This is a genomic window from Alistipes sp. cv1 (assembly GCF_900240235.1).
GTDB lineage: Bacteria > Bacteroidota > Bacteroidia > Bacteroidales > Rikenellaceae > Alistipes_A > Alistipes_A hominis.
In genome coordinates this window covers 172687-288029 of the sequence record NZ_OEPW01000004.1, presented here as the reverse complement: position 1 = coordinate 288029, position 115343 = coordinate 172687, and the positions used below count along the sequence as shown (strand labels likewise).

General features: G+C 49.9%; 117 protein-coding genes, 1 tRNA gene and 3 pseudogenes (2 of these 121 only partly in view). 57 read left to right on the top strand and 64 right to left on the bottom strand.

All coding sequences use genetic code 11. From position 1 onward, the window contains the following. Together C1A08_RS08605 and C1A08_RS13580 are read left to right on the top strand one after the other, a co-directional pair. A protein-coding gene (locus C1A08_RS08605; protein WP_180951551.1) for a DUF6377 domain-containing protein crosses the window boundary here: on the top strand, positions 1 to 306 show its final stretch. It extends 1146 nt beyond the left edge of the window; 306 of the gene's 1452 nt are visible here — the last part of the coding sequence; its start codon lies off the left edge, out of view; it ends in the stop codon at positions 304 to 306. Positions 307 to 714: 408 nt separating this feature from the next. Further along, positions 715 to 840 carry a transposase-like zinc-binding domain-containing protein gene (locus C1A08_RS13580; protein WP_420095094.1) on the top strand — a complete coding sequence of 42 codons (126 nt, stop codon included), beginning with the start codon at positions 715 to 717 and terminating at the stop codon, positions 838 to 840. 2 nt (positions 841 to 842) lie between these two features. Here the strand turns inward: C1A08_RS13580 and C1A08_RS08600 are convergent, their stop codons facing one another. Further along, positions 843 to 1106, bottom strand: a complete 264-nt coding sequence (locus tag C1A08_RS08600; protein WP_101572717.1) for a hypothetical protein — start codon at positions 1104 to 1106, stop codon at positions 843 to 845. 155 nt (positions 1107 to 1261) lie between these two features. Here C1A08_RS08600 and C1A08_RS08595 point away from each other — a divergent pair, with 155 nt between their 5' ends. Next, complete coding sequence (locus tag C1A08_RS08595; RefSeq protein ID WP_180951550.1) at positions 1262 to 1492, top strand: helix-turn-helix domain-containing protein; 231 nt, start codon at positions 1262 to 1264, stop codon at positions 1490 to 1492. A gap of 164 nt (positions 1493 to 1656) precedes the next feature. Here C1A08_RS08595 and C1A08_RS08590 read toward each other — a convergent pair whose 3' ends face one another. Next, the gene (locus C1A08_RS08590) at positions 1657 to 2028 is read right to left on the bottom strand and encodes a hypothetical protein (RefSeq protein ID WP_145996546.1); all 372 of its coding nucleotides are present in this window, start codon (positions 2026 to 2028) and stop codon (positions 1657 to 1659) included. Between the two features lie 367 nt (positions 2029 to 2395). Between C1A08_RS08590 and C1A08_RS08585 the strand changes: the two genes are divergently transcribed. From C1A08_RS08585 to C1A08_RS08560, 6 genes are all read left to right on the top strand, one after another. Then, entirely contained in the window at positions 2396 to 3709 is a 1314-nt protein-coding gene (locus tag C1A08_RS08585) for a TolC family protein (RefSeq protein WP_101572713.1), read from the top strand. After that, positions 3706 to 4740, top strand: a complete 1035-nt coding sequence (locus C1A08_RS08580) for an HlyD family secretion protein (protein ID WP_101572711.1) — start codon at positions 3706 to 3708, stop codon at positions 4738 to 4740. The genes C1A08_RS08585 and C1A08_RS08580 overlap by 4 nt, the downstream gene beginning before the upstream one ends. 1 nt (position 4741) lies before the next feature. Further along, a complete protein-coding gene (locus tag C1A08_RS08575; RefSeq protein ID WP_101572709.1) occupies positions 4742 to 6352 on the top strand; it encodes a hypothetical protein in 1611 nt (536 codons plus the stop codon). 168 nt (positions 6353 to 6520) lie between these two features. After that, positions 6521 to 6841: a hypothetical protein gene (locus C1A08_RS08570; RefSeq protein ID WP_101572707.1), complete on the top strand. Its 321-nt coding sequence runs from the start codon at positions 6521 to 6523 to the stop codon at positions 6839 to 6841. A gap of 10 nt (positions 6842 to 6851) precedes the next feature. Beyond that, entirely contained in the window at positions 6852 to 7055 is a 204-nt protein-coding gene (locus C1A08_RS08565; RefSeq protein WP_101572705.1) for a hypothetical protein, read from the top strand. Positions 7056 to 7294: 239 nt separating this feature from the next. Continuing rightward, positions 7295 to 8209: a restriction endonuclease gene (locus C1A08_RS08560; RefSeq protein ID WP_180951549.1), complete on the top strand. Its 915-nt coding sequence runs from the start codon at positions 7295 to 7297 to the stop codon at positions 8207 to 8209. A 212-nt stretch (positions 8210 to 8421) separates the two neighbouring features. On the opposite strand, the gene C1A08_RS08555 is transcribed toward C1A08_RS08560, so the two are convergent. From C1A08_RS08555 to C1A08_RS08545, 3 genes are all read right to left on the bottom strand, one after another. Continuing rightward, positions 8422 to 10002 (bottom strand): L,D-transpeptidase family protein, encoded by a 1581-nt coding sequence (locus C1A08_RS08555; protein ID WP_101572701.1) that lies wholly within the window; start codon positions 10000 to 10002, stop codon positions 8422 to 8424. Positions 10003 to 10073: 71 nt separating this feature from the next. Further along, a complete protein-coding gene (locus tag C1A08_RS08550) occupies positions 10074 to 11342 on the bottom strand; it encodes a dicarboxylate/amino acid:cation symporter (protein ID WP_055204885.1) in 1269 nt (422 codons plus the stop codon). Positions 11343 to 11491: 149 nt separating this feature from the next. Next, positions 11492 to 12796, bottom strand: a complete 1305-nt coding sequence (locus C1A08_RS08545; protein ID WP_055204883.1) for a DEAD/DEAH box helicase — start codon at positions 12794 to 12796, stop codon at positions 11492 to 11494. 349 nt (positions 12797 to 13145) lie between these two features. Here C1A08_RS08545 and C1A08_RS08535 point away from each other — a divergent pair, with 349 nt between their 5' ends. Continuing rightward, entirely contained in the window at positions 13146 to 14381 is a 1236-nt protein-coding gene (locus C1A08_RS08535) for a site-specific integrase (protein ID WP_004348478.1), read from the top strand. A 12-nt stretch (positions 14382 to 14393) separates the two neighbouring features. Then, complete coding sequence (locus tag C1A08_RS08530; protein WP_004348477.1) at positions 14394 to 14756, top strand: hypothetical protein; 363 nt, start codon at positions 14394 to 14396, stop codon at positions 14754 to 14756. 80 nt (positions 14757 to 14836) lie between these two features. Here the strand turns inward: C1A08_RS08530 and C1A08_RS08525 are convergent, their stop codons facing one another. Further along, positions 14837 to 15142: a helix-turn-helix domain-containing protein gene (locus C1A08_RS08525; protein ID WP_004348476.1), complete on the bottom strand. Its 306-nt coding sequence runs from the start codon at positions 15140 to 15142 to the stop codon at positions 14837 to 14839. Positions 15143 to 15173: 31 nt separating this feature from the next. Then, positions 15174 to 15473 carry a helix-turn-helix domain-containing protein gene (locus C1A08_RS08520; protein ID WP_004348475.1) on the bottom strand — a complete coding sequence of 100 codons (300 nt, stop codon included), beginning with the start codon at positions 15471 to 15473 and terminating at the stop codon, positions 15174 to 15176. A gap of 202 nt (positions 15474 to 15675) precedes the next feature. On the opposite strand from C1A08_RS08520, the gene C1A08_RS08510 reads away from it, so the two are divergent. From C1A08_RS08510 to C1A08_RS08450, 13 genes are all read left to right on the top strand, one after another. Beyond that, positions 15676 to 16032 carry a helix-turn-helix domain-containing protein gene (locus C1A08_RS08510; RefSeq protein WP_002561004.1) on the top strand — a complete coding sequence of 119 codons (357 nt, stop codon included), beginning with the start codon at positions 15676 to 15678 and terminating at the stop codon, positions 16030 to 16032. A 3-nt stretch (positions 16033 to 16035) separates the two neighbouring features. Further along, positions 16036 to 16386, top strand: a complete 351-nt coding sequence (locus C1A08_RS08505; RefSeq protein WP_004291454.1) for a helix-turn-helix domain-containing protein — start codon at positions 16036 to 16038, stop codon at positions 16384 to 16386. Between the two features lie 20 nt (positions 16387 to 16406). Further along, positions 16407 to 17975, top strand: coding sequence for a DUF3945 domain-containing protein (locus C1A08_RS08500; RefSeq protein WP_004348473.1), 1569 nt, complete (start codon positions 16407 to 16409; stop codon positions 17973 to 17975). A 61-nt stretch (positions 17976 to 18036) separates the two neighbouring features. Continuing rightward, positions 18037 to 20124, top strand: a complete 2088-nt coding sequence (locus tag C1A08_RS08495; protein ID WP_005790822.1) for a type IA DNA topoisomerase — start codon at positions 18037 to 18039, stop codon at positions 20122 to 20124. A gap of 162 nt (positions 20125 to 20286) precedes the next feature. Further along, a complete protein-coding gene (locus tag C1A08_RS08490; RefSeq protein WP_004304266.1) occupies positions 20287 to 20739 on the top strand; it encodes a DUF1896 domain-containing protein in 453 nt (150 codons plus the stop codon). Next, on the top strand, positions 20729 to 26542 hold the full coding sequence (locus tag C1A08_RS08485; protein WP_005790817.1) for an N-6 DNA methylase: 5814 nt from the start codon (positions 20729 to 20731) through the stop codon (positions 26540 to 26542). Before C1A08_RS08490 ends, C1A08_RS08485 begins: the two co-directional genes overlap by 11 nt. Before the next feature lie 656 nt (positions 26543 to 27198). Continuing rightward, positions 27199 to 29124 (top strand): tetracycline resistance ribosomal protection protein Tet(Q), encoded by a 1926-nt coding sequence (gene tet(Q), locus C1A08_RS08480; protein ID WP_004293868.1) that lies wholly within the window; start codon positions 27199 to 27201, stop codon positions 29122 to 29124. After that, on the top strand, positions 29124 to 31442 hold the full coding sequence (locus tag C1A08_RS08475) for a hybrid sensor histidine kinase/response regulator (protein WP_004348456.1): 2319 nt from the start codon (positions 29124 to 29126) through the stop codon (positions 31440 to 31442). The genes tet(Q) and C1A08_RS08475 overlap by 1 nt, the downstream gene beginning before the upstream one ends. Further along, the gene (locus C1A08_RS08470; RefSeq protein WP_004293870.1) at positions 31435 to 32757 is read left to right on the top strand and encodes a sigma-54-dependent transcriptional regulator; all 1323 of its coding nucleotides are present in this window, start codon (positions 31435 to 31437) and stop codon (positions 32755 to 32757) included. Before C1A08_RS08475 ends, C1A08_RS08470 begins: the two co-directional genes overlap by 8 nt. A gap of 279 nt (positions 32758 to 33036) precedes the next feature. Beyond that, a complete protein-coding gene (locus tag C1A08_RS08465; protein WP_004293871.1) occupies positions 33037 to 33459 on the top strand; it encodes a dihydrofolate reductase family protein in 423 nt (140 codons plus the stop codon). 238 nt (positions 33460 to 33697) lie between these two features. Beyond that, entirely contained in the window at positions 33698 to 34303 is a 606-nt protein-coding gene (locus tag C1A08_RS08460) for an RteC domain-containing protein (RefSeq protein WP_004293872.1), read from the top strand. Between the two features lie 103 nt (positions 34304 to 34406). Further along, positions 34407 to 34886 carry a Panacea domain-containing protein gene (locus tag C1A08_RS08455; RefSeq protein WP_004293873.1) on the top strand — a complete coding sequence of 160 codons (480 nt, stop codon included), beginning with the start codon at positions 34407 to 34409 and terminating at the stop codon, positions 34884 to 34886. Then, positions 34855 to 35610 (top strand): hypothetical protein, encoded by a 756-nt coding sequence (locus C1A08_RS08450; protein WP_004293874.1) that lies wholly within the window; start codon positions 34855 to 34857, stop codon positions 35608 to 35610. Before C1A08_RS08455 ends, C1A08_RS08450 begins: the two co-directional genes overlap by 32 nt. Positions 35611 to 35662: 52 nt before the next feature. On the opposite strand, the gene C1A08_RS08445 is transcribed toward C1A08_RS08450, so the two are convergent. The 6 genes and pseudogenes from C1A08_RS08445 to C1A08_RS13490 form a co-directional block, all read right to left on the bottom strand. Then, complete coding sequence (locus C1A08_RS08445; protein WP_101572699.1) at positions 35663 to 36868, bottom strand: TraM recognition domain-containing protein; 1206 nt, start codon at positions 36866 to 36868, stop codon at positions 35663 to 35665. 4 nt (positions 36869 to 36872) lie between these two features. Then, entirely contained in the window at positions 36873 to 38525 is a 1653-nt protein-coding gene (gene ltrA, locus C1A08_RS08440; RefSeq protein WP_004308488.1) for a group II intron reverse transcriptase/maturase, read from the bottom strand. Between the two features lie 639 nt (positions 38526 to 39164). After that, a pseudogene (locus tag C1A08_RS08435) lies at positions 39165 to 40088 on the bottom strand (YWFCY domain-containing protein); the annotation flags it as partial. Between the two features lie 30 nt (positions 40089 to 40118). Then, positions 40119 to 41366 (bottom strand): conjugal transfer protein MobB, encoded by a 1248-nt coding sequence (gene mobB / locus C1A08_RS08430; protein WP_004348454.1) that lies wholly within the window; start codon positions 41364 to 41366, stop codon positions 40119 to 40121. Beyond that, entirely contained in the window at positions 41345 to 41773 is a 429-nt protein-coding gene (gene mobA / locus C1A08_RS08425; RefSeq protein ID WP_004291488.1) for a conjugal transfer protein MobA, read from the bottom strand. Before mobA ends, mobB begins: the two co-directional genes overlap by 22 nt. Before the next feature lie 269 nt (positions 41774 to 42042). Further along, a complete protein-coding gene (locus C1A08_RS13490; RefSeq protein ID WP_072067647.1) occupies positions 42043 to 42222 on the bottom strand; it encodes a hypothetical protein in 180 nt (59 codons plus the stop codon). A 228-nt stretch (positions 42223 to 42450) separates the two neighbouring features. Between C1A08_RS13490 and C1A08_RS08410 the strand changes: the two genes are divergently transcribed. The 18 genes from C1A08_RS08410 to C1A08_RS08325 all read left to right on the top strand — a co-directional run bounded on the left by C1A08_RS08410 (position 42451) and on the right by C1A08_RS08325 (position 56103). Next, complete coding sequence (locus C1A08_RS08410; protein ID WP_004315325.1) at positions 42451 to 43206, top strand: ParA family protein; 756 nt, start codon at positions 42451 to 42453, stop codon at positions 43204 to 43206. Positions 43207 to 43211: 5 nt separating this feature from the next. Further along, the gene (locus tag C1A08_RS08405; RefSeq protein WP_005840035.1) at positions 43212 to 43661 is read left to right on the top strand and encodes a DUF3408 domain-containing protein; all 450 of its coding nucleotides are present in this window, start codon (positions 43212 to 43214) and stop codon (positions 43659 to 43661) included. Then, positions 43654 to 44046, top strand: a complete 393-nt coding sequence (locus C1A08_RS08400) for a DUF3408 domain-containing protein (RefSeq protein WP_323808623.1) — start codon at positions 43654 to 43656, stop codon at positions 44044 to 44046. The genes C1A08_RS08405 and C1A08_RS08400 overlap by 8 nt, the downstream gene beginning before the upstream one ends. Then, entirely contained in the window at positions 44043 to 44783 is a 741-nt protein-coding gene (locus C1A08_RS08395; protein WP_005643920.1) for a hypothetical protein, read from the top strand. Before C1A08_RS08400 ends, C1A08_RS08395 begins: the two co-directional genes overlap by 4 nt. 201 nt (positions 44784 to 44984) lie before the next feature. Then, positions 44985 to 45296: a DUF4134 domain-containing protein gene (locus C1A08_RS08390; RefSeq protein ID WP_004311205.1), complete on the top strand. Its 312-nt coding sequence runs from the start codon at positions 44985 to 44987 to the stop codon at positions 45294 to 45296. Between the two features lie 10 nt (positions 45297 to 45306). Next, positions 45307 to 45639, top strand: a complete 333-nt coding sequence (locus C1A08_RS08385) for a DUF4133 domain-containing protein (protein ID WP_004311206.1) — start codon at positions 45307 to 45309, stop codon at positions 45637 to 45639. Beyond that, positions 45636 to 48140, top strand: a complete 2505-nt coding sequence (locus C1A08_RS08380; RefSeq protein WP_055229036.1) for a TraG family conjugative transposon ATPase — start codon at positions 45636 to 45638, stop codon at positions 48138 to 48140. Before C1A08_RS08385 ends, C1A08_RS08380 begins: the two co-directional genes overlap by 4 nt. Positions 48141 to 48177: 37 nt before the next feature. Beyond that, the gene (locus C1A08_RS08375) at positions 48178 to 48561 is read left to right on the top strand and encodes a DUF3876 domain-containing protein (protein WP_055229054.1); all 384 of its coding nucleotides are present in this window, start codon (positions 48178 to 48180) and stop codon (positions 48559 to 48561) included. Positions 48562 to 48591: 30 nt separating this feature from the next. Further along, positions 48592 to 49221, top strand: a complete 630-nt coding sequence (locus C1A08_RS08370; RefSeq protein ID WP_004308927.1) for a DUF4141 domain-containing protein — start codon at positions 48592 to 48594, stop codon at positions 49219 to 49221. 3 nt (positions 49222 to 49224) lie between these two features. Beyond that, the gene (gene traJ / locus C1A08_RS08365) at positions 49225 to 50229 is read left to right on the top strand and encodes a conjugative transposon protein TraJ (RefSeq protein WP_005840051.1); all 1005 of its coding nucleotides are present in this window, start codon (positions 49225 to 49227) and stop codon (positions 50227 to 50229) included. 31 nt (positions 50230 to 50260) lie between these two features. After that, the gene (traK, locus tag C1A08_RS08360) at positions 50261 to 50884 is read left to right on the top strand and encodes a conjugative transposon protein TraK (RefSeq protein WP_005840053.1); all 624 of its coding nucleotides are present in this window, start codon (positions 50261 to 50263) and stop codon (positions 50882 to 50884) included. Between the two features lie 5 nt (positions 50885 to 50889). Further along, entirely contained in the window at positions 50890 to 51150 is a 261-nt protein-coding gene (locus tag C1A08_RS08355) for a TraL conjugative transposon family protein (protein WP_044546584.1), read from the top strand. A gap of 28 nt (positions 51151 to 51178) precedes the next feature. After that, positions 51179 to 52528 (top strand): conjugative transposon protein TraM, encoded by a 1350-nt coding sequence (gene traM, locus C1A08_RS08350; protein WP_005840057.1) that lies wholly within the window; start codon positions 51179 to 51181, stop codon positions 52526 to 52528. A gap of 68 nt (positions 52529 to 52596) precedes the next feature. After that, positions 52597 to 53583: a conjugative transposon protein TraN gene (gene traN, locus C1A08_RS08345; protein WP_005840059.1), complete on the top strand. Its 987-nt coding sequence runs from the start codon at positions 52597 to 52599 to the stop codon at positions 53581 to 53583. 2 nt (positions 53584 to 53585) lie between these two features. Continuing rightward, positions 53586 to 54161, top strand: coding sequence for a conjugal transfer protein TraO (locus C1A08_RS08340; RefSeq protein WP_032937888.1), 576 nt, complete (start codon positions 53586 to 53588; stop codon positions 54159 to 54161). 8 nt (positions 54162 to 54169) lie between these two features. Beyond that, positions 54170 to 55042, top strand: coding sequence for a toprim domain-containing protein (locus C1A08_RS08335; RefSeq protein ID WP_005840064.1), 873 nt, complete (start codon positions 54170 to 54172; stop codon positions 55040 to 55042). A 30-nt stretch (positions 55043 to 55072) separates the two neighbouring features. Beyond that, complete coding sequence (locus tag C1A08_RS08330) at positions 55073 to 55579, top strand: DUF3872 domain-containing protein (RefSeq protein ID WP_005840067.1); 507 nt, start codon at positions 55073 to 55075, stop codon at positions 55577 to 55579. Continuing rightward, positions 55576 to 56103, top strand: coding sequence for a glycoside hydrolase family protein (locus tag C1A08_RS08325; protein ID WP_005827312.1), 528 nt, complete (start codon positions 55576 to 55578; stop codon positions 56101 to 56103). Before C1A08_RS08330 ends, C1A08_RS08325 begins: the two co-directional genes overlap by 4 nt. A gap of 62 nt (positions 56104 to 56165) precedes the next feature. Here the strand turns inward: C1A08_RS08325 and C1A08_RS08320 are convergent, their stop codons facing one another. The 14 genes from C1A08_RS08320 to C1A08_RS08250 all read right to left on the bottom strand — a co-directional run bounded on the left by C1A08_RS08320 (position 56166) and on the right by C1A08_RS08250 (position 64719). Beyond that, positions 56166 to 56387, bottom strand: a complete 222-nt coding sequence (locus C1A08_RS08320; RefSeq protein ID WP_004310300.1) for a DUF7688 family protein — start codon at positions 56385 to 56387, stop codon at positions 56166 to 56168. Positions 56388 to 56503: 116 nt separating this feature from the next. Then, a complete protein-coding gene (locus C1A08_RS08315) occupies positions 56504 to 56812 on the bottom strand; it encodes a hypothetical protein (protein WP_004310301.1) in 309 nt (102 codons plus the stop codon). Between the two features lie 53 nt (positions 56813 to 56865). Further along, positions 56866 to 57171, bottom strand: a complete 306-nt coding sequence (locus C1A08_RS08310) for a DUF6956 domain-containing protein (RefSeq protein WP_005643944.1) — start codon at positions 57169 to 57171, stop codon at positions 56866 to 56868. Beyond that, a complete protein-coding gene (locus C1A08_RS08305) occupies positions 57111 to 57341 on the bottom strand; it encodes a DUF3873 domain-containing protein (protein ID WP_005643946.1) in 231 nt (76 codons plus the stop codon). Before C1A08_RS08305 ends, C1A08_RS08310 begins: the two co-directional genes overlap by 61 nt. A 20-nt stretch (positions 57342 to 57361) precedes the next feature. Continuing rightward, positions 57362 to 57619, bottom strand: coding sequence for a hypothetical protein (locus C1A08_RS08300; protein WP_005827305.1), 258 nt, complete (start codon positions 57617 to 57619; stop codon positions 57362 to 57364). Between the two features lie 24 nt (positions 57620 to 57643). Beyond that, entirely contained in the window at positions 57644 to 58909 is a 1266-nt protein-coding gene (locus C1A08_RS08295; RefSeq protein ID WP_005840074.1) for a PcfJ domain-containing protein, read from the bottom strand. Continuing rightward, complete coding sequence (locus tag C1A08_RS08290) at positions 58906 to 59325, bottom strand: PcfK-like family protein (RefSeq protein ID WP_004310304.1); 420 nt, start codon at positions 59323 to 59325, stop codon at positions 58906 to 58908. The genes C1A08_RS08295 and C1A08_RS08290 overlap by 4 nt, the downstream gene beginning before the upstream one ends. A gap of 23 nt (positions 59326 to 59348) precedes the next feature. Next, positions 59349 to 59570: a hypothetical protein gene (locus C1A08_RS08285; RefSeq protein WP_005643956.1), complete on the bottom strand. Its 222-nt coding sequence runs from the start codon at positions 59568 to 59570 to the stop codon at positions 59349 to 59351. Positions 59571 to 59581: 11 nt separating this feature from the next. Then, a complete protein-coding gene (locus C1A08_RS08280; RefSeq protein ID WP_005643957.1) occupies positions 59582 to 59797 on the bottom strand; it encodes a hypothetical protein in 216 nt (71 codons plus the stop codon). Positions 59798 to 59804: 7 nt separating this feature from the next. Then, positions 59805 to 60140 (bottom strand): hypothetical protein, encoded by a 336-nt coding sequence (locus tag C1A08_RS08275; protein WP_004310306.1) that lies wholly within the window; start codon positions 60138 to 60140, stop codon positions 59805 to 59807. Positions 60141 to 60202: 62 nt separating this feature from the next. Continuing rightward, positions 60203 to 60613: a hypothetical protein gene (locus C1A08_RS13245; protein WP_005827299.1), complete on the bottom strand. Its 411-nt coding sequence runs from the start codon at positions 60611 to 60613 to the stop codon at positions 60203 to 60205. A gap of 706 nt (positions 60614 to 61319) precedes the next feature. Beyond that, positions 61320 to 61775, bottom strand: coding sequence for a DUF1893 domain-containing protein (locus tag C1A08_RS08260; RefSeq protein ID WP_180951548.1), 456 nt, complete (start codon positions 61773 to 61775; stop codon positions 61320 to 61322). A gap of 16 nt (positions 61776 to 61791) precedes the next feature. After that, entirely contained in the window at positions 61792 to 63195 is a 1404-nt protein-coding gene (locus tag C1A08_RS08255) for an aldo/keto reductase (RefSeq protein ID WP_055204881.1), read from the bottom strand. 12 nt (positions 63196 to 63207) lie between these two features. Next, positions 63208 to 64719: a 4Fe-4S binding protein gene (locus C1A08_RS08250; protein ID WP_101572697.1), complete on the bottom strand. Its 1512-nt coding sequence runs from the start codon at positions 64717 to 64719 to the stop codon at positions 63208 to 63210. 830 nt (positions 64720 to 65549) lie between these two features. Here C1A08_RS08250 and C1A08_RS08245 point away from each other — a divergent pair. The 3 genes from C1A08_RS08245 (at position 65550) to C1A08_RS08235 (ending at position 67978) form a co-directional block, all read left to right on the top strand. After that, positions 65550 to 65726, top strand: a complete 177-nt coding sequence (locus tag C1A08_RS08245) for a histone H1 (protein ID WP_101572695.1) — start codon at positions 65550 to 65552, stop codon at positions 65724 to 65726. Between the two features lie 311 nt (positions 65727 to 66037). Beyond that, complete coding sequence (locus C1A08_RS08240) at positions 66038 to 66643, top strand: hypothetical protein (RefSeq protein ID WP_101572693.1); 606 nt, start codon at positions 66038 to 66040, stop codon at positions 66641 to 66643. 600 nt (positions 66644 to 67243) lie between these two features. Continuing rightward, positions 67244 to 67978 carry a hypothetical protein gene (locus tag C1A08_RS08235; RefSeq protein WP_145996545.1) on the top strand — a complete coding sequence of 245 codons (735 nt, stop codon included), beginning with the start codon at positions 67244 to 67246 and terminating at the stop codon, positions 67976 to 67978. A 6-nt stretch (positions 67979 to 67984) separates the two neighbouring features. Here the strand turns inward: C1A08_RS08235 and C1A08_RS08230 are convergent, their stop codons facing one another. The 6 genes from C1A08_RS08230 to C1A08_RS08205 all read right to left on the bottom strand — a co-directional run bounded on the left by C1A08_RS08230 (position 67985) and on the right by C1A08_RS08205 (position 77391). Beyond that, the gene (locus tag C1A08_RS08230) at positions 67985 to 69097 is read right to left on the bottom strand and encodes a lanthionine synthetase LanC family protein (protein ID WP_101572689.1); all 1113 of its coding nucleotides are present in this window, start codon (positions 69095 to 69097) and stop codon (positions 67985 to 67987) included. An 11-nt stretch (positions 69098 to 69108) separates the two neighbouring features. Next, the gene (locus C1A08_RS08225) at positions 69109 to 71181 is read right to left on the bottom strand and encodes a DUF5722 domain-containing protein (protein WP_101572687.1); all 2073 of its coding nucleotides are present in this window, start codon (positions 71179 to 71181) and stop codon (positions 69109 to 69111) included. Between the two features lie 4 nt (positions 71182 to 71185). Next, the gene (locus tag C1A08_RS08220; protein ID WP_101572685.1) at positions 71186 to 72181 is read right to left on the bottom strand and encodes a glycosyltransferase family 2 protein; all 996 of its coding nucleotides are present in this window, start codon (positions 72179 to 72181) and stop codon (positions 71186 to 71188) included. 259 nt (positions 72182 to 72440) lie between these two features. After that, the gene (locus C1A08_RS08215) at positions 72441 to 73772 is read right to left on the bottom strand and encodes a TolC family protein (protein WP_101572683.1); all 1332 of its coding nucleotides are present in this window, start codon (positions 73770 to 73772) and stop codon (positions 72441 to 72443) included. A gap of 23 nt (positions 73773 to 73795) precedes the next feature. After that, complete coding sequence (locus C1A08_RS08210; RefSeq protein ID WP_101572681.1) at positions 73796 to 75976, bottom strand: peptidase domain-containing ABC transporter; 2181 nt, start codon at positions 75974 to 75976, stop codon at positions 73796 to 73798. Positions 75977 to 76035: 59 nt separating this feature from the next. Beyond that, the gene (locus C1A08_RS08205) at positions 76036 to 77391 is read right to left on the bottom strand and encodes an HlyD family secretion protein (RefSeq protein ID WP_101572679.1); all 1356 of its coding nucleotides are present in this window, start codon (positions 77389 to 77391) and stop codon (positions 76036 to 76038) included. Between the two features lie 785 nt (positions 77392 to 78176). Here C1A08_RS08205 and C1A08_RS08200 point away from each other — a divergent pair. Beyond that, entirely contained in the window at positions 78177 to 78410 is a 234-nt protein-coding gene (locus C1A08_RS08200; RefSeq protein ID WP_101572677.1) for a hypothetical protein, read from the top strand. Positions 78411 to 78509: 99 nt separating this feature from the next. Here C1A08_RS08200 and C1A08_RS08195 read toward each other — a convergent pair whose 3' ends face one another. The 6 genes and pseudogenes from C1A08_RS08195 to C1A08_RS13240 form a co-directional block, all read right to left on the bottom strand. Then, positions 78510 to 78809, bottom strand: coding sequence for an HU family DNA-binding protein (locus C1A08_RS08195; protein WP_101572675.1), 300 nt, complete (start codon positions 78807 to 78809; stop codon positions 78510 to 78512). Positions 78810 to 78991: 182 nt separating this feature from the next. Next, the gene (locus C1A08_RS08190) at positions 78992 to 80011 is read right to left on the bottom strand and encodes a hypothetical protein (RefSeq protein ID WP_101572673.1); all 1020 of its coding nucleotides are present in this window, start codon (positions 80009 to 80011) and stop codon (positions 78992 to 78994) included. Positions 80012 to 80016: 5 nt separating this feature from the next. Then, positions 80017 to 81602 (bottom strand): annotated as a pseudogene (locus C1A08_RS08185) (phage terminase large subunit). Continuing rightward, positions 81602 to 82036, bottom strand: coding sequence for a DUF5675 family protein (locus C1A08_RS08180; RefSeq protein ID WP_101572748.1), 435 nt, complete (start codon positions 82034 to 82036; stop codon positions 81602 to 81604). The pseudogene C1A08_RS08185 and the gene C1A08_RS08180 overlap by 1 nt, the downstream one beginning before the upstream one ends. A 275-nt stretch (positions 82037 to 82311) precedes the next feature. After that, a complete protein-coding gene (locus C1A08_RS08175; protein ID WP_145996544.1) occupies positions 82312 to 83004 on the bottom strand; it encodes a hypothetical protein in 693 nt (230 codons plus the stop codon). Continuing rightward, positions 82946 to 83296 (bottom strand): hypothetical protein, encoded by a 351-nt coding sequence (locus tag C1A08_RS13240; protein ID WP_180951547.1) that lies wholly within the window; start codon positions 83294 to 83296, stop codon positions 82946 to 82948. The genes C1A08_RS08175 and C1A08_RS13240 overlap by 59 nt, the downstream gene beginning before the upstream one ends. Before the next feature lie 51 nt (positions 83297 to 83347). Between C1A08_RS13240 and C1A08_RS08170 the strand changes: the two genes are divergently transcribed. From C1A08_RS08170 to C1A08_RS08150, 5 genes are all read left to right on the top strand, one after another. Then, positions 83348 to 84691 (top strand): hypothetical protein, encoded by a 1344-nt coding sequence (locus C1A08_RS08170; RefSeq protein ID WP_145996543.1) that lies wholly within the window; start codon positions 83348 to 83350, stop codon positions 84689 to 84691. 15 nt (positions 84692 to 84706) lie between these two features. Then, positions 84707 to 85240: a hypothetical protein gene (locus C1A08_RS08165; protein ID WP_101572667.1), complete on the top strand. Its 534-nt coding sequence runs from the start codon at positions 84707 to 84709 to the stop codon at positions 85238 to 85240. Between the two features lie 242 nt (positions 85241 to 85482). Next, complete coding sequence (locus tag C1A08_RS08160) at positions 85483 to 86928, top strand: O-antigen ligase family protein (protein ID WP_145996542.1); 1446 nt, start codon at positions 85483 to 85485, stop codon at positions 86926 to 86928. 450 nt (positions 86929 to 87378) lie between these two features. Further along, entirely contained in the window at positions 87379 to 88587 is a 1209-nt protein-coding gene (locus tag C1A08_RS08155; protein WP_101572663.1) for a DUF3825 domain-containing protein, read from the top strand. Between the two features lie 153 nt (positions 88588 to 88740). Further along, the gene (locus C1A08_RS08150) at positions 88741 to 89895 is read left to right on the top strand and encodes an ATP-binding protein (protein WP_101572746.1); all 1155 of its coding nucleotides are present in this window, start codon (positions 88741 to 88743) and stop codon (positions 89893 to 89895) included. A gap of 316 nt (positions 89896 to 90211) precedes the next feature. Here the strand turns inward: C1A08_RS08150 and C1A08_RS08140 are convergent, their stop codons facing one another. The 13 genes and pseudogenes from C1A08_RS08140 to C1A08_RS13380 form a co-directional block, all read right to left on the bottom strand. Continuing rightward, the gene (locus tag C1A08_RS08140) at positions 90212 to 90802 is read right to left on the bottom strand and encodes a DUF6549 family protein (protein WP_101572659.1); all 591 of its coding nucleotides are present in this window, start codon (positions 90800 to 90802) and stop codon (positions 90212 to 90214) included. Further along, a complete protein-coding gene (locus C1A08_RS08135; protein WP_101572657.1) occupies positions 90795 to 91016 on the bottom strand; it encodes a hypothetical protein in 222 nt (73 codons plus the stop codon). Before C1A08_RS08135 ends, C1A08_RS08140 begins: the two co-directional genes overlap by 8 nt. After that, positions 90988 to 91524, bottom strand: coding sequence for a glycoside hydrolase family protein (locus tag C1A08_RS08130; protein WP_257937071.1), 537 nt, complete (start codon positions 91522 to 91524; stop codon positions 90988 to 90990). The genes C1A08_RS08135 and C1A08_RS08130 overlap by 29 nt, the downstream gene beginning before the upstream one ends. A gap of 20 nt (positions 91525 to 91544) precedes the next feature. Beyond that, positions 91545 to 91835: a hypothetical protein gene (locus C1A08_RS08125; protein ID WP_101572653.1), complete on the bottom strand. Its 291-nt coding sequence runs from the start codon at positions 91833 to 91835 to the stop codon at positions 91545 to 91547. A gap of 2 nt (positions 91836 to 91837) precedes the next feature. Continuing rightward, positions 91838 to 91996 (bottom strand): hypothetical protein, encoded by a 159-nt coding sequence (locus C1A08_RS13235; protein WP_180951546.1) that lies wholly within the window; start codon positions 91994 to 91996, stop codon positions 91838 to 91840. Then, positions 91977 to 92504 (bottom strand): hypothetical protein, encoded by a 528-nt coding sequence (locus C1A08_RS08120; protein ID WP_101572651.1) that lies wholly within the window; start codon positions 92502 to 92504, stop codon positions 91977 to 91979. Before C1A08_RS08120 ends, C1A08_RS13235 begins: the two co-directional genes overlap by 20 nt. 62 nt (positions 92505 to 92566) lie before the next feature. Further along, on the bottom strand, positions 92567 to 92836 hold the full coding sequence (locus C1A08_RS08115; protein WP_101572649.1) for a hypothetical protein: 270 nt from the start codon (positions 92834 to 92836) through the stop codon (positions 92567 to 92569). 5 nt (positions 92837 to 92841) lie between these two features. Beyond that, positions 92842 to 93612, bottom strand: coding sequence for a 3'-5' exonuclease (locus C1A08_RS08110; protein ID WP_101572647.1), 771 nt, complete (start codon positions 93610 to 93612; stop codon positions 92842 to 92844). Further along, entirely contained in the window at positions 93594 to 94127 is a 534-nt protein-coding gene (locus tag C1A08_RS08105; protein WP_101572645.1) for a guanylate kinase, read from the bottom strand. Before C1A08_RS08105 ends, C1A08_RS08110 begins: the two co-directional genes overlap by 19 nt. Continuing rightward, positions 94124 to 94594, bottom strand: coding sequence for a hypothetical protein (locus C1A08_RS13390; RefSeq protein ID WP_257937070.1), 471 nt, complete (start codon positions 94592 to 94594; stop codon positions 94124 to 94126). Before C1A08_RS13390 ends, C1A08_RS08105 begins: the two co-directional genes overlap by 4 nt. Next, positions 94564 to 96315: a helix-hairpin-helix domain-containing protein gene (locus C1A08_RS08100; RefSeq protein ID WP_257937069.1), complete on the bottom strand. Its 1752-nt coding sequence runs from the start codon at positions 96313 to 96315 to the stop codon at positions 94564 to 94566. The genes C1A08_RS13390 and C1A08_RS08100 overlap by 31 nt, the downstream gene beginning before the upstream one ends. After that, positions 96294 to 97310, bottom strand: coding sequence for a hypothetical protein (locus C1A08_RS13550; protein WP_373419259.1), 1017 nt, complete (start codon positions 97308 to 97310; stop codon positions 96294 to 96296). Before C1A08_RS13550 ends, C1A08_RS08100 begins: the two co-directional genes overlap by 22 nt. 87 nt (positions 97311 to 97397) lie before the next feature. Beyond that, positions 97398 to 97661, bottom strand: a pseudogene (locus C1A08_RS13380) (PHP domain-containing protein); the annotation flags it as partial. Positions 97662 to 97760: 99 nt separating this feature from the next. Here C1A08_RS13380 and C1A08_RS08090 point away from each other — a divergent pair. The 6 genes from C1A08_RS08090 (at position 97761) to C1A08_RS08065 (ending at position 102565) form a co-directional block, all read left to right on the top strand. Next, entirely contained in the window at positions 97761 to 98369 is a 609-nt protein-coding gene (locus C1A08_RS08090) for an HlyD family efflux transporter periplasmic adaptor subunit (RefSeq protein WP_101572641.1), read from the top strand. A 22-nt stretch (positions 98370 to 98391) separates the two neighbouring features. Then, positions 98392 to 99735 carry a biosynthetic peptidoglycan transglycosylase gene (locus C1A08_RS08085; protein WP_101572639.1) on the top strand — a complete coding sequence of 448 codons (1344 nt, stop codon included), beginning with the start codon at positions 98392 to 98394 and terminating at the stop codon, positions 99733 to 99735. A 212-nt stretch (positions 99736 to 99947) separates the two neighbouring features. Then, entirely contained in the window at positions 99948 to 100397 is a 450-nt protein-coding gene (locus tag C1A08_RS08080) for a M15 family metallopeptidase (protein WP_101572637.1), read from the top strand. 43 nt (positions 100398 to 100440) lie between these two features. Beyond that, on the top strand, positions 100441 to 101319 hold the full coding sequence (locus C1A08_RS08075) for a polysaccharide deacetylase family protein (protein ID WP_101572635.1): 879 nt from the start codon (positions 100441 to 100443) through the stop codon (positions 101317 to 101319). Positions 101320 to 101373: 54 nt separating this feature from the next. After that, a complete protein-coding gene (locus C1A08_RS08070) occupies positions 101374 to 102024 on the top strand; it encodes a hypothetical protein (RefSeq protein ID WP_101572633.1) in 651 nt (216 codons plus the stop codon). A 196-nt stretch (positions 102025 to 102220) separates the two neighbouring features. Beyond that, on the top strand, positions 102221 to 102565 hold the full coding sequence (locus tag C1A08_RS08065; protein ID WP_101572631.1) for a helix-turn-helix domain-containing protein: 345 nt from the start codon (positions 102221 to 102223) through the stop codon (positions 102563 to 102565). Positions 102566 to 102654: 89 nt separating this feature from the next. On the opposite strand, the gene C1A08_RS08060 is transcribed toward C1A08_RS08065, so the two are convergent. The 12 genes from C1A08_RS08060 to recQ all read right to left on the bottom strand — a co-directional run. After that, positions 102655 to 103890, bottom strand: a complete 1236-nt coding sequence (locus C1A08_RS08060; protein ID WP_101572629.1) for a site-specific integrase — start codon at positions 103888 to 103890, stop codon at positions 102655 to 102657. A gap of 274 nt (positions 103891 to 104164) precedes the next feature. Then, a tRNA-Ser gene (locus tag C1A08_RS08055) sits at positions 104165 to 104252 on the bottom strand. 163 nt (positions 104253 to 104415) lie between these two features. Continuing rightward, positions 104416 to 105210, bottom strand: coding sequence for a TatD family hydrolase (locus tag C1A08_RS08050; protein WP_101572627.1), 795 nt, complete (start codon positions 105208 to 105210; stop codon positions 104416 to 104418). Further along, positions 105204 to 106316 (bottom strand): DNA-processing protein DprA, encoded by a 1113-nt coding sequence (gene dprA, locus C1A08_RS08045; RefSeq protein WP_101572625.1) that lies wholly within the window; start codon positions 106314 to 106316, stop codon positions 105204 to 105206. The genes C1A08_RS08050 and dprA overlap by 7 nt, the downstream gene beginning before the upstream one ends. 69 nt (positions 106317 to 106385) lie before the next feature. After that, complete coding sequence (rfbB, locus tag C1A08_RS08040; protein WP_101572623.1) at positions 106386 to 107444, bottom strand: dTDP-glucose 4,6-dehydratase; 1059 nt, start codon at positions 107442 to 107444, stop codon at positions 106386 to 106388. A 12-nt stretch (positions 107445 to 107456) separates the two neighbouring features. Next, positions 107457 to 108320: a dTDP-4-dehydrorhamnose reductase gene (gene rfbD, locus C1A08_RS08035; protein WP_101572621.1), complete on the bottom strand. Its 864-nt coding sequence runs from the start codon at positions 108318 to 108320 to the stop codon at positions 107457 to 107459. 3 nt (positions 108321 to 108323) lie between these two features. Next, entirely contained in the window at positions 108324 to 108884 is a 561-nt protein-coding gene (rfbC, locus tag C1A08_RS08030; RefSeq protein ID WP_055204869.1) for a dTDP-4-dehydrorhamnose 3,5-epimerase, read from the bottom strand. A 46-nt stretch (positions 108885 to 108930) separates the two neighbouring features. Next, complete coding sequence (rfbA, locus tag C1A08_RS08025; RefSeq protein ID WP_055204867.1) at positions 108931 to 109800, bottom strand: glucose-1-phosphate thymidylyltransferase RfbA; 870 nt, start codon at positions 109798 to 109800, stop codon at positions 108931 to 108933. A 98-nt stretch (positions 109801 to 109898) separates the two neighbouring features. Next, positions 109899 to 112784 (bottom strand): family 78 glycoside hydrolase catalytic domain, encoded by a 2886-nt coding sequence (locus tag C1A08_RS08020; protein WP_101572620.1) that lies wholly within the window; start codon positions 112782 to 112784, stop codon positions 109899 to 109901. A 9-nt stretch (positions 112785 to 112793) separates the two neighbouring features. Continuing rightward, the gene (gene rsmA, locus C1A08_RS08015) at positions 112794 to 113585 is read right to left on the bottom strand and encodes a 16S rRNA (adenine(1518)-N(6)/adenine(1519)-N(6))-dimethyltransferase RsmA (RefSeq protein ID WP_101572618.1); all 792 of its coding nucleotides are present in this window, start codon (positions 113583 to 113585) and stop codon (positions 112794 to 112796) included. 19 nt (positions 113586 to 113604) lie between these two features. Beyond that, positions 113605 to 114867, bottom strand: coding sequence for a hypothetical protein (locus C1A08_RS08010; RefSeq protein ID WP_101572616.1), 1263 nt, complete (start codon positions 114865 to 114867; stop codon positions 113605 to 113607). A 137-nt stretch (positions 114868 to 115004) separates the two neighbouring features. After that, positions 115005 to 115343 carry the 3' portion of a DNA helicase RecQ gene (gene recQ / locus C1A08_RS08005; RefSeq protein ID WP_055204859.1) on the bottom strand. Its footprint extends 1854 nt past the window's final position, so the window shows 339 of its 2193 coding nt (coding positions 1855-2193); its start codon lies off the right edge, out of view; its stop codon occupies positions 115005 to 115007.

The following is a 115343-nucleotide window of genomic DNA, read 5'->3' as shown; positions in this document are numbered from 1 at the left end:
GAGGATTATAATAGCCTATTGGCCGATTTTGACAAATCGATCACCGACCTTTTTCCCCATTTTGCCGACGAGGTCAATAAACTGCTCAAGCCGAATCAGTTATATACGTACGATCAGAATTCGGCCAATAAATTGAATACCGAGTTACGTATATTGGCGCTGGTAAGACTGGGCGTTGCCGATAACAAACAGATCGCCTCCTTTTTCCGCATTACGCTCCAATCGGTGTATAACTACAGGAGCAAGGCCCGGGGCCGGGCCGTAAACGAAGATACTTTCGATGACGATATAATGAAGATTTTATAGACTGAATCTTGGTAATGGGAGGATTACGGGTAGACGAAACTGCGTAGCTGGCTTAAACCTCGCCTAAATTTGCATTTGAAGGGCATTTGCTGTTAATTCCGGATCATTTTATCAAATATGGGAATTAGATTATATCAAAAACGCGAAGCTGATTTGTCGTTACACAAATTCCGGTTAACTTCGCAGTGTCGGTCAACACAATCCCGACTGTTTTATGGGCGGGTAATGTTTCAAATTAGGGGATTGATAAAATCAAATGATTAAAACATTGATTACCAAGAATTATCTTCATCGTTTCAACAAATTAAAAGCAACTATTTCAGTCGCTTTTATTATTTTTGCACCCTTAAATCCTTCGAAAATGAATTCTCCGAGTGGATTTTTGACCTTCATGTTTCAAACTAGGGAATAGTAAAAATAGAATGTAAATATTGCGGAGGAGTATGTGTAAAAGACGGAACGCAGAGCAACGGCAGGCAACGCTACAAATGCAAATCGTGTCATCGAAAACAACAGGTACTATATAGTTGCTGACGCTAAGAGAGCGGATCGTCCGTCGCCCGCTTCCATACGCTGCTGGTAAACCGCGAGTTCCATGCGCTGGACGATATGCCGGGATCGACCGGAGCGATCCGATGCGGCAGGTGTTTACCCTGTGATATCGCAGCCTGTCGGACAAAAACGCCGAGGTACGGTTCATCGTCCGGGATAATTTCGGACAGCAGACCGAACTGACCGTGAGTTTCGATGTCGGGCGGAAAGAACCGCAGACGGAATAGAATACGAATAAAGAAAAACAATTAAGGGGCAGGAGTGTTTATTTCCGTTCCTAATTGTATATTATGAAGTCTGTTATCGCAGACCTACACCGTTATCAAAAGCAAATATATATAAAATAAATTTCAATGACAAATACACGAAAGCAGGATATGTCATTATTCAGGTTCTTTGTTATATGAGAAAGCAAAGACGCAATGACATATTACTCGGGATGATCGCGAAAAAGCTGAAAGAGTTGCGAAGTGCGAAAAAATTGACGCAAGTAGAAGTTTACCGACAAACCAAGATTCATATAGGACGCATAGAATCGGGAAATTCTAATATTACGATGAGTTCTTTATCCGAGTTGTGTAAATTCTATCAGATTTCTTTTGAGGATTTTTTCAAAGAGATTAGAACGAAATAGGAAACGGCGGACTTTTCAGTCCGCCGTTTCTTTTGTTTACCGATCCTTGTTTGATCGGTAGTTCTGTTTCAGCACTTCACGCATTCCCGCTTCGGGATAGAGAAACACCCGCCCGCAGACCGCCGTATGGGATATCTTATTCGTTAAGAACATACATGTGTATGTTATTTCAATGGATGTACGAGTAAATCAAACTTGTCACTTTTATTGTCAAGTGAAACATCGTATTCTTCAATTTTGTGGCTATAAGCCCATGTGCGTAAATGGTCTTTTATGTCTGCCTCGATATATGGCCCGTAATAAATGGCTTTTAACCTGTTGCCGCAAGATATTTCTAAAAATGGATCGTTTGATTTTGCTTCGCATTTACATATAAACCGCCACTCCTTTTCAATACTATATTCTGCAATGTCTTTAAATAAGAATGCCTTGTACCAATACAATAAATCGGGGAAAGGCATTGTAGATGGCAATCCGTTTGATGTCAAAAATGAATTTACCAACCACCAACTTGCAACTTCTGTCGCATTATACATAGTATCCGAATAAACCACAGGAAATACATCGTCCGACTTTCAATTTGCTGCGTAACCGGCACAGCAGACCTACTCCGCGGGCCATGATGTTTTTTACTTTCACCTTTAGCAATTTTTCCGCCTGTTTTATTCGGCATTTCCAACGTTTTTCGTAAATTTGCCATGCGACTCACAAAGAGTGGCGCCTATATGATCATAAAGAGTAAGAGCATTGTAACAATCTGTATCCCTGTAAGAAATTGGGGCTATCTGGAGAACTGGAAAAGCACAGCTTCGGTTTGTGGCTCGTAAATCACGAGCTGAGTTCAGTCATATATTCGGACTGACAAAACGATCAATTCCCATCACATAAAATAATCAATCCTTTATGAACAATCTTCGATTGCTCGCAGGGCTGCTTCCTGTAGCCTTGTTGAGCGGCGGGGTGTGCTCTTACGGTCAGTCGATAATTACCTTGGAGGAGATTTTCGAGGCTGCCGAAACCAACAGTGCACAACTTCGACCTTCATTTACTGCGCAGACCGAAGCCGAACGTGAAATAAGCGTCGCACGCGCAGGCCGTCTGCCCGACATCAACGCATCGCTGTCGCTGAGCTATATAGGAAACGGCTTCACAACCGAGCGCAGTTTCAGCGATTATCAGAAAGCTCCCATACCGCATTTCGGAAACGGATTGTCGCTGAATGTCACTCAGCCAGTCTATACCGGTGGAGCCCAAACGTATGCCATAGAGCTTGCCGAACTGAAATCAACGGCGGCACGATATGCGACCGATTTTCAGCGCAACAATATTCGTTTCCAATTGACAGGATTTTATCTCGACATCTATAAATATACCAATCTGCGTCGGGTTATAGAAAGCAACATATTCGCAGCACGAAAGGTATTGGAAGAAATGCGGGCACGTTATGAGCAGGGAACGGCTCTTCAAAATGACATCACACGTTATGAACTCTTGATGTCAAACCTTGAGTTGCAACTTGTCAGGATAAACAATACGCTCAATATTCTCAATACCAATCTCGTGACAACGGCGGGATTGTCCGACGGAACCGTCATCGTTCCGGATTCTACCATTCTCGCCCGCTCCTTGCCGATGGGGGAAGAGCACAGATGGCAACAGGAGGCGATGGAGAATTCTCCATCATTAAGCCTTGCACGTTCCGCTGTCGACATAAATCGTAAGGCGGAGGCTATCGTCCGTTCCGAGCGATTGCCCAAAATAGGACTTCAGGCAGGCTGGACTCTCGACGGACCCATTCTTGTGGAAGTTCCGCCAATCAACCGCAATTTAAGCTATTGGTATGTCGGAATCGGAATCAGCTACAATATCTCTTCACTGTATAAAAGCAACAGGTCTTTGACAAAGAAACGCATTGCGACGCAACGGGCCATAGAAGAACTGAACGCCGCACACGAGAACGTATCGCTCACCGTGAGGGCCGACCATATACGCTATCTCGAAGCTTACGAGACGCTGAAGACCCAAGAGAAAAGCGTAGAGCTTGCCCAACGCAATTACCGCACGACTTCCACGCGATATTCGGCGGATATGGCATTGATCACCGACATGCTCGATGCGGCCAACGCAAAACTCGATGCGGAACGGCAGCTCGTAAATGCCCGTATCGACATCATCTACTATTATTACAAACTTTTATTTGCTACAGGAAAAATATGAAACACCATAACAAAAAGATACTTTCTTACATTATTACCACGGCGGTAATCGCTGTCGCAGCATTATGGGTCGGCAACAAGTTCATCCATCTCGGCAATATTGAATTTACCGATAATGCACAGGTACGTCAGCAGATAGTGCCTGTAAACAGCCGAGTGCAAGGCTATATCAAAGAAATTCGTTTCAGGGAGTACGCAAAGGTTAAGAAAGGCGACACACTTGTCATAATCGACGATGCCGACATGCGGCTCAATGTAGCCCGTGCAAACGCCGATTACCAGAATGCCCTTGCCGGACGCAGTGTCGCCGATCGATCGGTTGCTTCGGCCTCGGCAAACGTAGCGGTCAGCGAGGCATCTATCGCCGAAGCAAAAGTGCTGATGGAGAATGCGGCGACTGATCTGACACGATACGAAAAACTACTGGCTCAAGACGCCGTTACCCATCAACAGTATGATGGAGCCAAGACGGATTATGAGGCAAAAAGAGCTCGTTATGAAATGCTTGTCCGACAATGTTCGGCAACGTCGTCGGTAGTCGATGTCAATCGTCAGCGCATGTCTCAGTCAGAAGCGGGGATCAAACTTGCCAAAGCTCTTCTTGAAACTGCTGAGCTCAACCTCAGCTACACCGTCATTATCGCCCCGTGCGACGGCTACACTTCGCATAAGGAGATACAGGTCGGTCAGCTCGTACAACCGGGGCAGACCCTTCTCGATGTCGTCGATTCCGGCGATATCTGGGTTACGGCAAATTACAAGGAAACCCAGCTTCGGCACATTACCCCCGGCAGCAAAGTCGAAGTAACGGTCGATGCCATTCCCGGAGTGGTTTTCAACGGCGAAGTGAGTGCCATCTCAACGGCAACGGGGGCATCTCTTTCCCTTATTCCCCAGGACAATTCTGCCGGCAATTTCGTAAAAGTGCGTCAGCGCATACCCGTAAGAATCGAATTCGCGCCCGATAATAAACCGGAGGATATGGCCCGGCTCCGCGCGGGCATGAATGTGGAATGTCGCGTGAAATACTGATATGGCAGACTGGCATGTTCAACAGGGACCGTTCGACATACCGGACGTTCCCGACTTCATCCCGCGGCGACTCAAGCCGTATCTGTTCATCTTTTTTGTCCTGATAATCCAATTCTCGGGAGGCGTGTATCTCGCAGCCGCTTCCGATATGGTGGGCACAAAAGCAGTGATGCAGGAAGATATTCTCATGGCCGGTTACGCCTCGCTCATCGGCATGGCTATCAACTTCGCCATGATGTTTCGCATCAAGTTCCGTTTCTCCACCCGAAACCAATTGCTCGTCTCTGGCATGGTACTGATCGCAGCAAACGTGATATGCGCCTATACCGCAAGCGTACCTCTGCTCGTCGGAACTTGCTTCGTGGCGGGATGGTTCAGGATGCAGGCGACATTCGCATGTAACTCTACCATACAACTATGGTTGACTCCCGTGCGCGACATGGCGATATTTTTCTGCTATGTCTATATCATAGTCGACAGTGTCATACAACTCAGCGGCATAGCCACGATATACACTGCGTTTTTCTCCCAATGGGAATACATGCACTGGATTATGACGGGGATGCTCGCCTTGATGATGCTCATGGTGATGATCCTTGTAAAGCCTGTGCGCGGACCGATGTTCATTCCTTTGCTCGGCATCGACTGGATCGGTGCGGTTTTGTGGGCGATATTCATGCTTTGCTTCGCATTCGTCTGCGTTTACGGCAACTTCTATGACTGGTGGGACGCTGCCGAGGTATGCGAAGCAACATTGATCGGCATCGTCTGTATCGGCATAAACCTGTGGAGAGCCTCTTTTTTACATCACCCCTATATCTCATTTCGGGCGATGAAAAACCGCAACGTGATACGGGCTACGGGCATTTACCTCGTTTTCTTCACGCTGATTGCTACCGAGCATGTGTTTGAGCATAACTATGCAGCCAACATTCTCGGTTTCGACGATACCAATCTCATAGACCTCAATTGGTATGTCCTTGCCGGGATCGTTGCCGGATGCGCGTTCACATACCTTACATTCGCCCGGCGTAAATGGAGGTATAAGACCATGACGGCCATAGGTTTCGCCCTTGCGGCCGCTTATCTGGCATATTTCTATTTTGTCATAGACTACGGTATTGAGAAAGAAATGCTTTTTATTCCGCTCTTTTTCAGGGGAGCGGCTTCAGTGATAATCTCCATCGTGTTTCTGACTTCGATAGTACAGAGCGGCCTGCCGTTTCAGGTATTTCCGCAAGCTCTGACGATCAACGGCTTCACCGGAGCGGTAATGGGCGCTACGCTTGGTCCGGCGCTGATAGGCGAATTCCTACAACATACGATGGCTAAAAATGCAGCTTTGCTGAGTTCCAATATAATCAATGCCAATACCGATGCCCTGCATATTCCACTAACTCGACTTTACGGCATGGTACAGACACAGGCTCTCGTAATCTCCATGAAAGAAATATATGGCTGGTTGCTGCTTGCAGCATTGGTGTCATTGCTGATCATTCTTATAAGCTATGGCACGGTGCATCCATTTGCCATCTTCCCGAAATGGAGCACCGTTCGCAGGGTAATCAAGCATATTGTCCGTACCACCGATAATGAAATACGGTCAATGTAATTAATTGGTATTAACCGTATCGGACTGTTGTGTCAATTCAAAAGCGCGACCATCTGGAAACCCCTATGACAAACATTACGTCCGAACAGCGCCGATTGCTCGATGGGCTGAGCACAGATCAAGGGAAACGGATGCCGCTACGTTGTCGAGTTCCTGACCGTAGAGCAGATGCGTGAACATAACTACGACGTGACGGAACAAGCGGCCGACGTTATCGACCGTATTGTCGAAAAGGTCGAAGTGGGTACGAACGTCATGCTCCGTATAGGCCAACAATTACGGAATAAAATCACTCGAAAACTATTAGCAAATGACAAGACAAGAGTGCCTGCGGCGCTCTCCGATCAAGGGCGTCGTTTTGAGATCACCACGGAATACGTGCGGATCTACAATGACTGCACAATGTTTCTTAATGCATACAACTACATTATAATCAGACTGAAGACATTCGGCGACAATTTGATGAACTACGAAGTATCGCTTCACTAAAAAACTGACATTGAAAGACACGACCAGATTCATGCTTGCTGTCCGGGAACTCTGCCCGGTCTACCGCACCGTATGCGACGATATCGGACGGCTTTTCTCTGAGCTGACGGAACTCGTCCGCCGGATAGAACGGGACGGGATTCACAGAGACTATTCGGACGACGAACTGCTGGAAGCCGCTATACGGAGGCAAAACAAGATCGGCAAATATTAGTCAGGAACTTTCCGGATAATCCGTTTCGTTCATCAGTCGAGTTTCGCTATATTTGTAACTAAGGCGGATCCGAATTATTTAAATATGATTCATAGTAATAGCAATTATATATACCAGAATCAACATCTCAACGGCAATCCGCCAAAGAAAAATAGATTCAATCACTATCGATAATTAATATGGCAACAATATCAAATAGTATAAAGTTTATTAATCACAAAACACAAAATCATCCCTTAATGTCACATCTGGAAAGAGCGATCTACGATAAATTCCACACCCTGTTTCCTCAAATGGGATACGATGTATGTATTCCTCAACGACAAAGAGGACATACATACACTCCAGATTTCGTCATCAGTTCAATAGACCAAAAATATAAGATCGCCGTAGAAGTGAAAGGCAGTAATCATATCTACGGAAATTTTTTCAGCTATGTGTCCGATATGTTCGCCAGACTACAAAAAACAGATTCTTATGATAAATTTTTATTGGTCTCGGATCATATAAAAAACGTTAATAATCATTTTTCACATCATGGATCATCATCGAACATCGAAATAATAGACATCGATGAAATACATAACTGGATCGAGCGGTTAGAACAATCGTCCTCGGATCAGTCAGAGAATCCATACGATATATTAATCCATTTACGGAAATTCAACAAAAGTATCATCCGTTGTATCGCATGTGCTCCTGAGCAATTATACAATCTTGAATGGAGAGATACGGAACGGGTAATCGCCGAATTATTCGAAGGGATCGGGTTCAACGTTACTCTAACCCGTTGCAGTAAAGACGGAGGGAAAGATATTATTCTCGAATACAAAATAGGCAACAGCACTAAATCATATATTATCGAAATAAAACACTGGAGATCAAAAACAAAGGTCAACAAAAATAGTGTAAAACGATTTACACAAATTGTCGTTAATGAAAATCGGGAAAAAGGATTGATGATATCGACATTCGGCTATACACGCAATTATTATGAAAGCCTGACAGAACACGAATTAAAAAAAGTTTGTTTTGGAACCCGGAATAAAATCGTTGATTTATGCAAAACGTACGAAAAAATTCGGGGAGGAATATGGGTACCTCTTGATCTGGAGGGAGAATTTACAAAAGAGACTTTTACGCCAGTCTTTTGAACGAGATTATGAAGAACAATATCATAACGTAAGAATAATAAAAATAAAATCTTCCACGCGATATGTTTTGTATCCGTCTTGGACTTTAGTCTTATTTACCAGCACATTGACGGGGAAATGCATGCAATCTGTGTTAATAGATATTGAATTCGTTTTCGTGCACAAAGGCAACGATTTTATAACAAAAAAACTATTTCCGTTAACAAAACAGATCACCGGCGCTGTGTTGCGATCAGCATGTAAGGCGACCGGTGCGGATCGAGCCATTGCAGCGTTTCGATCACCTTCGACTCGGTAACGGTTATGCAACCGGCGCTGCCGCGGTTATAACCGCTTTCGAGGTGGAAGAAAATTGCGCTCCCTTTGTATTTTTCGATCGGGCGCGTGTTGTATTCGACTACGGCGGCGTACTTGTAAGCGTCGTCGTCGCGGCGCAGGTATTCGAAATTGTCCGTCGCGGGCGTCTCGGTGGTCATCCGGTTATACATCGGGTCTTCCGAATCGCTGATCCAGTAATGTTGCTTGGTAACCACCAGGAACGGCCATCGCAGGTCGATGTCGTCCCGGTAACCGAACGCGAATCCCATCGGGTAGGCTCCCGTCGGAGTCCGCTGGTCGCCTTCGAGTTTCTCGCCGTAAGGCGCGATTCCGCGGCGGCCTACGTTGGCATGGATCGCCGGAAAGGTTTCCGCCCACCGCCCGTCGTCCTGCTTGTCGAAACGGCGGAACGCGCACAGCACCGAATCCGGCCGGTCGTTATAAACCAGGATCAACTGTCGGCAACTGTCCGGCAATTGCACGTTCGCATCGAGGAAACGACCGATCAGCTCGCCATTGCTGTCCGTTTTGCGGCAATCCCCGATATAATCGTCGATCCGTGCGATCCGGCGATCGACGGCCTCCCTTGCCTGCGCATCGTATTTCCGAGCCTCTTCGTAAAACGACCGGGCGCGTTGCAGCGCCGCGAGATCCTCCATCCCGAAACCCGCATTCGCGTATAAATGTCCCAACGCCTGATTGCACCACGCCTTGCGGGCATAATTTCCGCGCCGGATAAAATCCCGAATCTCCGGCCAGCGGATTTCCGCCCGCTCGCACAGATAGACGTCTCGGATCTTATCCTGCAACGGAGTGTGCAACCCCTCCTGAATCCGGAAACAATCGCGGTATAACAGATCCGCCAGCGGATTCGTCCATGCATAAAATTCGCCTGCCATCTCCAAGCCTGCCATTTCCAGCCCTGCACGCCCTCGCAATGCGTCCGACACGGTATCGGGCAACGTCATAAAACCCGTTACCGTACCGGATGCAAGCGTATCACCGCCTCGTAACGCCACATAACCCAAGCGTACCGTATCGCCTCCGTCGACCGACAGGCTAAGGTCGATATCCTTGCAACCGAAAATTTTCCGAACGCGGCGTTCGACATTTCTCCATCGTCCCGTATGCAATCCGTAGTCTCCCCGGCCGTCGAGCGAAAGGCGTTTTTCGGCAAACGACTTCGCGTCCGTCACACGGCCGCCCTCTTCTGCGAAGGCTCCGCGCAAACTCGCCGCCGTAAAAAAAGAAGCCAGATCCAATCCCTGTTTCAACGCCTGTTCGGTCATTTCGGGCGTTATCCCGCGCCGAGCCGACGCATCGGCCACCTCCGCCGAACGCAGGTAGACCACCGGCCCCGGACACGTTGCGCGCACGAACAACACCGCAACGACTACGCACGCAAAAAAGGCGGCCAGCAAACGGACGAAAACCCTTTGACGGGCAGAACGGATACAAAAATCGGATCGTTTCATTTTCCGGATATTTTCAGTTAAAAACAACTATCGTACGAAACACAGCCGCCGGTCGGCCAAACAGCAACGGGTCACGCCTGCCGCCGATCGGTCTCGCCCGCGCTCACCACGCAAGCCGCCATCGCATCGCCCGAAACATTCACCGCCGTAATCAGCATATCCAGCGGACGATCCATCGCAATGATCAGCGCGATCCCCTCGGCCGGAATCCCTACCGACACGAGCACCAGCATCAGGATGGCCATTCCGCCGCTGGGAATCCCCGGCGTACCGATCGACGAAACCGTCGTCAGCACGACGATCGAAAGCATCTGCGTCAGGGTCAGGTCGATCCCCATGACCTGCGCGACGAAAACGGTCGCGATGGCGTGGTAGCAGCTCGTCCCGTTCATATTGATCGTGATCCCGGTCGGCAGCACGAAGGAAATCACGTTGTGCGGCAAGCCCAGTTTCCGCATCTGTTCCATATTCACAGGCAGGCAGGCTGCGCTGGAACACGACGTAAAAGCCAACAACTGCACCGGCAGCACCGCGCGCATGTAATCACCGAGCTTGGTCCGGGAAAAAAAGCGAACGATCAGCGGATAGCATACCAACAGGATGAAAACCAATCCGATCACTACCGTAAGGGCGTAATACCCGAGCGCCAGCAACAAATCCGAATCGCCGGCAAAGCTGACGACCAGATCGGCCATCAGCGCGAACACCCCCAGCGGGGCGAACTTCATCACGTAACCGATGATCTTCAGAATAATCCCGTTCAGCGATTCGATCAGGTTTTTCACCGGCGCGGATTTCTCCTTTCCGACAGCCACCATCGCCACGCCAAATACGATCGACAGCAGGATCAACTGCAACATGGCTGTGTTGTCGCCGGCCGCCTGCACGACGTTTTCGGGGATCACGTCCACGACGAATTGCAACGGACCGGAACTTTTCACCTCCTGCGCATCGGCGCGTCTCTGTTCGACAGCCTGCTCGTAATGACTCCGGAACTCCTCGGTCTTTTCGCGCGGAAAAACGTTACCGGGCTGAATCGCATTGACGACGATCAGCCCGATAAAAATAGCGAACACAGTGGTAGTCAGGTAAACTCCGAGCGTTTTCAATCCGAGCCGGGACAGGTGTTTTACATCGCTCAAGTTCGTAATGCCGCTGATCAGCGATACGACCACCAGCGGAACCGCCACCAGGCGCAACATCCGGATGAAAATGGTTCCCCACGGCTTGACCCAATCGGTCACCAAATGCCCGCATCCGCCGGAAACAGCAGCGAAACCGAGCACGGTTCCGAGCGCCATTCCGATCAGGATCGTGATATATAGCGGTAATTTCTTCATCGTTTGCAATCGACAGCCTTTCCCTATCCGGGACTTTCACGGAACGGAGGCTTACGCACGACCGGATCTCGTTTCCGGTAAGAGTCAAACAAATATAACGCAAAATCCCGGAATCCGAATATCCGGAATCCGGACGATCGGCCGAACCGTTAATTACCTCCGCCGCTGCCGGCTTCGCGGGGACGTTTGCCGCTTCCCTGCCGGCGTCCGTAACGGCCGCCCGGCTTACCGGAACTTCCGCTCCCTTTACGCGGCCCCCGACCATGGAAATTGCGACGGCTCCCCCGCCGATCGCAAGCCGCCGGATCGTATTTCGGCCCTTTGCCGAGCCGTTCGGGAATCGGCAGCTTTTCGATCTCCCGCTCGATAAACTTCTCGATCCGCTGGAATTTATCCTGTTCCTGTTCGCTGACGAACGTGATCCCGGTACCGGTCGCACTCGCACGGGCCGTACGACCGATCCGGTGGATGTAATCTTCCGGGTCGTGCGGCACGTCGTAATTGATCACCGTACCGATATCCTCGATGTCGATTCCGCGCGCCACGATGTCCGTAGCCACGAGGATATCGATCTTACCGTTGCGGAAATCGAGCATCACCGCTTCTCGCTGCTCCTGTTCCAGATCGGAATGCATTGCGCCGACGTTCAGCTTCATTTGCTTCAGCGTGCGCGCCAGCTCTTTGGTCTTCAGCTTCGACGACGAGAAAATAATCGTTTTCGTCCCCGAAGGCCGGGCGAACAATTCGCGGATAATTCCGATTTTCTGGTTTTCGTAACATACGTAAGCCACTTGGCTGATCGCCTCGTTGGGTTTGGATATGGCGATGTTCACCTCGGACGGATCGCGCAGGATTTGTTTGGCCAACTGCCTGATTTTCGGAGGAAGCGTCGCCGAGAACATCACGGTCTGCCGCTGGGCGGGCAACTCGGCGACGATCTTCATAATATCGTCGAAGAATCCCATATCGAGCATCCGATCGGCCTCGTCGAGCACGAAATAGCGCACGTGCGACAGATCCACCCCGCTGTTCTGAATATGGGCCAGCAGGCGTCCGGGCGTAGCGATCACGATGTCGGAGCCCATGATCATCCCCTGTTTCTGCTGACTCCAGCCGATACCGTCGCCACCGCCGTAAACGACCGTCGTCGAAAGGGGTAAAAAGTAGGAAAAACCCTGAAACTGGATATCGATCTGCTGCGCCAGCTCGCGCGTGGGAACTACGATCAGCGATTTCACCACATTGTCCGGATTGCCCTCGTGCAGCAAACGGTCCAACAACGGAAGCGTATAGGCGGCCGTTTTGCCGGTGCCGGTTTGAGCGCAAGCGATCAGATCTTTTCCTTCGAGAATAATGGGAATAGTTTGTTCCTGAACGGGGGTCATCTCTTTGAAGTTCATCGTTTCGATTCCTTCCATGATGCCCTCGTGCAGGCCGAGTTCGTCGAATTTCATCTTTTTCGTATTAAAATCATACAAAGTTACTACAAAAAAGTGAAATGCGGAAAGTTATAGTGATAGAATTGAGTTACAAGGGTTTTAGTTGAAGTGGCGATAATTCGTGAAGCCATTACAATCCCTGCCGAAGCCAAATCCTGACGCCGCAACGTTACTTGTTCGTAACCATGCCCGAAAATGCGACAAACGGGTACGGATAGCGAAACAATACGTTAAGGAATAGTGAGTTACCGATAACTCACGCAAAAATTTCGGTTACGGAAAAAGATTGCTCCGTTCCTCCCCGTTTTGCGTACCGACACCGGACTCTTCACCAACTAATTTTGAAACCAAAAAATTAAGGACGATGAAGAGTACATTTTCAGTAATCTATTACCTCAAGCGTCAGGTAGTGAAAAAGGACGGGACAGTACCCGTCATGGGACGCATCACGGTGGACGGCAGCCAGACGCAGTTCAGCTGCAAGCTGACAGTCGATCCGAAACTGTGGGACACCAAAGGTGGACGTGTCACAGGCAGAAGCGCGGCGGCACTCGAAACGAACCGTATGCTTGACAAGATGCGGGTGCGCATCAATAGGCACTATCAGGAAATCATGGAACGTGACAACTTCGTCACGGCTGAGAAGGTGAAGAACGCTTTTCTCGGACTGGAACACCGCTACCACACGCTGATGCAGGTGTACCGTCGTCACAATGAGGACTATGAGAAACAGGTGGAAGCAGGCATGAAAGCAAAAGGTACACTGGAAAAGTACCGTATCGTTTACAAGCACCTGCAAGAGTTCCTCGACATCCGCTACCATGTGAAGGACATCGCACTGAAAGAGCTTACCCCCGCTTTCATCTCCGACTTCGAGATGTTCCTGCGCACGGACAAACACTGCTGCACCAATACCGTGTGGCTGTACGTCTGCCCGCTACGGACGATGGTGTTCATCGCCATCAACAACGAGTGGCTGACACGCGACCCGTTCCGCGAGTATGAAATCAAGAAGGAGGAAACAACACGCAGTTTTCTGACCAAAGAGGAAATACGCCTGCTGATGGACGGGAAACTGAAAAACGCCAAACAGGAACTGTACCGTGACCTCTACCTGTTCTGCGCTTTCACCGGGTTGTCGTTCTCGGATATGCGCAACCTCACGGAAGAGAATATCCGCACCTACTTCGACGAACACGAGTGGATAAACATCAACCGCCAGAAAACGGGCGTGGTGTCCAACATCCGCCTGCTTGACATCGCCAACCGCATAATCGGCAAATACCGTGGGCTGTGCGAGAACGGCAAGATATTCCCCGTCCCGCATTATAACACGTGCCTTGCCGGTATCCGTGCCGTCGCCAAGCGTTGCGGCATCACCAAGCATATCACGTGGCATCAGAGCCGCCACACGGCAGCCACGACGGTATTTCTCTCTAATGGCGTACCTATCGAAACCGTCAGCTCCATGCTCGGACACAAGAGCATAAAGACGACGCAGATTTACGCGAAGATAACCAAAGAAAAACTCAATCAGGACATGAAGAACCTTGCCGCAAGGTTGAACAGTGTTGAGGAATTTGCAGGTTGCACCATCTAAAAAAGAGAAGCCATGAAACGTGACATAATCATCATAGAGGACAAGGCGGTCAGCGTAACCGGTAACGACGTGTGGATGACCGCCACCGAAATCGCCGGACTGTTCCATACGACCGTCCCGGCAGTGAACGCCGCCATCAAAGCCATCCGCAAGTCGGACGTGCTTAACGACTACGAGGTGTGCCGCTACATGCAACTTGAAAACGGACTGTACGCAGATGTGTACGCGCTTGAAATCATCATCCCCGTCGCCTTCCGGCTGAACACCTACAACACCCACCTGTTCCGCACATGGCTGGTGGGAAAAGCTCTCGCCAAAGAGAAACGGCAGGCATACGTGATGTTCATACAGAACGGAAAAGCCGGGTACTGCTGATTGCGCATACCACATAAGACAAGGAAACGGGCAGCACCACAAAAAGTGTCGCCCGTTTCCTTTTTTCTTGCCAACCGCGCTCACTCCAGCGGCTTGCGGTAATTTGCTTCCAGCACTTCACGCAGCCCCGTTTCCGGGTAAAGCACCTTCCCTCCCAAAAGTATGAAGGGCAACACGCGGTTGTTGCGGTATTCCTGCAATGTGCGTCGGCTTACGCGGAGCAGTTCCGCCACCTCGCCGTCCGTCAGGTAACGTTCCCCGTCCAGCAGAGGACGGTAACTTTCCAGAAAGGCGGACAGCCATTTCGAGCCTTTGCGCATATCCTGCACCACAGAGGCTATCGGCTCGTCTTCCATCGTAAAAACATCGTTGTTCTCGTTCATCATAACTTCGGATTCAGTGGGTGAATAAATCAAATCATCTGCCGTGCGGATAGAGCGTGCCGATAAGCGGTATCAGCCGCTTCACCTCCTCCGGCTTGTAATAAAACCTGCGGTTTATCTGCGAGTAGCCGATAAGCCGCCTGTCGCGCAGCGTCTGCAACGTGCGCGAACTTATTCTCAACTGCCTACAGACTTCCTCGCCCGTGAGCCATCTTTCCATGCGCCTCGTGTCGCTTTTGCGCCTCAGGGCGGCGACCTTCTCCGAGAGTGCGCCGAATGCCGCCACCATCATCTCGAAAGTCTTTTTCTCGATAGATACTATTTCCATATTCATGCAATTATCGGTTTGCCCGCAAAGGTAACGGTACGGTCCTGAACACGTGCCGTTTTCCGCTGAAAGGCTGCCTGTTGCGCCGTTTGACCGGGTTACGGAGCCATCTTCCGTAAAAATCTTACGTGAGTCACGTAGTGAGTTGTTAAAGCCCCTTTTGTTTATTGCCGATTTTTGCTGCAGAAACAAAAAGAAAGGACTGAATATGAAAGTGATAACGATGGAAAGTTCCGCCTTCCGGTCATTGACGGAACAGATAGCGGAGATTGCGGCACACGTCCGTGCCGCCTCCGGCGACAAGAAAGCGGCATCGCCCGACAGGTTGCTCACCACACGCGAGGCGGCGCACCTGCTTAACGTGAGTACCCGCACCCTCCAGCGTATGCGCAGCGAGCAACGCATCGGTTATGTCGTGCTTCGCGGTAAATGCCGCTACCGGCAGTCGGAAATAGACCGCCTGCTTGAAGCGTGTGCCGTCAACGAGGACGCGGCGACACCGCAGGAATTGAAACGCAACCACACGCTGCGCACTGGCGGCAAACCAAAAGGAAGGAGGACATAGGTCATGGAACTGCTCACACGAAACAACTTCGAGGGCTGGATGCAGAAGCTGATGGAACGGCTCGACCGTCAGGACGAACTGCTGCTGGCGATGAAGGCTGAGGGGAAACAGCCTACTATCACGGAAAGCATCCGCCTTTTCGACAATCAGGATTTGTGCATGCTGCTCCAGATAAGCAAGCGCACACTGCAACGCTACCGCAGTGTCGGCGCATTGCCCTACAAGACACTGGGCAAGAAAACCTATTACAGCGAGGAGGATGTGCTGACATTCCTTTCCAACCATATCAAGGACTTCAAAAAAGAAGATATAGCCTTCTACAAGGCTCGTATCCATAATTTCTTTCATAAATAACCCATTAAAACATTTTTCAAATGGCAAAGAAAAAAGACGAAAAGGACGTGCTGGTAGTCCGTGATGAGAAGACGGGCGAGATCAGCGTGGTAGCCGGGCTGAATGCAGACGGCACACCCAAGCGTACCCCTGCGAAAGCTGAGAACGCGCAGAGTTTCCTGCAATTCGACCGACAAGGCGACGTGCTGGACAACTTCTTCAAGAACTTCTTCCGGCAGTGCAAGGAACCCAGCCGCTTCGGTTTCTACCGCATCGCGGCAGACCAAGTGGATTCCATGCTTGGCGTGATGAAAGACCTGCTTCAGCATCCGTACCAGAACAAACAAATCCTTGCACCGCACAAAATCGACACCTTCCCTTATCAACAGCAGGTGCAGGAAGAGATGGCGGCACAAAAGACAGAGAAACAAGAACCTCAAAAACAGGAAAACATGGAACAACAGAAAGAACAGCAGGAAAGCCCGCAACAGACGCAGGGCAGACAGGGCTACCAACCCATCAACGAGAGCAAAATCAACTGGCAGGAGCTGGAGGACAGATGGGGCGTGAAGCGTGACGACCTTGAAAAGTCCGGAGACCTTACGAAGATGCTCCACTACGGCAAGTCCGACTTGGTAAAGGTCAAGCCCACCTTCGGCGGCGAATCATTCGAGCTGGACGCCCGCCTCTCCTTCAAGAAGGACGGTGAGGGAAATGTCAGCCTCGTGCCGCACTTCATCCGCAAGGAGCAGAAGTTAGATGAGTACAAGGAACACAAATTCTCCGACGATGACCGGAAGAACCTGCGCGAAACGGGCAACCTCGGCAGGGTCGTGGACATTGAGGACAGGGAAACGGGCGAAATCATCCCCTCCTACATCAGCATCGACCGCAAGACGAATGAAATCACGGACATTCCGGCAAACAAGGTGCGCATCCCGGAGCGCATCGGCAAGACGGAAATCACCAAACAGGAGCAGGACATGCTCCGCGCCGGACTGCCCGTGCGCGACAAGCTCATCGAGCGCAACGACGGCAGGAAGTTCGTCACCACCCTTCAAGTGAACGTGGAGCAGCGCGGCGTGGAGTTCGTGCCGGGAACCGGAAGGTCGCCCCGTACCGCACAGACGCAGGAAGCCAAAGGTGACACCTCGAAAAGTCAGGCGCAAGGCGGGGAAAATGCCGCACAGACCAAGAAGGAGCAACGCCGCAACACGTGGATGAACGAGGACGGCAGCATCCGCCCCATCAGCAAATGGAGCGGCGTGAACTTCACCGACAAGCAGAAAGCCGACTACGTGGCGGGTAAAGCCGTGAAACTGGAGAACGTGACCGACAAGCAGGGCTTCCATGCCACGATGTATATCAAGTTCAACCCGGAGAAGGGCCGCCCGTACCGCTACGAAACGAACCCCGACAACGCCCAGCAGGTCGCCCCGTCCAACGAGAGCCGCACACAGGTGGCGGTGAACAACGAGGGCAAAACCAACGAGGCGACAAAGAACCTGAAAGAGCCTTTGCAGAAAGGTCAGACCGCCCCGAAGGACGACCGCCAGCAACAGCAGCAGGAGAAGCCGAAAAAGAAGAACAACAAAGGCATGAAAATGTAATCCCGTGTCCGCCACTGAATCCAAAATAAAATCCAAAGTATCAACAAAAAAGCAAGAAAACATGAAGACAATCATTGCAGAAAAGCCCTCCGTGGCACGTGAAATCGCCCGCATCGTGGGCGCGACAAAGAGAGAGGAAGGATATTTCGAGGGAGGCGGCTATGCCGTGACATGGGCATTCGGACACCTCGTTCAGCTTGCCATGCCCGACGGCTACGGCGTGCGCGGATTTGTCCGTGACAACCTCCCGATTATTCCCGACACATTCACGCTCGTCCCCCGTCAGGTCAGGACGGAGAAAGGTTACAAGCCCGACAGCGGCGTGGTGTCGCAGATAAAAGTCATCAAAAGACTGTTCGACACAAGCGAACATATCATCGTGGCGACCGATGCCGGACGCGAGGGAGAGCTTATCTTCCGCTACCTCTACCACTATACGGGTTGCACCACTCCTTTCGTGCGCCTGTGGATCAGCTCTCTCACCGACAAAGCTATCCGTGAGGGACTGCGGAAACTCGAAGACGGCAGCAAATACGACAACCTCTACCTCGCCGCCAAAGCGCGGAGCGAATCCGACTGGCTCGTGGGCATCAACGGCACACAGGCGTTATCCATCGCCGCCGGACACGGCACGTATTCCGTGGGGCGGGTGCAGACACCAACGTTGGCTATGGTATGTGAACGCTACTGGGAGAACCGCCGCTTTACGTCCGAAGCATTCTGGCTGCTCCATATCGCAACGGACGGTTGCGACGGCGAAGTCGTGAAATTCTCATCCTCCGAGAAATGGAAAGAGAAAGAACCGGCGATGGAACTATATAATAAGGTAAAGGCGGCAGGTTGCGCCACTGTCACGAAAGCCGAGCGCAAGGAGAAGACGGAGGAAACTCCCTTGCTCTACGACCTGACCACGCTCCAGAAAGAAGCCAACGCCAAGCACGGCTTCACGGCGGAACAGACGCTTGAAATCGCGCAGAAACTCTACGAAAAGAAGTTGATAACCTATCCGAGAACGGGAAGCCGCTACATCCCCGAAGACGTGTTTGCCGAAATTCCCAAACTGCTCGCTTTCATCGGCACACAGCCCGAATGGAAAGACAAGGTGCGGGCAAAAGCCGCCCCGACACGCCGCAGCGTGGACGACGGCAAGGTGACAGACCACCATGCCCTGCTCGTCACGGGTGAGAAACCGCTCTTCCTCTCCAAAGAGGACAATACCATCTATCAGATGATTGCCGGGCGCATGGTCGAGGCATTCTCTGAGAAATGCGTCAAGGATGTGACCACTGTCACGGCGGAATGTGCCGGAGTGGAGTTTACCGTAAAAGGCAGCGTCGTGAAGCAAACCGGATGGCGTGCCGTCTATGGCGAGGAAAAAGAGGAAATTACCATCCCCGGCTGGCAGGAAGGCGACACGCTGACACCGAAAGGCTCGTCCATTACCGAAGGAAAGACCAAACCCAAGCCGCTGCATACCGAAGCCACCCTGCTCTCGGCAATGGAAACGGCGGGCAAGGAAATTGAGGACGACGCACTGCGGCAGGCGATGAAGGACTGTGGCATCGGTACTCCCGCCACACGCGCCTCCATCATCGAAACGCTTTTCAAGCGCGGTTACATGGAACGCTGCAAGAAGTCGCTTGTTCCCACCGAAAAAGGACTTGCCCTCAATTCCGTCGTCAAGACGATGCGCATCGCCGATGTTGCCATGACGGGCGAATGGGAAAAGGAGCTGGCGCGTATCGAGCGCGGGGAACTGTCCGCCGACACCTTCCGCAAGGAGATAGAGGCGTACACACGTGAGATAACCTCCGAACTGCTCTCGTGCGACAAGCTCTTCGGCAGCCGTGACTCCGGCTGCGCGTGTCCCAAGTGTGGCACGGGCAGGATGCGGTTCTACGGCAAGGTGGTACGCTGCGACAACACGGAGTGCGGACTGCCCGTGTTCCGGCTGAAAGCGGGACGCACCCTGTCCGACGATGAAATCAAAGACCTGCTCACCGAAGGGCATACCAAGCTGCTCAAAGGGTTCAAGAGCAAACAGGGCAAGAGTTTCGATGCTGTTGTCGCCTTTGACGGGGAATATAACACGACTTTTGTGTTCCCGGAGGCTAAAAAGGGCAAGAAATTTTCAGGACGGAAGAAATAGTATTAACTTTGCCACTTGTTCAGAGTAATGAATTGTTCTTCGATACCGGATTACACTCATACTTTGGATTTAGTGGTGGCACTCGGAGGGATACCGAGTGCCTTTTTCTTCCTTTTTCCAACCGATTATCCCGTTAATTATCAATCCGCTAAATCCAAAGTAATGAACAACAAGAAGAAAAACGAGGGTCAGACCGACTTTTCCTATTACGGTCTGTACCTGCTGGACTATCTCCGCACGAACAAGTTTGAACAGGCTGACGACACCGCTTTCATACGGGAACGGGCCGACCGTGCCGCCGAAACGTATGAGAGGGCACGGCTTGAAGGCTATCCCGCCGATGGTGCGCAGGAACTGGCGATGGACACGCTGCTGCGCGGGCTGCATTATTCCCGTTACGCCATCCTCCGCGAAGTCGTGGAAAACGAGTTTGCCGATGAAGTGCCGGAAGAGAAGCGTGAAGCCTTTGTCCTGAAACTGCTGCCGCTTGTCGGCAACGTGTTCTCCGTCTATGACCTCTCGGATGACAATTTCGCCCTGTCTTCCGATTACGACCTGCTCTACACGGAGCTGACGGGAGCAACCGTCCTTTACTTAGACGAATATGGCGTTTAACCGCAAACAGAAACTGCGGGACAACATCGAGGCGATACGGACGGCATTCATCCTTGACAGGGAAAACAGGACAGCGACAACCGAAGAGCGTGCCATACTTCAAAGGTACTGCGGTTTCGGCGGTCTGAAATGTATCCTCAACCCTGCAAAGGAACTGACGGATGCCGTCCGGTGGGCGAAATCCGACCTCGAACTGTTCGCCCCGACGGTGGAGCTGCACAGGCTTATCCGTGAGAACAGCAAGGACGAAACAGAGTACAAGCGGTTTGTGGATTCGCTGAAAGCGTCCGTGCTGACCGCTTTCTACACCCCCAAAGAGATAACCGACACCATCGCGGACGTGCTGGCAGATTACAGCGTCCGCCCCGCCCGTATGCTCGAACCGTCGGCAGGTGTCGGCGTGTTCGTGGATTCCATGCTACGGCACAGCCCCAATGCGGATGTGATGGCTTTCGAGAAGGATCTGCTCACGGGTACAATCTTGAGGCATCTCTATCCCGACCAGAAAATGCGCACCTGCGGTTTTGAGAAAATCGAAAGACCGTTCAACAATTATTTCGACTTGGCGGTGTCCAACATTCCGTTCGGTGACATTGCCGTGTTCGACGCGGAGTTTCAGCGGAGCGACTCTTTCGGCAGACGCTCCGCCCAGAAAACCATCCACAACTATTTCTTTCTCAAAGGACTGGATGCCGTGCGTGACGGCGGTATCGTGGCGTTCATCACCTCGCAAGGGGTATTGAATAGCACCAAGACCTCCGTGCGTAACGAGCTGTTCAGTCAGGCCAATCTGGTATCCGCGATACGCCTGCCCAACAACCTGTTCACGGACAACGCGGGGACGGAGGTGGGCAGCGACCTGATTGTCCTGCAAAAGAACCTCAGCAAGAAGGAAATGTCGCAGGACGAGCGGCTGATGACCGTGATACAGACGGACACGAAAACCGACCTGACCGACAACGCCTATTTCATCCACCACCCGGAACGCATCGTGCATACGACGTCGAAACTTGACACTGACCCCTACGGGAAGCCCGCTATGGTTTATCTGCACGAGGGCAAGACCGCAGGTATCGCCGGGGACTTGCGCCGGATGCTCAACGAGGATTTCCATTACAGGCTCGCCATGCGTCTGTATTCGGGAACAATCTGGCAGTCGGGAACGGAAGAAAAGGTTACCGTTCAAAAGGAGGCGGAGCGTCCTGCTATAAAATTGGAAACGGTATCTTCGGCGCAGACGGTGGAAACTCCGACGGAAAAACCGCAACCCGTTGAGGAAAAACCGGAGATAGAGCCACGTCCGAAATATTCTGACGGGGTGCAGCTCTCCTTGCTCAACCTCTGGGGGATGACGGAAGAGGTCAGCCAACCGAAAACCTCCAAAAAGAAAAAGACGGTGAAAAAGGCAGTTACGGCAAAGTCCACTCCGCCCAAACCGAAAGTCACGGTTACACCGACAGCTCCAACTGCAAAACCCGCTATGGAGAATAAGGAGGTGAAAGCGGAGAACACCGCCAAGCCTGCCGACCCGGACGACATCTATGCAAAGCTGGACTGGGAAACCAATCCTCCCATCAACGGCTTCTACGAGATGATGATGGAACTCACGCCGGAGCGCAGGAAGGAACTTCGGGAGCTGGCAAGGCAGCATAATGAAAAACATGAAAACAGAACGGTTGCGACGATCACGCCGGAAGTACCACGTGAACAACCCCGGCAGGAGGAAACACAGCCGGAAGCAGTCGCCGCACCTGCTGTTACCGATGCTCCACCGGAAACGGTGGCTACTTCCCTTTTTCCCGACATCGAACCGGAAAAGCCGAAGGAGGAAGTCGCGGACCTTACGCCGCGTGCCTACCATCGCACGCCGGAGATGCACCTGCGCGAAGGCTCGCTGGTGGCTGACCGGGGGCGTCATAACATCGGCTATCTGAAGGACATCACGCCATACGGGGCTACATTCCAGCCGCTCGACCTGAAAGGATACCAGAAGGAAAAGGCGTTGTTGTATGTGTCGCTGCGTGACGCCTACGAGCGTCTGTACCGTTATGAATCGCTCCGGCGCGAGGCAAATGTTCCGTGGCGAGAGCATCTGAATACCTGTTACGATGAGTTTGTCATGCGCTACGGCAACCTCAACGCCAAGCAGAACGTGAAGTTAGTGATGATGGACGCGGGCGGGCGTGACATCCTTTCGCTGGAACGGGTGGAGAACGGAAAGTTCGTCAAGGCGGACATCTTCGAGCATCCCGTTTCCTTCTCCGTGGAGAGCCATGCCAACGTAGGCTCTCCCGAAGAAGCCCTGTCCGCGTCGCTCAACAAATATGGCACGGTCAATCTCGACTATATGCGGGAGATAACCGACAGCACGGCGGAGGAGTTGCTCACAGCCCTGCAAGGACGCATCTATTACAATCCGCTCGTGACCGGTTACGAAATCAAAGACCGCTTCATAGCCGGGAACGTGATAGAGAAGGCGGAACGCATAGAGGCTTGGATGGGCGAAAACCCCGAAAGTGAGCGTATGCCGGAAGTGAAACAGGCGTTGGAGGCTCTGAAAGATGCCGAACCGCCGCGTATCGCCTTCGAGGATCTGGACTTCAATTTCGGGGAACGCTGGATTCCGACGGGTGTCTATGCCGCCTACATGAGCCGGCTGTTCGACACGGAGGTGAAAATCGCCTATTCCGCAAGCATGGACGAGTTTTCGGTTGCGTGCGGCTACCGCACCATGAAAATCACGGACGAGTTTCTGGTAAAGGGGTATTACCGGAACTATGACGGTATGCACCTCTTGAAACACGCCCTGCACAACACCTGCCCCGACATGATGAAGTCCATCGGCAAGGACGAGCATGGCAACGACATCAAGGTGCGCGACAGCGAGGGCATACAGCTCGCCAACGCCAAGATTGATGAAATCCGCAACGGTTTCTCCGAATGGCTCGAAGAACAGTCGCCGCAGTTCAAGGAACGGCTGACGACAATGTATAACCGCAAGTTCAACTGTTTCGTGCGCCCGAAGTATGACGGCTCGCACCAGACCTTCCCCGACCTCAATCTGAAAGGCTTGGCAAGCCGGGGTATCAAGAGCGTCTATCCCTCGCAGATGGATTGCGTCTGGATGCTGAAACAGAACGGCGGCGGAATTTGCGACCACGAGGTGGGAACCGGCAAGACGCTGATAATGTGCATCGCCGCGCATGAGATGAAGCGTCTGAAATTGGCACATAAGCCGATGATTATCGGGCTGAAAGCCAACGTTGCGGAGATTGCCGCCACCTATCAGGCGGCATATCCCAACGCACGTATTCTGTACGCTTCGGAGAAGGACTTTTCGACCGCCAACCGTGTGCGCTTCTTCAATAATATAAAGAACAACGACTACGATTGTGTCATCATGTCGCACGACCAGTTCGGCAAGATACCGCAGTCGCCGGAGTTGCAGCAGCGCATCCTGCAAGCGGAGCTTGACACGGTGGAGGAAAACCTCGAAGTGCTGCGGCAGCAGGGAAAGAACGTGTCGCGGGCTATGCTGAAAGGTCTGGAGAAGCGCAAACACAACCTTGAAGCGAAGCTGGAGAAGGTGGAACATGCCATAAAGTCACGCACGGACGACGTGGTGGATTTCAAGCAGATGGGCATCGACCACATCTTCATAGATGAGAGCCACCAGTTCAAAAATCTGACGTTCAACACGCGCCATGACCGTGTGGCGGGACTGGGCAACAGCGAGGGAAGCCAGAAGGCACTGAACATGCTCTTTGCCATACGCACCATACAGGAGCGCACGGGCAGAGACTTGGGAGCGACCTTCCTTTCGGGTACTACCATCAGCAACTCGCTGACGGAGTTGTATCTGCTGTTCAAGTATTTGCGTCCGAAGGAGCTGGAACGGCAGGACATCCGATGTTTCGACGCTTGGGCGGCGATATTCGCCAAGAAGACGACGGATTTTGAATTTAACGTGACGAACAACGTGGTTCAAAAGGAGCGTTTCCGCTACTTCATCAAGGTGCCGGAACTTGCCGCCTTCTATAATGAAATCACGGACTACCGCACGGCAGAGGACGTGGGCGTAGATCGTCCCAACAAGAATGAGATACTGCACCACATACCGCCCACGCCGGAGCAGGAGGACTTCATACAGAAGCTGATGCAGTTCGCCAAGACTGGCGATGCCACACTTCTGGGCAGGCTGCCGCTTTCGGAAACGGAGGAAAAGGCGAAGATGCTTATCGCCACCGACTACGCCCGCAAGATGGCACTCGACATGCGCATGATAGACCCGCATTATGAAGACCACCCCGATAACAAGGCGAGCCACTGTGCCAAGATGATCGCGGAGTATTACCAAAAATACGACGCGCAGAAAGGCACGCAGTTCGTTTTCTCGGACTTGGGGACATATCAGCCGGGCGACGGGTGGAACGTCTATTCGGAAATCAAGCGCAAGCTGACGGAGGATTACGGCATACCGCCAAGCGAGGTGCGCTTCATTCAGGAGTGCAAGACCGACAAGGCTCGGAAGGCGGTGATAGACGCCATGAATGCCGGAACGGTGCGTGTTCTGTTCGGCTCCACCTCCATGCTCGGAACGGGTGTGAACGCACAGAAAAGGTGTGTGGCAATTCATCATCTCGATACGCCGTGGCGACCGTCCGACCTGCAACAGCGTGACGGACGCGGAGTTAGAGCCGGAAACGAAATTGCCAAGCATTTCGCCGGGAACAACGTGGACGTAATCATCTACGCGGTGGAGAAGTCACTGGACAGCTACAAGTTCAACCTCCTGCACTGCAAGCAGACTTTCATCAGCCAGCTCAAAAGCGGTGCTATGGGGGCGCGTACCATCGACGAGGGGGCAGTGGACGAGAAATCGGGCATGAACTTTTCGGAATATATGGCGTTGCTATCCGGCAACACCGACCTGCTGGACAAGGCGAAACTTGAAAAGCGCATCGCCTCGCTCGAAGGGGAACGCAAGTCGTTTAACAAGGGCAAGCGTGATTCGGAGTTCAAGTTAGAGTCGAAGACGGGCGAGTTGCGTAACAACACGGCTTTCATAGATGCCATGACGGAGGACTGGAACCGCTTCCTTTCGGTGGCGCAGACCGACAGGGAGGGCAACCGCCTTAATATAATAAAGGTGGACGGTGTGGATTCCGCCGATGAGAAGGTTATCGGAAAGCGTTTGCAGGAGATAGCGAAAAACGCCACTACGGGCGGGCTTTACACACAGGTCGGAGAACTGTACGGTTTTCCGATAAAGGTGGTGAGCGAGAGGATACTCAAAGAGGGATTGGAGTTTACCGACAACCGCTTCGTGGTAGAGGGGAACTACAAGTACACCTATAACAACGGACATCTGGCAATGGCTGATCCGATGGCTGCCGCCCGAAACTTCCTGAACGCGATGGAGAGGATACCCTCCATTATCGACCAGTACAAGGCGAAGAACGAGGTGCTGGAGAGGGAGATACCGCAGTTGCAGGAGATAGCGGGCAAGGTGTGGAAGAAGGAGGACGAGCTGAAGCAGCTGAAATCCGAACTTGCCGCCCTTGACCGAAAAATACAGCTGGAACTTGCGCCGCCCACGCCCGAAGTCGCCGAAAAGGAGAAAGAAGGGCAACAGGTCAAGCCGGAAGCGGAAGATGTGAGGAACAGGCAGGCGCAATATCCCGAAAATGCACCGCCGCAGATACGCAGTCCGGCGGATAGTATCGTTGCCAACCATGTCATAATCGGGCGTCCGGGACTGTATGCCAAGGAGGAAACCCGGTTCAAAGGATTGAAAATATAACCTTAGGAATTTTATCTGAAGTATTAATAAGGGCTATCCCAAAAGGTCTAAAAGTAAATTTTATCCTTTCTGCAAGTATCTGTAGGATGGCAACTGCATTTTTTTCTTTTTGGGCAGCCCTTATTAAAATTTATTCTTATTTTAGGTTATATACATTCATGTCCATTTATGTAAAAAATCCTGCTGACCTTGTTTATGTCTTGTCAGTCACCATTTGCAAAACCATATTTGACCCTCAAAGAGGCTGAATTTGATAAGCAACTTGCTACATACTCATAATAAGGAGCTAAATAGAACACGAATGGGAAATACTCAAATGCCAAACTAAAGAAGATATTGGCCAAAATAAACGCTATACCGAGAGAGAAACTTGATTTTTCAACTTCCTAAAACAGTGTTGTTCAAACATTTCTACTTATTTGTACTTACCAGTTGAACCTACGTTTCCCTAATAAAATGTCTATGGTAAAAAGTTAAAAAATCCTCCTACTTTTGTTAGATATATTTTTTTGTGTAATTTTGTAATCGTTATGCGGCAGTAATAATATACATATTAATACGAGTTAGGAATCCTGTAGTTCTCATATGCTACGAGGAGGTATTAAAAGGTGCGTTTCGACAATGCATCTATTGTAGTATATTATTGCTTAATCCAAATGAATATTATAAATTTAGGAATTCTTGCTCACATTGATGCAGGAAAAACTTCCGTAACCGAGAATCTGCTGTTTGCCAGTGGAGCAACGGAAAAGTGCGGCTGTGTGGATAATGGTGACACCATAACGGACTCTATGGATATAGAGAAACGTAGAGGAATTACTGTTCGGGCTTCTACGACATCTATTATCTGGAATGGTGTGAAATGCAATATCATTGACACTCCGGGACACATGGATTTTATTGCGGAAGTGGAGCGGACATTCAAAATGCTTGATGGAGCAGTCCTCATCTTATCCGCAAAGGAAGGCATACAAGCGCAGACAAAGTTGCTGTTCAATACTTTACAGAAGCTGCAAATCCCGACAATTATATTTATCAATAAGATTGACCGAGCCGGTGTGAATTTGGAGCGTTTGTATCTGGATATAAAAGCAAATCTGTCTCAAGATGTCCTGTTTATGCAAAATGTTGTCGATGGATCGGTTTATCCGGTTTGCTCCCAAACATATATAAAGGAAGAATACAAAGAATTTGTATGCAACCATGACGACAATATATTAGAACGATATTTGGCGGATAGCGAAATTTCACCGGCTGATTATTGGAATACGATAATCGCTCTTGTGGCAAAAGCCAAAGTCTATCCGGTGCTACATGGATCAGCAATGTTCAATATCGGTATCAATGAGTTGTTGGACGCCATCACTTCTTTTATACTTCCTCCGGCATCGGTCTCAAACAGACTTTCATCTTATCTTTATAAGATAGAGCATGACCCCAAAGGACATAAAAGAAGTTTTCTAAAAATAATTGACGGAAGTCTGAGACTTCGAGACGTTGTAAGAATCAACGATTCGGAAAAATTCATCAAGATTAAAAATCTAAAAACTATCAATCAGGGCAGAGAGATAAATGTTGATGAAGTGGGCGCCAATGATATCGCGATTGTAGAGGATATGGATGATTTTCGAATCGGAAATTATTTAGGTGCTGAACCTTGTTTGATTCAAGGATTATCGCATCAGCATCCCGCTCTCAAATCCTCCGTCCGGCCAGACAGGCCCGAAGAGAGAAGCAAGGTGATATCCGCTCTGAATACATTGTGGATTGAAGACCCGTCTTTGTCCTTTTCCATAAACTCATATAGTGATGAATTGGAAATCTCGTTATATGGTTTAACCCAAAAGGAAATCATACAGACATTGCTGGAAGAACGATTTTCCGTAAAGGTCCATTTTGATGAGATCAAGACTATATACAAAGAACGACCTGTAAAAAAGGTCAATAAGATTATTCAGATCGAAGTGCCGCCCAACCCTTATTGGGCCACAATAGGGCTGACTCTTGAACCCTTACCGTTAGGGACAGGGTTGCAAATCGAAAGTGACATCTCCTATGGTTATCTGAACCATTCTTTTCAAAATGCCGTTTTTGAAGGGATTCGTATGTCTTGCCAATCCGGGTTACATGGATGGGAAGTGACTGATCTGAAAGTAACTTTTACTCAAGCCGAGTATTATAGCCCGGTAAGTACACCTGCTGATTTCAGACAGCTGACCCCTTATGTCTTCAGGCTGGCCTTGCAACAGTCAGGTGTGGACATTCTCGAACCGATGCTCTATTTTGAGTTGCAGATACCCCAAGCGGCAAGTTCCAAAGCTATTACAGATTTGCAAAAAATGATGTCTGAGATTGAAGACATCAGTTGCAATAATGAGTGGTGTCATATTAAAGGGAAAGTTCCATTAAATACAAGTAAAGACTATGCATCAGAAGTAAGTTCATACACTAAGGGCTTAGGCATTTTTATGGTTAAGCCATGCGGGTATCAAATAACAAAAGGCGGTTATTCTGATAATATCCGCATGAACGAAAAAGATAAACTTTTATTCATGTTCCAAAAATCAATGTCATCAAAATAATGGAGCGGTCAGGAAATTTCTATAAGGCAATACAGTTGGGATATATACTTATCTCCATTCTTATCGGATGTATGGCATATAATAGCCTCTATGAATGGCAGGAGATAGAAGCATTAGAACTTGGCAATAAAAAAATAGACGAGCTCCGAAAAGAAATAAACAATATCAATATTCAAATGATAAAATTTTCTCTATTGGGTGAAACAATACTGGAATGGAACGATAAAGATATCGAGCATTACCATGCACGGCGTATGGCAATGGACAGTATGCTTTGCCGTTTCAAGGCCACCTATCCAGCAGAGCGCATCGATAGTGTGCGCAGTCTTTTAGAGGATAAGGAACGACAGATGTTCCAGATAGTCCGGTTAATGGATGAACAACAATCTATTAACAAGAAGATAGCCAATCAAATTCCGGTTATTGTGCAGAAAAGTGTGCAGGAACAGTCCAAAAAGCCAAAACGAAAAGGTTTCTTGAGCATCTTCGGCAAAAAAGAGGGAACGAAGCCAACGACAACAACGACTACGCTCCGTTCATCCAATAGAAACATGGTCAACGAACAGAATGCGCAGAGCCGTCGATTGTCAGAACAAGCCGATAGTCTTGCTGCCCGTAATGCAGAACTTAACAGACAACTGCAAGGATTGATTTGCCAAATCGAAAAGAAGGTGCAATCTGATTTACAAAATAGAGAAAGCGAGATAACAGCCATGCGTAAAAAATCATTTATGCAGATAGGCGGCTTGATGGGATTTGTTCTTTTGCTGTTGGTCATTTCCTATATCATCATACACCGTGATGCAAAGAACATTAAACGATACAAACGCAAGACAACGGATTTGATCGAGCAATTGGAACAGTCCGTGCAACAAAATGAGATACTCATAACCTCCCGAAAGAAAGCGGTATATACTATTACCCATGAGTTGCGTACACCACTGACGGCAATAACCGGCTATACCGAACTTTTGCGGAAAGAATGCAATAGCGGTAATAATGGGCAATATATCCAAAATATACTGCAATCCTCCGACCGTATGCGGGATATGCTCAACACTTTGCTTGACTTCTTCCGCCTGGACAACGGCAAGGAACAGCCCCGTCTGTCACCCTGCCGGATTTCTGCAATCACGCACACACTTGAAACGGAGTTCATGCCTGTTGCCGTGAACAAAGGGTTGTCCTTGTCCGTGAAGACTGGACACGATGCCATTGTATTGACCGACAAAGAGCGAATAATACAAATCGGGAATAACCTGCTGTCAAACGCTGTCAAGTTCACAGAAGAAGGCGGTGTTTCTTTGATTACTGAATATGATAATGGAGTTCTGACACTGGTCATTGAAGATACAGGTACAGGCATGACAGAAGAGGAACAGAAACAAGCGTTCGGTGCGTTTGAACGTCTATCAAATGCCGCTGCAAAGGAGGGTTTCGGGCTTGGGCTTGCCATAATGCGTAATATTGTGTCGATGCTTGGCGGAACAATCCGTTTGGACAGCAAGAAAGGGAAAGGCAGTCGTTTCACAGTTGAAATTTCTATGCAGGAAGCTGAAGAACAGCTTGGATATACAAGCAATACACCTGTTTATCATAACAATAAATTCCATGATGTTGTCGCCATTGACAATGATGAGGTATTACTTCTAATGCTGAAAGAGATGTATTCCCAAGAAGGAATACACTGCGACACTTGCACCGATGCTGCGGCACTGATGGAAATGATACGCCAGAAAGAATACAGCCTGTTGCTGACAGACTTGAATATGCCTGGTATAAACGGTTTCGAATTGCTGGAACTGTTGCGTTCGTCCAACGTGGGCAATTCACCAACAATCCCGGTGGTTGTGGCAACCGCTTCGGGCAGTTGTAACAAAGGGGAACTATTGGCAAAAGGCTTTGCCGGATGCCTGTTCAAGCCGTTCTCCATATCGGAACTGATGGAGGTTTCCGACAGGTGTGCCATAAAAGCGACACCGGACGGGAAACCGGACTTTTCCGCCTTATTGTCCTATGGCAATGAAGCCGTCATGCTGGAAAAGTTGATAACTGAAACAGAAAAGGAAATGCAGGCGGTACGGGATGCAGCAAAAGAAAAAGACCTGCAAAAGCTGGATTCCCTGATCCACCACCTGCGCAGTTCGTGGGAGGTGCTCCGTGCCGACCAACCGCTGAATGTACTTTACGGATTGCTTCGTGGCGATGCTCTCCCGGATGGTGAAGCGTTAAGCCATGCCGTGACTGCTGTGCTGGATAAGGGAGTGGAAATAATACGGTTGGCAGAAGAGGAAAGGAGAAAATACGAAGATGGATAAGACAAAAATAATTGTGGTGGAAGACAACATCGTGTATTGCGAATATGTCTGCAATATGCTGTCACGGGAGGGCTACCGCAATATGAAGGCTTACCACCTCTCAACCGCGAAGAAACATCTGCAACAGGCAACAGATAATGATATCGTGGTTGCCGACCTGCGTCTGCCTGACGGCAGTGGCATAGACCTTTTGTGCTGGATGCGAAAGGAGGGAAAGATGCAGCCCTTCATCATTATGACCGACTACGCCGAAGTTAATACCGCCGTGGAAAGCATGAAACTCGGCTCGATAGACTATATTCCCAAACAGCTTGTGGAGGATAAACTTGTCCCCCTGATCCGTTCCATACTGAAAGAACGTCAGGCAGGACAACGCCGTATGCCTGTATTCGCCCGTGAAGGTTCCGCTTTTCAGAAAATCATGCACCGGATAAGGCTGGTAGCCGCCACCGACATGAGCGTGATGATATTTGGTGAGAACGGCACGGGTAAGGAGCATATTGCCCATCTGTTGCATGACAAGAGCAAACGTGCAGGCAAGCCATTTGTGGCGGTGGACTGCGGTTCACTCTCCAAAGAGCTTGCACCGTCGGCTTTCTTCGGACACGTCAAGGGAGCGTTTACAGGTGCGGACAATGCCAAGAAAGGATATTTCCATGAGGCGGAAGGCGGCACGCTTTTTCTGGACGAGGTAGGAAACCTCGCGTTGGAAACCCAACAGATGTTGCTCCGCGCCATACAGGAGAGGCGGTATCGCCCGGTCGGAGACAAGGCAGACCGGAATTTCAATGTCCGCATCATCGCTGCTACCAATGAAGATTTGGAAGTAGCGGTGAATGAAAAGCGTTTTCGGCAGGATCTTCTGTACCGCCTGCACGACTTCGGGATAACCGTTCCTCCGTTGCGTGACTGTCAGGAAGACATCATGCCGCTGGCAGAGTTCTTCCGTGATATGGCAAACAGAGAGCTGGAGTGTAGCGTGAGCGGGTTCAGTTCCGAAGCACGTAAAGCGTTGCTGACACACGCATGGCCGGGCAACGTGCGGGAACTTCGGCAGAAAGTTATGGGTGCTGTATTGCAGGCGCAGGAAGGTGTTGTCATGAAAGAGCATCTGGAACTTGCCGTGACGAAACCGACCTCTACTGTCAGCTTCGCCTTGCGCAATGACGCGGAGGATAAGGAGCGGATATTGCGTGCGTTGAAACAGGCAAACGGCAACCGGAGTGTCGCCGCAGAACTGCTCGGCATAGGCAGGACAACACTATACAGCAAACTTGAAGAGTATGGACTTAAATATAAATTCAAGCAATCATAGCCCGTAATTCACTGAATTTGGCTATCTTTGCATAACATTTGAGAAAAACGGCGATTGGCAGGAGCTTTTCGCCGCCAACATATAGGATAAGACCGCAAGGCGTTTCAAGCGAAAATCTGGTAAATTGGAACTACGGAGACGATTGCGTGATGCTTATGCTATGCTTACGCATAGCGTGCATTCACGTACTCTCCGTAAAGGCTTTACCAGAGCCATCGCTTGAAGGTAGTGTGAATTGCACGCTACTTTTTTACCCTTGCCTAACGAAAGGAAACGATTATGGGTAAAGTTCAGATTCTCGCCGTACTGACGATGGACGGATGTCTTTCTTCAGAGTTATATGATAAAGCACATCAGGATTTGTGCCTTGACCGTTGCGGTCTTGATGAAATCAGGAAGAAAGCCCTTTACCGTGTGACACCGGACTATTCCATTTCAATGCTGCACGAATGGAGAAAAGACGGCACAAACATCCGTTACCTCGCGGAAGCCACACTGGATACGGCAGATTATATAAACGGACTACTGCGTATGCACGCTGTGGATGAAATCATACTATACACCGTTCCTTTCATATCCGGAAGCGGACGACATTTTTTTAAGTCGGCTCTGCCAGAGCAACACTGGACGCTTTCCTCCTTGAAAAGCTATTCCAACGGTGTATGTCGCATTATCTATATCCTTGATAAAAAAGCAAGATAGCCAAAATGTGCGGCAAGCATACATTTCTATTTTCAGGAATAGAATAAATGTTCTGATTACAAACAATTTAAGTCGGAGATAATTTGTCCTTGTGAAAAAATATTGAATTTTATACCTCTGAAATCCAGTACTTTGTAAAATTGAGTGTTGGATTTTTTATTTTCTGCCGCGTTTTTTGCCAATTATATTCATGTGCGCACGCAGAAAACAAAGTGTAATTTTCAAAATTGACAGAACCATGAATTATTTCTTGCTGGCGGAAACCGACTTTTTCCGCCTGATAAACGAAGCCGGTGACTGCAATATGGAAACGGCATACACGGCTTTTGCCACCCAAGTGATCGAACTGTGTAACGGTAGCATGGACGCGAACCTTACCGTCATCGCGCTTGCCTACATCGAAATCGAGTTGCAGCACCATCCCGTGCGCAACCTGTCAGAAGAAAAGAGAGAGATTGCCGCCTATGTCAGCAAGGCCCTGTCTTTCGTGAGGAAGATGCAGAAATTCCTTGCCACGCCCCAAGTGCCGCCACTGATATCCGCCAACAACACAACAGAAACCGCCACCAGCCTCCTGCAATGGACGGGCAATGCCATCGACCTCGTGGAACTTATCTACGGCATCGACGAGATGGGCTGCATCAACAACGGCAACATGCCGCTCAAACAGCTTGCCCCGCTCCTTTACAAGATATTCGGGGTTGAGTCGAAGGACTGCTACCGTTTCTACACCGATATCAAACGCCGGAAGAACGAAAGCCGCACCTACTTCCTTGACAGAATGCAGGAGAAATTGAACGAGAGGATGCTGCGCGATGATGAGTTGGATCGTATGAGGAGATAAAAAACAAATTCATTAGAATAAATCACATCAATTCAATTCATTATTTTGTTATATTAGAAAAAGATATTAACTTTGCATTGAAATTGATATAGTCATAATTCAGATGAACTCAATACACGATATAACAGACTACATTATCTTACGAGTAAAATCGGAAGATAGATTTGCGTCTTTAATAAATTTAAAGTTGCAGAAGTTATTGTATTATGTTCAAGCATGGTCTTATGGTATCAATAAAAAACCTATGTTTGACGGCGAGTTTGAAGCATGGATTCATGGTCCGGTAAATCGAGAAATCTACAATCGATTTAATTCTACAAAATATCTCTATTCAGAAATCAATATTGATGATTGCATGAATCACAATGTGAGTTTATCATCAGAAGACGCTGAATTCATTGACTTTATATTGGAGAATTATCTTAAATATAGCGGTGCTGAATTAGAACGATTGTCCCACAATGAGATGCCTTGGATTGAAACACGTGGAGATTTAAATGTAAATGAGCGTTGTGACAAGGTTATTACTCCAGAACTAATGATTGAGTATTATGGGAAAAAATGGGAAACTATTAAATCTTAATTCAGATTCTCCTAAATACGGAAACAAATCATTAGTTACCAAAGAACAAGAAAATGAGTTAAAGAGAAGGAAGATAACTTTTTCCTTCTCTTACTTTAAGCAGATACCTAATTTTCAGATTGGAGAGTGTTCTAAGGGATGGCATATTGGGCTTCTTGAAAGATTAGGTGCTTTGGGTACTATGACACCGCAAGAAGTATTAGAAGAAAATAGAGGTAGTATTGCATTAAGATGTCATCCAATAGATTGGAGTGCTAAAAACATTCCTATTCAACGAAAAGATTTAGATTGGCTACCAAAAGAAATATTGGACAATGAGACAGATTTTCCAATAATGCAATTTTCGATAACAAAAAGTACGGGGCGTATTGTAGGTTATTTTGATCGGGATTCTTCTATATTTCACATAGTATTATTAGATCCTGAACATAATATACAACCGGCAAAGAAAACTAATTATCAAATACAACCAACTACAAAAGGGTTATCTCAATATGATGATTTATTAAATAAGTTGGAACGAATTAAAAGTATCGTATCAGATTGTTCTGATAAAAAGTGCAAATTGCATTCACATATTAGTGTTATAGAAGAATTACATGACAATATTGTTTATATAGGACTTGATAATGACTTCTATAGCACTTATCAAGAAATCTTAAAGAAAATTCCATTGCAAAAAATTTTGGAAAACGGAATCTTAGTAAGTATGGATAATGCTTAAGTTCTAAAAAAATGAAGAAAGGTTTATGGTAAGCCTTTCTTCATTTTTTTATTTACTTCTGCTGCAACAGATATTTCAGGTTATCATCGCCCGCGATGCGCTCCAGTTCCTCCTGCACAATCTGCTTCACCTCTTCCTTGATACGCCGGTAGTTCGCCTGCACCGTTTCTTTCATGCGGTCGTTGCCGTCCTCGTCCGTGAAATCGGTAATGACCGGAATTTTCTTGTAGGCACGTTCCTCCCGCTTCACCTTCTCGGCATCCACCACAATCTCGCAGTGAAAAATTTTCTGTTCGATACGTTCGTTGAAGTTGTCGGACACCGAACCGACAAACATTCCCTGCGTCAGACCGGAAATCTTGCTCGGCGGAATGAGCGCATCCATCTGCGTGTTGATGGAGGTGGAAACATCCTGCCGGTTGATGGAGATAGACTGCCGTTTCTGCAACACCTTACCGAACCGTTCCGATAGTGTCTTTGCCGTTTCACCTACCACCTGCCCGGAGAAAATGTTACCGACCGTATTCATCACCACTTTCGCCTCCTTATCACCGTAGTCGCGCACCAGCTGGCTGAAATCCTGAAATCCCAGACACACGGCAACCTTGTTGCTTCGGGCGGTGGCTATAAGGTTGTCCAACCCCTTGAAGTATATCGTGGGCAGCTCGTCGATGATGACCGATGACTTCAGCATTCCCTTCTTGTTGATGAGTTTCACGATACGGGAGTTATACAATCCGAGAGCCGCCCCGTAGATGTTCTGACGGTCGGGATTGTTGCCCACGCATAGGATTTTCGGCTCTTCGGGATTGTTGATGTCCAGCGTAAACTCGCTGTCCGACATCACCCAATAGAGCTGCGGGGAAATCATCCTCGAAAGCGGGATTTTCGCCGACGCTATCTGCCCCATGAGCTGCTCCGCAGCCCCTCCGAGCCAAGCATCCATGAACGGGGAAAGGTAGTTTTCCAGCTCCGGGTAAGAGGTCAGTATCGGGAAAATATCCTCGTAGCGGCGGTTCAAAAACTCGATGGCATGGGGAAACGTGCAATACTTCCCGTTCTGATAGATTTTGAGATACCAGATAATGCTGGCAAACAAAATGATAGGTGACTCCACGAAGAAGTCGCCCTGCTTTTGCACATCGGGTAAGTCAAGGGCATTGCTGCCCCCTTCTCCCCTAAGAACCGTACATGAGAGTTTCCCCTCATACGGCTCAAGCAACTCAATATTTCTATTTGTTGTTAGAAATCGGCTCATACTTTCAACATTTTCGTTTATTTCGCTTGTAGCAGTTGTTGTGGACAAGTTGCCGTACAATCGAACCACCAACAGATATTTCGTTGACGTTCCATGCTTTTGTACAATCTATTTCCTTGCCACATAACGGACAAATCCGGTTCTGCTTGTTCCATAAATATAAGAGAGACTTACGTCCCTTGAGAGATTCCAGCATTTGTTGCTCCTTTCGCTGAAAGAAATAATCATCGTATTCCGGGTCGAAAGGGTTTGCCTCACCTTTGATTTGCTTGTACGGGGTATAATGTATATCCGACAACCTTTTAAGGGTCAGGTAGTTCACTTTCTTGCTCTTGGTTTCATATTTCCATGCAAACGTCCATTTACGCCCCCGAATTTCATGCCAATATTTGTCTGCAACCCAAGACTTGCGTTTCTTTGGATGGCGACGTAAAGCCCATTTCTTCGTGAGATTGTAAATGTGATTGTCACAACCATGAAAAGCATCGGTTGATGCACCATATCGGTAATAGTTGCCCCAACCTGTGATTACAGGATTAAGCATTCGTATCAGCGATTCCTGCTTACACATTTTATGTCCTTTAACGATGTCACCGATTTTTGCCCTGAAGCGTTTCTGTGCATCTTTGGACGGGGATGTGTATAGCCTTTTGCCAAACTTCCTCACATTGAAACCTAAGAAATCAAAACCGTCGTATATGTTCGTAATGGTAGTTTTCTCTTCGGATAAGGTCAGCCCTCTTTCTTTGAGAAATTCTATCACGATAGGTTTGACTTCGTTTTCCAATAGCTCCTTATCTCGACCTGTGATTATAAAGTCATCCGCATAACGAATAAGGTTTACCTTGTAGTGGAATGTCTTATTGTTGCGCCATAATCTTTTGAATCTTTCAGCCAAGAGTGGTTGAAGTCCGTCAAGTGCTATATTTGCAAGTGTCGGTGATATGATACCTCCTTGTGGTGTACCCTCTTCTGTCGGGAATAGTTTGCCATTGAATACAGCTCCACATTTCAGCCATTTTCTGAGTATCGTCTTATCCATAGGGATATGATTAAGAAGCCAGTCGTGGCTGATATGGTCGAAGCAGCCTTTAATGTCTCCCTCCAAAATCCATTCGGGGGAATGCTGGCGGTTTAGAACCGTATCAATCTGACGGATAGCGTCCATTGTCCTGCGTTTCTTGCGGAAACCATAAGAAAAGCGGTCGCCTGTCGTTTCGGCTATCGGTTCCAATGCCATGAGATATAATGCCTGCATCGCCCTGTCTTTCATTGTCGGTATTCCCAACGGTCGGAGTTTACCGTTCTTTTTCTTGATGTGAACCCTACGAAGCGGCTGCGGATTGTAACCACGACGTTTCAGTTCACCGATTGCTTTGTACTTGCGCTTGGGAGAATCCCAAAGCTGTTTATCTACTCCAGACGTTTTCTTCCCTTTGTTGGAAGTAACCCTCTTTACCGCCAATGCCTTGGCGTAAAAAGAGTGGGTCAGCATCCACTGCAAGGCTTTCACCTTGTTATGTCTGCCTTCCTTTTGAGCCTTTACAATACGCGCTTGTAGCTTTCGGACATAGGCTTCACACTTGGACCAGTCCATGCCGTCCCAAGTTAGATTCCTACTATCAGCAGGCGCACACGATGTTTTAGTTTCGTTCATTTGCTTTCCTCCTTTTGAAAGTTCTAAAAGTTATCTTGTAAAGAGTTACCATATACGGAAGTCTGCCCACTTTCGTGTCGGATGATGTCACCAATAACAACCCGTGATGTTGATTCAATCCGTATCCACCCCATTACAGGGTGGCATTCGCTTTTTCCGTTATCTCATACCTGCACCCCATTCGGCTTGCCTTGCGGTTCGCTTACTCGCATTCTTACGAGAGAGATACAGGCTTGCCCTGTTCCACGTAATTGACAAACGGATAGTTTAGGTTCTGCCAAGTCCGCCGGCAGTGCTGTGTCCGTGTAACCCCAACATGGGCAAGGGTTATCCGACTGCTTACCTTTTGGTGAGAGCTAAAGTATCTTGCGCTCCTTCAAACCTTACGACGGCTAAAGTCAGTTCACTTACGTTAACCATGCTATCCAGCCTCGCCACTCAACGGTATGATACTAACCGTCCTTGACATTCCCTCACGGTTCAGTCTTGTCCTTTCGGAAAGTGTACTTTGTCCTATAAGCTTGGCACAACCCATCACTGGAGATGCACCTTATAGTAGGCTACCGCTGACGGAACAGCGGGTTAAATCATGCAATTAATATCACTGTCTAACAATCAATTACGTGACTTTACAGGTCACACCCAAGTTTTATTGAGGTTAAGCATTATCGTGTAGGCACTCTCGTAAGCGTCCGTAATATCCTCCATGAAATCCGGGTGTATGGGATTGCAACGGTGTGAGCGTCGCGGGTCGTCGAAATTGATCACATAGAATTTCGGCTTCACCTTGTAGCCCTCCGGGTGGTTCAGCAAATGGTTGTAGGCTATGGTGGACAAGTCACTGAATTTGAAGTCATATACATACATCGAGAAGCCCTTTTCAATCTGTTGCTTGATAAAATTGTTTACCACGGCGTATGACTTGCCGCTGCCCGGCGTACCCAACACGATGGACGCACGGAAGGGATTCACCACATTGATCCAGCCATTGTTCCAACGCTTTTTGTAATAGAAGCGTGTGGGCAGATTGACCGAATACTCGCTTTCGATGAGCCTCGTTTCCTGCATGAAACTCTCATTCTCGTTGTTGAAAACATCCTCCATCAGATTGTGTTTCAACAGGCGGCTCATCCACAGCCCGCCCATCAAAAGACAGACATAGCCCGTGCCGATGGTAAGGATATACAAGCCCGTCACCGCTTCAACCGGCAGCGGCAGAGCCAGTATCCACCAGTTGAGGAAAAACAGCACGAATCCGGCGGCGAGTGCCGTCCATATTCTTCCCCAAGTGATTTTCTCGCCCTTGACCCCTTTCGTACCCAGACAGGACAGGGCAAGCAGCAGGACGGCAAACAGTTTCGTGTACAGAATGGAATGGAACAGCCCCGCCGTGCGGTCGAAGTTCAGAAGGATTTTGTCCACCACACCGATGTTCACGCCCCATAGCCGGATGGCTTCGTAGCAGAACCAGTACACGTTCATGACCACTAAAATGATACTCACGGCACGCAGAAAATCCATGATTTTCGCCAATGCCCTCAAATCGTCTTCTTGTTGTGACATACATTGATTTTTTAATTGTTGATACTCCGATTACAAACCCAAGCCCTTGCGCTTTTTCTTCTTTTTGCGCTTCATCGCCCGGATGAAAGCCTCTTCCTCGGCATCTACCGCCGGACCTTCGGGAGTGAGCAAGCCCATTCCGCCCGATACGTCTTCACGGTCGTATGCGGTCTGTCCGTGTGCCTTGTCCGCAGCATCCATAGGGATGGATAACGGTATCGGCGGTTGTCCGGCGTATGGCAGGGTGAAGTGTTCCTGCAAGGCATTCGCCGAAAGCTCCTTGCCCATGCGCGAACCGTTCAGCACACTCCCCGTGCGGTGGTCGATGAAGGTAGCCCCGTAGATGCGCCCTTCCTCCGTGTAGCGCAGTACGGTGTCGATGCCCTTCTCTTTAAGTTGGGAAACAAACCTATCCTTGTCATAAGTGCCTTGCAGCACGGAAAGAACGGTACGTTTCGTCATGTCTGCCAGTTTCCTGTCCTTAATCTCCGATCTGGAACGTACAAACTTCTTCTGCATGGCTTCATAGCCTGCGGACTTCCCGAAGAGCGAGGACTTGAACGGGTTGCCCACCTTGTTGCCCCTGCCGTCCGTGACGGAATAGACCAGCCCGTGATATTCCCGTCCGCGCACGTTACCCCTCGCTTCCTCCACCGTCAGGTTATAGATGGAAAGGAGCGCACGGTATTCGCCCATCGTCTGGAAACGGTACTGCCCGTTCAGAGCTTTCACGGTGTTGCCTACCTGTTTCTTCACATCGCCTGCCGATGCGTCCACCTTGCTTAGCGGCGTGTCAAGACGGCGGTTCCTGCGCTCCGCATCGTGCAGCCCGTATTTCTTCTCCAGCTCACGGGTGATTTGTTTGCTACGATAGTAGTTGTTCTTGTCGCTGATACATTTCCCGTTCTCGTCCACCCGAACCGTCACGATGTGCAGGTGGTGGCGGTCGATGTCCTCGTGCTTGAAAACAAGATAAGGCTGGTTGCCGAAACCGAGTTTTTCCAGATACTCGCGGGCTATATCCTGCAATTCCGCATCGGTCAACGCATCCTCCGGATGCGGGTTGAGCGAAATATGCACCACCGGCTTCTCCACCTTCATCTGTGGCGGCATGAAGGTGAGAAAACCCTCCATCGCCTTGTTGATGTCCACCTTTCCCGAACCGTCATTGTAGATGCGGTTGGTCGTAAGCAACCGCCCCTGCGCCTCGTTAATCTTCTCCCCGTTATAGGCAATCGCGCCGTACAACGAGTTTCCTACACTGATTTTTGCGACCATTTCGCCTCCATTTCCCTTGAAAGTTCCACAATCCGGCGGCTCAGTTTCACGAGTTCGACGGTGTGTTGCTCTAATTTGTAGAGCAACGCCATCGCCTTTTTCTCTGAAAAATGCAGCCTCAGTTCCTTCACGACTTGGTTGTAATTCGTACCCACGGCACGGAACTGTGCATGAAAATCCGACAGTTTGGTGTAATAGTCCACCAGCGTCTTGTCCACCTTAAGCACCTTGAACGGCTGTCCGAAGAAGTGCGCCTTGAGGAAAACCGACCGTGCATAGACACCCGATTTTCCGAACATGGCGAGGAAACGGTTGTGTTCCTCCTCATTGAAACGGACGGTGTAACGGTACACCGCCGGATCAAGTTTGGGATTTCTCCCTGATTTGCTTTTCCTTTTCTCTTTCATATTACTTTGGATTTAGCGGATTGACGGCATAAGCCGCCGCTTCGGATTACAGCACCGCAGTTTTGAAAGGCTTCCCGACTTCGGAGGGAAAGCCCGCCCCCTGCAAGGGCAAGGCGTTTTCCGGGATGCTCAAAATATTTTGAGCGGCTGAAAACATACCTTGCTATGTTCAGGTGAACATAAAAATCCGTCGGGGACGGATTGGGGGGAATGCCTTTCAAACTCCGGGCTGCGCCACCTACGGCGAACCCTGCCGTTCGGGTGCAAAGTTACGCCCTTAACGCAGTATCGGACAGAGGCTTGACCCGGACAATCAGTGTCAACCGGCGCAACGTGCTGCCACTTGCCGGAGAAGTGATACAAGTTCCAAAATATCCTTGTTTATTTGCAGTGTGATTCGGATGTGGGACTGAAAATACACTCCTTCCGCCGGATGTTCGGACAGCAATCCGGACATCAATCCAACCGGCTGAACACGGGTGTACATATTCAGCCGGTTTTCCAAGCACACGTCCATACGGACGGATAAAGGCGTGGGTGATTGGACAGACCGATGAATGCCCGCAGGCACAGCCGTATTAAGGAATGGCGGAATAAATGGAAGCGCGTGCGTATGTATGAATGGCAATACGCTACCGCCACCGGACAGATGTATAACCAAATAAATTATCAGACAAATGAAAGAAGCAACTTATGTGGCAATCTCCACGCAGAAAGGTGGAGCGGGTAAGACAACCCTGACAGTGCTTGTGGCAAGCTACCTGCACTATGTGAAAGGCTATAACGTAGCCGTGGTGGACTGCGATTTTCCGCAGTACAGTATCCATGATATGCGCAAGCGTGACATGAAAGCCGTCATGGAGGACGGGCATTACAAAGTGCTGGCGTATGAGCAACTCAAGCGGCTGAAGAAAAATCCGTACCCAATCAGATGCAGCCGTGCGGAAGACGCGATAAGAACCGCAGAAAATCTGGTAGAAGCGCAGCCCGACCTCGATTTCGTGTTCTTCGACCTGCCGGGAACCATCAACAACGCCGACGTGGTACAGACCATTTCCAAAATGGACTATATCTTCACGCCCATCATCGCCGACCGTGTGGTGATGGAGAGTTCCATCAAGTTCGCCACTGTCATCAACGAACAGATGATAAGCACGGGCAAGTCCGGCATCAAAGGGATTTATCTCGTGTGGAACATGGTGGACGGACGCGAAAAGACAGAACTATACAAGGCATACGACAAAGTCTGTGCCGAGTTCGCCCTGCCCATTCTGGAAACATACCTGCCGGACAGCAAGCGTTTCCGCAAGGAGACAGCGGCAGAACGCAAGGCTGTATTCCGTTCCACGGCATTCCCTGCGGACAAAACGCTGATACGCGGCAGCAACCTTGACAAACTCGCGGATGAGATTCTCGGCATCATCAAAAACTGAATGTCATGGCAAAGAAAACAAGAATCGAGGACATCGACAGCGAAGCCGTAATCAACTCGTTTCGGCTGGACGATACAAGCATTCCACCGGAAGCGAGAAGTACGGGCGGAAACGCACCTTCTCCACCTCCGAAAGAAGAATTACAGACGGTGATTACATCGCCTGCTTCCCGTCCCAAAGAGGAACCGGAACGCAAGCGCAGGAATGGCAAGCCGGAAAAGCAGGATTATGACACGGTATTCATGTGTGGATCCAATGTCACGGCAAGGCTCGGCAAGCAGGTATATATCCGCAAGGAGTACCACGACCGCATACAGAAAATGCTCCATGTAATCGGAGGCAACGAGGTGACTATTGCGGCTTTTCTTGACAACGTGCTGACACACCATTTCATGCTGTTCCAAGACGAGATAGCCGAATCGTTCAAACGGCACATGGAATCCTATAATCTATAGAAACAATAAACAACAAAGGAGTATGAAAAGAACAAAGAAGAACCGACAGGCAGACTGCCTGCAAACAGGAAAGAGTGAAAGAACCGCTGCCAGTGCAGCAAAGTGTACAACCGACTACGATCAGGAAAATACCGGCGTTGACTTCCGCAAGGATAAAGGCAGAGACAAACCGCTCTCGACTTTCCTGCAAGCATCGGAAATCAAAACGCGGCAATGTATATACATCAGCCGAGAAATTCATGAGAAAGTCGCTATCGTTACCAGTCGGATGGGAAACGGTTTGAGCATCGGCAAGTTTGTGGATAACATCCTCCGCGACCATTTCCGACAATACGGGCAGCAGTACATGGAACAGATTGAAAACGCCCAAAAAGTAAGATTATGACAAAGGCGTTTTTAATCGTATCGGTTGCTTGCAACGTGTGGTTTCTGTTTCTGCTGTTCTATGACCGCATCATGGACACGAAGCTCATCCGTTTCTTCAGACATATTGCCGGGCTGTGGCGGTCATTGGACAGTACGGTGGCAGAGCAAGGAAAGGATAAGGAAATACCTCACGCAGACACCTCGGACATCATTGGCAAGAGCCGTTTCAAGATGGCATCGACCCGGACAACCGCTGCCATACCGACGCAAGAAGCCGCCACTTCGGAAAAAGGCATTGAGCTGTCGGAGGAAGAGGCTACTTTTGACGACGGAAACACGGAAACCGTCTCACGCCCGACACAAGTACCGGAGGACAAACTCGATGAAACCTTCACGAGCATCCCGCCCTCGGAACTGGAGTACGGAGAAGATGAACCGGAGGATGAAGAACCAGACAAAAAGCAGGCTTCGGGAAGTAGCTTCGAGGATATTGACATGGCAGTACACACCATACGGAAGGAATCACCATCCGATGAGGAAATGCGACACGCCGGAAAGGTCATGACGGAACTGGACGGGACAGAGCTTTTCACAAGAATAACGGAACGCCTGACCGATGAAGCAATGAGCGAGAGGATTGCAAAGGCGATGGCAGTTTTCGTGGACACGGTGAACATGACCGTGACACAACAAAAGGAAAAGGTGTTCGTGATTCCCGACAACATCGAGGAGTTCGACTTCCGAAACTATGTATAACAACTAAAAAAGAATGGAAATGAAAACGTAAAATGACGACACCCACGCGCACGGCGGTACAAGGTACAGCCAACCCGCAACGGACAGCCCCAAGTCCGTAGAAACAAACGGGCAACCACTAAAACCAAAGTAAAGTAATCAAGTATCAACCGCCCGAAAAAGGACTATCCACCCTTTGAACGGCACAAAAAAGAACAGTTTATGAACAAGAACATCAGACAAAAGTTAATCATCGCTGCGGCACTTATGATTGCCGCAACCGCCTCCGCTTTCGCACAGGGAAACGGTCTGGCTGGCATCAACGAAGCCACCTCTATGGTGAGTTCGTATTTCGACCCCGGCACGAAATTAATCTACGCCATCGGCGCGGTAGTCGGGCTTATCGGTGGCGTGAAAGTGTACGGAAAATTCTCGTCCGGAGACCCGGACACCTCGAAGACCGCCGCCTCGTGGTTCGGGGCTTGTATCTTCTTGATTGTCGCCGCCACTATCCTGCGCTCATTCTTCCTTTAATAAACAATGTATGGCTGAATACCCGATAAACAAGGGTATCGGTCGTCCGGTCGAGTTCAAGGGTTTGAAGGCTCAGTACCTCTTCATCTTCTGCGGAGGTCTGCTGGCTCTCTTCGTCCTGTTCGTCATCCTCTATATGGTCGGCATCGACCAGTGGATATGTATCGGCTTCGGCGCGGCATCGTCTTCCGTCCTCGTATGGCAGACCTTCGCGCTGAACGCCCGGTACGGCGAACACGGGCTGATGAAATTGGGAGCGGCAAGGAGCCATCCCCGATACCTTATCAACCGACGGCGGATCACCCGATTACTCAAACGGCAACGAAAGGAAGAAACGACATGAGAAATACATCCAAAATGACAACACTGGAAAACAAGTTCCCCCTGCTGGCGGTGGAGCATGGCTGCATCATCTCCAAAGACGCCGACATCACGGTGGCTTTTGAGGTGGAACTGCCGGAGCTTTACACCGTGACGGGCGCAGAGTACGAGGCGATACACGGCTGCTGGTGCAAGGCTATCAAGGTGCTGCCGTACTTCTGCGTCGTGCATAAGCAGGATTGGTTCATCAAGGAGAAATATATGCCGGAGTTACAGAAGGACGACATGAGTTTCTTGAGCCGTTCCTTTGAACGCCACTTCAACGAGCGTCCGTACCTGAAACACTCCTGCTATCTCTACTTGACCAAGACGACGAAAGAACGTAACCGTATGCAGAGCAACTTCAGTACGCTGTGCCGGGGACATATCATCCCGAAGGAGCTGGACAAGGAAACCGCCGGGAAGTTCATGGAGGCCGCCGAACAGTTCGAGCGCATCATGAACGACAGCGGCTTTGTGAGGCTGCGCCGCCTCTCCACCGACGAGATTGTCGGGACGGAGAAGTCCGCCGGGCTGATAGAGCGTTACTTCTCGCTCATGCCCGAAGGCGACACGACCTTGCAGGACATCGACCTCTCGGCAAAAGAAATGCGTATCGGTGACAAACGCCTGTGCCTGCACACCCTCTCCGACGCGGAGGATATGCCCGGAAAGGTGGCTACCGACATCCGCTACGAGAAACTCTCCACCGACCGCTCGGACTGTCGCCTCTCCTTCGCCTCCCCCGTGGGGCTGCTGCTTTCCTGCAACCACATCTATAACCAGTATGTGATTATCGACAACAGCGAGGAAAATTTGCAGAAGTTCGAGAAGTCCGCAAGGAATATGCAGTCGCTATCCCGATACAGCCGGAGCAACAGCATCAACCGCGAGTGGATAGACCAGTACCTGAACGAAGCCCATTCCTACGGGCTGACCTCGGTACGGGCGCACTTCAACGTCATGGCGTGGAGCGATGACGCGGAGGAACTGAAGCATATCAAGAACGATGTGGGCAGCCAGCTGGCAAGCATGGAGTGCGTGCCGCGCCACAATACCATCGACTGCCCGACGCTCTACTGGGCGGCGATGCCCGGCAACGCGGCGGACTTCCCGGCGGAAGAGAGTTTCCATACATTCATCGAGCAGGCGGTGTGCCTCTTCACGGAGGAAACCAACTACCGCAGTTCGCTCTCGCCCTTTGGCATCAAGATGGTGGACAGGCTTACGGGAAAACCGTTGCACCTCGACATCAGCGACCTGCCGATGAAGCGGGGTATCACGACCAACCGCAACAAGTTCGTGTTGGGTCCTTCGGGCAGCGGCAAATCCTTTTTTATGAACCACCTCGTGAGGCAATACTACGAGCAGGGTACGCACGTGGTGCTGGTGGACACGGGAAACTCCTATCAGGGCTTGTGCGAGATGATCCGGTGCAAGACAAACGGGGCGGACGGCGTGTACTTCACCTACACGGAGGAGAAACCGATTTCGTTCAACCCGTTCTACACCGATGATTACGTGTTCGACGTGGAGAAAAAGGACAGCATCAAGACATTGCTGCTGACGCTCTGGAAGTCGGAGGACGACAAAGTGACGAAGACGGAGAGCGGCGAACTGGGCAGTGCGGTGAACGCCTATATCGAGCGTATCAGGGCTGACCGGAGCATCGTCCCCTCGTTCAACACCTTCTACGAGTATATGCGCGACGACTACCGCCGCGAACTGGCGGAACGTGAGATAAAGGTGGAGAAGTCCGACTTCAACATCGACAATATGCTCACCACCATGCGGCAGTATTACCGGGACGGACGCTACGACTTCCTGCTCAACTCCACGGAGAACATCGACCTGCTCGGCAAGCGGTTCATCGTCTTCGAGATTGACAGTATAAAGGAAAATCGCGAGCTTTTCCCTGTGGTGACCATCATCATCATGGAAGCCTTCATCAACAAGATGCGCCGATTGAAAGGCGTAAGGAAACAGTTGATAGTGGAAGAGGCTTGGAAGGCTCTATCTTCGGCGAACATGGCTGAGTACCTGCGCTATATGTACAAGACCGTGCGCAAGTATTACGGGGAGGCAATCGTGGTGACGCAGGAGGTGGACGACATCATTTCCTCGCCCGTCGTCAAGGAGAGCATCATCAACAACTCCGACTGCAAGATACTCCTTGACCAGCGGAAGTACATGAACAAGTTTGATGCCATACAGTCCCTGTTGGGTCTGACGGAGAAAGAGAAGTCGCAGATACTCTCCATCAACATGGCGAACAACCCGTCAAGGCTCTACAAGGAAGTGTGGATAGGACTGGGCGGTACGCAGTCGGCAGTCTATGCCACCGAAGTTAGTGCTGAAGAGTATCTGGCGTACACCACCGAAGAAACGGAAAAAGTAGAGGTTTACCGTCTGGCGGAACAGTTGGGCGGCGACATTGAAGCCGTCATCCGGCAGCTTGCCGAAAGGCGGAGAAAAAAGGAATAAATAGAAACAGATTCATCAACTAAAAAAGAAAATGCGTATGAGTATATCAAGAACGAAAATGCTGCAAATCAGCAAGTGTTTAATCGGGCTGGCGGTCATGGTGCTGCAATCCTGCGACATAACGGACAACCGACGCGACCTGCTTTGCGGAAACTGGGAGAGTGTGGAGGGCAAGCCCGACGTGCTTATCTACAAGGAGGGCGAAGCCTATAAGGTGACGGTATTCAAGCGGAGCGGCATCCGCCGCAAGCTGAAGCCGGAAACCTATCTCTTGCAGGAGGAGAACGGCAATCTGTTCATGAACACCGGATTCCGCATCGACGTGTCCTACAACGAGGCGACGGACATCCTGACCTTCTCGCCGAACGGGGACTACGTGCGTGTGAACCCGAAACCGGACCATCCGATAGGCGAGCAATAAATAATGAAATCCACTAAAATCCAAAGTAACATGAGAACAAGAATAACACTTATTATCTGCCTGTGCCTGTTTGCAGTCGGCAGGGCAAGCGCACAGTGGGCGGTGATAGACCCGTCCAACATCGCGCAGAGCATCGTGAACACCTCGAAGAACGTGGTACACACTTCCACGACCGCCCAAAATATGATAAAAAATTTTCAAGAGACCGTGAAGATTTACGAACAGGGCAAGAAGTATTACGACGCACTCAAATCCGTGAACAATCTGGTAAAGGACGCCCGGAAGGTGCAGCAGACCATCCTGATGGTGGGTGACATCACCGACACCTATGTGACCAGTTTCCAGAAGATGATGCGTGACGACAACTTCACGGTGGAGGAACTGGGAGCCATCGCCTTTGGCTACACCAAGTTATTGGAGGAATCCAACGATGTGCTGACGGAACTGAAGAATGTGGTGAATATCACCACGCTCTCCATGACGGACAAGGAGCGCATGGACGTGGTGGAACGCTGCTACTCCAAAATGAAGCGTTACCGCAACCTCGTGAGCTACTACACCAACAAGAACATTAGCGTGAGTTACCTGCGTGCGAAGAAGAAAAACGACCTTGACCGCATCATGGGGCTGTACGGGAACATGAACGAAAGATATTGGTAGCCTATGAATTTCGACAACCTTCACCAAATTCTGCGCTCGCTCTACGAACAGATGGTGCCGCTATGCGGGGACATGGCGGGCGTGGCGAAAGGCATCGCCGGGCTGGGCGCACTCTTTTATGTGGCCTACCGGGTATGGCAGTCGCTGGCGAGAGCCGAACCGATAGACGTGTTCCCTATGCTCCGCCCTTTCGCGATAGGCTTGTGCATCATGTTCTTTCCGACGGTGGTATTGGGTACGATAAACAGCATCATGTCGCCCGTCGTGCAGGGTACGGCAAAGATGCTGGAGGCGGAAACGCTGGACATGAACCGATACCGTGAGCAGAAGGACAAACTGGAATACGAGGCGATGATGCGCAACCCCGAAACCGCCTACCTCGTGTCGAACGAGGAGTTTGACAAACAGCTGGAGGAACTGGGCTGGTCGCCCGGCGACATGGTGACGATGGCGGGGATGTATATTGAGCGTGGGATGTACAACATGAAGAAGGGCATCCGCGACTTCTTCCGCGAGATACTGGAACTGATGTTCCAAGCCGCCGCCCTCGTGATAGACACCATCCGCACGTTCTTCCTCGTGGTGCTGGCGATACTCGGTCCGATAGCCTTTGCCATATCGGTGTGGGACGGCTTCCAAAGCACGCTCACGCAGTGGATATGCCGCTACATACAGGTCTATCTGTGGCTGCCCGTATCGGATATGTTCAGTACCATACTGGCGAAGATACAGGTGCTGATGCTGCAAAGCGACATCGAACGGATGCAGGCTGATCCGAACTTCTCGCTGGATTCGAGTGACGGGGTGTATATCATATTCATGATAATCGGCATCATCGGCTACTTCACCATTCCAACGGTGGCAGGCTGGATTATCCAAGCCGGAGGCATGGGAAGCTACGGCCGCAACGTGAACCAGACGGCGGGACGAGCCGGAAGCATGGCGGGCAGCGTGGCGGGTGCAGCCGCAGGAAACGTGGTCGGACGTGCCGGGAAACTGCTGAAATAATCAACTGACAATTAAAAACGAATAAACAACAATGGAATTTAAGTCACTCAAAAACATCGAATCATCGTTCAGGCAGATACGCCTGTTCGGTATCGTCTTCCTCTCGCTGTGCGCCGTGATAACGGTATGGAGCGTGTGGAGTTCCTACCGCTTCGCGGAGCGGCAACGGGAAAAGATTTACGTGCTGGACAACGGCAAGTCGCTGATGCTGGCTCTCTCGCAGGACTTGTCGCAGAACCGTCCGGCGGAGGCAAGGGAACACGTGCGCCGCTTCCACGAGCTATTCTTCACGCTCTCGCCCGAAAAGAGTGCGATAGAGCATAACGTGAAACGCGCCCTGCTATTGGCGGACAAAAGCGTGTACAACTACTATTCGGACTTTGCCGAGAAGGGGTACTACAACCGCATCATCTCCGGGAACATCAACCAAGTGCTGAAGGTGGACAGCGTGGTGTGCGACTTCAACGGCTATCCCTACCGTGCCGTGACCTATGCCACGCAGAAAATCATCCGGCAAAGCAACGTCACCGAACGCAGCCTCGTGACCACGTGCCGCCTCTTGAACTCGTCCCGTTCGGACAACAATCCCAACGGTTTCACCATTGAGGGATTCACCATTATCGAGAACAAGGATTTACAAACCATCAAAAGGTAACGGACATGAAGAAAATCAGGAAATCATTTTGGCGTGCGTACTGGAAGCTCCACGACAAAAAGAAAATGCTGGTGGCAAGGCTCAAAGGCTATCTGGACGGTTTGCCCCCGAAGACACGCAGGCGCATCGTGCTGGCGATGCTCGCCGCCTTCGCGGTGCTTGCCATCTACACCTTCGGCAAAGCCGTCTATGACATCGGCAGGAATGGCGGCAGCCGGATAGTAACAGACCATGCCGGACAGGTGGGACTGTCCGTAAAGCCGTAAAACAATCACAACGTAATACCTTATTTATATGGAACAGACGAAGAATGAACCTAAAAACGAGAATAAGGCGGCTCCCGACAATGGGAAACCGAAGAAGGAGCGCAAGCCGCTGACCGAAGCCCAAAGGCTGAAACGTCAGAAAATGATAGTGCTGCCCGCTATGGTGCTGGTATTCATCGGTGCTATGTGGCTGATATTCGCCCCGTCTTCCGACAAGGAGCAGCAACCGGGAACGGGTGGTTACAATATCGAAATGCCCGACGCTGACAAGGCGAACCGTCAGATCATCGGCGACAAGGTGAAAGCCTACGAACAGGGGGCGATGGAGGAACGGCAGGAGAACCGCAGCCGCACCATGCAGGAGCTGGGCGATATGTTCGACCGCGAAGTGGCGGAAACGGATAGCGGCAGGGACTTCGACCTTGCCAATCCCGGAGGCATGGAAGAGAATGTGAAGTCCGCCCCGAAGACCATCCAATCATCCGCAGCCGCCTACCGCGACCTCAATGCCACGCTCGGCAACTTCTACGAGCAGCCAAAGAACGACAATGCGGATATGGACGAACTGTTAGAGCGTATCGCCTCGCTGGAATCGGAACTGGAAACCGAGAAAGGCAAGGCATCCGCTATGGATGACCAAGTGGCACTCATGGAGAAGTCCTATGAACTGGCGGCGAAGTACATGGGCGGGCAGAACGGCACACAACCACCTGTCGGACAGGCGGCAGAGCCTTACCCCGTGCAGAAAGCCGGAAAGAACACTGCTGCACCTGTCAGGCAGGTAACGCATCAGGTGGTATCTTCGCTCTCACAGCCGATGAGCAACGCTGAGTTTGTCGCCTCCTTCTCGCAGGAGCACAACCGCAGTTTCAATACGGCGGTGGGTGTCACGACTGTATCGGACAGGAACACCATATCGGCGTGTGTCTATGGGGCGCAGAGTGTGACTGACGGGCAGGTGGTAAGATTACGGCTGCTGGAGCCGATGGCAGTGGCGGACAAAATCATACCCCGCAATGCAGTGGTGGTAGGCACGGCAAAGATTCAGGGCGAACGACTCGATATTGAAATTACTTCGCTGGAGTACGCAGGTACGATTATCCCGGTAGAACTGGCGGTGTATGACACGGACGGACAGCCCGGCATCTTCATTCCAAACTCGATGGAGATGAACGCCGTCAGGGAGGTTGCCGCCAACATGGGCGGCTCGCTGGGCAGCAGCATTAATATCTCCACCAACGCAGGGGCGCAGCTCGCCTCCGACTTGGGCAAGGGGCTGATACAAGGCACGAGCCAGTATATCGCCAAGAAGATGCGTACCGTCAAGGTGCATCTGAAATCCGGATACAAGGTCATGCTATATCAGGACAGAGATTGAAAACAATAACAATCAACGACTAAAAAACAACAACCAAATTTTTATTTACCACTAAAATCCAAAGTAGAATGAAAAAAGTAATCATCATGCTTGCCCTCGCTATGGGCATCGCAACTGCCAACGCGCAGGAGAACGTAACCGTTGTAACGGACAACGGAAGTGAACAACCGACCTTGACAAAGGAGGTCTATCCGCAGAAGGAGGCGGACGGCGATCTGTATCACGGGCTGACAAAGAAGCTGACCTTCGACCGCATGGTTCCCCCGCACGGCTTGGAAGTGACCTACGACAAGACCGTCCACGTCATTTTCCCCTCGGAGGTGCGCTACGTCGATTTAGGCTCGCCCGACCTGATTGCGGGTAAAGCCGACGGAGCGGAGAACGTCATCCGCGTGAAAGCGACCGTGAGGAACTTCCCGAACGAAACCAATATGTCCGTGATAACGGAGGACGGGAGTTTCTATACCTTCAACGTGAAATATGCCGATGAACCGCTGCTGCTCAACGTGGAGATGTGTGACTTCATCCATGATGGCGAGAAGGTGAACCGCCCGAACAACGCGCAGGAAATCTACCTGAAGGAGCTGGGCAGCGAAAGCCCAATGCTGGTGCGCCTTATCATGAAGTCCATCCTGGGGCAGAACAAGCGCGAGGTGAAGCATATCGGCTGCAAGCGATTCGGCATCCAGTACCTGCTGAAAGGTATCTATACGCATAACGGGTTACTCTATTTCCACACGGAGATAAAGAACCAGAGCAACGTGCCTTTCGATGTGGACTACATCACATGGAAAATCGTGGACAAGAAGGTGGCGAAGCGTACCGCCGTGCAGGAGCAGATCATCCTGCCGCTCCGTGCGCAGAATTACGCCACACTCGTGCCGGGAAAGAAGAGCGAGCGCACGGTATTCACGATGGCGAAGTTTACCATTCCCGACGACAAATGCCTCGTGGTGGAACTCAACGAGAAGAACGGAGGTCGCCACCAGTCTTTCGTGATTGAGAACGAGGACTTGGTACGTGCCAATACCATCAACGAACTTCAAGTGCGCTGACCATGAGAAAGTACATCGCAATAGTCATCGCGTCGCTTGCCCTGTTCACGGGGCAGGCGCACGCCCAGCGATGCCTGCCGAAGATGCAGGGCATCGAGGTCAGGGCGAACATGGCGGACGGTTTCAATCCCGGCGGCAACGACGGCGGGCACAGCTTCGGGGCGGCTCTTTCCACCTACACGAAAAAGGGGAATAAATGGGTGTTCGGCGGCGAGTACCTGTTGAAGAACAACCCTTACAAGGACGGGAAGATACCCGTGGCGCAGTTCACGGCGGAGGGGGGATACTACTTCAAGATACTCTCCGATGCCCGTAAAATCGTGTTCGTCTATGCAGGGGCTTCGGCTCTTGCCGGATATGAATCGGTGAACTGGGGCGAAAAGGTGTTGCATGACGGCTCCACGCTCCATGACCGGGACTCCTTTATCTACGGCGGTGCACTGACGCTCGATGTGGAGTTTTACGTGGCAGACCGTATCGCTCTGCTCGCCAACCTCCGGGAGCGTTGCCTGTGGGGTGGCGACACGAGGAAGTTTCATACGCAGTGGGGCGTGGGCGTGAAGTTCATCATAAACTGACGCTCCGCATGGAACGGACGGAAATCGACGCCATGAGGCATATAGCCCTTGCGGACTTCCTCGCACGGCTGGGGCATGAGCCTGTCAGAAGAAGCGGCAACGAGTTGTGGTATCGTGCGCCATACCGCAATGAGCGCACGCCCTCTTTCCGTGTGAACGTGGCGAAACAGCTCTGGTACGACTTCGGTACGGGCAAGGGCGGCGACATCTTCACGCTTGCCGGGGAGTTTATCGGAAGCAACGACTTCATGGAACAAGTGAAGTTCATAGCGGAAACCGCCAATATGCCTATGCCTGTTCCCGAAATGAGCAGACCAACTTTCCAGCCTAAACCGTCAGAACCTGCCTTTGAAGGAGTGGAAGCCACCCCGCTGTTTCGTTCTCCACTGACGGACTATCTGGCGGAACGGGGCATTCCTTACGGCATTGCATCCCGGTATTGCTGCCAACTGAATTACGGAGTGCGTGGCAAGCGGTATTTCGCCGTCGGCTTCCCGAATGTGGCTGGCGGATATGAAATCCGCAGCCGTTTCTTCAAAGGATGCGTGCCTCCGAAGGATGTGTCGCCGGTCAAGGCGGAAGGCTCTCCGGCTGACTTGTGCAGCGTATTTGAGGGCTTCATAGACTTCCTTTCCGCCGCCACGCTCGGATTGGAAACGGGTGACTGTCTTGTGCTGAACTCGGTTTCCAACGTGGAAAAGGCGATGAGGTATTTAGGCGGTTACGGGCGCATAGACTGTTATCTTGACCGTGATGAATCCGGACGGCGGACGTTGGAAACGCTGAAAGGACACTATGGGGAACGTGTCTGCGACCGTTCCGCCCTCTATGATGGTTGCAAGGACTTGAACGAGTATCTACAACTGACAACGAAAAAATAAAAATAACAATAACTTAAAAATCAAAGGACAATGAACATACTGAACAACAAGAACAAGAGAATATCAATTTTCAAGGCGTTGGCACTCTGCCTTTTCGCCGCCGTGTCGCTCACCGCCGTATCGTGTGACGACGATATGGACATCCAGCAATCCTATCCCTTCACGGTGGAAACCATGCCCGTGCCGAACAAGGTAAGCAAGGGGCAGACAGTGGAAATCCGCTGTGAACTGAAAAAGACGGGCGACTTCGCCAACACCCTCTATACCATCCGGTATTTCCAGTTTGAGGGGGATGGTACGCTGAAAATGGACAACGGCATCACGTTCCTGCCCAATGACCGCTACCTGCTCGAAAACGAGAAGTTTCGGCTGTACTACACGGCGCAAGGTGACGAGGCGCACAACTTCATCGTGGTAGTGGAGGACAATTTCGGCAACTCCTATGAGTTGGAATTTGACTTCAACAACCGAAACGTGAAGGATGACGGGGTTATCACTGTTGTCCCCATCGGGAACTTCAAGCCCCTTACACGATGATGCGTGTATTCATGGCTATCCTCTGTTCGCTTCTGGCGGTCTGTTCCGTGTCCGCACGGAACAGACGCCATGAGGGAACGGACGGGCAGGCGGCTATCTACCGGCTGCCACCATTTGAGAGGGCGGTGCGATGCACGAAGTATTTTGAGGGCTGGCATTCGGAAAAACATCACCCGTATGTAGGATATGGACATCGGTTGCAGCCGGGGGAAAGGTATTCGGCACGCACCATGACGAAGCGGCAGGCGGACGCGCTTCTGCGAAAAGACCTGCGGAAGTTCTGCGCGATGTTCCAGCAGTTCGGGAAGGATTCGCTTCTGCTTGCCACGCTCGCCTACAATGTCGGTCCGTACCGTCTTTTGGGGAGTGGGAAGATACCCAAAAGCACGCTAATCCGAAAGCTGGAGGCGGGTGACAGGAACATCTACCGGGAGTATATCGCTTTCTGTAACTATAAGGGGAAACGCCACGCCATGCTGCTCAAACGAAGGAAGGCTGAGTTTGCGCTGCTGTATGTACCATAAAGAATAAGTGTCTGACGAAAGAAACTCCGATGAAGCCGCCAACTTCATCGGAGTTTCAGTTTTCATACATTCGGGATTGTCCCTTTGCCTGCAACCTCACCGTCCCTGCAATGCTCTATGATACCGGGTGAAAATCCCATGCTGCCGATTGCGATATGCCGGATATAGTCTGTATATTCCTGACCTTGAAAATTCCTGCCCGTAAGGTTCTTGAAAACCATCTTTATGCTTATGCCGTCGTTGCTGTACAAGATGGTTTTTCCGTTCTGTCTGATTGTTTCCATGATTAAAACTTGTTTTTGTGAATACTATCGTAGATTGGTACAAAGGTTTCTTTGCCTACTTTCTTATCCGCCATCATGCTCATGAAAGAAAGTAGGCGGCTTTTGCCGCCCACCCCTCAAAAGCGGGTGTAAAGTCCCGTTACCATCGTGAACATTTCCTCCAGCATATCGCAATATATCCCCTCGTGCGTTTCAATGTCCTTCGTCCTGCTCTCGAATGTCTTTTTGCTGAACGTCTTGCGGTAGAAACGCATATTGTATAGGTCTGCCCCTCCGTCATAGATGATGTCAAGGCGGTTGGCACTGGTTTTGTTCCTCGCAAGGCTCATGCGCAAGCCGTTGCCCATGTCTGTGAAGTCTTTGCTTCCCGTCATGGCGGCAAAGCGTCTGCCGCCAATCTGCTCTAAAATTGTCTTTGCTATCATATCCGTTGTCTTTTAGGTTTATGGTTCGGGCGGTGCGGACACCGCCCCAATGTTCAAAATTCTGTTTTCTCGGTTATGGGTGTGCATTTTTCCAGCCACTCTTTCAGACATTCCATGTTATACTCGCTCGTGATGACTGCCGTATGGCTGTCAATGGCAGTGAAACGGCTGCTTTCATAGCTGTCTATCCACCCCTTTAGGGTATCAACTCCCCACGCTTCGGCATCGTCAAAGATGCCGTCCAATGCCGTAATGGGTTCGCTGAATTTGACTATCAGCGTTTGGTAGCCTGCTTCGTTCATCGCTTCTCCTCCTTCCTTTCCTTTGCCGTTAGCCACTTGTCCCGTGCGGCTCGACATTCGTCTAATGTGGGTTTGACACAAGAGAAAAGTTCCCCGTCCGTGTGGCGGTAGTCGTATTGCACAAGGGTGCGTTTGCGTCTGCCGATACCCGTTTGGAATTTCTCGTAGTTCTCCGTTCCTGCCGATTGGCAGGTGCTTACTCCGTTAATTGTCATTTTTGTTGCCATAGTCGTTGTTATTTAGATGATTAGAAATGTACAGACAGCACTCTGTGTTGCATCACCATTTCGGGGTCGCTCGTGTAGCGTTGGTGCAGGTAGAAATGATGAGAGCCGAAGCCGTAAAGGAAGAACTTGTCAAGTTCGTGTTTCTCGGCAAAGTCCTTGACGCTCGCCCTTAATTGCTCCTCACTCTGACAAAGAGTGAGGAGGTTCATAAATTCAAGGAACATCGTGGGGATTTTATCATCCCATAGGAAAACCATGCTTTCAAATCTTACTTCCATAATGTTAGTTGTTAGATGTCGATATTATGCCGCTTTCATCCGCTGGCGGATAAGGTTGGCGTTCTTGTTCACAAGGGCGATGATGCGGTCGTGGTATTCGGAGTTCTCGTTGCATACGCCACGACACTGCACCACCTCAAAAGTTTTTAGTGACACCTCTATCGTTTCAATTCGTTTTCCGTCAATGGTGGCGGATAGGATAAGGGAGTCTTTTCGTTTGTGGTAACCGCCCACACAATGGTGCATCGTCCTTCCTTCCTCTGCCATTTCTTCCACGCTCTCTATGACTTTGACGCAAATAAGGCTGTCGGTAAAGGCAAGTCCGAAGAATATGCCCTTAGCTTTCAGATATTGTTTCTCGTCCTCAATCGCTTTCCTGCGTTGCTGTTCAGTCCGCTCATGTTTCCTTTGCAGGTTGCGCTTTGCCACCAACTTGTCGTGTTCAACTTTGAGGTCGGCAGGGCAAACGTATTTCGGGCTGTTTGTGTCCTTGCCGAAATGACGCAGGAGGTCTATGGTGTCACGCCACATTGAGCCGTCCTCAATAGTATAGCCGTTGCGGATACATATCTTGATTGAAGCCCAATACTCTTCAATATTGAAAGAGTGGTACAGATAGTAGCGCAACATGGGATATTGCCCTGCCTTCAACAGCGTTTCCGCACGGCTGTCCGACAATAATGCCGGTATTAGTTTGGTGGGTACAATGTCGTGGAAATTGCCGTTAAAGCCGTTTCTGCGGAGCGTCGGCAACACCTTATATCTTGGATATATCGGGGAATATGAGATATGGCGGTACGCTTCATTGTCATTGCGGATAGCAAAAGGAGAAGCGAATGAGAACGTGTCGATGTAGCATCCCAATGTGCGTGGAATGGCAACAACAGCCTTACGCCCTTGTTCATTCCACCAATACTGCCCGATTTCAAGGGCATAGGACTTGGCATTAACCCCTTTCTCCATACCCACGACAAGCAAGAACATTCGTAGCACTTGGTATTCTCCGCTTGTGGTAAGGGTTGTGAAATACTGCTTTTGTCTTACCTTGCGCTGATAGGTGAGGCAGACTTTCAAACTTGCTCCACATTCGGGACACGTACAATGCTCGGTCTGCTCCGTCATTACCCAACTATGACCGCAATCCATACAAGTGGTACGACCTTTCGGCAAGCGGTGTGCATAATGCTCCACGCAATTACGGAATGCCCAATTTATCTGTATCGGGGTTATCGGGCGTAGTTTCTTGCTTTGGGCAAGAACTGCTTTTTCAAATTTGTTTCTCGGTTTCATAAGCCAAAATCAAATAATGAGGGTTGAACTTGGGTTTCTGTTTTCGCCTTTGTCGGCTTGGTGCGGTTCTGCAACTTGCGGAGTTCCTCATCTTGGTATCTGCGGACTGCCTGCTGACGTGCTTCTGCTTTTTCCTCTGCCGTGAGTTCCACAATGTGGTTCACCGCCACTTGGCATTGGATAGGCTTGCCCACCTCAATCTCGTTCTCGTCATAGTAGTGTACTGCTTGTCCGTATATCTCTCCGTCCGTGAAGCCGTTACAACCGCTTTTCTGCACATAGTTCAGAATGTAGGTTACGCAATCGTCAATGTTCTTGGCTGGATTGCGGTAGTTCTTCGCAAAGAGCGTGTCTTCCTCCGCACGTTGTTCCAAATACATCTGTATCGTTCTCTTGAAATGGTCTGTTCCTTTCATATCGCTGTCGTTTTTATGAGTTGTCAAATAGTATGTTTCAAAATCTCCCTCCAATAAATCGGCTCAACCTCGCTCAATAGGAAGTCTATAAAGTCCTTCCGTGCGTTCTTGTTCAGTTCGTGGTAGAGTCCACGGAACACGGACATATTGCCGTTGAGGTATGTTTCCACCATGTACTCGAAGATGTTGCCCACCTCGTAGTATCTGCATTGTTGCTCCACTGTCTTGCTTCTTCTCTTTGCCATGTCGGTAGGGATTAAAGGGTGAATAACCAAAGAATGAAGCCGAAGAACAGGATAACGGAAAGAATAGCCACGATTACCCCTATTGCCACTCGGAACACTCCGTTTATTATCTCTCTGACGATGTACCAAAGGATGCCGGACACCCAAAAGGCGGTGCGCATGATTAGGGTGCATATCGCAAGCCCTATGTATTGCGCCATTTGTCTGAAATTTACCGTTGCTGTCATAGCCGTATCATTTGTTAAGTTCCACGATGCTGTCTATCCTGCCGTATAGGAAACTGCGGAGTGCGGTCTTGTCGGTAGCCTTGTATTCCGCCCAATGTCCATACTGCTTTACAATGTAGGTTCGGAGAATGTCGGAAAAGTCAAACATCCAACCTTGCAAGGGTACTGCGCTCTTGAAATAGGTGTTGCTGTTCACGTTGCGTGTAAGCCAATCCTTTTCCTCTCGGCTCAATTTCTCACCATTGTTCAGTTTGGTGCGAAGTCCGTACACCTTGCTGCCTTGCAGGTTCTCCAAACTTGGTACTTCCCATGCCACGAATTTTGTTGCTATTGCCGTTCTCATATCCGTTTTGTTTTTGATTTTTTGTTTTTTAATGCGGATTCAAGAGCTGAGGGAGTTGAGTTTCAAACTATCTTATCTGCCTCTCGTTTATCCGACATTTTTTTTAATGCGTCTTTCTGTCGCATCGGTCGTTTTCGTTTCGGGTGCTTAAAAAGGTAGGGATTAGGGAATGCAAGGTTTTTCGGGAAAATACTACCCGAAGGGCTGGAGATTTTTCCAGAAAACAGGAGGCTTGACCTTGCTTTCCCGTACAATCCCGGAGTTACCTTTGCACCCAGCACGAAAATGACTGCCTGATGCGGCTCACTGAAAGGCGCGAAAATGGAGGTAAACGGAAGTAGAGGCAGATTAGACAGGAAAACTTCAAAAGAGAAATCCGTGAAAAAGACATCCCCAACAGAAAAGAACATAGCCGGTAGCGTGAAACCGGGCAAACCATCGGCAAGGAAGTATGTTTTTATCTGTTTGGCCAAACGTGTTTGGTCGGATGGATAAAATCATTCTTCCCGGTTTGTCTGCCGTGAGTGACGGCTTGTTCCATTTATGGAATGTGCGGTCATACACGGCTTTCCGCTTCCGGCTCAAAAGGACAACGAAAAAAGAAAAATCGTCAAAACCCCGTAAAAGCACCTCTTTGGCATAAGCACAAAAGAAAGGGGCCTTGTCTCATCAGTCTAAACTATTGTTTAGGCGTGAGGCAAAGCCCTTTTCTCCGCTTATGCGGCAGTCGGCACACGTTCGTTCAAAATCTTTTTGGGCGATGGTGTGCTGACGGATAAAATCGCTTTTACGGAAAAACTTGTGTGAGAAGAAAAAATCAGGAGATTCATTTCTAAATCTCCCGTTTTATTGTTACTTTTGCATACGAAGAGTTCTTTGAAGGTTACGCAACGCACAGAAGAATAATGCAGTAGATAACTAACTAATTCGTAACCTATTACTATTATGAGCGATTACCCAATGCTCATTTCCAATAAATTACACTCTTTTCGTAACTTCACGTAACAAAGATACGGAAACAATCCGCTTTATTCCAGCAGGAACCGGCAAAAAACGATGAAAATATTCCAAACCGCACGCTTTCACGTTCCGGCCGAAAATACCCCGGCGCCGTTTCTTTGTACAGAGTACTACAAATCACGCGCATACCGGACAACAGACGAAACGCCCCGGCCGCGCCTATCCCTCCCGTTTCATCGTCTCGATAAAATCCGTTACCTGTGCCAGGCACTCTTCGGGCGTTTGCAATCCGTCGCAACGGGTTTCCAACGGACACCGGCCGGTATGCGTACGGTTGACGATATGCGGCACGCAAAGCCTGTAACCGGTGCCGACCGCGTTTTTCCCCAGCAAATCGAGGGCCGGCCGGCTGATCACATCCGCAAATACCTCTTCGACGCCGCCCAAAGCCAGCAACGCTGCGGCCGCCTTGCCCACGACCTTATCCGCGACGAAAGCCCCGCGCAGGAGCCCGGGTTCCTCTTTCAGCAGCCGGTACAAGTCTTTCACGCCCCGTTCATAGAATACCCGCATATCGGAACCGTTACGAATCACGCACGAACACCGTTCCGCAAAGAGCCGGTCAATCGCCTGCCTTCGCAACTCCGGAGTTATTCCGTTTGTATCCCTTGCCATACTCCGTTCATTTTAGTTAGAATGCACGCCCCTGCTTCAGATCTTCGACGAATTTGTCGATGCGCTGCATCTCCGCGGGAATGTTGATGCTTTGCGGACAATGGGGATTGCACTGGTTACAGCCGATGCAATGATTGGCCTGCCGCAAGCGCGGCACCGAACGGTCGTAGCCAACCAGAAACGCCCGCCGCGCTTTTCGGTAATTCGCATCCTGCGACGAAGAGGGCATATTACCTTCGTTGATACACTTGTTGAAATGCAGCAGAATGCCCGGAATATCCAATCCGTAAGGGCACGGCATACAATATTTGCAGTCGTTGCAGGGAATGGTCGGATAACGCAGCAACGCCTGCGCCGTCTCTTCCAGAAACTCCTTGTCCGAACCGGTCAGTTCCTCAAGCGGCGAATAGGTACGCAGATTATCCTGCAGATGCTCCATGTAAGTCATACCGCTCAGCACGGTCAGCACGCCGGGAAATGATCCCGCGAAACGGAACGCCCACGAGGCGACGCTCGCTTCCGGACGACGTTGCTTCAGTTTAGCGGCGATATGGTCGTGCACGTTCGACAGCCGGCCGCCCAGCAGCGGCTCCATGATGACGGCCGGAATACCCCGTTTTTCGAGTTCACCGTAAAGATATTCGGCGTCGGTATTCCTATCGTTGACCTCTTTGGCGTGTTTCCAGTCGACGTAATTGAGTTGGATCTGCACGAAATCCCATTTGATCTCATCGTGCCGCGCAAGCAGGTAATCGAAGACCTCGATATCGCCGTGATACGAGAATCCCAAGTTTCGGACACGTCCCGCTTCGCGTTCGGCAACGAGAAAATCGAGCATCCCGTTATCGAGATAACGTCCCTTCAGCGCCTCCATACCGCCCATACCGATGCCGTGAAGCAACAGGTAGTCGAGATAATCGACCTGCAACTCCTTGAACGAATTGCGGTACATCGCCAGCGAAGCTTCCCGGCTCCAAGTCGCAGGAGCAAAGTTAGACAATTTGGTGGCAATCAAATATTTGTCGCGCGGATGACGGCTCAGCGCAATGCCCGTTGCGCGTTCCGAACGCCCTTTACAATAAGCGGGCGACGTATCGAAATAGTTGACGCCGTGCGCGATGGCGTAATCGACCAGCGAATTGACCATCTGCTGGTCGATCTGCTCGTCGCTGCTGTCGGCAACGGTCGGCCAGCGCATACAACCGTACCCCAGCAACGACACGCGGTCGCCCGTAGTCGGATTAGTGCGGTAGGTCATCTTATCGGTCGGAACCTCGCCTTGCGCCGAGCGGTCGCCCGACGCCGGATTGCGCTTCGGACGGCAACCGGACAGCGCAACCGCCGAAACGGCCGCTCCCGCGCCGAGTCTTTTCAGAAATTCGCGCCGGTCTATTTTCTCTTTTTTTATCTTTTTTTCCATGAGTTCGCAATCTTAAATCGTTCTGTGATTTTCGTGTCCTTCGATATAGATCGCACTGAACGGACGCGCCGGGCAAAGGTTTTCGCACGCGCCGCAGCCGATGCACCGCTCTTCGTTCACAACGGGGATTTTCGGAGAATCCGCCGTATCGGGATCGGACGGAACCATCGTAATGGCTCCCGTCGGACAATGGCGAGCGCAGTTGCCGCAATCCACCCCGTCCGTAAGCGGCACGCAGTTCTCTTTCACCCAGACGGCATGGCCGATCTGAATCGACGATTTTTCCGCAAGACCGGTCAGGCGTATCGCATCCGTCGGACAAACCTCGGCGCATTTAGCGCACTCCGGACGACAGTAACCACGCTCATAAGACATTTCGGGCTGCATCAGGGTCGCCAGACGGGCCGAAGGCCGCAATACGCCGTCGGGACATACCGACACGCAGAGCTGGCAGCCGGTACAGTGGGCCGCCATATTCCGGAGACTCCGGGCTCCGGGCGGGACGACGGGCGTCGCCCGATCCGGTATCTTCTTGTCCAAAATAACGGCCAGGCCGCCGTCCACTTTTTTCTCCTGCGCCCGGACGGCTGCCGAAGCGGCCAACAGTCCCAGACCGGTCAAAAAACTGCGGCGGGCTGTATCCGGCTTTCGCGTATCGCCGACCGCTTCGAAAGCGACGGCCGGTTTCGCACCGGTTTTCGCAAACCGGAACCGATAACCGACGGCTCCCTGCCGGCAAGCGTCGATACAATCCATACAATCCACGCACCGGCTGTAATCGATCCGATGCTTCGACGAATCAATGCAGGCCGCTTTGCATTTACGCGCACAAAGACCGCAACCGTTGCATTTTTCCGTATCGATCACCGGACGGAACAGGGAATACCTGGAAAAAAAACCCAGCACCGTACCCACCGGGCAAATCGTATTGCAATAAGTACGACCGTTACGCCACGCCAGCACGATCAGCGTCACGAAAGTAACGGCGGCCACGAGAAAAGTCGGCAGGCTTTTCATCCACACCTCCGTCCGGTAGAAAGCGTAACTGCCGGCTCTTTCGGCCAGATAGGCCAGCAGGTTGTTTCCCCACTGATACGCGGGAGCGAACAGGTTTTGCACGATGCGGCCGTAGGAACTGTACGGAGCGAGCAACGCCACCAGCGAACCGATACCGGCGACCGCTGCGACGACGAACAACGCCAGCGCACCGTACCTCAGCCACGATACGGCCGGCGAATACGAAAAACGGTATTTTTTCTTTTTCCGTTTCCCGCTGATCCACGAAATCGCGTCCTGAAATACCCCCAACGGGCAGATCACCGAACAGTAGACACGCCCCGACAGAAGCGTCAACGCCAGCAGCGCCACGATTACGCCGACATTCAGCGCCAGTACCGCCGGCAAGAATTGAATTTTCGCCAGCCACCCGAACCACGCGTGCAACGTTCCCGTAAAATCGAGAAACAACAATGTGATCAGCGTAAAACAGACGACGGCGAGCGTTACTCTTATTTTTCGCAACATAGGCTTTTATATATTATCGTTCTTTCGTTTCCATCTTTTACTCCCCGCACCACAAAAATACCTAAAAACAGGCCATATCGACCGTACCCGAATTACGGATAATCCTACCCGTATTACAGACGGGAAACACGTGTGCTTAAGAATATTTCCCCGATGTTCGCAAAATTAAAAAAACTTATAACAATTTCACGATCGCTTTTTATTTATAACGATCCGGAACGGAACCGTTCGCGCCCGCTTCGCGGGTTTCGAAAAAGGGTCCGCCTCGGCGAAAGCCGCCGCCGGCCCGCTATGCATCGCCTGTCGCCAAACAGTTCCGGCATCGGGCAGGATTTACATTCCCGCCGCTTCGCAATGCGCCGACACCGTCATTCCCGCGTCCGGGCAAGAGTATCTGAAAACAAAAACATCCGTACAACCGCCTCACGGCCGGCTGTACGGACATCTGCAATTATCTCAAATCGCGGAGAAAGGGGGATTCGAACCCATCCTCACAATTGCCTATTTATTAATGCTTACCGCATTCCAATATTTCAAACAGTAACGATTTGGTAACGATTCTGACTGACGTATTTGTCCAGCATTTTGCGTCACTTTACCTATCTATTAAGCAAAGGTACTATCTTTTATAGAATTATGCAAGAAGTTTGTCGTAATCTGTAAATCCCGATAAATCATTGAACAAAGACACCTAGCCTTCCCCCACCCAACCGATTTAATTAATACACCTCAAACCGACAAAAATTACTACATCGGAACTATAAAAACGCGACATAACGATATTCCACAAAAATCGTATATTTGCCCGTCACATTTAAAACTCAATAAAAATGAAAGAATTATTTGAGAAGATCCAGGCCAAGATGGCTGAATTTTCTACCGATGCGACCCGGCAACTCGAAAATGGTAACAAAGCAGCCGGTACCCGCGCCCGCAAAGCGACCCTTGAACTGACCAAACTGATGAAAGAATTCCGTCAGGCATCTCTGGAAGAGTCAAAAAAATAAAAAGACTCATCACGAAAAACCACCGGCTTCCTATAGTAATTCAAATGGAGCCGGTGGTTTTTTGTTACATTCCTCGTATTACATATTACCTCAAATACTTTTTAAGTCTTTCGCAAAGCTGCATTGTCAAACAAACTACACGGAAATTACAAAATAAGGCAGATAACTAATTGAAGATATTTTTTCATCAATTCTACAATATCAACCAGAAAATATTTGTTTTTTAACAAATCATATATTACCTTAGCAACACTTACATATCCTACTACCTACAATGTATCAAAATATAGAATATAAATAATATTTAATTCATGGAAAAATTCAATTTAGACCGTTTAGCCGCAGAAATGCAGCCTATGGAAAAAGCAGAACAAACTGCAACGATCGGGGGTGATTATTACTATACGCCGACTGGTGAATATTTGGATTATGTCGGCAAGGGTGATAAAATTCGAGTTATCGATGCAGCAACATTTCATTCCGTCGGATGCACTGATGAATCCAACCTAAATCAATTCGCCACTTTATTTTCTCAAGCAGATGGCGGTGCTCAAGCTGCAATAGCATCAAAACTCGCTAATGCCCAAATTTACATGGCAGATCTACCTGGGGATGAAGCTATGTATGACCCTAATTCACGACAGATATACCTAAGTTATTCTGGAAGCGCCGTATCCGGAAGTAACTTTTATGAAATTTGCCTGGTTTTAACACACGAACTTACACATAAACAGTATACCAATTCTGATATGACTACTAATCAACAAGAATATATGGCATATTTAGCTCAGAAAAACGATCCATATTTCTCTCACTGCTCAGCACACTTCCAATATACAATTGAACAAAGATTGAAATATTACAAGGAATTAGTAGAAAAAGACTCCCCCGGATTTTACATACCATCCTCTTATTGAATCATTTCTAATTATGAAACATTGTTCGATCATTGGCATAATATTATTAAATTGGATTTGTTGCGCTTCTTGTTCATCTGACAAGGAAAATGTTCCGTGTTCTTTTACCAGTAATACCAACGATATCCTTTACTCAGGGAATACCTCTTATCAACTAAGCCGTTCCCCATTGGATTGCATTCGTGGATTCAAGTCTTTTCATTCTGATACGATCACTTCAAAAAATATTGTCCAGAATTGTACTGCTATATGGAGTTTGGTTTATGATTCACTGCAGCTATGCATGTTAGAGCATTCTGATTCAATAAAAAACAACGAAAGTCGAGAGTGGTCTCTTGAACTATATGATGATTTGCAAAAATTCCTGAATTTATCATTTATAACGGACGAACGAATCCAATTCTTATCTCCTGAAATTTCATCGTCTAAAGTTATGACAGCGACATGGGTAACGGGCGTATTTTATATTCAACAACTTTTCCTAAAGGATAATAATGCAATGGCTCCGTTTTACGAATTGACTTTCAGACAGGGACGGATTATATCAATGAGACGTTTATACCCTTGTCAATAAGGTGACAAATCACAATTCGCTATTTTATGAAATCTGTTATTACGGTTATTTGTTTTTTAACGACATTGGTTGGATGCCGTTCCAAGTCTCATATTCCGGGACGCTTTGCGACAAGTACTAGCGATTATCTTTATATCGACAATACACCTTATTTAATGTCTTATAGCCCGTTACAAGAATTTAAAGAATATAAATCCATATATTATACGCTCCCAAATGCCAAATACATGCAATTCCTATATAAGGGAACAATAGGGTTTGAGAGAAAATCATATGCAGCAATATGGTCTGTTCAACATGATTCTCTTTATCTTTCCGGAATCCTGTATGCAGCCAATGACCCATTCAGCCTAGTTGAAATTCCTCTGCCGTATTATCGGGTTATGGAGCGATTTCTCAATAAAACTTTCAAGAAAGAAAGTCTACAGCAACGTGATTCTGTATTTCAACTGCGCGATTTATGTACAGCAGATTGGTTTAGCGGGACATTATATGCAAAGCCGGTTAGAGATGCTGAAAAACAAGAGTTTATATCTTGGGTTAATGAACCTTTTTTAAAATTGACCTTTAAGCATGGTAAACTTTTGCATCAGGAATCTATAAATGTTACACCCAAACTTACAAAAGAGGCACAAAAAAGAGGATTTGAGCGTTTTGAAGATTCAATAACTAAGATTATTAAAAGAAATCAGCAACCTCGTGTGAGAGATTCTATTGATTCCGTACTCAGACTTCCTGCTCCGATTTATATTCTGCCTTAGAAAATTTCAGGGAGATAGAAACAAACATTCATCCCATTTTGGTTCGATATCGGATACCGCTGAAAGTAAGGACAGCCCTATCCCTGATAGTCCATTAAGTAATCCATCATGTTGACACCATATACCTTTTGAAGCAGTCTGCCAAATTTTTTCGTCACCTCGAATTTCTGATTTTTGTAATAGTTTACTATAACATAGACAAGCTACATTCTTGAATTTTATATCTTTAGAAAATTGATATATATGATTAAAATGATGAGCAACAGACAATAATCCGCATTCAAGACCTGAATCCATTTTAAGATCGTCGATGTATTCGATAGCCTCCAATGATTTGTTATTCAATATTTCTATGGCTAAGTTCGAATACTGAGGGCTCATCAGTAGTATATACCATGAATATAGATTATCAAAGAAAAGATTTTCAGAATATTGAGAGAGTCTCTTGATCAACGATTTACTTAAATACGCGGACAATGTGCCTGCAATAGGATTGTCCGGGTATTTCTGTTTGATCATCTCTACAATCACACGGGTTTTTGCAATCAAATCAGGGTGCATCGTTTCGATCAAATTCGTTTGCGAATAACAAAATCGATCTGTCAATTCTATCAATAGGCGATTTAAGTATTCTTTCGATAAGCGACTATTACGACCTACACCATATAGACTGATTTGGAGTGCCTGTAAAAGATGTGGCATATTAGGTTCTTGAACGTACTCAATCATTTGATGGTAAACAACAGGATCATTTATCCCTAACATATTTTCAATACGTCCTTCAATTATTGCATTCTGATGTAAATGGTTTATACACCATTCAGTCCCACTAATTCCACTATCAAAAGATAATCCTGTTAATTGATAATCACAATTTATCAACCCTGAATTAATTCTTTTAATAATACTGGTTAACATATCAGCAGCCCTTTTATAAACTGCTTCGTCTCCTCTCCATTTCCAAAAATAAAATAAAAACAATAGAACTCCGACATTACCATACATCAAGCCTCCTGTGTCCAGATTATGTTGCCGTCGGCACAGAATTTCTGTTATTTGTATAAGTTTGTTAGACGCATCTTGTAATTGGCGTCCCGTCAAAATAGATTCCCACTTCATTTTTTTTGTCTTTAATTTACATCAATTTCGTACATGATCTCTTTCCAATCATTTATACCAATTATTTTTTTTGCGAACTCACACTGCTCGTCTTCTTCAGCAGTACCCAATGCGCGATAGACAAACCACGCCATCTTTTTTCCATATGGATCTTGTAAAAAATCCGCATATTTCCTTAGTCCGGTTTTCAGTCCTCCCTCTGTCCTGTCATCAATCCACCTATGTGCAATATATGCGTCAATTCCCCTGCAGGCACACACTTTTTTCCATACGTATGCAAGACTGGCCGCCTGCTCCTGTTGGGATTTTTCAGAATAATCCATAGAATTGGGATTCTGCTCCGACAATAATAAAGTTCTTTTTGTAATTCCTTGATATAATACTTTGGGGTGTTGAATCCATGCGTCAAGAATCTCAAGATTTTTAAACGTAATCAAATTCGTATCAATCTTCATAGTTGCATTTTTATCTAACCATGACTTTGGATTAACTAATGATTCAGGATATGGGTGAAAGGCTATTCCCCAAAAAAAGTCGCCTTCCGCTTTAGTGTAATCAATTAATAATTTTAATAAATGAGCAGATGGATGACAATTAGGTTCTTCAAAATGATCGTACCAATAATGGCTTAGAGATATCAACACTTCCGTGTTCGAGTTGTATTTGTATGTTGTATAGTATATCAAACGCATAGATCTAATATAAGTATCCATATATTGCATCATATCAACATCTCCCATATTGGTCCACACACCTCCCGCATCCACTTCATTATGTACAATCCACCGATGTATATGCCCATACTTACAGTCGGACCTACTATATCTGGATGCAAGAAACTCAATCGCAGCGCAATACAAACTTGCAGATTCCAGATTTGTCAAATTAGGCATGCTATACTCCCCTATCTGATCATAATTGGGATGTTCTAATAAGTGCCCGATCCTTTTGTCCACGCTCTTTCTTTCTGGATATAGTAAAATAATAGCAGATACATTGATCTTTTTTTGTGCAAGGCTTAATAAAGTCGCATCATACTCTTTTATTAGGCTTTCATCAAAATAATAAGTTTTTCCGGCATATTTGAACTCAATATTGTTTTTGCATGGAGTTGAACGGAGGAAATTATTAATCCTAAAATTGACCGTAACATAGGATATCCCCAAATCATCAATATCTGACACACAAGGATTTAAAACATAATCACCTAACCCCTTTTTGTTCTTAGGAGTTTCGGTCGGAATGCAATTTTTCGTCGTTAGCGAAGAGCAGAACTGGGAATAAGAACACATTGCCAAGCCATTGGATGTTTTTATTGTTACGACCCATCGGGAATATAATCTATCATAAATAATCCCATCAGTTATAACATATCGTTCGACAGAAATACAAAAATGGTTATTCTGCGGTGTAATTACTGAGTGAATACGTATTGACTCAGGGCTAATCTCTTTATAAATCGGAATCTCTCCGATATACAAAACGTCTTCCACTTGACAAATCTTACCTGTAATTCTGATCTTCTCATCTGAAACAAAAACTTCGTCTATTTTGCAGGAGTACTCAGATTCATATAAATATTTATATAGATCAAATTTATCAATCTGAGATTGATAATCTTTCCTTGCTTGTACTTTATTAGCTTTATTTTCCGGCCAATAACTTCTTAATGTGAATTTTCGGAATCTAATCCGGATAGCAGGAGACGTTGGGAATGGGGCGATATGCAACCGAAGAGTCATTAAATCATCACGCAATATGCACTGACTTAGCAATTCTTTATGCGAAGAAATATCAATCGTACATTTCTTCCATGTATCAGTGGCATCAATACCCCTTATTTTTAACATATTAAACCGTATAGATAATCCAAAATAACTTATTGGCATATCACATTTATACTCAAATTGTACAATGTTGATATCAGGAGATAAAAAACGCCGGCGCTTTATCCATAAAGGTAATGTTGTAAAATGGTTAATGATAGTCTTATATGATTTATCCAACGGATTGCATTTTACCTTTTGCGAGGTATTTTTCGTATCAAGAATCAATCTGTATTTTACGTTATCATGTTTACCCATAATCCTAAGTATTAAAATAATGTCGTTCTTTACGTCGCATATGTATTAAACCGTTTATTGCATCGATTTTGCGTATAAAAATTCCTTTTAAATCTCGATAAAATGTATAACAGCTTCGTGAATAATATTGCCGATATTCACCTCTCAGAAACATATTGGCAATTAAAAAGAGACTATTATATGACCTTATTGCCCAAAATCTTTTGTAAACAAATCTGAGTCTTTCCAAGTCTTCCTCAAGATATCTGTCGATTAAGCGTTCGTGCCACATCAAAAGGCTATCCGCTAATTCCCACCTCTTGACAGAGCGCTTGAATAATGAACCTAAACCAATAGATTGTTTACCATGAATTCGGTATTTTATCAGGGTTTGGTCTATATAAGCGATTTTATTTCGTATTGCAGCACACACAGACATCATCCCATCGTGTATGGCCAGATTATCGATATCAGGAAATGGAATACAATATGGTATAAATGATGCTCTAACCGCAGTTGTTGCACCTGTCACTTTCCCGGATGTCGACACAACATCCAGACAATACCCCTGATCAAATAATTTTTTATTACGTTTAGTCATGCCTACGACATCAAATAAGGTTTTATGAAAACTATTTACCCCTACATGATTGACCAAAATAGCATTTGTAAAAACATAATCAATATCCGGATGTTCATTGAAAAACATACAGATTTTTTCAACTTTGTCTGGGAACCAAATATCATCTTGGTCTGACAAAAAAATAATATCCCCCGAACACAAACATATGGCTTTTTCAAAGTTTTTAGTAAATCCTATATTCCTACCATTCTTTATAAATTTAATTGGAATGCGACTGGTTTTTATAAACTGCTCTACTAACAGACAGGTGCTATCCGTAGAACCATCGTCACAAATCACGATTTCATCCACAGGCATTGTTTGGTTGATGATCGATTCTAATTGCTCGATCAAATAACTTTCGCCATTGTATGTGCACATTGCTACCGAAATAGACATATACAAATTTGTTTAAGAGTTATTAGGACAATCAACTGAAAACTATCCATTAAATCAAACACAAGCATATTGATACAAAATAAAGAGTCTGGATTTCGATACCGCTTCTTTCCCCCCTGATAAAAACACAAAAATATTCGATCAATCACTGGCTCATTTGCTCCATGACTTTCCGGAAGCCAACAGTTTATTGCTGAAGCACGGCATACACAGAGTGGTAAATATTTTGGAAAGTAAAGCCCCATGATAAAATTCCTCATTAATAAGTTATTGGTTCTCCGGCATAAAATCCGAGTATTTTCCGGTTGAAGATAAATTCGTACTTGGCCTGCAACATATTCGATTCCGCTTTTTCGAGCCGCATTTTTGCATCGTTGTAATCGTACATGTTGCTACGCCCGGCAGCTACCCGGTTCTCCTCGTAATTGAATACTTCGGTAGCCGAAAGTACCGATTGTGCGGCCGCTGTGTATTTTTTAAACGAGGTGCGTACATTGTAGTATGCCGTTTCGATCTCTTTGCGCAATGCAAGACGGGCTTCACTGACGGCAATTTGCTGGGCTTCTATTGCGATCCGTGCCGAGCTGATTTGATTGCGCGTGGCCATGCGGTTGAATATTGGAATATTAACGCTCAACCCAATAAATTCATTCCCATTGTTACGAAGTTGGTTAAAGAACGCCACGTTATTGTAACCGGAAACAAACGAATAGAAATAACTATTGCTATATTCTCCGCTCAACACGACCTGTGGATATCGGACTGCTTTAGCTATTTGTAATGCCCGAGCACTACTTTCTAACCGTAATTCTTCGGCTCGGATCATCGGACGTATGGATACGGCGGTTTCGAATATAGCTGCGGGCTGTTCGATCCTGTCGAGAGCATCCGGACTGATCGAATCGGTTGCCGGTGGTTCAATATCGAAATCCTCAGCACTCTCCCGACTCAGCGCCTGACTCAATGCAAGCAGCGCAAGAGTCAAGTTATTCTCTGCTTGCGCCTGGTTCAACTCATCGTTCGAAAGTTGCGCACGACTTTCGAGCAGTGCCGCCTCCACACTACGTCCCCCCTGCAACATCAATTCGTTACGCTCCACTAGTCTACGGCTCAATTCAGTCTGCCGTTCAGCCACGCCGACAAGCTCCTTGCAGAAAAGCGCTTGAAGAAATAACGATGTAATCTGAAGCGACAAATCCTCACGGGCCCGTTCCAAATCTTGCAATGATGCTTCTAGGTCGAGGCGTCTCGCTGAAATATCATGCTTGATTCTCAAACCGGCAAATACCGTCAGGCTGGCCGTTACCCCCATTGATGTCGACATTTGGGTATTGTCTTTGTATGTTCCATCGCGCGATGGACCGCGACCGAAATAGATATTTTGTCCGAAACTGGCATTCAGATCAGGTAGGCGGTTGTTACGGGCCGTATTAAGACGAACATTATATTCTTTACTCGTAACCAGTGCCCTGCGCACCTGTGCATTATGTTGCAAAGCATAACTGACACAACGTTCAAGCGACCACCGTTCCTGTGCATAGAGTGCTCCCCCTACGAAAAGTGAAAGTAACAACAAAATCGTTTTTTGCATATTCCGGTTAGCTTATCGATAATTCAACATTGCATCTGAGACGATACGAGCGCATGGTAGTACCCCTTTTTCTCCATCAGCGTTTCATGGTTACCTATTTCAACGATCACACCTTTATCAAGCACAACAATCTGATCGGCATTACGGATTGTACTCAACCGATGAGCTACGACGATCACCGTACGATCTTTGAATGCCGCACTCAACGCATCGGTGATCTTCTTCTCGTTTATCACATCGAGCGAGTTAGTTGCCTCATCCAAAAACAGAAATTCTGGATTACGATATAGCGCTCGGGCAATCAGTAAACGCTGTTTCTGGCCACCGCTCAGTCCTCGTCCCGTCTCTCCGATCTTTGTTTCAAACCCCTTAGGCATTGAGTTGATTTCGTCCTCGATTTGCGCAATGCGGCAAACTTCACGCAGGCAATCGTAGTCTATATGTTCATCATCGAGCACGATGTTATTCAAGACCGTATCCGAAAACATTTTCCCGTCCTGCATTACCACTCCGCACATGTTTCGCCATTTACGCAAGTTAATTGCCTGTACGTTCATGCTCCCCATCTTGATCTCCCCATGAGTTGGCTTATACAACCGTATAAGCAATTTAAGTAACGTCGATTTACCGCTACCGCTACCCCCGACGATAGCCGTCACTTTACCTTGAGGAATAATCAGGAAAACATTCCTTAATACGACCGGAGCGTTGGATGAATATTGAAAGAACACATTCTCCAGCGTTATGGTTTTGCCCTCTGGAATAATCATCGAATTACCTACCGTCAGTAGATCCTCTTCGTCATCCAGTTGCCGGATCTCGTTCATACGCAAAAAACTAATCTTTGCATATTGGGCCGAGATAATAAAGTTGATAAACTGTACGAGCGGTCCGTTGAGCATCCCGATAATGAACTGCGTCGAGATCATCACCCCAAAAGTGATATCGCCCCGGATCACCGCCATCGCGCAATAAAACACGATGCCCATATTCTTTATATTTTCGATAAATTGAGCCCCCAGGTTTTGCATATTCGTTACCGACAGTACGCGCTTGTTCACTCGGTATAAACCGGCTTGAATCGCCTCCCATTTCCATCGCCGATGCTTCTCGTAGTTGTAAATTTTAATATCCTCGATGGCCTCAACGGTTTCTACCCAATAGCTCTGATTTCGCGAAACCAGCTCGAAGTACTCCCAGTCCAGCTTTTTGCGGATATTCAAAAACAGCAATACCCAGATCACGTACAAAGCTGACCCCGCAATAAAAATGTAAAAGATAACGGCGTTATAGACCAGCAGAATAATGGAGAATAATATAAATGTCAGCGTTGAGAAAATCAGCGCCAACGAGTTGTTCATGATGAAACTACGGATGCGTTCGTGATCTTGTGCCCGTTGTAGAATATCGCCCAGCAACTTATTCTCAAAAAAAGTTACAGGCAACTTCATCAACTTGATCAGGTAGTCTGAGATCAGTGCAATATTGACGCGCGAGGTGATATGCATCAGTATCCAGTCCCGCGCTACATTGAAGATCGTAACACTCAAAAGAATGGCAATATTGCCAATCAGCACCATGTTAATGAAATTGATATCCGATGTCTTAATCCCTACATCAATAACCGCTTTCGAAATAAACGGCAATAGTCCAGAGAGCAGGGTGACGATCAACATGATGGCAAACACCAGCATAAAATTCTTATTATACGGGACAAAGTATTTGAGAATACGCAGGAAGCTGTTCTTCCGTACTTCTTTCTCTGCCTCGGAATCTTTGAACTCGGCTGTCGGCTCTACAGCCAGCAATTTACCTCGCTTCTCACCCTTCGGATACCACCCCTTACGAAACTGCTCGTGGGTATATTTCACCCGACCTTTAGCCGGGTCGGAGACCCAGATATACTTTTGGTTTGCCCGGTAGACAACTATAAAATGGTTATCGTTCCAGAATACGATCGCTGGAAAAGGAACCTTGTTTACTATATCGTCGATTGTGCATTTGATTGCCAGTGTCCTCAGACCGATATTCTCTGCGCCAGTACTCAGGTCAAGCATCGACACTCCCTCTCTGCGAATACCGCACTGATCGCGCAAATACTGCAACGAATAATATTTACCGAAATATTTTGCAATAATCTTCAGCGAAGCTGGCCCGCAGTCTTGCGAGTCCATCTGATATTCAACCGGAAAGAGTTTAAACATAAAGTTGGGTGAATAGGTTGGACAATCAATTTCTGGATGTGACGGATCGGCAGGATATATTATTTCTCCGCTTTGGCTTTCAGATTATCGAACAATCTCTCGATCAGTCGCTTTCGTTTAGTGATAATCTCTACCTGGCCCTGCGTTTCGAAATCGAGAGGAAGACGGCGACCAAAATTCGTCGTCATGCCATCCGGAAACGATACGGTAACCAAATAAGTAGGGGTGATTCCATTCTCAGTATTGATATTGTTTGTGATCCGTGAAATGGAACTTACCTTACCACGCAAATAACCGTACTCGTCATAAGGATATTTCAGCAATTTCACGTTGGCCTGCTGCCCCACCTCGACCTTTCCCGCTCCCTGAGCCGGAATCTTTATCTCACCGAAGAAATCGCCTTTATCCGGAATAACCGTAAAAAGCTCCTGTCCGGAACTGACAAAACTGTTCTCCCTCCAAAAGCCGAGGTATTCCAATTCTCCGTCGATCGGTGCATACTGTAGATATCGCTCTTTCCATACATTGACAGCGTTCTCCAACGCATTGCGAGCCGTATTCACCTCGGCGAATGTCTTAGCACGGGTTTCATTTTCTTCGAGTGTGATACGCTGGATTTCCAAGCGATTCTGGGCAATCTCCGATTGTTTGGCCAACCGGTTATTCTGCAACGTTAATACCGCCTCTTCCAGAGCAAGACAGTTATTACGTTGTTGTTGATACTCCGCCACAGACAAGGCGTTTTGTATTACGAGTAGGCTATCCCGATCTAATTGTGCGTATGCGCTGTCCACAGCCTGTTTCTTCAGCTCGATTTCCCGGACCATGTTCACCACGATCTGCTCATCAAGGGCGATCTTGCCCGTGAGATTCCTACGCATCGTTTCATAAATATCCGACTGAATCAGAAGCTTGTATTGGGCATACGCAACCATAAAAGAGTTGTAGGCCGTACCCACGTCACCGAGGATCAGATCTCCGGGCAACGAGTCCATACCGGTATTCTCAAAACCTGTTGAACGTAGTGTCGAGTCCAGGTACAGGATATCCCGATAGTCGGCCCCGCTCTCGATATAAGCGATTACATCTCCTTTACACAAATAATCTCCACTTTCACGAAGCAAGTACATTTTGCCGCTCGTATTAGCCACAAGACGTACCGGAGCCGCATGGGCTGTCACTGAGATCTGACCATCTACCGTATCGGGGTATTTGATGATAAAACCCAACGCGATGATCCCTAAAATCAACAATGCCGTAAGCAACGAAATGCGCTCCGTCCACCGTGTAGGTATCCGATCAATGATATCCTGAACTTCTTCGCTTTTATCAGCTTCCTGATTATCGTCTATTGATATAGATTGACCGTCATTGGCAACAGGAGAAATATCGGCTTCTTCATCTTTTTCTGTCATATACCTTACTCAGGTTATCGATTTTTAACAATCTATCCCATTTTCTTCTAAAGCGTTTCTTTTATATACAATTTCCATCTCTGAATAATACTCCTCTCCGGATAAAAGAAAATGTCTGCCATATTCTTCTGCCGCAAGAATAAAGTCACCTCGCAACATACGATTTGCCGACTATAATTGCCGGAGTTCAGATAAAATTATCCAGGCATTCAACATCAACTCGCCGAACAAAATCATCTGAATAGAAATCCTATGAATATTAACAGGCGTATTTTTCATCACTATATAATCTAAGTAGCGTTAAAAACGCTATAACGGAGTATTGTCGTAAATTTATAATAATTTCAGCAACAAAACAATAACTACTTAACACTTTTTAACTTACGAGTGTTAAATATTAAATGACCATTAATTACACCAGATTAATAATAAAAATGTGATTGCAAGGGGATTATTGCATCAAAAACGACCGATTGAATCACAAAAAGCTCTGAATAAAATACTATTAAGAATCCGTTCAAAGAAATTTTTCCCTACTTTTACATCGTCGACAGTACTCGACCCAACCATATTGAAAAGCGTTCAAATTTGTTTTGCTTATACGAAATCTGGTAAATTTCATCCCTCCCGCAAAGCAAACGATAAACGCCTGCGCAACTGCGTGGGCATTACTCGTTGGTGGGAATAGGCTTACCAGAGCCTCGTATAAGCAGATGGGTTCTGTCCCACGCTTTTTTTGATACTGACCGCATACGGGACAATCGGTCGATAAAGTGTGTATAATAATGGAATCGGAAAAAACATTTCTCGAAGAATTAATATCTATTCCTGCAGATTGTATAAAAGCCACCGTCCGAGGGGTCGATATGCAACTGATCACCTCCCGTGAAAAATCCCGACTGCTGGCACAAGACTCCAACGATGAAATTTATCACGAATGCGTATTAAAAAACGGCACTTTTATATTCGTGGTAAATGATCGCCGCCAGTTACAGGTTTTGTTTAAAGTCGTTAATTAGCAAAGGCTCTTCTCCCCTTCCAACGGTATTGACCGGATAAAGAAAAAGGGATAAGACTTGACGTTTTATCCCTCTATTCCCTGTTTTACATCGGTATTTTTAGTTCTTCTGCGACACCGGCACCGCCTTGCGCACATCATTCACAAAATCCTCGCATGCTTTAAATGTCGGAAAACTGTGCGCCGGAATTATCAGGGTCGTATTGCGCAGGATATCCCGGCCCGTTTTCGCCGCCCGTTGCTTGACCACAAAGCTACCGAATCCCCGCAGATAAACGTTCTTTCCTGCCGTCATTGCGTCCTTAATAGTGTCCATCAACGCCTCTACCACAACGGCCACCTCTGTTTTAGAGATACCCTTCTCCCGGGCAATCTTCTCTACAATTTCTGCTTTAACCATGTCCCTAAAAATTTAGTAGTTTAAGAATTGCGCTAAAAATAGCGATAATCTTATTCACGGCATAAGATTTTCCCCCTTATTTTCCAGCAGCTTACATCGTCCCATAAGTCTGCTTCCAAGTAACACCCGGAACCTGAGCACAAAAAGGATTCGAAACTGTATATGGAAAAATTTCATGGGCGTCAGGTCAGCCACGGGTTTTTGTAGGGGTCGTAATCGTTTTGAAATGTCGCCAGTTGCCAGTCTGTCACCGGCTTGTTATCCTCGGCCACCTTGCGCGGTATCTGCGGATTCAGCCGCAGCTTGGACGCATCATACAGCCATTTCATCGAATCTTCGTGATCCCGCTCCCGCACTACGCTTACATTGTTCGGAGCTATCAGCTTGGTCAGCTCGTACAGCGCCAGGCGCACCATGTGCTTTTTCAGGTTGTAATTACGAGGATCGCCCGGGGTCAGGTTGCGGCCTATCTCCGGCACATCGGCATTCACGTCTGTCTCCGGCACGAACACAGCCCCCTGATACACCACATAGTCGTGCCCGTCCATCAGGTAGTCGTTGTATGCGGGGTCGTAATCTGCGATAGCGCCCCATGCATCGGACACGGCCGGCGTCAGGTTGTTGTCATAACCCTTCTGAGATACCAGCGTATAGAATGTATCTTCAAAGGACACCACATCCCACAGCGCATATCCCACCGGTTGCCACGGCTCGCTCTCTACCTCTTTCCAACCCGCTACCATCGGGATACGCACTTCTCCGAACTTCCACCCGTTCTCGGCCAAACAACAGTACGGGGTACCATTGTATTCTACTACATCCCCCTTATAGTACGTGCCGAACTGCGAATACCGCGTATACACAGGCGATTCCGGCGACATTTCGATATACTCCTCCCAATAATCCACCGCCGCCGGCGCCTTGTACCCGCTTATCGCCCGGATCACTTCGCATATCTTCCCTTCATAGTAGATATGCGCCCCTACCGGATAGCTCACCCGCCGGTCGTAGTCCGCTATGTATTTGCCTTTGGCCAGCTCGCGTTCCACCTCGTAGTTCTCGGACAGGTATTCCACGATGCTCATCTCTGCACTCTCCTCCGCCTGGATGAACCGCTCGGCATGCCCCCGGGTCATCTGCGAAAGGGCCTCCTGGGTGATGATCCCCAGATAGTCCGCGTCGTTCAAAAATCGTCTGTACATATCGTTTAATAGCTAAAACCTTCCTGTATCACCGCCGTGGTCAGCACCGACCCCATCCCGTCCCCGCTACGGTACCGCTGCCAGCTCTCCCGTAGGTAATAGCACAGCAGGTAATCCAGACAGTCCGACAAGTGACCGTATTTCTCGTATTTCACACCCGTCTTGGGGTCGGTAGTCTTTTGCTTGCTCTTGGTGCCGTCCTCGTTGCGCAGTTGGTACAGCAGGTCTTCCGTCAGTTTACGGCAGCGTATGTCGATCAGCAATTCCCACCCGTTGTACCCGCAGAACACCTCGTTGACGAACTCGCACCGGGCCGCTTGCGGGGGTTGCTTGCGCAGCAGTTTGATCCGTGGACGTAGGACGCCCTGCCCCAGCGTGTCGGCGATCAGCGTATAGTTGTTCACCCCCTGCTCGCTCGCGGTGGAACGTTGCAGCCCCGCCGGATCGCCCGTCACATCCACACCTCCGGCCTGCTTATCGCGGTATAATTTCGCTTTCAGCTTCCGGGCCAGAGCCGGGGTATTGTTTTCCTTGTCTTCCGGTTTGCCCAGCACCTCTTCCAGGATATAGACTTTTTTGTTCTCGTAGTCCATCTGGGCCAGTAGTACCGACATCTGCGGAGCCACGTTAAAATCCCACACGGTGATAAGCGGGCGCATCGGGTCGTACACCCGCTCCCGCAGGCCCGTTTCCAAATGCCGGCTCCCGTCAAATTTGGCGTACACCGCCATATCGTTGGCCTCGATAAAATCCCAGTTACCGTACAGCAGACGCTCTTTGGTCGCCTGGTCGCGTATCTTGTTCAGCGCCGCTTCATAGGTCTGGCGGAACGGAAGATTCGGGTTGTCGAACACCGAAAAAGGCACGTATGCCTCCCCTTCGCGGAGCACGACCGGGTCGCCGTTACCGTCCTGTACGAAACGCCCCCGCACCCAGTTTACCGTCGGGTTGGTGGTCAGTAGCATCCGCGGTATTTTGAACGTCTCGTGCGTGCGCCAGCGCAGGCGGGAAAACAACACCTCGATCGCCCGCTCGGTGATCTCCGATACCTCATCCACCATCGCGATCGTGTACTCCGCCGACCCGAAACGCTCGAAATTCGGATCGGACGGGATATCGGCCATCTCCTTCATTATGATGATCGAATCGTTCCAGAATAACAGCGTCCCGTCCAGGTTGTTGATCTTATAGTTCACATCCTCTTTCAGACCCCAGTCTTTCAGTATCGTCTTGATCGTGTTCCACGTACTCTCTTTCAGACTTTTCAGCGTCTTACGCGCCACCACCGCCCGGATATTCTCATAGCGGATGCAACTGCTTATCAACCATACGCTCCCTATATAGCTCTTGCCGCCGCCGGCGGCCCCCCTCCCAATATCAACTGCGGCAGGTTCCGGTTGCCGCACTTCATGCACTGCGGCTTATATTGAGGGTTACCCTGTGCGTCGTGCCCTACCGGCACCAACTCGATATGACCTCCGCATTCGGGGCAGTAGTCCGGTTGCAGCAGCTTCCACAGATCGTACTGGCGGGGCGATGGCTGGAAATCTATCCGCAGGTTCAAGGGGGCTATCAGCTTGTTAGCACCCATTACGCGATCCGGATCGTGATACGCTCCGCTTTGCCCAGCAGTTTATTCAAATCATCAGACGTGGCGCGTGATTCCACCACCCTGCCCCGGATATCGTTTTTGCCCACCAGTATGCACCCCGCCGTGTCCTCCGGATCGTTGCCGGCATGTATCAGTATGCCCAGAAAATGCGGTACGTCATGTAGCAACGGCAGCACCCGCTTGAACCGTGGGCTGTATTCCATCGTGATGGTGTATGTCCCCGCCGGGATGGCCGTGCGGGCATAGATTTTTTCCTTGCACCGGCAGGAACGCCCTTTGGGCGTATCAGGGCAAGCAACAGGGAGTTTGCGCACCGTATCTTCCAGGGTGTCGCAAAAATAGCGGCCGTCGATATAGAGACTGCCCATGGTGTAATCGACGCCGTAGTAGCGGCGTACCAAGTCGAGAGCGATATCCATTATCCTTGATGTATGAGGTTACATCAAAGAATAGGTCTCTGCCGCACGGGAAGATTATACGGAATAATAAACGAACCTAAAACAAATACGAAGTAATCTAAACTCGATCACCTTTGCGCCCAAACGGCCTAGCCCGACGATCCGGAAATAGATAAGACCAGCGCATCACCAAACGCCTACTCGTCTCACAGACGGTAATTATACACGAAAAAGCCCCCCGCGCTTATATACACGCGGAGGGTTCGGCAGGTTCGGGCATGATTCAGGTATTACAGCGTTTTCACGTCGTTCTCTTTTCGCTTTTCCATATTCTCCTGTTTTCGCCGCATTTCTTCATGCGTTTTCTCCTCTTTCGCTTTCTGCTGTTCGGCTATCTGTCGCGCATGTTCAAAACGCAGGCTGTCGCTCACGAAATACATCGTGTAAAAATTGTGAAACTGCACCTCGGACGGCTCCGTTTCTGCATCGTCCAAATGCCGTGACGCCAATGCTCTCGTATAAGCCTTTTGCAGGGCATAACGCAAACTCATAATGGTATTTTCCCGCCCTATCGATATCACCCGGTTACCCACTACCCACCTGTTGGGGGCCGAGGAAGACTCCAACCCGAATTTTGCCGTCAGAAAATCCCGGAACGGATATTCATCCGACGGATGATCCTGGTAGTCCAGCCCCAGAAATTTTACCTGATACAATTTCCCCTGCTGGGTAAAATCCCCCTCGATCCGCTGGATACAATACCCGTACACCGAATCGTTATGCTCTTTCAGGAATTGTTCCCGCTGTATTTCGAACTCATCCTCATTTATCCCGAAACGGATATTCCCCAGCACCCGGTCGCCATCGGCCAAGGCGATACTGTCCTTGAAAACTTTGTCTTTTTCGATGGCTTCTTTCGACGGCCTATCGTAACAGGCGGCAAAACAGACGGTCGTAATCAGTAGCGGCAGAATCTTTTTCATGCGTTTTGCTTTTACTCCCCAAAAGTAAAGAATTCCCGCGAAAATAACGGAAGAATTTGCATAATACATCTTTTTTGATAATCTTGTTATCGTACAGCCAGATAGTTGCGTCACATTGCCGTGACGGCGCGGTACATTCTCCCCTCGCCACGGCGGCCCACGGGCATCGAACGCTCACCTTTTTTATTTCTATTCGCTTCCACGTGTCGATACCGCCGGGAGAATAGCCGGTACGGGTATGCGGCATTCCATACAACTCGCCATTTTTTACAGTCAACGTATTTTTTAACATTTTAAACGTCACAGTTATGTGGAAAAATTCCGTTAATTTGTTAGGGTTGGCGTGTATCTCTTTTTGCTGTTCGCCTCATGCGAGAAAGGATCGTATCAACCCGCTCCCGCTTCGGCGGAAGACCAGTTCCGCACACAGATGCGGTCGGCGTTCGAACAGACGTATCCCGTCACCGACCTGCCGGTCGATTGGAGCGAAGCGATCGTTTACCGCAGGGCGGACAGTTCCCGTGTCGCTATGGTGCGCCTACGGGGTTACTTGGGCGAGTTCGGCTACAATGTCCGGGCAAAGCAGTACAAGGGGAAACTGCGTGCCGCCTACATGGCCTGTTCTCCATGGCTTATCGTCACGGTCGACCGGGGAACGACCAAAGCTCAGGCCATCGTTAGCTCGGCCATCCCGCAGGTCGAATACCTGGCCGACACGCACTACCCGTTGCGGTACATCTCGGTACTCAACACCCAGAAGTTCAGCGGGGATATCGTCGTGTTCGACGTACGGCGCAAACCCCTGTACCGGATATGCTATACCGACGGGCGTATCGATGACCAGCGCGAACCTATGACCATCGGTATCGTGCACAAGGTTTTCACCAAAAACAGCGAGGAAGACCCTTATATGCTGGACGATGTGGTGGTCATCGGACACAGGCCGAACCAACCTTCGGATGATGATTTCTGCCTGCATAATCCGGAATTATGCGGCATCGGCGAGATCGGCCCGATAACCGGAACGGACGAATCGGATGGACCGGACCAGCCTCCCATTCCGGACGGCCAGGACGATAACGATCAGGGACAAGGAAGCGGAGGCGGTGGCCAGGGTATCTCGGGCTCCAATCCGAATGTTCCGGCGGATAAAAACATCAGGAATGCCCTCACCCAAACCGGATGGTCACCGCTTGACGATGCCGGTAAATACGTTCTTGACAGATTGCCCGCGAACCTCAGTCCCATTTTAAATCATTTTCGCGTGACAATCACCTTGACCAAGGGATTACCTCGGATAATGGAAGGAAATATGACATCTAACTCACTGGATCTAAACATAGACCAAAATTGGATTACAAGGAACAATATGAATATGTATCAAATCGCCGATTGTCTGCTACACGAAATCGGACATCTCGTTTTGGAGAGGTATGGATTCCAGTTTGCTGATCAAGGATATAATAACCTTAATGACACACAACACTATTACATGATAAATCCACCTTCTAGCGTCAGCCGTGATGGATTTGCTATGGAAGACCTTTATCGCGCCGTTTTCCCCGGTGAATCAGAAGAGTTTTACAAATACATCATTTATAGCGGCGTTGATATACAATATTTCAATGGTGTAACCTACAAGGACGTACAAAAAGCAACAGATGTATTGAAAAACAAGAAAAACTAAAACACACTCATAGCCATGAAAAAGATAATCCTACTTATGTTATTCGGGCTGTCCTGTATGGCGGGGCACGCCCAGTCCGGCGAATTATATTTCTGTCTTACACCTATTGAAGAAACTGATTACAAAAAATGGACGGAAGGCATCTATTTGGAAAAAGACGACGATAACTTCTCTAATCCGCTATATAAATCTAAGGGTTATTTTTTCAATCTGAAATCGATATCGAGAAACATTGATATTCATTTCGCTCATATCAATTACAACACATCCGAAATGGTCAAGCGAAATATGACACCGCAATGGAACAGTACGATGGAGATCAAAACCACAGGGGCCGACATTGCCAGTTACCATTCGGTGTATAACCTCGATACTTTTTTCAAAGCGTATTCCCGTGAACAATTAATGGATTGGTTCCTCTCCCTGGATATCCATAATAAAAAGATTTACTTTTTCGACCAGCGGGATATTGCTAAAGGTAAGATCACTCTTATTCAGGTGAAATTTCTGGGTAGCAGCACACGAGACAATCTCACTTTCAGCGAATAATTTGCAGGGATAGCATTCATTGACTTGCCTTTATGCAGCACGCTTTGGATATGTTTTATCCGGAGGCCGCCCTCTTTTTACTCAGTGCCGCCTGTCTTATGGCGGCCTGGGTACGGGGGGCGCGCCTGTCCGGTGGTTTCGGCATAGGCCGGGCCGGGCTCTTGCTCTCCGGCTGGCTCGTACTTTTCTCCCTGCGGGCGGACTATGGCAACATCGGTACCTACATAGCCTTCGCCCTTCTCGTGGGGACTTGGGCATTGGGCCGTGCCGTACCGCGCAGGGTACTGTGGGGGCTTCTGTTACTCATACTTCCGTACCACCTGTGGTACGGCTGTGGCGATCTCTTCTCCGGTATCCCCGGTCGTCTGGACGGCTGGTCAGCCAATCCGAACATCTTTGCCGACACACTGCTCCCTTTGGTGGGTATCGCCGGTGGCGTCGCCCTGTTCTTTCGCGGAATCCGGCGTTGGGCGGCACTCGCCCTATGCTTTATCGGCCTGGGGTTTCTCGTTCTCACCGGCTCCCGGGCGGCGATCGTCGGGCTGATCGTTTCGGCCCTGCTGCTGTTCTACCTGCGCGTACTGCGCCGCTATATGGCTTCTGCCTCCGTCCGGCAAAAGACGGTGGCGGCAGTGACGGCCGTAGTGCTGGGTGCCGGGCTTTTCTACGGTCTATTCTTACTGCGGCCCGGATCGGTTATGGGGCGTTTACTCATCTACCGGATCACCGCCGCGTCACTGGTACAGCACCCGTCGGGCAACGGATTGGTCAGCTTCTCGCACCGGTATCTACCCGACCAGGCCGCCTATTTCGAACGGCATCCGGATAGCCCTTTCAGCCTTTACGCCGCCGACACGCACGCTTGTTTCAACGAACTATTACAGACGGGCTACGAACTCGGTTGGGCCGGTATCGCTCTTTTCATTCTGACCCTGTGGTATCTATTCACGCTGAAAACTCCCGGTAGCCGGGGCCTGCTCATACTCAAAGTATCTCTGGCGGGGATGCTGGTAGCTTCGATGTTCTCTTATCCCCTGCGCTCGCTTCCCTCGGCAGGTGAATACGCCGTATTCTTCGCCCTCTTTATCTCCTACGACCGGAATCGCCTTTTTGCCCTACCGGGCAGGAAAGCACTCCGCATCGTGGCCACCCTTCCGGCCCTCTGCCTGTTTGTATGGGGATGTCTCTACCTGGGACGGCGGTATCACGCCTACCGGCAGTTCGATGCCGTCTGCACCGGCTCCGTCTCCGACTACCAGGACATCCTCGACACCTACCGCACCTGCTATCCCATACTGCGAAACGAAGGACTGTTCCTCCGCTCCTACGCGCAGGATCTCTCTTTCCTGGGCGAATGCCGGCACAGCAACAACATCTACGAACAGGCCGTCCTGCTCTATCTCGACCACCGGATGCTCCTGGCTATGGGAGAAAACTACGAATGCGACGAAGATTATGCCATGGCCGAAGAATATTACATGCGGGCCCACTACACCGTCCCCAGCCGGTTCCGCCCGCTTTACAAACTGATGCTCCTGCACCGGACACTGGGGAACATCACCCAGGCTGAAATATACGCCCGGCAAATACTGGATAAACGGGTCAAAGTCCCTTCCCGGCAGCTCGACCGTATGCGTGCCGAGGCGGCGGCCCTCCTGAATGGCCCTACAACTGGTGACAGTCCCTAATTTACACGTAATGATAATGTATTGGAAATACCTCAATGCCGTTTTCATTAACCAGGGTCATCCGCAAGGAGAGGGGGCTTGTAAAATTCAACCCAATAGTCATACTATCCCAGGACGATCAGGAAAGACACAGATGCCGGATAACACTCGTTTTCGTAACCGGCCTCGTGGCTAAGACAAAACACCATTCACCCAAATATCTGATTTATAAGTAAGTAAAAATAAATCAGTTTTTCTTTTCGGTAAATTTGCAAACTCAGGTATCCTTATTTATTTTTGCATAGTCAAGGGTCAACGAATGAATGACCGGACAATTTTTAATGAAATTAGCAAAGCGGACTAAAATGATCTCCGCTTTCTCAACTTCACTGCCCCTCTAAGTACACTTTCGCGTCAGGGTCAGATTGGAAGTTGAATATTGAATAACAAGACGCGAAAGGATTATTTATTATGGAGAAAATGAATGCTCCTGTAAAGGTTACCGATGGCCTTTTAAGCATCGGTTACGTTGCTAACCTCAAAAATGGTGTTTATATCAGGGAACTTCAAGAGTACCTCAATGACACCGACCAAGATCCGACATCACAAGATCTGCGTAAACGCGCGACAAATGCCGAGATCATCCTTCTCAACAAACATGGCTACCCTAAAGATGCTGCCGGCCGGACTGTTCCGGCGAGTAGAGCTAAATTCAAGGCATTCAACACAGGGTATATCCACGCAGGAAAAGATGTTTATGGCTGGTTTGAAAAAAACGAGTCCGGTACTTTCGTAGGGGTAACTTGGGGTACACTGCAGGAATTGCGGGCTTATGCCCGGCTCCGGGAACAAACCTCCCACCTATTTAAAATGGGAGACTTCTATTTCGACAACATCGACGACTGTCAGGATTTCCTCGAAGACATCGCACAAGCGACCATTCCGGAAAGCTGGAAGTACAGAAACAAAATCACAGTCATCAAGTATCCGATTCTCAAAAGCTACCTCGAAACGCTGTTCGTGCGGCTGAAAAAAGAGGGGAAAGTGCTCAAAAGCAAAGATGGCAAATACATCATCTTTAATACGAACCTCCTCGACAAGTTTTTTCATGCCATGTATATTATCGCCGAGGTACAAGAGGCCGAAGGTCTTGAAGTGTACTTCCGTCCGAAAAGAACAGCCGAAGAAAGTTATGCCACCCTCAAAAAATACGGCTTTGAGGATAACCTTCCCGAACCGCCAAAATTCTTTGAGGAAGTCAACGAGGTTATATTCAACACTTCTGACCAGTGGAGAATAGACAAAAACTACGACTCTCTTCAACACATCATCGAGCAGAGGATCGATAGGTTTCCGCCTCACATGCGGGCACAAAGCCCTCAAATACTTGCTAGAAAACTGTATGACGCTATTGCATATGCACTTGCCATTGCACAACGAAACTACAAGTATATCGTCCCGATATACTACCCCAAGTTTGACAGCATCTCATTCCTTATGCCCATTTTCCTGGATGGGACATACAATACGTATCCGGACTTCGCCCTTGTTCTCCAAGCTGATTTAGAGAACAAGCTCTATATAGCGAGAACGATACTCGATTTGGAAACCGGGTATCAAGATGCCCGTCTCATCGCCAAACCCGATGAATCGTGGTTAAATCCGATCACGTTGAAATAGCAGAGTTTAGGTGCCCCTGTTGGGCACCTTTTTTATGGGACAAGCCTCAACTCTTGATAGCTACCTTAATCGCGATATTTCCCGGCTATTCCAACCCATTTATCTTTGCAAATTTATTTTTTAATCGTAAATTTGCAAAAAACTAAGAAGACCATGATTAAACGAACATTGCAGACTAAACTTTTAGAGTTGATAAAGAAATACCCGATTGTAACCCTAACGGGCCCCAGACAATCGGGTAAATCGACGTTATTGCAACATTCGTTTCCTGACTACAAATATGTTTCACTCGAAGATCCGGATATGCACTTATTCGCAACAGATGATCCGCGGGGATTTTTGGCGACTTATCCGGATAAAACGATTATAGATGAAGCGCAAAGAGTTCCGTCCTTGTTTTCGTATATTCAAACGCATACGGATAAAGAAGGGCGAGAGGGCATGTATTTGCTTGCTGGCTCTCACAATTTTCTGTTGATGGAAAGTATCAATCAATCGCTGGCTGGCAGGACTGCCGTTTTAAAATTGTTGCCTTTCTCTCATACTGAAATGAAAGACAGCGGAATCCTTCCCCGATCCGTCGATGAAGAGATTTTCAAAGGAAGCTATCCGCGTCTTTACGACAAAGATATCGCGCCATCGGACTACTACCCGTTTTATATCCAAACCTATGTAGAGCGCGATGTCCGCCTGCTGAAAAACATCGGAGATCTAAGTAAATTCATCCGTTTCATCAAACTATGCGCCGGGCGTATCGGACAGCTACTGAATATTTCCTCTTTGGCAAACGAATGTGGAGTCGCTGTTTCGACGATTTCGACGTGGATCTCTGTATTGGAAGCAAGTTATATCTGTTATTTATTGAAGCCCGATCATAACAATTACGCAAAACGATTGGTCAAAACGCCGAAACTCTATTTTTACGACACTGGATTGGCATGTTCGTTATTAGATATACGAATGCCCGAACAGGTTTCGACACATTTTCTGCGTGGCGGATTATTCGAAAATCTCGTAATCAATGAGTTTATTAAATCGTCTTACAATAGAGGCGAAGAACCTAATCTCACATTTTGGCGTGACAGCACCGGTAACGAAGTAGATTTGTTACAATACGTCGACGGGAAACAATATGCCTACGAAATCAAATCGGGTGCGACTTTCTCGCCGGATTTTTTCAAAGGCATTTCTAAATGGGCAAAATTATCAGGAGCTCTGCCGGAACAATGCTTTACCATTTATAGCGGCGAAAAAGATATGAAAACTTCCGCAGGCAAACTCATTAAGTGGTCAAATATAACAGTCTAGGGCGATATTTGCTATATTTGCGGCCTGATTGCATTTTAGATGGACAATATTACACGGTATAACCTTAAAACCATTTTAGTCCCGGCCCTGCTCGTAGTTCTACTGCTGATAGTCTTGGGGTATGCTGTTGCTCCTGCCACTGCGACATTCGACTGGAATTCCCTGAATCCCGTCGAGGCTGTCGGCACATTGGCATTTGCACTCGGTTTCGGTGTGGGTCTGCCGGATATTTTGGCCGTATCCCTTATCGTTTTGCTTCTCTTTTTGCTCTGGGGGATACTATTCTGGCTCGTGCGCAGGTACGTCCGCTGATCCCCTATTTCTCTATTTGGATGTATTCCGTATACTCGATCTCCACATAGGGATTGTCGCTCGTTATCCGCTGGTGTACCGCTTTTGCCTTTTTCCAAAACAGCCAGCGCCGTTTGTATTCTATCCATATCGCCTGATGTAGGGTGACCGGCACCCGTATCTCTCCTTTCAGGCGGCTATCCTCTATAAGGCCCGTCAACCGGATATGCGGAGTAATCATCTCGACCTTTTGCCGCACCAGCGGTACCGTATCGCGTACCACGACCGTATCCCGCACGGCCGCATCGATAGGTCCGGACACCACCACCTCATGGCGGGCTGCCGCTTGGAGACGTCGCAATTTCACCCCCATCGCCTTTATCTTTTCGGCATCGCCCCTGCGCAGACGCTTGTATTCCTCCACATTTAACCGCAACCCTTTCACATCGACGGCCATCGTCGCCGAATCGATCCGCAACCGCTTCATGTCGGACATCAGGACTTCCGTATTACTGCGGTAGCGGTCGCGTTCACCGCGCAGACGCACATTCCGGTGCCATAGCACGCATACCGCCGCCGCAAGCAGTACAAATCCTATGACCGTTACCTTACGCATGGTACGCCGCATGAGCCGGAATGAACCAATTTTCTTCATCCATATAGTCCCCGTCCACCAGACGTACCATGTAACCCCGCTCACGGCGTTCGGGGATCGTCAGGTCTTCGGTCACCACGGCCCGCCGGCCCGCCAGATCCGACAGCCGCAGGTTATCCAGTTCCTTGCATGGGACGATCGTTATCTCACTTCCTACCTGTATCATCGTATTCATATCTGTATATTTTCTTTGTCTTATCGAACAGCAACTCGAACTCTTCCTTTCTCCGCCTCTCTATCGAAGGTACTACCCGCCCCTGCCATTTGCGAAAAGAGAGATATTCCCTGTTGATATCCCGGTCGCCTTTTTCCAGTTTTTCGACCAGACGGCTTTTAGGCCGGCCGCCGTACCCCAACAGTCGGTACTCACCGACATTGTAGGCCAGCACCCCCAGAATCAGCGAATCTCGTCCATAGTGTCGAAATACGGCACATTTGGCTTTCAGGTCACTACGCAGCAGTGAATCGGCCGTTCGTTCGGTGATCCGTCTTCCGAAACTTTCTCCCGGCAACAGCCGGTGCCCGTACCCCACGTACGGGTAATCCTTTTCCGTATGCCATCCCTCGTGGCGTTTTATCAACTCTACCGCTTCTTCCATCAGGTCTTCCTCCACGACGACGACCCTCAGGCGGGCGGCAGGCACAGGAGCCTCCGTCCGGGTACAGGCACCCAACAAGAGCATAAAGATAACGGCCGCCGTTCTCATTTCTGGTTTTTGAGCAGTTCCTTGATATCGGCACGCATCTCCTGCAAATCGCTCCGCATTTGGGTAAACTGGGTCATAGTGGCCTCGAATACCGCCTTATCCAGCTTGATGGCGTCTATTTTATCGTACTGATCCTGTATTTTGGACTCCAACGATTGACAGCGTATGGTCAGCTCGGCAATATGGGACGTATTGGTCGTATGCTGGGCGTACATCGTCACCAGAAAGGAAATGATCACTACCAGGAACTTGAAATTTTCTGTCACGAAAGTTCGTACTTGACTCATGGTTATTGGAATAAGATGGTGAATGCCTCTTTGACCGCCCGGATCAACATCTCGGCCGCCTCACTATCCCTAAATCCATAGATCGCCAGTACAATGACGATCAGGATATAGGCTATACGCTCCTGCTTCCGGGCGTTCGGGTCATGCGGGGTCGTTTTCATCGCGGGAGACAGGTTGCGGTACGATTACGTTGAATATCACTCCGCCCTGACCGTTCTCTATTTTCAGACGGGATTCACTGGCGTGCTTGATCGGGTATAACTCCATCAGGGCCTTAGCCGCATTGACCGCCACGGCCCGTAGCGGCGCCGGAGACAGGGGAATACCGAACCGGTCGGTATATTCCCGCGTGGCTGTTTCTTCCATTACCGCCTTGAGCGTTTCGGCTACCTGTAACTTTACGGCCATGGTTTCGGCTTCATACTGCGCGCTGGCCGTCATCTCCTTGACTCTGGCCCATATACGCGGATCCGACATCAGCCGGTGACTGGCCGCATAGACATTGCGCCCGTCCTGTCCGAAGATCGTCTGGTAACATTTAGTCTGCTGACCGGCGTATTCCGCCCCGCCCCGCACGTACAGTTCACAGAACTCTTCTTCCTGCGCTGTGAGAGGCCGCTGGGCTTTCGGTATTGCTTCTACCGGTAATATATCGTTCCCGTTTGCCATTTTTTTATCTGCATAAGCCTGAAAAGATCCTTCGGATCGGTTCCTTTATTACGAATAGGCACTTACGGCGCACCTTGTTTGACCACGTCGCCTTTTTCGGCCAGCAGTTGCTCCATCAATGCCTGGTAAAAAACATCAGCCATCGCGTTGGCAGTCGCCTCGGCATCGGCCAATGAATTGATCAGCCGCATATTAAAGCGGATATCCATTCCGAATCCGGTAATAGCGGCCAGAAGTTCGTTGCCGTCCTCGCTCATCACCCCGTAGGTCATCATATCGCCCACCTTAAAAGTGACCGTCTTATCCAGTGTTTCTTCCAGTTCCTTGTCCATAGGTATTAGATTTGAAAGTGAGTGCGTGTCTTTTCCTTTTCGGGCAGCCGGGCCGACTCCCCTTCTCCATTGCGTAACCGTGCCGAGCATACGGCCGCCACCGACAGGGTCGCCGTCACGTCCGCGTCGGCATCGTGCGCATCGTCCAGTTCAATACCCAAATGTCCGCACAGCAGTTCCAGTTTATAGGACGTCACCTCCGGATCGTGAGCCAGGGCCAGCCGCCCCAAATCGATCGTATCGATGTAGTGAGGACAGAAATTGCCGTAGAAATCCGTCGTGCCGGCAAACGCCTGTGCGAACTCCTTTTGCAATCCGGCGTATACCATCATCTGCTGCAAAAAGCCGATATCGAACGTGATGTTCTGCCCCATCAGGACAGGCTTGCACTGGGCGCCTTTACTCAACGCCGCCCGACGGGCGATGGCGATCACTTCTGAGGCCACCTCTTTCAGGGGCAATCCACGACTGCGAAGCGTCTCCAGGGTGATACCCGAATATTCCAGGGCGGTCGCCCCGTAATCCATCAGGATACCGGCATCCTCCTGTTCGACTTCCCGGCGGCTTCGCAGTACCTTGCGGCGCGCTCCTGCTGTTTCCTGCCGGTTATAGGGCGCGATGTACGAAACATACCGTTCCAACACTTCCCAGGTGTCCAGCCGTACGGCCTGTACCGCGACCTGGGTACAGGCCGCTTGGGTACAATCCAGTCCTCCGGTTTCGAAGTCGAGAACCAGAGCGGTATAAATTTTGGGGGTTACAGTAGGTGCTGCCATTGTTCCACAATAGTTATGAGATCCCGGCCGGCCTGTTCGAACTGCTCGGCCGTTCCATTGTTATAGATTGCCATATCCACCCATTGGTATCCCAGGTTTCTGCGGTGCTTATCCCGCTCGATCCGTTCGGGATCGACGCCCCGGGCTATCCGGTTCGCCGGCTTACACCGTATCGTTACGCAAAACACGCCGTAATCTTCGCCGGCGCCGCGTTTCAGCACACGGACGCCGTTCTCGTCCACCACATAGGTACAGAATCCTCTATCGGGGAGCTGCTTTTTCAACGAGAAATACTCGTACTTCCCGAAACGGGTGTAGGTCAGCATATCCCGGCGGTCGTAGGCGCTTGTATTATCGACAAAGAAATAATCTTTCCCTTCCCTCTCGCCTTCGCGCCGGGGGCGCGTAGTGGTCGAGATGATCGCCGGGATGCCGAATTCTTTTTGCAGGAACTTCGACAGATGGGTCTTGCCGGAACCCGAAGCTCCTACGATGGCAATGATAATCGGTTTCATACGGTAAATAATAGGGAGGTTTTATAGGTATTGAGGGTATTGCAGCCCGAATAATCGCTGTATTTTATCCCGCCCGTCAGGATCGCCACTTTCCCTTTAAGGACGGCGACCTCACTGCGGTGCGCCTGGTAAAAATCGCTCCACAGCACGGCTTCCAACAGGTCGTTATTCTGCTGAAAGATCAGCTTGCAGAATTTTTTACGTTCCCCCGTGGTTTTATCGGTATAAGCCACTTCCTGCACCTCGGTCACCGTAGCGCATACGGCCGCCCGGCGGCCTTCGTTATCCGGGTCGAGTACATCCCGTAGACTCATATAGGACGCTTTACCCTTGACGGCCGCCTTCGCCTGGCTGTTGTCGTAGATCCGGCGGTAATCTATCGAGCCGATGCCCGAAACGGCTATCTGCTGCATCGACCAAAAATAGTGCTTGTCGGTCAGCGCCGGCGGGAACTCTTTTTCTCCCAACAGAAGCCCAATTCTTTCGCAGCCCGTTCCAGCAGGCCGTAGCGTTCGGTCACCGCCTTGATTCCTTCCACCCTGTCGAAACAGCCCGAAAGGATCAGATGCTTTACGTGCAGGGCGTTCACCGGTACCCGCACCGCTTCGTCCGAGTTGTCCGGATCGTCCCAATAGGCGTACTTTTTCAGTTTGTAACGAAATATCCGGTGGATAAAATTCTCTACTGAGGCATACTCTCCGCCCCGTTCCCGTTCACCTACTATATAGTCCACGGTCTTAACGCCGATCATCTTGATCCTCGTGAGCGACCAATAGATCTCGTTGGTCGTGTAATCGGTAAAGAATTTACTCCGGGATACATTTACATCCGGAGGGACGATACGTGCGTCGGAGCATTGTTCCATCTCGGACATCAGGGCCGGGATATCCTTGTCGTCCGCCCACTGGAGGGCCACCGTATAAAAGGCTGTGGGATAATTTGCTTTCAGCCACGCCCCACAGAAGGCCGTCAGCGCATAGGCTGCCGCATGACTGCGGTTAAAGCTGTACTTGCCGGCCGTTTCTATCTTATGCCATATCTCCTCCGCCTCATAATCGGGACAACCGTTCCCCTCAGCTCCCCGGATAAAATCTTCTTTCAGGCTCGCCATCAGGTCGGCTTTCTTCTTGCCGATGGCCTTACGCAGGTAATCGGTCTTTCCCAAGTCGAATCCCCCGAGGGTATGGGCGATCTGCATGAACTGTTCCTGGTAACACATGATCCCGTAAGTATTCTTGGTCGCCTCATAAGTACCGAAATTATAGACCGGTGCCACCTCGCCGCGTTTGTAGCGCACGTAATCGTCCGTAGCGCCAATCTCCAGCGTAGCCGGGCGGTACAAGGCATTGGCCGCTATCAGGTCCTCGATACAGTCGGGCCGCAGATCCATCAGAAACCGTGTGATCCCCCGTGAGGCAAACTGGAATACGTTCTGCGTATAGCCCTGCGCAAGCAATCGGTAGGTCTTCTCGTCGGCCAGTTCGTCGTGGGTAATACGCTCGATCGTGTACTCTTTACCGTAGATACGGTTCACGATACCTATCACCGCACTCAGCTTCGCCAGTTCTTTGGTGGCCAGCACGTCCTCTTTCAGCAGTCCAATCTCGTCCACCGTATAGCCGTCGAATTCGGACACCAACAGGCCGTCCATCTTGCGGATCGGAAGGAAGTCGTAGCACTCCACCGGTTGTCCGTCGCGGGCCGCGGGCGTCACGATAATGGCCGAAGCGTGGATCGACGCCGCCCGGGGCTGCCCCATGATCGTACGGATGTCCTCTATCACCTGCGGGTAGTCCTGCACGAACCGTTTCACTTTCTTGTTCACGGCCGCCAGGCGGAACAGTCCCGTCCAGTCCGTATTGTCGTCGAAAATCGCCGTAATGTAATTTACCAGGCTGTGCGGTAACCGGTGTACGCGTGCCACATCCTTGACGACCGCTTTGAGTTTCATCGTGGAGAACGTGCCGGCGGAGAACACCCGCTGGGCGCCGCCGACGTTATACCGCTCTTCCAGATATTCTTTGATCTCCTGACGGCGGTCGGAGGCATAGTCCACGTCGATATCCGGCAGGGCCGAATGCCCGCCTTCCACCAGTCCACGATCTACATAGGCATCCCGGACACTCATGGTCTTCCGGGCCTTTTTGATGGTTACACTCTCTATTTTCATCGCCCATTCAAATTCCATAATACATCGCGTCGGTCAAAGCGGATATCGTCCCCTTCCCGGAGCCGGTCGGCATAAACTTTCATCATCTTCCCGCCGCGCTCCACCCAGAACTGCGCATCCCGGTCGAACAGGTAACTCCGCCCGCCTATCGTAATCTCCACATAACTGCTCCCGGCTTCCACGGACACATCCTCTCCCAACACCGTAATTTCTTCCACCCAGTTCAGCCCGCACCGCTCCGGCACCAGAAAACGGGAAAACAGCAGATCGTAAGCCACCGGGTCGATCGACGTGATACCCAACAGGTACGAGACCAACGATCCCCCGGCAGATCCCCGGCCCACACCCGTAGCGATCCCCCGCCGGCGGGCTTCGGCCACCATGTCCCACTGGATCAGAAAATAGTCCACGTTGTTCGTACTCTCGATCACGTACACTTCCTCTTCCAACCGCTTGCGGTAGTCATCCCGACGCATTTCGGAAACCTTAGTCCGCAGTCCTTCTTCGAGCAGGGCGCGTAGCATCCTACGGCTGTCGCCGTAACGTTCTTTCTCCTCGGAACGCAGAATATACCGGGGCATGAACATTCGTCCCGTTTCATAGGATGCCGTGGCTCCCTGGGCAATTTTTACCGTGTTTCGGCACATCTTCCCGAACAGCCCATCGAAGTCCCACTGCGGCCCGAACAGGGGGCGCAAGGCGGCGTAGTGTTCGTCCACATCCTTGAAATACTGATCTTCACTCTGGCGGTGGGCGGCACCCGATGCGATCTTGTTCAGGATCATTTTACTGCGGGCATCGTCCTTATCGGGGTAATAGCAGTCCGTTATCAGTACCGGTTCCACGCGGAAGGTCTTCAGGCTCTTCACATAGAAAGTGTGAAAGAACTGCCTGACGGCCTCCAAAGCCTCTCGATCCACGCGCTCAGCCTTGTACTGCGACACATCCACCTGGTAATAAACCCCGTCGAAATACGTCTGAAAACCCTTGACCAGTTGCAGGCGCCGCTGCATCCAGTAGGAAGACAGCGTACCGAGCACCAGCACGTTTCCTTTACCGCGACACAGCAGTTCCTTGTAACCTATCGTATGGTCTTCGGAGTCCACCATGATCTCCTTCTGGATCCGTAGCAGGTTTTGCAACCCCTCCCGGCTCTGGCAGTAGATCTTCACGTCCACCAATTCGTCCCGGTATTTCATCGTGCACGAATAACCGAATACATAGCCTATGCCGGCTGCCCCGGCCGCTTTTTGCAGATTCAACGTTCCGGCCATCGTATTGCGGTCGCAGATCCCCAGCGCCGTATATCCCATCCACCGGGCTTTTTTCACCCACAGAGCTATATCGCCCGAGCCGTTGAGTAGTTCATAGGGAGTTTATCTGCCGAGGATCTCGAACATTCCTTATCCGAGTATTTGCAAAGCCGCCTTTCAGTAGAAACTTGCCATGCCAATCTACAAAATATGCAGACTACGTTGGTACAACTACGGGAATCCTTACTCGACACCGAAAACCAATACGCCGATTCCCGGAGGACGCTCGAAACCCAACTAAACAACTTGACTGCACAATTATCCACTTCCATCCAGGCTTGGGAGCTGAACTATGTCCTCACTGCCCCAATCGACGGTCACATTTCCTTTGCCAATTACTTGGCTGAAAACCAGAATGTTTCCGCCCTGCAAGAGATATTCACCGTCATTCCTCACGAACAGGGAGAGATCATCGGAAAAGCCATGCTGCCCATTGCCCGTTCCGGAAAAGTAAAAATTGGCCAAAAAGTAAATATTCGTTTCCAGAATTTCCCGGAAAACGAATTCGGGATCGTCCGGGGCATTGTGGAAAATATCTCCCAAGTACCGGTAGATGTCATCAATTCGCTGACAGGCATCCGGGAGTCCTCCTATGTGGTCAGCATCCGGCTTCCGGACGGACTGAAAACCAACTATAACAAAAGCCTCCCCTTCCAACCCCAGATGCAGGCCCAGGCTGATATTATCACCGAAGATCTCTCACTACTGGAACGCTTGTTCCTGCCCCTGAAAAAAATATGGAAAGAAGGAATGGAATAATCTAAAATAAAATTTCTTAGCTATGCTTGATTTCGAAGATTACATCCGTCGCCAGATCATACGAATCTTCAAAAACAGAGGATTCGACATAACGATTGGCTGTACTAAATGGCGTGGCAACCACCTAACACTCGACGATCTTTTACTGAAAAAAGCCAATGACCCGGCCCAATATATCCAGATAGAACGACTGATGTGTAAGCTCCATGTGTGGCGTAGCCTCTTTCATTTTTCACCAGATGGTGGGTTAAAAGCGGAAAAGATTTGTATCGACCTGAGAGCCGTATCGGACATTCCCCTGACATTATCCTGTTTTGAAGCGGGCTTTCGCCTTGGAAAAAAGAATCAAATTGTAGAGATAGAAACAGGCGGCCTTGCCATCATGGTACAGCATTTACATAAAAAAATACAGGATGACCTCTACCTGCAATTTACAAATCTCGCATGGAACGATATAGTAAAAGTATTGGACGGTCATTGGCTCAGCCCTGTTATTGCCGGTTCCCATTCCGAAGCCTCAATATCATCAACAGTCATTTTTCGGTTCCTTCCAAGGAATCCTCTTCCATTTGCCCATGCGGAAATCAAATGGAACGGTTTTTCACTGGCCCGTAAAAATCCCGACGAAGCGCCCCTAAAAATCGACCGCGATTATTTAATGAACGCATTGGACGAAAAGCGGGGAATCGTCCGTAACGGTCAATATTTGCCTTTCGATCAAATTCCTTGGGAACTGATCGATGCCATCATCTGTACGGAAGACCCCCGGTATTGGAACCATTCCGGCATTTGCCTTTACGGCTTAGGGATCGCCCTACGGGAAAATGCCCAAACACGGAAATTCAGCCGGGGAGCCAGCACCATCACCATGCAGGTAGCCCGGAATATTTTCCTGACCCACAACCGGAACCTGGTCCGCAAAGTTGAAGAGGTAATAATAGCTCTTCTGCTTGAGAACTACTATAAGATCGATAAAAGAACTATCCTGGAACTGTATGCCAATCTCATCGAATTTGCTCCGGATGTATATGGCGTACGGAGCGCCGTCCGGTTTTATTTCGACAAAGAACCCGGCGAATTGACATTGACCGAAATACTGACTTTAACCTACATCATACCCCGCCCCCGTCATTTTTACGAGGCTTTGCTCGACCAGACCGAGCAACTGCGTAAGAACCTGAACCTGCATCTCCGCTCTTACGCCCGCGCTATGGTCAAAAAAGGGTTTATAGCTCCCCATATAGCCGAAAACATTGGCCCATGTATTCATTTTGGAGAAAAATTCGGGACACTGATTTTGTTAGATGGTGAAATTTTATCAAACAGGGAACAAACAAAGGTATTCCCGACAGCATCGACAAACTGATCCGAGCATACCCACAGTCCTTAAAGGAATACGACGGGCAATACATCCGCCTGTACAACGGCCAGACGATCGAATATAAACGACCCGCCCCCAACAATGGAACGGGAAAACCGGGCTTAGACGCCATTTTTAATGAATGCTACCCCAAAGGTGTACCTGTCAATTCTGCCTCTCAAAACGATGCCGGGCGTAACCGACATCAGGAATTACTGATGAAAATGTACGGAGCTTCCCCGGAAGAAGTCCGGAAAAACCTGGTTCCGGTCCAATGGTGCCCAAAATTGGTAAATCAAACCCTGTGGTGTACCAAAGTCAATATGGTACACGTTCGCCTTTCCCGCATATCGGCGGAACTGGACCGACATCCGGAACTTGCTGTTTACCTGAACAGCGGTGGCATTTTCAATTGGCGACCGATAAATGGTAGCGACTGTTTAAGCCCACACTGCTTTGGCATAGCGATAGATATTGCCGTCGATCAGGCCCACTACTGGCAACATCAGATTTTGGAACAAGGCGGTAAACTGCCCGAACTCCCCCTAAGTCCCATTCCCCAAATCATCGTAGATACGTTTGAAAAACACGGTTTTATCTGGGGCGGCCGATGGCGGCATTACGATACGATGCACTTCGAATACCGTCCCGAACTGTTCCTCGAATGATAGCAAATAAAACATCTCTCTCACAAACAAACTACATAGGCTGATGAATCGCAAAAAAATATCTATCACGATAGACGACCTGCCCTTCGTTTCCCCCGGGGTGACCTTAGATGACATAGAAGAAGCCACCGCCCGGATACACGGCCATTTGGAAAAAAACAAAATACAGGCCGTCGGCTTCGCCGTCGGACAGTATGTTTCCTGGGGACATCAGGACAATCGCCGTCTGGACATACTGAAAAGCTGGCAGGATCAGGGGCATTTGCTGGGCAGCCACACATTTTCCCATGTATCGCTCAGCCAAGTTCCTTTGGATGTTTTCATCGAAGACATCCTGAAAAACGAACTGATTTTGAAGCCATTTTGGAATGCGGCACCATATAAAGAGCGCTATTTCCGCCTGCCGTACCTGCAATGGGGATCCATCGAAAAATTTAGCGGATTGAAAAACTTTCTCTCGCATCTGCCCTATACCCTGGCACCGGTTACAGTGAATAGCTTTGATTTTATCTTCAACGCGGTATACGTCCATGCACAGATGCATAAAAAAGTGGCTGCTATGGAAAATATCGTTTCTGCTTATATTTCCCATATAAAACTGTTGATCGGATACCATGAACGGTCGACATTCGCTAAGATAGGTCGGAATATCGACCATATCCTGCTACTGCACGCCAACCTGATCAACGCATATTGCCTGGACAAAGTCGCAGGTGTCTTAGCGGAAAGCGGGTATTGTTTTCCTCCACTACGGGAAACCCTGGCCGATCCTTATTACCGGGATTTCAACGAGTGGGACGAGGGCGACCGATGCCATTTCAATCAATGGTGGGAGGAAAAAGGAATTCATAACGAGATAGAACCGCTCCCTGCCATAGATCGGGATGTCGTAAAAGCATATACTGCTTTGACCGGCTCCTGAACACTTTCATCACGCCATCTTACCGTATCACCGAATTACCAATCTTAATATGCTATGAAAACAAAAAACGCACAACCGGTCGATATGCCACCCTGGATGGATATTGCATGGCATGAATTTTTGCTGTGGCAGGAAAACGACTGGACAATAAACAATCCTGAGGGTCAAAAACGCGCACAAAACTATATTTACATCACTCGCAATTATTTCAAGCCCTCCCAAGCCGGATGGTGCGGTTGCTTTGTCGATTGGGTGCTGAAAAAGACAAATCAAATTTATGGAACGGCATTTTCCTCTGTAACGAACAATCCCTCCGGGTCACAGAACTACGCTACCCGGAAACGATATCCGGGGAGCATTCGCTTACGCCCCAGGCTCAACCGGGTGCCTTATGGCTCTCTGGTCGTCCTGCGATCGGGCCCTTGGCAAGGACATGTCGGATTCCTGGTAAATTATACAAAAATCGGACACGAAAGATACGCCTGCCTGCTGGGCGGCAATCAGAATGACAAAGTTTGCGTACAGGAATTCCGGGTGTACCGGGTAGCAAATAAAATCTTTTATCAGACCCGGAAGGGTAAAATATTCACCTTGAAAGGTTATGTTTTTCCGCAGGAATACCACTGGGAAGCCCAAGACGATCAGGCGTTCGAATATTGCGACGAAGGATACGAGATCGTAGAGGCGTTTGAGAAACTGCGTTAAAAACAGTTTCTCATAATAGGCTGCGCACTATTCGCCTCTTAATATCTCTTTGAGAAACAAACCTTTAACTCACACCTCTATTTACTAATTTTGCATCGGTCTGTAAAAAGTCCGATATTGTCTAAACCCTGGTAGTCCCGTTCTGCTATTCTTCCATGCAACGCGAATATGAATTCACTTAAATCAACCGATTCACATGGAAGTAATTACTATCGATTCAAGGGCTTTCAAAGAGCTGACGGAAAAGCTAGAAGCCGTTTCGTCCTATATTTATTCACTCGAAAGCTCCACCCAAAATGAGGAGGAGGAGTGGGTGGATGGCCAGGAAATATGCCAATTCCTGCGTATCTGCGCACGTACCCTGCAACGCTTACGGTCAAACGGTATTATTCCCTATTCTACGATGGGAGGAAAGCACTACTATCAACTCAGTCAAATCAGGCGTTTGCTCAAGGAACGCTTAGTCAAAAGTACAGATGAATGCTTTCAAGCACTCGTAGAACATCATCGCCTGTCCGCTTACAGAAAAAAGAAAAAATAACCTCTCTATTCAAGCCCCCGTGAATTGTAGATGGACAATAAAAAAACTGACCGTTTCCGCGGCCAGTTTCGTTATCCCAGTCATGCTGTTCAGTTTCGCTTAAACGCTTCCTGACAAAGGCTGTCCATATTGACAAATACGCCATTAAGCCGTTCCATATCGTTGCTTATCTTTATTTCGGTTGTACGGGCGTAAATACGGGTAGTTTCGATTTTTTTATGCCCAAGCAACTTGGACACCGTATCGAGCGGAACCCCTTTCCCCAGCGTTACTGTCGTCGCAAACGTATGCCGGCCGGCGTGGAAAGTCAGGTTCTTATTGATACCGCAAACATCCCCGATCTCTTTCAGGTAAGCGTTCATCTTCTGGTTACTGATTACCGGCAGCAATTTGCCCTGTGGTAGTTGACCTGCATATTTGTCGAGAATCATCTTAGGTATGTCCATCAATGGCACATTGACTTTTACATTGGTTTTTATTCGTTTAGTCATTATCCAAAGTTTGCCATCAAAGTTTTTCCGGATATTTTCTGCTTTCAAGTTCATCACGTCGATGTAAGCCAAACCGGTGAAGCACGAGAATATAAACAAATCCCGTACATGTTCCAGTCTTTTTGTTACCATTGGCTTCTTTAAGATCAGAGCGATTTCGTACTCTGTCAAATAGCCCCTATCAACTTCTTCTAAGCGTACTTTATATTCTGCAAAAGGATTCGTTTGCAATTTTCCGTTTTCCCGGGCTATGATGATTATGCGCCTGAAAAACTGGAGAAACTTTACGGTTGTGTTGTGGCAACATTTACATTCCGTCCGCAAAAACGACTCAAAACCGGCAATAAACTTATGATTTATATCTCGCAGGGGCATGTCCGAGAGGTTGTATTCACTGAGAATGAAATTTGTCAGGTGTCGCCGGGTGACCTCGTATTTCAAGTAAGTCGGTCTCGTTATTGAGATTCCTATCTGTTTCCTGCTGTTTTCATTATGCTCTTTGAATAGGGCCAATACCGTTTCCTGCTTGATACGGTGTCCCAAAAACTCATTCTTCACCGTTTCAGTGGTGACGTAGTAATTGTCCCGCTGTTGATCGTGGTAGATTTTATTCAACGAAGACCGGACGTCATCCAGCAGTGCGTTTATTTTACCCGCATCTTTACCTTTGACTTTTCCGACCTCCACATTCCAGTTTGCAGGCAAGACACTCTGCTTGGTACTAAACTGGGCAACTTTACCATCGATGGTGATGCGAGCCATGATCATGGCCCGTCCGTCTTTTCTTTCCGATCCTTTTTTCAGGTAGAACAGAATTGAAAATGTGCTTTTCATATCTCACGTTGTTTAGTTCAATTAAGAATAGGGAATATCCCTAAACTTGGAGATAGATAAACTTCGTAAAATGTGGACTTTACACAGTCATTTTCGGACAAATCGTTACCTTTTTTGTCCCTTGAAAAAAAGGTAACGATTTGGTAACGATTTTTTGTCAGTCGTTGTCTTTTTGATGTCTTGGAATGTCGATTCAGTGGCAACAAAAAAGCCTATAAATCTTAGATTTATAGGCTTTTGTCTGAATTCTATCCGGATTTGTCCGGAAGTTCAGCGGAGAAGGCGGGATTCGAACCCGCGATACCCTTTTGAGGTATACACACTTTCCAGGCGTGCTCCTTCGACCGCTCGGACACTTCTCCTAAAAACTTTTACTGAAACTTCCGAGCCGGGGTCGAAGTAGTGTTCGGCTCAAAAAGCGCGGCAATGTACGAAAAAATCCTGAATTATTAAAACCGGACGGCATTTTATCGCAAAAGATATTCCGTCGTAACGTTTACCGGCCCGCTCCGGGAGTGGAAAACGTCAGAAGAACGCGTCGCCGAATATCTTCCGGACGCTCCGGGCGGTCGTCTCCGCCACTTCGTCCGGCGAAATACCGTAAATCGCGGCGATCCGTTCGCAGATCAGCGGCAGGTAACCGCTTTCGTTCCGTTTGCCGCGGTACGGCACCGGAGGCAGGTATGGAGAATCGGTTTCGAGAAGCAGCTCGTCGAGCCGCATGGCCGGCAGCACTTCGGCCACGGCCGATTTTTTATACGTGACCGGACCGCCGATCCCGAAACAGAACGTCCCGACCGCCCGAATCCGCCGGTAATGTTCGGCCGTTCCGCAAAAACTGTGCATCACCCCGCGCAAACCCCGTCCGCCGAAATTCTCCAGCAATCCGCACATCTCGTCCCAGGCATCCCGCGTATGGATGGCGACCGGCAGGTCGTAAGCCAGCGCCAGTTCGATTTGGAAGCGCAACGCCTGCATCTGCTGTTCCCGGAAATCGCGGCTCCAGTAGAAATCGAGTCCGATCTCGCCGACACCGCAGAAACGAATCCCCGCGGGAGGCGCCTGCAAGTACTCCGCCACGCGGTCGAGATCGGCCCGGTAGTCCGGATTGCCATTCACAGAAGTCGGGTGCAGCCCCATCATCGGGCGGCAATACGCCGGATAACGCCTCGACAGGGCGAACATCGCATCGTAGGACTCGCGGTCGACGGCGGGCAATAGCATCTTCCCCACTCCGGCGGCCTGCGCGCGCGCGATCGCTTCGTCCCGGTCGTCGTCGAAAGCGACGTCGTACATATGGCTATGCGTATCGATCAACATCTGACGTAAAAACTACCCCGCAACGAGCGGATCAATCCTGAAAATTCGAGTTCCAACAGCAGCGGCGACAATTCCTGCGGCGCAATCCCGCTGCGCAGGCTCAATTCCTCCGACGATACGGGAACGTCGGTGCCGATCAACTGCAATACCGCTTCTTCCGGCGAACCGGCAAGTATATCGATCGGCGATTGCCTCGCCGGTTTCCGCACCGGTTCAACCGGATCGGCAGGCTGCCAGTTCAGCGCCTCGACCACATCCTGTCCGCAGCATACCATCTGGGCTTTCAGGCTCTTGATCAGGCCGTTCGTTCCGTCCGACGACGAGTCGGAGACGCGCCCCGGAACGGCCATAACGATCCGGTGATAACCGTCGGCCATCCCCGCGGTCACCAGCGAGCCGCCGCGACGGTGCGATTCGACGACCAACGTCCCGTCGCTCAGGCCGGCGATAATCCGGTTCCGGCAAATGAACGAAGAGCGTTCGGTCTTATACCCGCTGCAAAACTCGGTCACCACGGCGCCGCCTTCGTGCACCATGCGGCGGGCATCCCGCGTATGTTCTCTCGGATAGATGCGATCCAGCGGATGCGCGACGACCCCGACCGTAGCGAGTCCGGCCTGCATGGCAGCCCTGTGCGCCGCAATGTCGATCCCGAAAGCCAATCCGCTCACCACCACGGTATCGGGACACAGGCCGGCCACTTCGCGGATAATCCGTTCGCATACGCCGGCCCCGTACACCGTGCAATCGCGCGTGCCGACGACCGTGAGCCAACGTCCCCGGTTCAGATCGATATCCCCGCTGACATAGAGCACATGCGGATAATCAGAACACTCCCGAAGCCGCTGCGGGTAGTCGGGCGACAACGAATCGATAGCCCGGATCCCGTTGCGACGGATCGAATCGACCTCTTTCGCAGCCCGTTCGTGATACTCCCGGCGGCTGATTCGCTGCGCCAGGTCGGGTCTCAGTTCGGCCCGTTCGACGATTTCATCGGCAGTCGCGGCGAATAGCCGTTCCGCCGAACCGAAACAGGCGATCAGATGGATCGCCGTCCTGGATCCCACCCCGGGATACAGCGTCAATGCAATATCATCCACCAACATATGCTGAACGTTTAAACGATCGGTTATCAACTCAATTCAACCGCCCCGGACAAAATACATCGCCCAGGCTTACCGCCGCCCGTACATCTTCTCGTAATACTTTTCGTACTCGCCGCTGGTCACGCTGTCGAGCCACGCCTGATTGTCCAAGTACCAGCGCACGGTTTTTTCGATACCTTCCTCGAACTGCAGGCTCGGTTCCCACCCCAGTTCGTTTTTCAGCTTCGTCGAATCAATGGCATAGCGCAGATCGTGCCCCGCCCGATCGGTCACGTAAGCGATCAGCTTTTCGCCCGCTCCCTCCGGACGCCCCAGCAAACGATCGACCGTCCGGATGACCACCCGGATCAAGTCGATGTTTTTCCATTCGTTGAAACCGCCGATGTTGTAGGTTTCGGCGATTCGGCCCCGATGGTAAACCGCGTCGATCGCCCGCGCGTGATCTTCCACATAGAGCCAGTCCCGCACGTTCTCGCCCCTGCCGTAGACGGGCAGCGGCTTGTCGTGACGAATATTATTGATAAACAGCGGGATCAGTTTCTCGGGAAACTGATAAGGCCCATAGTTGTTCGAACAGTTGGTAATCACGGTAGGCAGTCCGTAAGTATCGTGAAACGCCCGCACGAAATGATCGCTGCCCGCCTTCGAAGCCGAATAGGGACTGTGCGGGTCGTACTTGGTCGTTTCGGTGAACAGCGTCCCGTCGAATCCCAGCGCGCCGTAAACTTCGTCGGTCGAAACGTGGTAAAAACGCCGGCCGTCATAATCGCCGTCCCAATACTCACGCGCGGCCTGAAGCAGCGAAAGCGTCCCCAGCACGTTGGTTTTCGCAAAGGTGAACGGATCCTTGATACTGCGGTCCACATGGCTCTCGGCCGCCAGATGGATCACCCCGTCGATCGAATACGTCCGGAAGATCTCTTGCATCTTTTCATAGCGGCAAATATCTTCTTTTACGAACGTATAATTCGGCGCATTTTCGACATCCCGCAGGTTTTCCAGATTGCCCGCATAGGTTAGTTTGTCGAGGTTGACGATTCGGTAATCGGGATATTTATTTACAAACAGCCGGACGACATGCGAGCCGATAAACCCGGCTCCTCCGGTAATCAGAATGTTCTTTTTCATCGCTTTTTGTCTTTATTTTTCGGTCGGGACGGACAGGATCGCCATGCATTCCCGCAGCGAATCCAGCCAGTAGGGAACACGGACGCCGGCCTCCCTGATTTTATCTTTTGCAAGCACGCTGTAAGCCGGACGACGGGCCGGAGTCGGATAAGCCGCCGTCTCGATCGCTCCGACGCGGATATCGATCCCCGCCAGCGCAAATACCGCTTTCGCAAAATCGTACCACGAGATCGCCCCCTCGTCGCTGAAATGGTACACTTCGAAACCGGATACGCCGCGTTCGGCAAGCCGCAGGATCGCATGCGCCAGATCGGTCGCATAAGTCGGCGTTCCGACCTGGTCGTACACCACGTTCAGCTCATCGCGTTCGCGGCCCAGCCTCAGCATCGTCTTAACGAAATTATTCCCGTACTCCGAGTAAAGCCATGCGGTACGAATCACGCAGGCATTGCACCCGCTCGCTTCGATCGCCTGCTCTCCGGCCAGTTTCGTGCGGCCGTAAACGCCCTGCGGCGCGGTCGGACGGTCTTCCTTCAGCGGATGACAACTCTCCCCGTCGAACACGTAATCGGTCGAAATATGGATCAGACCGATCCCGCGCTCCCGGGCGACGCCGGCCAGCACTTCCGAGCCCTGCACGTTGATTTTCGCCGCCGTTTCGGCATCGCTTTCGGCCCTATCCACCGCCGTATAGGCCGCACAGTTGACGATCAGGTCGATCGCATGTTTCTCCGCCAGAGCTGCGATACACGCCCGATCCGTGATATCCGCCTCCGGGACATCGGTAAATACGAACCGGTGCTGCGGGTACATTCCGGCAACTTTCCGCAGCGAACAACCCAGCTGTCCATTTCCGCCGGTAACCAATATATTCATAGCTTAATACAATACGCCATTAAACAATACGGCATCGCGCAGCAGCGGATGATGCCGGTCTTTCTCAGAAACGACGATATCCGACGCCGGCAGCCGCCAATCGATTCCCAAAGCCGGATCGTCGTAAGCGATCGCTCCCTCGCATTGCGGCGCGTAGAAATTATCGCACTTATACTGGAACAGCGCTTCGTCGCTCAATACGACGAATCCGTGCGCGAATCCCCTCGGAATAAAAAGCTGGCGATGGTTTTCGCCGGTTAGTTCCACCGCCACATGCCGACCGAACGTAGGCGATTCCCTGCGGATATCGACTGCCACGTCGATCACCGTTCCGCGGATCACCCGTACCAGCTTGCTCTGTGCGTGGGGCGGCAGTTGATAATGCAGTCCGCGTAATACTCCATAGCTCGATTTCGATTCGTTGTCCTGCACGAACACCGTCTCGCACACCTTTTCGGCAAACTCCCGCTGCGAAAAACTTTCGAAAAAATAGCCCCGGTGATCCCCGAAGATTTGCGGTTCGAGAATCACGACGCCCTGTAAATCGGTTTCTATAACATGCATATCCGTTCTTTCATATTTAAATTCATACCGTCTTCGACAAACCGGACTACAACAGCCCGGACAGATATCGGCCGTATCCATTTTTCAACATCGGCTTTGCCAATTCCCGGAGCTTTTCCCGCGTGATCCATCCCTTGTTAAAAGCGATCTCTTCGAGACAGGCTACTTTCAACCCCTGTCGTTTCTCGATCACTTCGATGAAATTCGACGCTTCGCTGAGCGAATCGTGCGTCCCGGTATCCAGCCAGGCGAATCCTCGACCCAGCAACTGCACCTTCAGCGCTTTTTCTTGTAGGAACCGCTGGTTGACCGTCGTAATCTCCAGTTCTCCGCGCGCCGACGGTTTGATCGTCCGGGCGACCTCGACCACCCGGTTCGGATAAAAATAGAGTCCGACTACCGCATAATTGGATTTCGGCTGCACAGGCTTTTCCTCGATCGAAAGCACGTTGCCCGCGGCGTCGAACTCGGCAACGCCGTACCGCTCCGGATCGTTGACATAATAACCGAATACGGTCGCATTCCCCTGCTCTCCGGCCTGTGCGACCGCCTCGCCGAGCATCTTCGTAAAACTCTGTCCGTAAAATATGTTATCGCCCAGCACGAGACAAACGTCGTCCCCGCCGATAAACTCCTCGCCAATTAGGAACGCCTGTGCCAATCCGTCCGGAGAAGGTTGTTCGGCATACGCGAAACGCACGCCGTAATCCGAACCGTCGCCGAGCAGCCGCCGGAACATCGGCAGGTCTTCGGGCGTCGAAATAATCAGGATATCCCGGATACCGGCCAGCATCAGCACCGATATGGGATAGTAGATCATCGGCTTGTCATAGATCGGAAGCAACTGTTTGGACACCCCCTTGGTAATCGGGTAGAGCCGGGTACCGCTGCCCCCCGCCAACACAATACCTTTCATAAAACTATATTTTTTTCAATTCGTTACACAAAGATAGCTTTATTTGACAAAAAAATGTGTCGAACCGGCAAATACGCACGATCCGACACACTTTTTATTTAAATAGAACTTTGAAAACGATAAGTGCCCGAAACCACTTCGTACAACGCCTTGCCGTTCTCCATCCGCAAGAACCGAACGCCCGGGGCCTCCGCCGCCGGACGGCCCGATTCGGTGATCCCTTCCGCCGACGCAGCCGGCACGTGAACGACCGCCGACGTATTGACCGGCACCGTCACGTCGAGCGTCAACCGCTCGCCGTCGCGCTTCCAGCCGCTTTCGATCCGACCGTACATCGAATCGTGCCACGCCTCGACGAAAGTCAGATCGCCGACCACCGACGGGTCGATCACGAAACGTTTGAATCCGGGATATTCCGAAACGCAACGGATCCCGGCCAGGTACTTGTAGAAATAACCGCTGATCAGGCAGAACGGCGGATGGTTGCGCGAAGCCGAGCCGTCCCACGTTTCCCACATCGTATTGGCTCCGTTGGCCACCATAAAGCCCCACCCCGGATAGGCGGGCTGGGTCGCCAGCCGGTAAGCCAATTCCGGATCGACTTGCGGCAACAGATCCATCAGGGCCATCGTACCGACGAAGCCGGTTCCGATGCGGCCGTCGTACTTCTGCAGATCGGAAATCAGGTTCCGCTGTACCGCGTCCCGGTCGCTCTGAGGAACGATCCCGTATTCGAGCGGAACGACGTTCGCCGCCTGGCGGTACGGAGTCGGCTTATCCCCGTGATAGGTCTTCGTAGCCGGATCGAAAAACTCGCGGTTGAAACTCTCGGCGATCCGCGCGGCCCAGGCGTCCATCCGCTCGGCTTCCTGCGGGCGATCCAGGTAACGCGCGATCCCGGCGAGGTATTTCACGACGCGGTAGTGCGAAGCCGTCCCGTAAAGAGTCAGCCCTTCGGGCGGCGCCATCTCATAAGATTGCAGCGTATCGGACAACGTCATGTGCGGCGACACCCAGTCGCCGAGCACCTCGCGGATGATCTCCGGCTTGCCGTCCGCCTGACGCAGCAGGCTGCTTTCGGCGAAACGCTTCATCGTTTCGTAATGCCGCTCCACCACGCGGCGGTCGCCGTAATAGCACAGCAGATCCCACGGCACGAACACGATAGCGGCCGGCCACACGGTCGAAATGCTCTGGTCGTACCCGGTCGACGGCGCCACGGTGCACAGTCCGCCGTTCCGGTCGGCCGTACCGGCCAGGTCGGTCGCCCATTTCGCATAGAAAGCCGCCATATCGAAATTGTAGATCGCCGTCTGGTCGGTCATATAGGTATCGGCCGTCCAGCCCTGCTTCTCGCGGTGCGGACAGTCGGTCGGGATGCTGTGGATATTGTTCAGCAGCGTCGCGCGCGACATCTGCTGCAAACGGTTGACCGTCTCGTTCGAACAGACGAACGATCCGGCGTCGGCCACGTCGGTATGCACCGGAACGCCTTCGACCCGCTCGACGGTAACCCCCTCGTCCGCAGTCACGCGGATATACTGGAAGCCTTTGTACGAAAAACGACATTCGAACGTCTCCGGCCCGCCGCCTTTAAGAATGTAACCGTTCTGCTGCCGGATATTGATCGACTTGTCGTAAAACGACGCGTAATCGGGATCGCCGATTTTGAATTTCATTTTCGACGGATGGATATCCGGCACGAGTTCCGGATCGGATGGCAGTTCGCAGTACTCCACGAGCACCCGCGCTCCGGCCGGACCGCTGACGCGCACCCGCGCCCACCCGGCGATGTTCCGGCCGATATCGTAAGCCGTACGTCCGTTCCCTTTATCGAAGGTTTTGACCGGGGCGATCGGAGCGAAACAACGTACCGGCGGCATCATCTGGGCATACAGCGGCCCGCTGCCGTCGACCACGGCCGCGGGCCTCCAGCCGTCCGCGACGAATCCCGGCCGGTTCCACCCGGCTTTCTCTTCGCGGGCGTCGTACAACTCCCCGTGCCGGGTATCGTCGTAAAGAATCGGACCGCCGGCGGTCGTCCAACTGCCGTCGGTCACTATATCAGCAGTCGTCCCGTCGGCGTATTCGACGCTGAGCAACGCGATCGCCTTCGGCTGTCCGACCCACAGGGAGCTGCCCAATCGCCAGATATCGTTGCACAACGGGTTGTACTGTCCGCGTCCGACCATGATCCCCAGCGCGTTGTCCCCGCGCCGGACATCGGCGGTCACATCGTAGGTTACGTAAAACGTCCGTTTATGAAAATTCGTCCAGGCAGGATCGAGGACGTGATCGCCGATTTTTTCCCCGTTCAGAAAGGCTTCGTAATACCCCACCCCGGTCACGTACAGCGTAGCTGCCTTCACTTTCTTCCCGAGCGCGAATTCTTTGCGAAACAGCGGCGACGGATCGTAATGCGGAGAAGCCATATCGTACAGTTCCCAAATCGTCCGGCCGGTTCCGACGAACCACGGCCACGTCGGTTCGCGGTGACTGTTCTCCCGATCCTTGTGAGCCTGCCACTGCTCGCGCCACTGCGCATCGTCGCGGTAGGCAATCCAACGGGCGCCGCCCCAATCCCGTTCGGTCAGCAGCCCCATGCTCCACATCGCGGGCTCGCTCCACGGCCCCGCCTTCCCCGCGGCATCCCACACCTGCACCTTCCAGTAACAGCGCATACGGGATTCCAGCGGCTTGCCGGCATACTCGACCTGAATCGACCGGTCGGAAGGCACCCGGCCGCTGTCCCAAAGATCCCCCCGATCCTTTTTCAGCAGTTCCGCAGAAGAGGCCACCAGAATGCGGTAAGCGGTCTGGCAGTCCCCGCGCTTGCCGGAAACGACTTTCCAACTCAGCCGCGGCGACGTCACGTCGATCCCCAGCGGATTATCGAGGTATTCGCAACGCAGCCCCTCCGTGCCGGCCGCCCGAAGGCCGATATTTCCGGCCAACAGCAATCCAAGTAAAATGATCCTTTTCATGAATTAAAATTAAGTTCGGTTATTTCGGGGCAGCCGTCCGGCTACCCAATCGGTTAGTTCGACGAATTGAGCGACATTCAACACCTCGGGACGCAGCGGGAAAAACGCATGTTCGTCTCCTCCCAGGTCGCCGAACGCGGCGCGCAGCGAATTGCGGATCGTCTTGCGGCGCTGGTTGAAAACGGCCTTGACCACCCGGGCGAACAGCACCTCGTCGCAACCGAGTCTCTCTACCCCGTTGCGCGTCAGCCGGATCACGGCGCTCTTGACTTTCGGAGGCGGGTTGAACACCCCCTCGCCGACCGTAAACAGGTACTCGATATCGTAAAAAGCCTGCAAAAAAACGCTCAGAATCCCGTAGTCTTTCGTACCGGGCTTTTCGACTATCCGCACGGCCACCTCGCGCTGCACCATCCCGACCGCTTCGGGCACCCGGTCGCGGTATTCCAGAATTTTGAAAAAAATCTGCGACGAAATATTGTACGGGAAATTACCGATCACGTTTACCCCGTCGGGAAACCGCTGCGCCAGATCCATTCGCAAAAAATCGCCGTCGATCAACCGCGGCGCGAACTGCGGATAATGCTCGTGCAAGTAAGCGACGCTCTCGGTATCGACTTCGGCGCCGTAGAGCGTAATATCCGTCCTTTCGAGCAGGAATTTCGTCAGCACGCCGGTGCCGCACCCCACTTCGAGCACCGTGGAGCAACGATCGGCCCGCAGGCTGTCCGCAATCCGTTTCGCGACCGACAAATCGGTCAGGAAATGCTGACCGAGGTGTTTTTTGGGTTTTACATACATAGGTCTCTCCGTCACGTTATCAGCGCACCAACATCACTTTGCCTTTCGAATCGGTCCGTACGCTGCCGTAATTGATCGACGGGATCGTTTTCCGGGCTTCTTTCAGGTCGATCACCGCATAATACGGATCTCCGGCATCCACACGGGACTTCACCTCGTCGAATTCCTCCTTCGCCACCGCCATTGCGTTTTTAAAATTGGCCTTGCTCGCCTCCCATTTCTCCTCCGCCGTCGTCAGAGCGTCCAGCCGGACGTTACCGATCATGGTCGTTTCGAGAAAATAAGTCAGATCCCCGTTCGCATCGCCGATGCCCAAAAACATGTGATTCGGTTTCAGAATCAAGTACGGAAACAGATCGAACCGTTGGTAGATCGAAGCCAGCATGCAGGTTCCCTCCACGCAGTTCGCCTGCGCGCTGGCCAAAGCCTGACTAAAAAAACGAACGTTTTGCACCCTGACATCCTCCGCCTGACCGGGAATTTGGGTCGCATTGCTGTAACTGACCCCAGTTTGCTGCAAAACGTACCAGATCGCGCACATCTGCTGAAACAGGTAATTTTCATCGCCCGACTGGTAACCGTTGAATCCCGACGGCAAAGCGACCTCCTGAAGCGCCTGCTCCATAATCCGGTCGATCTCCGGATTTTCCTCTTCGACGTAACCGGCGAACATCTCGGGAATTTCGACCGCATCGTCCTCGTTGACGACCAGCCCCTGCGGCCGTTCGTACGGATATACGATCAAGGCGTTCACACACTGACTGACCGAACGGCACGAAAAGGTGCGATCGACGGTACAAATCTCCCTGCCGTCGGCCGAGATCGTCCAGCGCAGCGCCAGGTTGCGCGTCCGGTCGAACCGGCGCAACGCATCGTACTTCCAGACCATGCGGGGCTGCATCCACAACGTATCCCCGCTGCGGGGCAGCGTATATTGCCCGACGACCTCTTCGTTGAGCTCGCTTTCGTGCATCTTCAGTTCGATCGTCGCCCCGCTACGCGGACTCACCAGCGACAGCTTGAAAATATCTTTCGTCAGCAACCCTTCCACATTCACGCCCTGATAGTCCGTTACGAACGGAATCATGTAAAGATAAGAGGTGTAAATCTGATCTTCGAAGCCGCGGGGCGTCAGCACCACGTCCACAGCCACGTCTCCGGCCGCAAGCGGCGGATCCGACTCATCTTTGCTGCACGCGCACAGCGTAAAAACCGCTGCGGCCAAACACAACGATCCGTTCCAAATCCTTTTTCGCAACTTCATTACACCCAGTTTATTCATAATCAGATTATTTAAACAATTTCTAATCACAACGCTTCGTCCTTTCCTCCATTATGCAGGGAAAGCCCCCCGGCAATTAACGTTATGCCGGACCCGTATCGGACGAGTCCGGCATCATTCCGCCGTATTACCGTTGATCAGTTCCCCATTTCGCTCATGAACCTGGCCCTTACCAGCCGGATCTCCTCTTCGGTGAAATCGGGGCCGAGCTCCTTGACCGCCTCTTCGAGCGAATCGCTCTCGGCGTCCTCCTTGAAATAGAGATAGATCTCTTCGGCCTTCTCCTCGTCGATCACCTCGTTCACGTAATAGCCTATATTGAGTTTCGTCCCGGAATGGATGATGGCTTCGATCTCGCCGAGCAGCTCTTCGAAATCCATGTCGCGCGCTTTGGCAATGTCTTCAAAATCCATCTGACGGTCGATGCTCTGAATGATGAACACCTTGTTGCCGCTCTTGTTGACCACGCTCTTGAC

What these genes read in the sequence shown, in the direction of transcription:
- C1A08_RS08595 (WP_180951550.1), top strand. Translation starts at nt 1,262, where the DNA reads ATGAGAAAGCAAAGACGCAATGACATATTACTCGGGATGATCGCGAAA.
- C1A08_RS08590 (WP_145996546.1), bottom strand. Translation starts at nt 2,028, where the DNA reads ATGTATAATGCGACAGAAGTTGCAAGTTGGTGGTTGGTAAATTCATTT.
- C1A08_RS08585 (WP_101572713.1), top strand. Translation starts at nt 2,396, where the DNA reads ATGAACAATCTTCGATTGCTCGCAGGGCTGCTTCCTGTAGCCTTGTTG.
- C1A08_RS08580 (WP_101572711.1), top strand. Translation starts at nt 3,706, where the DNA reads ATGAAACACCATAACAAAAAGATACTTTCTTACATTATTACCACGGCG.
- C1A08_RS08575 (WP_101572709.1), top strand. Translation starts at nt 4,742, where the DNA reads ATGGCAGACTGGCATGTTCAACAGGGACCGTTCGACATACCGGACGTT.
- C1A08_RS08570 (WP_101572707.1), top strand. Translation starts at nt 6,521, where the DNA reads ATGCGTGAACATAACTACGACGTGACGGAACAAGCGGCCGACGTTATC.
- C1A08_RS08560 (WP_180951549.1), top strand. Translation starts at nt 7,295, where the DNA reads ATGTCACATCTGGAAAGAGCGATCTACGATAAATTCCACACCCTGTTT.
- C1A08_RS08555 (WP_101572701.1), bottom strand. Translation starts at nt 10,002, where the DNA reads ATGAAACGATCCGATTTTTGTATCCGTTCTGCCCGTCAAAGGGTTTTC.
- C1A08_RS08550 (WP_055204885.1), bottom strand. Translation starts at nt 11,342, where the DNA reads ATGAAGAAATTACCGCTATATATCACGATCCTGATCGGAATGGCGCTC.
- C1A08_RS08545 (WP_055204883.1), bottom strand. Translation starts at nt 12,796, where the DNA reads ATGAAATTCGACGAACTCGGCCTGCACGAGGGCATCATGGAAGGAATC.
- C1A08_RS08535 (WP_004348478.1), top strand. Translation starts at nt 13,146, where the DNA reads ATGAAGAGTACATTTTCAGTAATCTATTACCTCAAGCGTCAGGTAGTG.
- C1A08_RS08530 (WP_004348477.1), top strand. Translation starts at nt 14,394, where the DNA reads ATGAAACGTGACATAATCATCATAGAGGACAAGGCGGTCAGCGTAACC.
- C1A08_RS08525 (WP_004348476.1), bottom strand. Translation starts at nt 15,142, where the DNA reads ATGATGAACGAGAACAACGATGTTTTTACGATGGAAGACGAGCCGATA.
- C1A08_RS08520 (WP_004348475.1), bottom strand. Translation starts at nt 15,473, where the DNA reads ATGAATATGGAAATAGTATCTATCGAGAAAAAGACTTTCGAGATGATG.
- C1A08_RS08510 (WP_002561004.1), top strand. Translation starts at nt 15,676, where the DNA reads ATGAAAGTGATAACGATGGAAAGTTCCGCCTTCCGGTCATTGACGGAA.
- C1A08_RS08505 (WP_004291454.1), top strand. Translation starts at nt 16,036, where the DNA reads ATGGAACTGCTCACACGAAACAACTTCGAGGGCTGGATGCAGAAGCTG.
- C1A08_RS08500 (WP_004348473.1), top strand. Translation starts at nt 16,407, where the DNA reads ATGGCAAAGAAAAAAGACGAAAAGGACGTGCTGGTAGTCCGTGATGAG.
- C1A08_RS08495 (WP_005790822.1), top strand. Translation starts at nt 18,037, where the DNA reads ATGAAGACAATCATTGCAGAAAAGCCCTCCGTGGCACGTGAAATCGCC.
- C1A08_RS08490 (WP_004304266.1), top strand. Translation starts at nt 20,287, where the DNA reads ATGAACAACAAGAAGAAAAACGAGGGTCAGACCGACTTTTCCTATTAC.
- C1A08_RS08485 (WP_005790817.1), top strand. Translation starts at nt 20,729, where the DNA reads ATGGCGTTTAACCGCAAACAGAAACTGCGGGACAACATCGAGGCGATA.
- C1A08_RS08475 (WP_004348456.1), top strand. Translation starts at nt 29,124, where the DNA reads ATGGAGCGGTCAGGAAATTTCTATAAGGCAATACAGTTGGGATATATA.
- C1A08_RS08470 (WP_004293870.1), top strand. Translation starts at nt 31,435, where the DNA reads ATGGATAAGACAAAAATAATTGTGGTGGAAGACAACATCGTGTATTGC.
- C1A08_RS08465 (WP_004293871.1), top strand. Translation starts at nt 33,037, where the DNA reads ATGGGTAAAGTTCAGATTCTCGCCGTACTGACGATGGACGGATGTCTT.
- C1A08_RS08460 (WP_004293872.1), top strand. Translation starts at nt 33,698, where the DNA reads ATGAATTATTTCTTGCTGGCGGAAACCGACTTTTTCCGCCTGATAAAC.
- C1A08_RS08455 (WP_004293873.1), top strand. Translation starts at nt 34,407, where the DNA reads ATGAACTCAATACACGATATAACAGACTACATTATCTTACGAGTAAAA.
- C1A08_RS08450 (WP_004293874.1), top strand. Translation starts at nt 34,855, where the DNA reads ATGGGAAAAAATGGGAAACTATTAAATCTTAATTCAGATTCTCCTAAA.
- C1A08_RS08445 (WP_101572699.1), bottom strand. Translation starts at nt 36,868, where the DNA reads ATGAGCCGATTTCTAACAACAAATAGAAATATTGAGTTGCTTGAGCCG.
- ltrA (WP_004308488.1), bottom strand. Translation starts at nt 38,525, where the DNA reads ATGAACGAAACTAAAACATCGTGTGCGCCTGCTGATAGTAGGAATCTA.
- mobB (WP_004348454.1), bottom strand. Translation starts at nt 41,366, where the DNA reads ATGGTCGCAAAAATCAGTGTAGGAAACTCGTTGTACGGCGCGATTGCC.
- mobA (WP_004291488.1), bottom strand. Translation starts at nt 41,773, where the DNA reads ATGAAAGAGAAAAGGAAAAGCAAATCAGGGAGAAATCCCAAACTTGAT.
- C1A08_RS08410 (WP_004315325.1), top strand. Translation starts at nt 42,451, where the DNA reads ATGAAAGAAGCAACTTATGTGGCAATCTCCACGCAGAAAGGTGGAGCG.
- C1A08_RS08405 (WP_005840035.1), top strand. Translation starts at nt 43,212, where the DNA reads ATGGCAAAGAAAACAAGAATCGAGGACATCGACAGCGAAGCCGTAATC.
- C1A08_RS08395 (WP_005643920.1), top strand. Translation starts at nt 44,043, where the DNA reads ATGACAAAGGCGTTTTTAATCGTATCGGTTGCTTGCAACGTGTGGTTT.
- C1A08_RS08390 (WP_004311205.1), top strand. Translation starts at nt 44,985, where the DNA reads ATGAACAAGAACATCAGACAAAAGTTAATCATCGCTGCGGCACTTATG.
- C1A08_RS08385 (WP_004311206.1), top strand. Translation starts at nt 45,307, where the DNA reads ATGGCTGAATACCCGATAAACAAGGGTATCGGTCGTCCGGTCGAGTTC.
- C1A08_RS08380 (WP_055229036.1), top strand. Translation starts at nt 45,636, where the DNA reads ATGAGAAATACATCCAAAATGACAACACTGGAAAACAAGTTCCCCCTG.
- C1A08_RS08375 (WP_055229054.1), top strand. Translation starts at nt 48,178, where the DNA reads ATGAGTATATCAAGAACGAAAATGCTGCAAATCAGCAAGTGTTTAATC.
- C1A08_RS08370 (WP_004308927.1), top strand. Translation starts at nt 48,592, where the DNA reads ATGAGAACAAGAATAACACTTATTATCTGCCTGTGCCTGTTTGCAGTC.
- traJ (WP_005840051.1), top strand. Translation starts at nt 49,225, where the DNA reads ATGAATTTCGACAACCTTCACCAAATTCTGCGCTCGCTCTACGAACAG.
- traK (WP_005840053.1), top strand. Translation starts at nt 50,261, where the DNA reads ATGGAATTTAAGTCACTCAAAAACATCGAATCATCGTTCAGGCAGATA.
- C1A08_RS08355 (WP_044546584.1), top strand. Translation starts at nt 50,890, where the DNA reads ATGAAGAAAATCAGGAAATCATTTTGGCGTGCGTACTGGAAGCTCCAC.
- traM (WP_005840057.1), top strand. Translation starts at nt 51,179, where the DNA reads ATGGAACAGACGAAGAATGAACCTAAAAACGAGAATAAGGCGGCTCCC.
- traN (WP_005840059.1), top strand. Translation starts at nt 52,597, where the DNA reads ATGAAAAAAGTAATCATCATGCTTGCCCTCGCTATGGGCATCGCAACT.
- C1A08_RS08340 (WP_032937888.1), top strand. Translation starts at nt 53,586, where the DNA reads ATGAGAAAGTACATCGCAATAGTCATCGCGTCGCTTGCCCTGTTCACG.
- C1A08_RS08335 (WP_005840064.1), top strand. Translation starts at nt 54,170, where the DNA reads ATGGAACGGACGGAAATCGACGCCATGAGGCATATAGCCCTTGCGGAC.
- C1A08_RS08330 (WP_005840067.1), top strand. Translation starts at nt 55,073, where the DNA reads ATGAACATACTGAACAACAAGAACAAGAGAATATCAATTTTCAAGGCG.
- C1A08_RS08325 (WP_005827312.1), top strand. Translation starts at nt 55,576, where the DNA reads ATGATGCGTGTATTCATGGCTATCCTCTGTTCGCTTCTGGCGGTCTGT.
- C1A08_RS08320 (WP_004310300.1), bottom strand. Translation starts at nt 56,387, where the DNA reads ATGGAAACAATCAGACAGAACGGAAAAACCATCTTGTACAGCAACGAC.
- C1A08_RS08315 (WP_004310301.1), bottom strand. Translation starts at nt 56,812, where the DNA reads ATGATAGCAAAGACAATTTTAGAGCAGATTGGCGGCAGACGCTTTGCC.
- C1A08_RS08310 (WP_005643944.1), bottom strand. Translation starts at nt 57,171, where the DNA reads ATGTCGAGCCGCACGGGACAAGTGGCTAACGGCAAAGGAAAGGAAGGA.
- C1A08_RS08305 (WP_005643946.1), bottom strand. Translation starts at nt 57,341, where the DNA reads ATGGCAACAAAAATGACAATTAACGGAGTAAGCACCTGCCAATCGGCA.
- C1A08_RS08300 (WP_005827305.1), bottom strand. Translation starts at nt 57,619, where the DNA reads ATGGAAGTAAGATTTGAAAGCATGGTTTTCCTATGGGATGATAAAATC.
- C1A08_RS08295 (WP_005840074.1), bottom strand. Translation starts at nt 58,909, where the DNA reads ATGAAACCGAGAAACAAATTTGAAAAAGCAGTTCTTGCCCAAAGCAAG.
- C1A08_RS08290 (WP_004310304.1), bottom strand. Translation starts at nt 59,325, where the DNA reads ATGAAAGGAACAGACCATTTCAAGAGAACGATACAGATGTATTTGGAA.
- C1A08_RS08285 (WP_005643956.1), bottom strand. Translation starts at nt 59,570, where the DNA reads ATGGCAAAGAGAAGAAGCAAGACAGTGGAGCAACAATGCAGATACTAC.
- C1A08_RS08280 (WP_005643957.1), bottom strand. Translation starts at nt 59,797, where the DNA reads ATGACAGCAACGGTAAATTTCAGACAAATGGCGCAATACATAGGGCTT.
- C1A08_RS08275 (WP_004310306.1), bottom strand. Translation starts at nt 60,140, where the DNA reads ATGAGAACGGCAATAGCAACAAAATTCGTGGCATGGGAAGTACCAAGT.
- C1A08_RS08260 (WP_180951548.1), bottom strand. Translation starts at nt 61,775, where the DNA reads ATGGCAAGGGATACAAACGGAATAACTCCGGAGTTGCGAAGGCAGGCG.
- C1A08_RS08255 (WP_055204881.1), bottom strand. Translation starts at nt 63,195, where the DNA reads ATGGAAAAAAAGATAAAAAAAGAGAAAATAGACCGGCGCGAATTTCTG.
- C1A08_RS08250 (WP_101572697.1), bottom strand. Translation starts at nt 64,719, where the DNA reads ATGTTGCGAAAAATAAGAGTAACGCTCGCCGTCGTCTGTTTTACGCTG.
- C1A08_RS08245 (WP_101572695.1), top strand. Translation starts at nt 65,550, where the DNA reads ATGAAAGAATTATTTGAGAAGATCCAGGCCAAGATGGCTGAATTTTCT.
- C1A08_RS08240 (WP_101572693.1), top strand. Translation starts at nt 66,038, where the DNA reads ATGGAAAAATTCAATTTAGACCGTTTAGCCGCAGAAATGCAGCCTATG.
- C1A08_RS08235 (WP_145996545.1), top strand. Translation starts at nt 67,244, where the DNA reads ATGAAATCTGTTATTACGGTTATTTGTTTTTTAACGACATTGGTTGGA.
- C1A08_RS08230 (WP_101572689.1), bottom strand. Translation starts at nt 69,097, where the DNA reads ATGAAGTGGGAATCTATTTTGACGGGACGCCAATTACAAGATGCGTCT.
- C1A08_RS08225 (WP_101572687.1), bottom strand. Translation starts at nt 71,181, where the DNA reads ATGGGTAAACATGATAACGTAAAATACAGATTGATTCTTGATACGAAA.
- C1A08_RS08220 (WP_101572685.1), bottom strand. Translation starts at nt 72,181, where the DNA reads ATGTCTATTTCGGTAGCAATGTGCACATACAATGGCGAAAGTTATTTG.
- C1A08_RS08215 (WP_101572683.1), bottom strand. Translation starts at nt 73,772, where the DNA reads ATGCAAAAAACGATTTTGTTGTTACTTTCACTTTTCGTAGGGGGAGCA.
- C1A08_RS08210 (WP_101572681.1), bottom strand. Translation starts at nt 75,976, where the DNA reads ATGTTTAAACTCTTTCCGGTTGAATATCAGATGGACTCGCAAGACTGC.
- C1A08_RS08205 (WP_101572679.1), bottom strand. Translation starts at nt 77,391, where the DNA reads ATGACAGAAAAAGATGAAGAAGCCGATATTTCTCCTGTTGCCAATGAC.
- C1A08_RS08200 (WP_101572677.1), top strand. Translation starts at nt 78,177, where the DNA reads ATGGAATCGGAAAAAACATTTCTCGAAGAATTAATATCTATTCCTGCA.
- C1A08_RS08195 (WP_101572675.1), bottom strand. Translation starts at nt 78,809, where the DNA reads ATGGTTAAAGCAGAAATTGTAGAGAAGATTGCCCGGGAGAAGGGTATC.
- C1A08_RS08190 (WP_101572673.1), bottom strand. Translation starts at nt 80,011, where the DNA reads ATGTACAGACGATTTTTGAACGACGCGGACTATCTGGGGATCATCACC.
- C1A08_RS08175 (WP_145996544.1), bottom strand. Translation starts at nt 83,004, where the DNA reads ATGAAAAAGATTCTGCCGCTACTGATTACGACCGTCTGTTTTGCCGCC.
- C1A08_RS13240 (WP_180951547.1), bottom strand. Translation starts at nt 83,296, where the DNA reads ATGTTAAAAAATACGTTGACTGTAAAAAATGGCGAGTTGTATGGAATG.
- C1A08_RS08165 (WP_101572667.1), top strand. Translation starts at nt 84,707, where the DNA reads ATGAAAAAGATAATCCTACTTATGTTATTCGGGCTGTCCTGTATGGCG.
- C1A08_RS08155 (WP_101572663.1), top strand. Translation starts at nt 87,379, where the DNA reads ATGGAGAAAATGAATGCTCCTGTAAAGGTTACCGATGGCCTTTTAAGC.
- C1A08_RS08150 (WP_101572746.1), top strand. Translation starts at nt 88,741, where the DNA reads ATGATTAAACGAACATTGCAGACTAAACTTTTAGAGTTGATAAAGAAA.
- C1A08_RS08140 (WP_101572659.1), bottom strand. Translation starts at nt 90,802, where the DNA reads ATGCGTAAGGTAACGGTCATAGGATTTGTACTGCTTGCGGCGGCGGTA.
- C1A08_RS08135 (WP_101572657.1), bottom strand. Translation starts at nt 91,016, where the DNA reads ATGAATACGATGATACAGGTAGGAAGTGAGATAACGATCGTCCCATGC.
- C1A08_RS08130 (WP_257937071.1), bottom strand. Translation starts at nt 91,524, where the DNA reads ATGCTCTTGTTGGGTGCCTGTACCCGGACGGAGGCTCCTGTGCCTGCC.
- C1A08_RS08125 (WP_101572653.1), bottom strand. Translation starts at nt 91,835, where the DNA reads ATGAGTCAAGTACGAACTTTCGTGACAGAAAATTTCAAGTTCCTGGTA.
- C1A08_RS13235 (WP_180951546.1), bottom strand. Translation starts at nt 91,996, where the DNA reads ATGAAAACGACCCCGCATGACCCGAACGCCCGGAAGCAGGAGCGTATA.
- C1A08_RS08120 (WP_101572651.1), bottom strand. Translation starts at nt 92,504, where the DNA reads ATGGCAAACGGGAACGATATATTACCGGTAGAAGCAATACCGAAAGCC.
- C1A08_RS08115 (WP_101572649.1), bottom strand. Translation starts at nt 92,836, where the DNA reads ATGGACAAGGAACTGGAAGAAACACTGGATAAGACGGTCACTTTTAAG.
- C1A08_RS08110 (WP_101572647.1), bottom strand. Translation starts at nt 93,612, where the DNA reads ATGGCAGCACCTACTGTAACCCCCAAAATTTATACCGCTCTGGTTCTC.
- C1A08_RS08105 (WP_101572645.1), bottom strand. Translation starts at nt 94,127, where the DNA reads ATGAAACCGATTATCATTGCCATCGTAGGAGCTTCGGGTTCCGGCAAG.
- C1A08_RS08100 (WP_257937069.1), bottom strand. Translation starts at nt 96,315, where the DNA reads ATGGAATTTGAATGGGCGATGAAAATAGAGAGTGTAACCATCAAAAAG.
- C1A08_RS13550 (WP_373419259.1), bottom strand. Translation starts at nt 97,310, where the DNA reads ATGCAGCGGCGCCTGCAACTGGTCAAGGGTTTTCAGACGTATTTCGAC.
- C1A08_RS08090 (WP_101572641.1), top strand. Translation starts at nt 97,761, where the DNA reads ATGCAGACTACGTTGGTACAACTACGGGAATCCTTACTCGACACCGAA.
- C1A08_RS08085 (WP_101572639.1), top strand. Translation starts at nt 98,392, where the DNA reads ATGCTTGATTTCGAAGATTACATCCGTCGCCAGATCATACGAATCTTC.
- C1A08_RS08080 (WP_101572637.1), top strand. Translation starts at nt 99,948, where the DNA reads ATGAAAATGTACGGAGCTTCCCCGGAAGAAGTCCGGAAAAACCTGGTT.
- C1A08_RS08075 (WP_101572635.1), top strand. Translation starts at nt 100,441, where the DNA reads ATGAATCGCAAAAAAATATCTATCACGATAGACGACCTGCCCTTCGTT.
- C1A08_RS08070 (WP_101572633.1), top strand. Translation starts at nt 101,374, where the DNA reads ATGAAAACAAAAAACGCACAACCGGTCGATATGCCACCCTGGATGGAT.
- C1A08_RS08065 (WP_101572631.1), top strand. Translation starts at nt 102,221, where the DNA reads ATGGAAGTAATTACTATCGATTCAAGGGCTTTCAAAGAGCTGACGGAA.
- C1A08_RS08060 (WP_101572629.1), bottom strand. Translation starts at nt 103,890, where the DNA reads ATGAAAAGCACATTTTCAATTCTGTTCTACCTGAAAAAAGGATCGGAA.
- C1A08_RS08050 (WP_101572627.1), bottom strand. Translation starts at nt 105,210, where the DNA reads ATGTTGATCGATACGCATAGCCATATGTACGACGTCGCTTTCGACGAC.
- dprA (WP_101572625.1), bottom strand. Translation starts at nt 106,316, where the DNA reads ATGTTGGTGGATGATATTGCATTGACGCTGTATCCCGGGGTGGGATCC.
- rfbB (WP_101572623.1), bottom strand. Translation starts at nt 107,444, where the DNA reads ATGAAAAAGAACATTCTGATTACCGGAGGAGCCGGGTTTATCGGCTCG.
- rfbD (WP_101572621.1), bottom strand. Translation starts at nt 108,320, where the DNA reads ATGAATATATTGGTTACCGGCGGAAATGGACAGCTGGGTTGTTCGCTG.
- rfbC (WP_055204869.1), bottom strand. Translation starts at nt 108,884, where the DNA reads ATGCATGTTATAGAAACCGATTTACAGGGCGTCGTGATTCTCGAACCG.
- rfbA (WP_055204867.1), bottom strand. Translation starts at nt 109,800, where the DNA reads ATGAAAGGTATTGTGTTGGCGGGGGGCAGCGGTACCCGGCTCTACCCG.
- C1A08_RS08020 (WP_101572620.1), bottom strand. Translation starts at nt 112,784, where the DNA reads ATGAAAAGGATCATTTTACTTGGATTGCTGTTGGCCGGAAATATCGGC.
- rsmA (WP_101572618.1), bottom strand. Translation starts at nt 113,585, where the DNA reads ATGTATGTAAAACCCAAAAAACACCTCGGTCAGCATTTCCTGACCGAT.
- C1A08_RS08010 (WP_101572616.1), bottom strand. Translation starts at nt 114,867, where the DNA reads ATGAATAAACTGGGTGTAATGAAGTTGCGAAAAAGGATTTGGAACGGA.